Annotated in this window: 113 protein-coding genes and 1 tRNA gene (2 of these 114 cut by a window edge); 44 read left to right on the forward strand and 70 right to left on the reverse strand. The window is 67.8% G+C overall.

Translation table 11 applies throughout. The annotated features are described in order from the left end of the window. Positions 1-221, forward strand: the 3' portion of a protein-coding gene (locus BOSE46_RS11755; RefSeq protein ID WP_159540416.1) for a GNAT family N-acetyltransferase. The gene continues 256 nt to the left of window position 1, outside the view; the window shows 221 of its 477 coding nt (coding positions 257-477); its start codon lies beyond the left edge, outside the window; it ends in the stop codon at positions 219-221. Positions 222-231: 10 nt separating this feature from the next. Here the strand turns inward: BOSE46_RS11755 and BOSE46_RS11760 are convergent, their stop codons facing one another. Further along, positions 232-2,607, reverse strand: a complete 2,376-nt coding sequence (locus BOSE46_RS11760) for an excinuclease ABC subunit UvrA (protein WP_159540417.1) — start codon at positions 2,605-2,607, stop codon at positions 232-234. 7 nt (positions 2,608-2,614) lie between these two features. Then, the gene (locus tag BOSE46_RS11765; RefSeq protein WP_159540418.1) at positions 2,615-3,025 is read right to left on the reverse strand and encodes a VOC family protein; all 411 of its coding nucleotides are present in this window, start codon (positions 3,023-3,025) and stop codon (positions 2,615-2,617) included. Positions 3,026-3,227: 202 nt separating this feature from the next. On the opposite strand from BOSE46_RS11765, the gene BOSE46_RS11770 reads away from it, so the two are divergent. Continuing rightward, a complete protein-coding gene (locus tag BOSE46_RS11770) occupies positions 3,228-3,866 on the forward strand; it encodes a hypothetical protein (RefSeq protein WP_159540419.1) in 639 nt (212 codons plus the stop codon). A 1-nt stretch (position 3,867) separates the two neighbouring features. Here BOSE46_RS11770 and BOSE46_RS11775 read toward each other — a convergent pair whose 3' ends face one another. Beyond that, positions 3,868-4,320: a YdeI/OmpD-associated family protein gene (locus BOSE46_RS11775; RefSeq protein WP_159540420.1), complete on the reverse strand. Its 453-nt coding sequence runs from the start codon at positions 4,318-4,320 to the stop codon at positions 3,868-3,870. Positions 4,321-4,372: 52 nt separating this feature from the next. On the opposite strand from BOSE46_RS11775, the gene BOSE46_RS11780 reads away from it, so the two are divergent. The 3 genes from BOSE46_RS11780 (at position 4,373) to BOSE46_RS11790 (ending at position 6,872) form a co-directional block, all read left to right on the forward strand. Further along, positions 4,373-4,621, forward strand: a complete 249-nt coding sequence (locus BOSE46_RS11780; protein WP_159540421.1) for a DUF2630 family protein — start codon at positions 4,373-4,375, stop codon at positions 4,619-4,621. A 2-nt stretch (positions 4,622-4,623) separates the two neighbouring features. After that, positions 4,624-5,268 (forward strand): MBL fold metallo-hydrolase, encoded by a 645-nt coding sequence (locus BOSE46_RS11785; protein WP_201299621.1) that lies wholly within the window; start codon positions 4,624-4,626, stop codon positions 5,266-5,268. A gap of 68 nt (positions 5,269-5,336) precedes the next feature. Continuing rightward, positions 5,337-6,872, forward strand: a complete 1,536-nt coding sequence (locus tag BOSE46_RS11790) for a UDP-N-acetylglucosamine 1-carboxyvinyltransferase (RefSeq protein ID WP_159540422.1) — start codon at positions 5,337-5,339, stop codon at positions 6,870-6,872. Positions 6,873-7,052: 180 nt separating this feature from the next. Here the strand turns inward: BOSE46_RS11790 and BOSE46_RS11795 are convergent, their stop codons facing one another. Further along, positions 7,053-7,508, reverse strand: a complete 456-nt coding sequence (locus BOSE46_RS11795; protein ID WP_159540423.1) for a carboxymuconolactone decarboxylase family protein — start codon at positions 7,506-7,508, stop codon at positions 7,053-7,055. An 82-nt stretch (positions 7,509-7,590) separates the two neighbouring features. Between BOSE46_RS11795 and BOSE46_RS11800 the strand changes: the two genes are divergently transcribed. The 6 genes from BOSE46_RS11800 to BOSE46_RS11825 all read left to right on the forward strand — a co-directional run bounded on the left by BOSE46_RS11800 (position 7,591) and on the right by BOSE46_RS11825 (position 13,211). Beyond that, positions 7,591-8,460: a sigma-70 family RNA polymerase sigma factor gene (locus BOSE46_RS11800; RefSeq protein ID WP_159540424.1), complete on the forward strand. Its 870-nt coding sequence runs from the start codon at positions 7,591-7,593 to the stop codon at positions 8,458-8,460. 67 nt (positions 8,461-8,527) lie between these two features. Further along, complete coding sequence (locus tag BOSE46_RS11805) at positions 8,528-9,286, forward strand: glycerophosphodiester phosphodiesterase (RefSeq protein ID WP_159540425.1); 759 nt, start codon at positions 8,528-8,530, stop codon at positions 9,284-9,286. Beyond that, entirely contained in the window at positions 9,283-10,641 is a 1,359-nt protein-coding gene (locus tag BOSE46_RS11810; RefSeq protein ID WP_159540426.1) for an MFS transporter, read from the forward strand. Before BOSE46_RS11805 ends, BOSE46_RS11810 begins: the two co-directional genes overlap by 4 nt. Positions 10,642-10,730: 89 nt before the next feature. Continuing rightward, the gene (locus tag BOSE46_RS11815; protein ID WP_159540427.1) at positions 10,731-11,135 is read left to right on the forward strand and encodes an RNA polymerase-binding protein RbpA; all 405 of its coding nucleotides are present in this window, start codon (positions 10,731-10,733) and stop codon (positions 11,133-11,135) included. Positions 11,136-11,549: 414 nt separating this feature from the next. Then, positions 11,550-11,945 carry a hypothetical protein gene (locus tag BOSE46_RS11820; RefSeq protein ID WP_159540428.1) on the forward strand — a complete coding sequence of 132 codons (396 nt, stop codon included), beginning with the start codon at positions 11,550-11,552 and terminating at the stop codon, positions 11,943-11,945. A 144-nt stretch (positions 11,946-12,089) separates the two neighbouring features. Next, a complete protein-coding gene (locus tag BOSE46_RS11825; RefSeq protein WP_159540429.1) occupies positions 12,090-13,211 on the forward strand; it encodes a hypothetical protein in 1,122 nt (373 codons plus the stop codon). Positions 13,212-13,510: 299 nt separating this feature from the next. On the opposite strand, the gene BOSE46_RS11830 is transcribed toward BOSE46_RS11825, so the two are convergent. The 9 genes from BOSE46_RS11830 to BOSE46_RS11870 all read right to left on the reverse strand — a co-directional run bounded on the left by BOSE46_RS11830 (position 13,511) and on the right by BOSE46_RS11870 (position 20,202). Then, positions 13,511-13,855: a hypothetical protein gene (locus tag BOSE46_RS11830; protein WP_159540430.1), complete on the reverse strand. Its 345-nt coding sequence runs from the start codon at positions 13,853-13,855 to the stop codon at positions 13,511-13,513. A 110-nt stretch (positions 13,856-13,965) separates the two neighbouring features. Next, complete coding sequence (locus BOSE46_RS11835; protein WP_159540431.1) at positions 13,966-14,307, reverse strand: YciI family protein; 342 nt, start codon at positions 14,305-14,307, stop codon at positions 13,966-13,968. A gap of 97 nt (positions 14,308-14,404) precedes the next feature. Next, the gene (locus tag BOSE46_RS11840; RefSeq protein ID WP_159540432.1) at positions 14,405-14,965 is read right to left on the reverse strand and encodes a dihydrofolate reductase family protein; all 561 of its coding nucleotides are present in this window, start codon (positions 14,963-14,965) and stop codon (positions 14,405-14,407) included. Between the two features lie 118 nt (positions 14,966-15,083). After that, positions 15,084-15,641 (reverse strand): GNAT family N-acetyltransferase, encoded by a 558-nt coding sequence (locus BOSE46_RS11845; RefSeq protein ID WP_159540433.1) that lies wholly within the window; start codon positions 15,639-15,641, stop codon positions 15,084-15,086. A 29-nt stretch (positions 15,642-15,670) separates the two neighbouring features. After that, entirely contained in the window at positions 15,671-16,498 is an 828-nt protein-coding gene (locus tag BOSE46_RS11850) for an SDR family NAD(P)-dependent oxidoreductase (protein ID WP_371415511.1), read from the reverse strand. Between the two features lie 38 nt (positions 16,499-16,536). After that, the gene (locus BOSE46_RS11855) at positions 16,537-16,812 is read right to left on the reverse strand and encodes a hypothetical protein (RefSeq protein ID WP_159540434.1); all 276 of its coding nucleotides are present in this window, start codon (positions 16,810-16,812) and stop codon (positions 16,537-16,539) included. A gap of 68 nt (positions 16,813-16,880) precedes the next feature. Beyond that, positions 16,881-17,621, reverse strand: a complete 741-nt coding sequence (locus BOSE46_RS11860; RefSeq protein ID WP_236551732.1) for a polyprenol monophosphomannose synthase — start codon at positions 17,619-17,621, stop codon at positions 16,881-16,883. Next, the gene (gene lnt, locus BOSE46_RS11865) at positions 17,618-19,126 is read right to left on the reverse strand and encodes an apolipoprotein N-acyltransferase (RefSeq protein ID WP_159540436.1); all 1,509 of its coding nucleotides are present in this window, start codon (positions 19,124-19,126) and stop codon (positions 17,618-17,620) included. Before lnt ends, BOSE46_RS11860 begins: the two co-directional genes overlap by 4 nt. Then, positions 19,123-20,202 carry a Xaa-Pro peptidase family protein gene (locus tag BOSE46_RS11870; RefSeq protein WP_159540437.1) on the reverse strand — a complete coding sequence of 360 codons (1,080 nt, stop codon included), beginning with the start codon at positions 20,200-20,202 and terminating at the stop codon, positions 19,123-19,125. The genes lnt and BOSE46_RS11870 overlap by 4 nt, the downstream gene beginning before the upstream one ends. Before the next feature lie 117 nt (positions 20,203-20,319). Between BOSE46_RS11870 and BOSE46_RS11875 the strand changes: the two genes are divergently transcribed. The 3 genes from BOSE46_RS11875 (at position 20,320) to BOSE46_RS11885 (ending at position 23,324) form a co-directional block, all read left to right on the forward strand. Further along, the gene (locus tag BOSE46_RS11875; RefSeq protein ID WP_159540438.1) at positions 20,320-21,849 is read left to right on the forward strand and encodes a M20/M25/M40 family metallo-hydrolase; all 1,530 of its coding nucleotides are present in this window, start codon (positions 20,320-20,322) and stop codon (positions 21,847-21,849) included. Between the two features lie 132 nt (positions 21,850-21,981). Further along, on the forward strand, positions 21,982-22,392 hold the full coding sequence (locus BOSE46_RS11880) for a PLD nuclease N-terminal domain-containing protein (RefSeq protein WP_159540439.1): 411 nt from the start codon (positions 21,982-21,984) through the stop codon (positions 22,390-22,392). 26 nt (positions 22,393-22,418) lie between these two features. Then, positions 22,419-23,324 (forward strand): 5'-3' exonuclease, encoded by a 906-nt coding sequence (locus tag BOSE46_RS11885; protein ID WP_201299622.1) that lies wholly within the window; start codon positions 22,419-22,421, stop codon positions 23,322-23,324. A 74-nt stretch (positions 23,325-23,398) separates the two neighbouring features. On the opposite strand, the gene BOSE46_RS11890 is transcribed toward BOSE46_RS11885, so the two are convergent. The 17 genes from BOSE46_RS11890 to BOSE46_RS11970 all read right to left on the reverse strand — a co-directional run bounded on the left by BOSE46_RS11890 (position 23,399) and on the right by BOSE46_RS11970 (position 39,753). Continuing rightward, positions 23,399-26,125, reverse strand: coding sequence for an RNA helicase (locus tag BOSE46_RS11890; protein ID WP_159540440.1), 2,727 nt, complete (start codon positions 26,123-26,125; stop codon positions 23,399-23,401). 35 nt (positions 26,126-26,160) lie between these two features. Next, positions 26,161-27,039 (reverse strand): diacylglycerol kinase, encoded by an 879-nt coding sequence (locus BOSE46_RS11895; RefSeq protein WP_159540441.1) that lies wholly within the window; start codon positions 27,037-27,039, stop codon positions 26,161-26,163. 100 nt (positions 27,040-27,139) lie between these two features. Beyond that, a complete protein-coding gene (locus tag BOSE46_RS11900) occupies positions 27,140-27,427 on the reverse strand; it encodes a hypothetical protein (RefSeq protein WP_159540442.1) in 288 nt (95 codons plus the stop codon). 231 nt (positions 27,428-27,658) lie between these two features. Then, entirely contained in the window at positions 27,659-28,435 is a 777-nt protein-coding gene (gene tatC / locus BOSE46_RS11905; RefSeq protein WP_159540443.1) for a twin-arginine translocase subunit TatC, read from the reverse strand. Positions 28,436-28,479: 44 nt separating this feature from the next. Further along, positions 28,480-28,704, reverse strand: coding sequence for a Sec-independent protein translocase subunit TatA (tatA, locus tag BOSE46_RS11910; protein ID WP_159540444.1), 225 nt, complete (start codon positions 28,702-28,704; stop codon positions 28,480-28,482). A gap of 28 nt (positions 28,705-28,732) precedes the next feature. Next, positions 28,733-29,689, reverse strand: a complete 957-nt coding sequence (locus BOSE46_RS11915) for a YafY family protein (protein WP_159540445.1) — start codon at positions 29,687-29,689, stop codon at positions 28,733-28,735. Continuing rightward, positions 29,686-30,657: a YafY family protein gene (locus tag BOSE46_RS11920; protein WP_159540446.1), complete on the reverse strand. Its 972-nt coding sequence runs from the start codon at positions 30,655-30,657 to the stop codon at positions 29,686-29,688. The genes BOSE46_RS11915 and BOSE46_RS11920 overlap by 4 nt, the downstream gene beginning before the upstream one ends. Before the next feature lie 12 nt (positions 30,658-30,669). Further along, positions 30,670-31,488 carry an FKBP-type peptidyl-prolyl cis-trans isomerase gene (locus BOSE46_RS11925; protein ID WP_159540447.1) on the reverse strand — a complete coding sequence of 273 codons (819 nt, stop codon included), beginning with the start codon at positions 31,486-31,488 and terminating at the stop codon, positions 30,670-30,672. A gap of 171 nt (positions 31,489-31,659) precedes the next feature. After that, positions 31,660-33,021, reverse strand: a complete 1,362-nt coding sequence (gene pafA / locus BOSE46_RS11930; RefSeq protein ID WP_159540448.1) for a Pup--protein ligase — start codon at positions 33,019-33,021, stop codon at positions 31,660-31,662. A 73-nt stretch (positions 33,022-33,094) separates the two neighbouring features. Then, positions 33,095-33,709, reverse strand: coding sequence for a DedA family protein (locus BOSE46_RS11935; protein WP_159540449.1), 615 nt, complete (start codon positions 33,707-33,709; stop codon positions 33,095-33,097). Next, on the reverse strand, positions 33,703-34,554 hold the full coding sequence (locus tag BOSE46_RS11940; protein ID WP_159540450.1) for a phosphatase PAP2 family protein: 852 nt from the start codon (positions 34,552-34,554) through the stop codon (positions 33,703-33,705). The genes BOSE46_RS11935 and BOSE46_RS11940 overlap by 7 nt, the downstream gene beginning before the upstream one ends. Positions 34,555-34,952: 398 nt before the next feature. Beyond that, positions 34,953-35,648 carry a proteasome subunit alpha gene (gene prcA / locus BOSE46_RS11945; RefSeq protein ID WP_159540451.1) on the reverse strand — a complete coding sequence of 232 codons (696 nt, stop codon included), beginning with the start codon at positions 35,646-35,648 and terminating at the stop codon, positions 34,953-34,955. Positions 35,649-35,661: 13 nt separating this feature from the next. Continuing rightward, positions 35,662-36,477 (reverse strand): proteasome subunit beta, encoded by an 816-nt coding sequence (gene prcB / locus BOSE46_RS11950; RefSeq protein WP_159542693.1) that lies wholly within the window; start codon positions 36,475-36,477, stop codon positions 35,662-35,664. Continuing rightward, the gene (locus BOSE46_RS11955; RefSeq protein WP_159540452.1) at positions 36,477-36,671 is read right to left on the reverse strand and encodes a ubiquitin-like protein Pup; all 195 of its coding nucleotides are present in this window, start codon (positions 36,669-36,671) and stop codon (positions 36,477-36,479) included. The genes prcB and BOSE46_RS11955 overlap by 1 nt, the downstream gene beginning before the upstream one ends. 182 nt (positions 36,672-36,853) lie before the next feature. Next, complete coding sequence (locus BOSE46_RS11960; protein WP_159540453.1) at positions 36,854-37,627, reverse strand: lytic transglycosylase domain-containing protein; 774 nt, start codon at positions 37,625-37,627, stop codon at positions 36,854-36,856. 4 nt (positions 37,628-37,631) lie between these two features. Then, positions 37,632-39,134 (reverse strand): depupylase/deamidase Dop, encoded by a 1,503-nt coding sequence (gene dop, locus BOSE46_RS11965; protein WP_159540454.1) that lies wholly within the window; start codon positions 39,132-39,134, stop codon positions 37,632-37,634. A gap of 4 nt (positions 39,135-39,138) precedes the next feature. Further along, on the reverse strand, positions 39,139-39,753 hold the full coding sequence (locus BOSE46_RS11970; protein ID WP_159540455.1) for a TetR/AcrR family transcriptional regulator: 615 nt from the start codon (positions 39,751-39,753) through the stop codon (positions 39,139-39,141). A gap of 58 nt (positions 39,754-39,811) precedes the next feature. Between BOSE46_RS11970 and BOSE46_RS11975 the strand changes: the two genes are divergently transcribed. Further along, positions 39,812-40,720 carry a DMT family transporter gene (locus BOSE46_RS11975; protein WP_159540456.1) on the forward strand — a complete coding sequence of 303 codons (909 nt, stop codon included), beginning with the start codon at positions 39,812-39,814 and terminating at the stop codon, positions 40,718-40,720. A gap of 61 nt (positions 40,721-40,781) precedes the next feature. Next, complete coding sequence (locus tag BOSE46_RS11980; RefSeq protein ID WP_236551733.1) at positions 40,782-42,536, forward strand: MFS transporter; 1,755 nt, start codon at positions 40,782-40,784, stop codon at positions 42,534-42,536. Here BOSE46_RS11980 and BOSE46_RS11985 read toward each other — a convergent pair. The 4 genes from BOSE46_RS11985 to BOSE46_RS12000 all read right to left on the reverse strand — a co-directional run bounded on the left by BOSE46_RS11985 (position 42,529) and on the right by BOSE46_RS12000 (position 46,660). Then, the gene (locus BOSE46_RS11985) at positions 42,529-43,011 is read right to left on the reverse strand and encodes a GNAT family N-acetyltransferase (RefSeq protein WP_236551734.1); all 483 of its coding nucleotides are present in this window, start codon (positions 43,009-43,011) and stop codon (positions 42,529-42,531) included. The genes BOSE46_RS11980 and BOSE46_RS11985 overlap by 8 nt on opposite strands. A gap of 4 nt (positions 43,012-43,015) precedes the next feature. Further along, positions 43,016-44,740, reverse strand: coding sequence for a proteasome ATPase (gene arc / locus BOSE46_RS11990; RefSeq protein WP_159540458.1), 1,725 nt, complete (start codon positions 44,738-44,740; stop codon positions 43,016-43,018). A gap of 106 nt (positions 44,741-44,846) precedes the next feature. Beyond that, positions 44,847-45,737: a tRNA (adenine-N1)-methyltransferase gene (locus BOSE46_RS11995; RefSeq protein ID WP_159540459.1), complete on the reverse strand. Its 891-nt coding sequence runs from the start codon at positions 45,735-45,737 to the stop codon at positions 44,847-44,849. Continuing rightward, complete coding sequence (locus BOSE46_RS12000) at positions 45,734-46,660, reverse strand: site-2 protease family protein (protein ID WP_159540460.1); 927 nt, start codon at positions 46,658-46,660, stop codon at positions 45,734-45,736. Before BOSE46_RS12000 ends, BOSE46_RS11995 begins: the two co-directional genes overlap by 4 nt. Before the next feature lie 65 nt (positions 46,661-46,725). On the opposite strand from BOSE46_RS12000, the gene BOSE46_RS12005 reads away from it, so the two are divergent. Together BOSE46_RS12005 and BOSE46_RS12010 are read left to right on the forward strand one after the other, a co-directional pair. Then, the gene (locus BOSE46_RS12005; protein WP_159540461.1) at positions 46,726-47,571 is read left to right on the forward strand and encodes a PD-(D/E)XK nuclease family protein; all 846 of its coding nucleotides are present in this window, start codon (positions 46,726-46,728) and stop codon (positions 47,569-47,571) included. Between the two features lie 18 nt (positions 47,572-47,589). After that, positions 47,590-48,060, forward strand: coding sequence for a hypothetical protein (locus BOSE46_RS12010; RefSeq protein WP_159540462.1), 471 nt, complete (start codon positions 47,590-47,592; stop codon positions 48,058-48,060). Here BOSE46_RS12010 and BOSE46_RS12015 read toward each other — a convergent pair. Next, entirely contained in the window at positions 48,057-48,698 is a 642-nt protein-coding gene (locus BOSE46_RS12015) for an HAD family phosphatase (RefSeq protein WP_159540463.1), read from the reverse strand. The two genes, BOSE46_RS12010 and BOSE46_RS12015, sit on opposite strands and share 4 nt — an antisense overlap. A gap of 264 nt (positions 48,699-48,962) precedes the next feature. Between BOSE46_RS12015 and metH the strand changes: the two genes are divergently transcribed. The 3 genes from metH (at position 48,963) to BOSE46_RS12030 (ending at position 56,292) form a co-directional block, all read left to right on the forward strand. After that, complete coding sequence (gene metH / locus BOSE46_RS12020) at positions 48,963-52,688, forward strand: methionine synthase (RefSeq protein ID WP_236551844.1); 3,726 nt, start codon at positions 48,963-48,965, stop codon at positions 52,686-52,688. Between the two features lie 21 nt (positions 52,689-52,709). Further along, positions 52,710-53,561, forward strand: a complete 852-nt coding sequence (locus BOSE46_RS12025) for a PAC2 family protein (RefSeq protein ID WP_236551735.1) — start codon at positions 52,710-52,712, stop codon at positions 53,559-53,561. A 178-nt stretch (positions 53,562-53,739) separates the two neighbouring features. Continuing rightward, positions 53,740-56,292, forward strand: coding sequence for a discoidin domain-containing protein (locus BOSE46_RS12030; RefSeq protein WP_159540465.1), 2,553 nt, complete (start codon positions 53,740-53,742; stop codon positions 56,290-56,292). An 18-nt stretch (positions 56,293-56,310) separates the two neighbouring features. Here the strand turns inward: BOSE46_RS12030 and BOSE46_RS12035 are convergent, their stop codons facing one another. Both BOSE46_RS12035 and mshC read right to left on the reverse strand, forming a co-directional pair. Then, positions 56,311-56,490, reverse strand: a complete 180-nt coding sequence (locus BOSE46_RS12035; RefSeq protein ID WP_159540466.1) for a hypothetical protein — start codon at positions 56,488-56,490, stop codon at positions 56,311-56,313. After that, entirely contained in the window at positions 56,490-57,716 is a 1,227-nt protein-coding gene (mshC, locus tag BOSE46_RS12040; RefSeq protein ID WP_159540467.1) for a cysteine--1-D-myo-inosityl 2-amino-2-deoxy-alpha-D-glucopyranoside ligase, read from the reverse strand. Before mshC ends, BOSE46_RS12035 begins: the two co-directional genes overlap by 1 nt. Before the next feature lie 74 nt (positions 57,717-57,790). Between mshC and corA the strand changes: the two genes are divergently transcribed. After that, the gene (gene corA / locus BOSE46_RS12045) at positions 57,791-58,750 is read left to right on the forward strand and encodes a magnesium/cobalt transporter CorA (RefSeq protein WP_159540468.1); all 960 of its coding nucleotides are present in this window, start codon (positions 57,791-57,793) and stop codon (positions 58,748-58,750) included. A gap of 2 nt (positions 58,751-58,752) precedes the next feature. Here the strand turns inward: corA and BOSE46_RS12050 are convergent, their stop codons facing one another. Then, positions 58,753-59,589: an undecaprenyl-diphosphate phosphatase gene (locus BOSE46_RS12050; protein ID WP_159540469.1), complete on the reverse strand. Its 837-nt coding sequence runs from the start codon at positions 59,587-59,589 to the stop codon at positions 58,753-58,755. A gap of 48 nt (positions 59,590-59,637) precedes the next feature. On the opposite strand from BOSE46_RS12050, the gene BOSE46_RS12055 reads away from it, so the two are divergent. Both BOSE46_RS12055 and BOSE46_RS12060 read left to right on the forward strand, forming a co-directional pair. Continuing rightward, the gene (locus BOSE46_RS12055) at positions 59,638-60,591 is read left to right on the forward strand and encodes an aldo/keto reductase (RefSeq protein WP_159540470.1); all 954 of its coding nucleotides are present in this window, start codon (positions 59,638-59,640) and stop codon (positions 60,589-60,591) included. 11 nt (positions 60,592-60,602) lie between these two features. Further along, the gene (locus tag BOSE46_RS12060) at positions 60,603-60,788 is read left to right on the forward strand and encodes a DUF5703 family protein (RefSeq protein ID WP_159540471.1); all 186 of its coding nucleotides are present in this window, start codon (positions 60,603-60,605) and stop codon (positions 60,786-60,788) included. 34 nt (positions 60,789-60,822) lie between these two features. Here the strand turns inward: BOSE46_RS12060 and BOSE46_RS12065 are convergent, their stop codons facing one another. Further along, positions 60,823-62,115: a M20/M25/M40 family metallo-hydrolase gene (locus tag BOSE46_RS12065; RefSeq protein ID WP_159540472.1), complete on the reverse strand. Its 1,293-nt coding sequence runs from the start codon at positions 62,113-62,115 to the stop codon at positions 60,823-60,825. Positions 62,116-62,161: 46 nt separating this feature from the next. Beyond that, positions 62,162-62,557 carry an SRPBCC family protein gene (locus BOSE46_RS12070; protein WP_159540473.1) on the reverse strand — a complete coding sequence of 132 codons (396 nt, stop codon included), beginning with the start codon at positions 62,555-62,557 and terminating at the stop codon, positions 62,162-62,164. A 15-nt stretch (positions 62,558-62,572) separates the two neighbouring features. On the opposite strand from BOSE46_RS12070, the gene BOSE46_RS12075 reads away from it, so the two are divergent. Both BOSE46_RS12075 and BOSE46_RS12080 read left to right on the forward strand, forming a co-directional pair. Continuing rightward, complete coding sequence (locus BOSE46_RS12075) at positions 62,573-63,454, forward strand: MoxR family ATPase (RefSeq protein WP_159540474.1); 882 nt, start codon at positions 62,573-62,575, stop codon at positions 63,452-63,454. After that, a complete protein-coding gene (locus BOSE46_RS12080) occupies positions 63,451-64,866 on the forward strand; it encodes a VWA domain-containing protein (protein WP_159540475.1) in 1,416 nt (471 codons plus the stop codon). Before BOSE46_RS12075 ends, BOSE46_RS12080 begins: the two co-directional genes overlap by 4 nt. Position 64,867: 1 nt before the next feature. On the opposite strand, the gene BOSE46_RS12085 is transcribed toward BOSE46_RS12080, so the two are convergent. Together BOSE46_RS12085 and BOSE46_RS12090 are read right to left on the reverse strand one after the other, a co-directional pair. Next, entirely contained in the window at positions 64,868-65,437 is a 570-nt protein-coding gene (locus BOSE46_RS12085; RefSeq protein WP_159540476.1) for a hypothetical protein, read from the reverse strand. Positions 65,438-65,500: 63 nt separating this feature from the next. Further along, positions 65,501-66,262 (reverse strand): 3-hydroxyacyl-CoA dehydrogenase, encoded by a 762-nt coding sequence (locus tag BOSE46_RS12090; protein ID WP_159540477.1) that lies wholly within the window; start codon positions 66,260-66,262, stop codon positions 65,501-65,503. A 113-nt stretch (positions 66,263-66,375) separates the two neighbouring features. Here BOSE46_RS12090 and BOSE46_RS12095 point away from each other — a divergent pair, with 113 nt between their 5' ends. Continuing rightward, positions 66,376-67,188, forward strand: coding sequence for a phosphatase PAP2 family protein (locus tag BOSE46_RS12095; RefSeq protein ID WP_159540478.1), 813 nt, complete (start codon positions 66,376-66,378; stop codon positions 67,186-67,188). A gap of 10 nt (positions 67,189-67,198) precedes the next feature. Here BOSE46_RS12095 and BOSE46_RS12100 read toward each other — a convergent pair whose 3' ends face one another. After that, on the reverse strand, positions 67,199-67,789 hold the full coding sequence (locus BOSE46_RS12100) for an MFS transporter (RefSeq protein WP_159540479.1): 591 nt from the start codon (positions 67,787-67,789) through the stop codon (positions 67,199-67,201). A 185-nt stretch (positions 67,790-67,974) separates the two neighbouring features. Between BOSE46_RS12100 and BOSE46_RS12105 the strand changes: the two genes are divergently transcribed. Then, on the forward strand, positions 67,975-68,493 hold the full coding sequence (locus tag BOSE46_RS12105; RefSeq protein ID WP_201299623.1) for an MBL fold metallo-hydrolase: 519 nt from the start codon (positions 67,975-67,977) through the stop codon (positions 68,491-68,493). 1 nt (position 68,494) lies between these two features. On the opposite strand, the gene BOSE46_RS12110 is transcribed toward BOSE46_RS12105, so the two are convergent. The 6 genes from BOSE46_RS12110 to BOSE46_RS12135 all read right to left on the reverse strand — a co-directional run bounded on the left by BOSE46_RS12110 (position 68,495) and on the right by BOSE46_RS12135 (position 73,037). After that, positions 68,495-69,364, reverse strand: a complete 870-nt coding sequence (locus tag BOSE46_RS12110; protein ID WP_159540480.1) for an NAD(P)H-hydrate dehydratase — start codon at positions 69,362-69,364, stop codon at positions 68,495-68,497. After that, complete coding sequence (locus tag BOSE46_RS12115) at positions 69,348-70,082, reverse strand: histidine phosphatase family protein (protein WP_159540481.1); 735 nt, start codon at positions 70,080-70,082, stop codon at positions 69,348-69,350. Before BOSE46_RS12115 ends, BOSE46_RS12110 begins: the two co-directional genes overlap by 17 nt. Positions 70,083-70,123: 41 nt before the next feature. After that, complete coding sequence (locus tag BOSE46_RS12120) at positions 70,124-70,540, reverse strand: hypothetical protein (RefSeq protein ID WP_159540482.1); 417 nt, start codon at positions 70,538-70,540, stop codon at positions 70,124-70,126. Between the two features lie 120 nt (positions 70,541-70,660). Next, the gene (locus tag BOSE46_RS12125) at positions 70,661-71,386 is read right to left on the reverse strand and encodes an ABC transporter permease subunit (RefSeq protein WP_159540483.1); all 726 of its coding nucleotides are present in this window, start codon (positions 71,384-71,386) and stop codon (positions 70,661-70,663) included. After that, positions 71,383-72,312 (reverse strand): ABC transporter ATP-binding protein, encoded by a 930-nt coding sequence (locus BOSE46_RS12130; RefSeq protein WP_159540484.1) that lies wholly within the window; start codon positions 72,310-72,312, stop codon positions 71,383-71,385. Before BOSE46_RS12130 ends, BOSE46_RS12125 begins: the two co-directional genes overlap by 4 nt. After that, positions 72,309-73,037, reverse strand: a complete 729-nt coding sequence (locus BOSE46_RS12135; RefSeq protein WP_159540485.1) for a hypothetical protein — start codon at positions 73,035-73,037, stop codon at positions 72,309-72,311. Before BOSE46_RS12135 ends, BOSE46_RS12130 begins: the two co-directional genes overlap by 4 nt. A 203-nt stretch (positions 73,038-73,240) precedes the next feature. On the opposite strand from BOSE46_RS12135, the gene BOSE46_RS12140 reads away from it, so the two are divergent. Beyond that, a complete protein-coding gene (locus tag BOSE46_RS12140; protein WP_159542699.1) occupies positions 73,241-73,813 on the forward strand; it encodes a 1-acyl-sn-glycerol-3-phosphate acyltransferase in 573 nt (190 codons plus the stop codon). 3 nt (positions 73,814-73,816) lie between these two features. Here the strand turns inward: BOSE46_RS12140 and BOSE46_RS12145 are convergent, their stop codons facing one another. Next, positions 73,817-75,946: a DEAD/DEAH box helicase gene (locus BOSE46_RS12145; protein ID WP_159540486.1), complete on the reverse strand. Its 2,130-nt coding sequence runs from the start codon at positions 75,944-75,946 to the stop codon at positions 73,817-73,819. Positions 75,947-76,301: 355 nt separating this feature from the next. On the opposite strand from BOSE46_RS12145, the gene BOSE46_RS12150 reads away from it, so the two are divergent. After that, positions 76,302-77,408, forward strand: coding sequence for a DNA polymerase IV (locus BOSE46_RS12150; protein ID WP_159540487.1), 1,107 nt, complete (start codon positions 76,302-76,304; stop codon positions 77,406-77,408). On the opposite strand, the gene BOSE46_RS12155 is transcribed toward BOSE46_RS12150, so the two are convergent. The 4 genes from BOSE46_RS12155 to BOSE46_RS12170 form a co-directional block, all read right to left on the reverse strand. Further along, positions 77,380-77,796, reverse strand: coding sequence for a DUF1003 domain-containing protein (locus BOSE46_RS12155; RefSeq protein ID WP_159540488.1), 417 nt, complete (start codon positions 77,794-77,796; stop codon positions 77,380-77,382). The genes BOSE46_RS12150 and BOSE46_RS12155 overlap by 29 nt on opposite strands. A 61-nt stretch (positions 77,797-77,857) precedes the next feature. After that, entirely contained in the window at positions 77,858-79,906 is a 2,049-nt protein-coding gene (locus BOSE46_RS12160) for a VWA domain-containing protein (RefSeq protein ID WP_159540489.1), read from the reverse strand. After that, positions 79,899-81,284 carry an AAA family ATPase gene (locus BOSE46_RS12165; RefSeq protein WP_159540490.1) on the reverse strand — a complete coding sequence of 462 codons (1,386 nt, stop codon included), beginning with the start codon at positions 81,282-81,284 and terminating at the stop codon, positions 79,899-79,901. The genes BOSE46_RS12160 and BOSE46_RS12165 overlap by 8 nt, the downstream gene beginning before the upstream one ends. 104 nt (positions 81,285-81,388) lie before the next feature. Then, on the reverse strand, positions 81,389-82,951 hold the full coding sequence (locus BOSE46_RS12170) for a glycoside hydrolase family 68 protein (RefSeq protein ID WP_159540491.1): 1,563 nt from the start codon (positions 82,949-82,951) through the stop codon (positions 81,389-81,391). Between the two features lie 261 nt (positions 82,952-83,212). Here BOSE46_RS12170 and BOSE46_RS12175 point away from each other — a divergent pair, with 261 nt between their 5' ends. Continuing rightward, complete coding sequence (locus BOSE46_RS12175) at positions 83,213-84,736, forward strand: glycoside hydrolase family 32 protein (protein ID WP_159540492.1); 1,524 nt, start codon at positions 83,213-83,215, stop codon at positions 84,734-84,736. 61 nt (positions 84,737-84,797) lie between these two features. On the opposite strand, the gene BOSE46_RS12180 is transcribed toward BOSE46_RS12175, so the two are convergent. Together BOSE46_RS12180 and BOSE46_RS12185 are read right to left on the reverse strand one after the other, a co-directional pair. Next, positions 84,798-84,882: transfer RNA gene (locus tag BOSE46_RS12180), tRNA-Leu, on the reverse strand. A 486-nt stretch (positions 84,883-85,368) separates the two neighbouring features. Beyond that, positions 85,369-86,646, reverse strand: coding sequence for a DUF445 domain-containing protein (locus BOSE46_RS12185; protein ID WP_236551736.1), 1,278 nt, complete (start codon positions 86,644-86,646; stop codon positions 85,369-85,371). 52 nt (positions 86,647-86,698) lie between these two features. Between BOSE46_RS12185 and BOSE46_RS12190 the strand changes: the two genes are divergently transcribed. Genes BOSE46_RS12190 through hrpA form a run of 3 tightly spaced genes read left to right on the forward strand, consistent with a single transcriptional unit; the run spans position 86,699 to position 91,990 of the window. Beyond that, entirely contained in the window at positions 86,699-87,604 is a 906-nt protein-coding gene (locus BOSE46_RS12190) for a neutral zinc metallopeptidase (RefSeq protein ID WP_159540493.1), read from the forward strand. A gap of 17 nt (positions 87,605-87,621) precedes the next feature. Then, positions 87,622-88,386, forward strand: coding sequence for a CPBP family intramembrane glutamic endopeptidase (locus BOSE46_RS12195; protein WP_159540494.1), 765 nt, complete (start codon positions 87,622-87,624; stop codon positions 88,384-88,386). A gap of 4 nt (positions 88,387-88,390) precedes the next feature. After that, positions 88,391-91,990 (forward strand): ATP-dependent RNA helicase HrpA, encoded by a 3,600-nt coding sequence (gene hrpA / locus BOSE46_RS12200; protein ID WP_159540495.1) that lies wholly within the window; start codon positions 88,391-88,393, stop codon positions 91,988-91,990. 3 nt (positions 91,991-91,993) lie between these two features. Here hrpA and BOSE46_RS12205 read toward each other — a convergent pair whose 3' ends face one another. Continuing rightward, positions 91,994-92,353 carry an FKBP-type peptidyl-prolyl cis-trans isomerase gene (locus BOSE46_RS12205; RefSeq protein WP_159540496.1) on the reverse strand — a complete coding sequence of 120 codons (360 nt, stop codon included), beginning with the start codon at positions 92,351-92,353 and terminating at the stop codon, positions 91,994-91,996. 43 nt (positions 92,354-92,396) lie between these two features. Here BOSE46_RS12205 and BOSE46_RS12210 point away from each other — a divergent pair, with 43 nt between their 5' ends. After that, positions 92,397-93,440 carry a zinc-dependent alcohol dehydrogenase family protein gene (locus BOSE46_RS12210; RefSeq protein WP_159540497.1) on the forward strand — a complete coding sequence of 348 codons (1,044 nt, stop codon included), beginning with the start codon at positions 92,397-92,399 and terminating at the stop codon, positions 93,438-93,440. Here BOSE46_RS12210 and BOSE46_RS12215 read toward each other — a convergent pair. The 4 genes from BOSE46_RS12215 to BOSE46_RS12230 are packed head-to-tail and all read right to left on the reverse strand — an operon-like array spanning position 93,418 to position 96,799. Beyond that, positions 93,418-93,747, reverse strand: coding sequence for a DUF952 domain-containing protein (locus tag BOSE46_RS12215; protein ID WP_159540498.1), 330 nt, complete (start codon positions 93,745-93,747; stop codon positions 93,418-93,420). The two genes, BOSE46_RS12210 and BOSE46_RS12215, sit on opposite strands and share 23 nt — an antisense overlap. Continuing rightward, positions 93,744-94,193 carry a MarR family winged helix-turn-helix transcriptional regulator gene (locus tag BOSE46_RS12220; protein ID WP_159540499.1) on the reverse strand — a complete coding sequence of 150 codons (450 nt, stop codon included), beginning with the start codon at positions 94,191-94,193 and terminating at the stop codon, positions 93,744-93,746. Before BOSE46_RS12220 ends, BOSE46_RS12215 begins: the two co-directional genes overlap by 4 nt. A gap of 54 nt (positions 94,194-94,247) precedes the next feature. Then, a complete protein-coding gene (locus BOSE46_RS12225) occupies positions 94,248-95,468 on the reverse strand; it encodes an acyl-CoA dehydrogenase family protein (protein ID WP_159540500.1) in 1,221 nt (406 codons plus the stop codon). 14 nt (positions 95,469-95,482) lie between these two features. Further along, on the reverse strand, positions 95,483-96,799 hold the full coding sequence (locus tag BOSE46_RS12230) for an acyl-CoA dehydrogenase family protein (protein WP_236551737.1): 1,317 nt from the start codon (positions 96,797-96,799) through the stop codon (positions 95,483-95,485). 183 nt (positions 96,800-96,982) lie between these two features. Between BOSE46_RS12230 and def the strand changes: the two genes are divergently transcribed. Continuing rightward, complete coding sequence (gene def, locus BOSE46_RS12235; protein WP_236551738.1) at positions 96,983-97,588, forward strand: peptide deformylase; 606 nt, start codon at positions 96,983-96,985, stop codon at positions 97,586-97,588. Between the two features lie 89 nt (positions 97,589-97,677). Further along, positions 97,678-98,583, forward strand: a complete 906-nt coding sequence (locus tag BOSE46_RS12240) for a DUF5343 domain-containing protein (RefSeq protein WP_159540502.1) — start codon at positions 97,678-97,680, stop codon at positions 98,581-98,583. On the opposite strand, the gene BOSE46_RS12245 is transcribed toward BOSE46_RS12240, so the two are convergent. Beyond that, positions 98,580-99,383 carry an RNA methyltransferase gene (locus tag BOSE46_RS12245; RefSeq protein WP_159540503.1) on the reverse strand — a complete coding sequence of 268 codons (804 nt, stop codon included), beginning with the start codon at positions 99,381-99,383 and terminating at the stop codon, positions 98,580-98,582. The genes BOSE46_RS12240 and BOSE46_RS12245 overlap by 4 nt on opposite strands. A gap of 18 nt (positions 99,384-99,401) precedes the next feature. On the opposite strand from BOSE46_RS12245, the gene BOSE46_RS12250 reads away from it, so the two are divergent. Then, complete coding sequence (locus tag BOSE46_RS12250; protein ID WP_159540504.1) at positions 99,402-99,929, forward strand: YbhB/YbcL family Raf kinase inhibitor-like protein; 528 nt, start codon at positions 99,402-99,404, stop codon at positions 99,927-99,929. A 122-nt stretch (positions 99,930-100,051) separates the two neighbouring features. Here BOSE46_RS12250 and BOSE46_RS12255 read toward each other — a convergent pair whose 3' ends face one another. Genes BOSE46_RS12255 through BOSE46_RS12265 form a run of 3 tightly spaced genes read right to left on the reverse strand, consistent with a single transcriptional unit; the run spans position 100,052 to position 102,471 of the window. Further along, on the reverse strand, positions 100,052-101,191 hold the full coding sequence (locus BOSE46_RS12255) for an SPFH domain-containing protein (RefSeq protein ID WP_159540505.1): 1,140 nt from the start codon (positions 101,189-101,191) through the stop codon (positions 100,052-100,054). Then, positions 101,192-101,644 (reverse strand): NfeD family protein, encoded by a 453-nt coding sequence (locus BOSE46_RS12260; RefSeq protein WP_159540506.1) that lies wholly within the window; start codon positions 101,642-101,644, stop codon positions 101,192-101,194. Next, positions 101,641-102,471 (reverse strand): ABC transporter ATP-binding protein, encoded by an 831-nt coding sequence (locus tag BOSE46_RS12265; RefSeq protein ID WP_159540507.1) that lies wholly within the window; start codon positions 102,469-102,471, stop codon positions 101,641-101,643. The genes BOSE46_RS12260 and BOSE46_RS12265 overlap by 4 nt, the downstream gene beginning before the upstream one ends. An 80-nt stretch (positions 102,472-102,551) precedes the next feature. Here BOSE46_RS12265 and serB point away from each other — a divergent pair, with 80 nt between their 5' ends. Next, on the forward strand, positions 102,552-103,763 hold the full coding sequence (gene serB / locus BOSE46_RS12270) for a phosphoserine phosphatase SerB (protein ID WP_159540508.1): 1,212 nt from the start codon (positions 102,552-102,554) through the stop codon (positions 103,761-103,763). Here serB and BOSE46_RS12275 read toward each other — a convergent pair. Then, positions 103,760-104,068: a helix-turn-helix domain-containing protein gene (locus BOSE46_RS12275; protein WP_159540509.1), complete on the reverse strand. Its 309-nt coding sequence runs from the start codon at positions 104,066-104,068 to the stop codon at positions 103,760-103,762. The genes serB and BOSE46_RS12275 overlap by 4 nt on opposite strands. Before the next feature lie 83 nt (positions 104,069-104,151). Here BOSE46_RS12275 and BOSE46_RS12280 point away from each other — a divergent pair, with 83 nt between their 5' ends. Further along, positions 104,152-105,354, forward strand: coding sequence for an MFS transporter (locus BOSE46_RS12280; RefSeq protein WP_159540510.1), 1,203 nt, complete (start codon positions 104,152-104,154; stop codon positions 105,352-105,354). Between the two features lie 83 nt (positions 105,355-105,437). Here the strand turns inward: BOSE46_RS12280 and BOSE46_RS12285 are convergent, their stop codons facing one another. Beyond that, positions 105,438-105,653, reverse strand: a complete 216-nt coding sequence (locus tag BOSE46_RS12285) for a dodecin (RefSeq protein WP_159540511.1) — start codon at positions 105,651-105,653, stop codon at positions 105,438-105,440. Between the two features lie 88 nt (positions 105,654-105,741). On the opposite strand from BOSE46_RS12285, the gene BOSE46_RS12290 reads away from it, so the two are divergent. Together BOSE46_RS12290 and BOSE46_RS12295 are read left to right on the forward strand one after the other, a co-directional pair. Continuing rightward, positions 105,742-106,077: a DUF3099 domain-containing protein gene (locus tag BOSE46_RS12290; RefSeq protein ID WP_159540512.1), complete on the forward strand. Its 336-nt coding sequence runs from the start codon at positions 105,742-105,744 to the stop codon at positions 106,075-106,077. Then, entirely contained in the window at positions 106,070-106,258 is a 189-nt protein-coding gene (locus BOSE46_RS12295; protein ID WP_236551739.1) for an acetone carboxylase, read from the forward strand. The genes BOSE46_RS12290 and BOSE46_RS12295 overlap by 8 nt, the downstream gene beginning before the upstream one ends. Here the strand turns inward: BOSE46_RS12295 and moaA are convergent. Next, entirely contained in the window at positions 106,255-107,241 is a 987-nt protein-coding gene (moaA, locus tag BOSE46_RS12300; RefSeq protein ID WP_236551740.1) for a GTP 3',8-cyclase MoaA, read from the reverse strand. The genes BOSE46_RS12295 and moaA overlap by 4 nt on opposite strands. Between moaA and BOSE46_RS12305 the strand changes: the two genes are divergently transcribed. After that, a complete protein-coding gene (locus BOSE46_RS12305; RefSeq protein WP_159540514.1) occupies positions 107,240-108,073 on the forward strand; it encodes an SURF1 family protein in 834 nt (277 codons plus the stop codon). The genes moaA and BOSE46_RS12305 overlap by 2 nt on opposite strands. A gap of 85 nt (positions 108,074-108,158) precedes the next feature. Beyond that, the gene (locus BOSE46_RS12310; protein WP_159540515.1) at positions 108,159-108,806 is read left to right on the forward strand and encodes an N-acetyltransferase; all 648 of its coding nucleotides are present in this window, start codon (positions 108,159-108,161) and stop codon (positions 108,804-108,806) included. On the opposite strand, the gene BOSE46_RS12315 is transcribed toward BOSE46_RS12310, so the two are convergent. Together BOSE46_RS12315 and BOSE46_RS12320 are read right to left on the reverse strand one after the other, a co-directional pair. Beyond that, on the reverse strand, positions 108,803-110,401 hold the full coding sequence (locus tag BOSE46_RS12315; RefSeq protein WP_159540516.1) for an ABC-F family ATP-binding cassette domain-containing protein: 1,599 nt from the start codon (positions 110,399-110,401) through the stop codon (positions 108,803-108,805). The genes BOSE46_RS12310 and BOSE46_RS12315 overlap by 4 nt on opposite strands. A 297-nt stretch (positions 110,402-110,698) precedes the next feature. Continuing rightward, positions 110,699-110,877 carry the final stretch of a metal-sulfur cluster assembly factor gene (locus tag BOSE46_RS12320; RefSeq protein WP_159540517.1) on the reverse strand. The gene runs 184 nt beyond the window's last position, so the window shows 179 of its 363 coding nt (coding positions 185-363); its start codon lies beyond the right edge, outside the window — the gene reads right to left on this strand; its stop codon occupies positions 110,699-110,701.

The raw sequence follows: 110,877 nt of genomic DNA on the forward strand, positions 1-110,877 counted from the left end.
CCACGGCGTTCATCGAGGCTGTCGTCGTCGCGTACGCACATCGTCGCCAAGGCGTCGCCAGATCGCTCATGGAGCGTGCAATCAGCGACGCCAGGTCGGCCGACTGCCACAAGGTGCAGCTGCTCAGCCACAAACGACATGCTGACGACGGAGCGCACGACCTCTACGCAGGCCTGGGATTCACGCCAGAGGCAGAAGGCTTCCGCCTCTACTTGACATAACGTCCCGCACCTACTCGCCGACGTACGCCGATAGGTGCTTGCCGGTCAGCGTCGAGCCGGCCGCCACGAGGTCGGTGGGTGTGCCCTCGAAGACGATCGTGCCGCCGTCGTGACCTGCGCCCGGGCCGAGATCGATGATCCAGTCAGCATGCGCCATGACAGCCTGGTGATGCTCGATGACGATGACCGACTTGCCCGAGTCGACCAGCCGGTCGAGCAGGCCCAGCAGCTGCTCGACGTCAGCAAGGTGCAGGCCGGTCGTGGGCTCGTCGAGGATCAGCACATCGCCCTTCTCCCCCATGTGCGTGGCGAGCTTGAGCCGCTGGCGCTCACCACCGGACAGCGTCGTCAGCGGCTGGCCGAGGCTGATGTAGCCGAGTCCGACATCGTCCAGACGCGTCAGGATCTTGTGAGCCGCCGGGAGCTTGGCATCGCCCTCGTCGAAGAACCCCACCGCTTCGCTCACCGGCATCGCCAGCACCTCGGCGATGTTGCGGCCGCCGAACGTGTAGTCCAGCACTGATGCCTGGAAGCGCCGGCCTTCGCACTCCTCGCAGGTCGACTCGACCGTGGCCATGACACCCAGCTCGGTGTAGATGACGCCGGCGCCGTTGCAGCTGGGACATGCCCCCTCAGAGTTGGAGCTGAACAGCGCAGGCTTCACACCGTTGGCCTTGGCGAAGCCCTTGCGGATCGGCTCGAGCAGCCCCGTGTATGTCGCGGGGTTGCTCCTGCGCGAGCCCTTGATGGCGCCCTGGTCGACCAGCACGACGCCGTCACGCCCCGCGACCGAGCCCTGGATCAGCGAGCTCTTGCCGGACCCGGCGACACCGGTGAACACGCACAGCACGCCGAGCGGGATGTCGACGTCGACGTCCTGGAGGTTGTGGGTCGATGCGCCGCGGACCTCGAGCGTGCCGGTGGACGTACGCACCGAGTCCTTGAGGGATGCCCGGTCGTCGAGGTGGCGCCCGGTGACGGTGTCACTCCCCTGCAGGCCTTCGACCGTGCCCTCGAAGCAGATCGTGCCGCCCTTGGTGCCGGCGCCCGGGCCGAGGTCGACGACGTGGTCGGCGATCGCGATCGTCTCGGGCTTGTGCTCCACGACCAACACCGTGTTGCCCTTGTCGCGCAGCTGCAGCAGCAGGTTGTTCATCCGCTCGATGTCGTGCGGGTGCAGGCCGATCGTCGGCTCGTCGAAGACGTACGTGACGTCGGTCAGCGACGAACCGAGGTGGCGGATCATCTTGGTGCGCTGCGCCTCTCCCCCGGACAACGTGCCGGACGGCCGATCGAGCGAGAGGTAGCCGAGCCCGATCTCCGCGAAGGAGTCGAGCAGGTGCTGCAACCCCGCCACCAGGGGCGCGACCGACGGCTCGTCGACGGTACGCACCCACTCGGCCAGGTCGCTGATCTGCATCGTGCAGAGCTCGGCGATGTTCTTGCCGTTGATCTTCGACGACAGCACCTCTTGCGTGAGTCGCGTGCCGCCGCAGTCCGGACAGGTCTGGAACGTGACGGCGCGCTCCACGAAGGCACGGATGTGAGGCTGCATCGCGTCGACGTCCTTGGAGAGCATCGATTTCTGGATCTTGGGGATCACGCCCTCGTACGTCAGGTTGATCCCCTCGACCTTGATCTTGGTCGGCTCTCCGTAGAGCAGCTTGTCGAGGTCCTTCTTGGTGAACTTCGAGACGGGCTTGTCCATGTCGAAGCCCGCACCCGCGAAGATCCGGCCGTACCAGCCGTCCATGCTGTAGCCCGGAACCGTCAGGGCGCCCTCGCTGAGCGACTTGCTCTCGTCGTAGATCGCGGTCATGTCGAAGTCGCTGACCGCGCCCATGCCCTCGCAGCGCGGGCACATGCCGCCGAGGTAGACGGCCTTGCTGACGACGTTCTTCTCCGTACGGCCGGCCTTCTCGGTGCTCATGACCCCGCTCGCCGTGCGGGTCGGCACGTTGAACGAGTAGGCCGTCGGCGGTCCGATGTGCGGCTCACCGAGCCGGCTGAAGAGGATGCGGAGCATCGCGTTGGCGTCGGTGACGGTGCCGACCGTCGAACGCGGGTTGGCGCCCAGGCGTTCCTGGTCGACGATGATCGCCGTCGTCAGCCCTTCGAGGAGGTCGACCTCGGGACGAGCCAGCGTCGCCATGAAGCCCTGCAGGAAGGCGCTGTAGGTCTCGTTGATCATGCGCTGCGACTCCGCAGCGATCGTGCTGAACACCAACGAGCTCTTGCCCGACCCCGAGACCCCGGTGAACACCGTCAGCCGGCGCTTGGGGATCTCGATGCTGACGTCCTGGAGGTTATTCTCCCGCGCGCCGTGCACGCGGATCAGGTCGTGGCTGTCGGCGGCGTGCAGGTCGCTGGGCTGGGTGGCGCTCATGGACGGGCTAGCTCACTTCCTGGATGCGGATCATGTTGCCTGCAGGGTCGCGGAAGGCGCAGTCGCGTACGCCGTAGGGCTGCTCGGTCGGCTCCTGGACGACCTCGGCGTCGGTCGCCTGTACGCGGTCGAACACGCCGTTGAGGTCCGTGGTCGCCAGCAGGATCCAGCCGTAGGTGCCCTTGGCCATCATCTCGGAGATGACGCGTCGCTCGTCCTCGGTGATGCCGGGATCGGCCGCCGGGGGCGCCAGCAGGATCGACGTGCCGGGCTGGTCGGGCGGGCCGACGGTGATCCAGCGCATCTGTCCCTGCCCGACGTCCTGGCGGACCTCGAACCCCAGCGCGTCGCGGAAGAACGCCACGGAGGCGTCGGGATCGCTGTGCGGGAGAACCGTGGTGTGAATCGTGATGTCCATGGCAGTCACGTTAGTGGCGGCCGCCGACGCCGCGCTTCTCGATTCCTGATCCAGTCTGATCAGTCGGCAGGATGCTCGCGGACAGCCTGTCAACATACCTGTCGGCAAGACGTCGACTGAGCGACACGAAAATGCAACCTCTCTTTTGCCTGCCGCGCCCATAATGCGCCGGGTCGCAGAGACCGCGCACTATCCTTTGCACATGAGCGACACGCAGTACGCGACCCGTCATGTCGCGCCGCCTGTCGTACGCAGCCTCGACCTGACGGCCAAGGCGGGCCTGCTGATCCTCCTCGCGATCGCCCTGCTGTTCCCCGATCTCGGCCACATGCGGGGCAAGGCCGCCGGGCTGCGCGCGGTCACCTATCCCATGCTGGCCTTCTCGGTCCCGGCGCTCTGGTACGTCTTCTGGCGCGACCGCGCGTCGTTCCCCTGGGTCGCCGACCTCCTGGTGACGGTCACCTGCTTCACGGACACGCTCGGCAACCGGATGAACATGTACGACACGATCGTCTGGTTCGACGACTGGATCCACTTCATGAACACGGGCTTCCTCACGGCCGCCGCGATCCTCCTGACGCTGCACCGCACCTCGACGTTGCGGGCCACGATCGAGCGCGCTCTCGCCTTTGGCGCGACCGTCGCGATCGGCTGGGAGATCGCGGAGTACTACGCATTCATCAGCACGTCGTCGGAGCGCCGCGGCGCCTACACCGACACCCTTGGCGATCTGTTCCTCGGTACGTCGGGCTCGGTCGTCGCCGCACTGGTGGTGCACTCGCTGTGGCGCATGGGCCGGCTGGTGTCGGCGGCGCCGCAGCTCGAGCCGCTACGAGCCTGACTCAGCGCTGCTTGCGCTTGGTGAGCAGCAGCTCGACGGCCTGCGCAACCCGCCGCTGCCGCGTGTCGTCCTTCTTGGCACTCACGATCCAGTCGACATAGCTGCGCTTGTGGCTGAACGACAGCGACTCGAAGAACGTCGCTGCCTCCGGAGCCGCACGCAACGCCTCGGCAAGATCATCAGGCGCCTTCATCTCGCGCGGCGCCGTGTCGAGGGTGATCTCGACGTCGACCTCGTCGCCGGCTGCGAGGCCGGCTGCCTCACGGTTCTCGGCACTGAGCGGGATCATGAAACGCCCGCCCATGGGCGCCACCGTCGTTCGATAGGTGTGGCCGCCGACCGTGACGGTCACGGGTGGACGCTTGCCACCTCCGAGGGTCTCCACGACCTCGGCCGGCACCTCGATGCCGGTCGCCGTCTTGCCGCCGAGCTCGACGGTGCTGTGGAACTCCATGGGCCAGATCCTGCCACTGACGCGACCTGGATGTGAGTCGTAGACTCGCGCCATGACCACAGACCAGGGCATCCATGAGCACATCTCGGCGCTCGTCGCCGAAGAGAAGGCGCTGCGTGAGCAGCTGAGCAAGCATGAGGTCACGCCGGCAGAGGAGCACGCCCGGCTGCAGAAGCTCGAGGTCGAGCTCGACCAGGCGTGGGACCTGCTGCGCCAGCGCAACGCCAAGCGGCAGTACGGCGAGTCGCCCGACGAAGCCGCGGAGCGGTCGCCCGACGTCGTCGAGAAGTACCTCGGCTGACGATGCAGATCACCCGATTCGGCCACGCGGCAGTCCTGGTCGAGGCCGCTGACACGCGCGTCCTCATCGACCCCGGCGCCTTCAGCCTCGACGCCACGTTCGAGCTCGAGGGACTCGACGCGATCGTCGTGACGCACCAGCACGCCGACCACGTCGACACGACCCGCGGCCCGGGTCTGCTCGAGCGCAATCCCGATGCCGTGCTGCTGTGCGATCCCGAGAGCGCCTCGGTGCTCGAGTTCGGCTCGTGGAGCGAGCACGTCGACGGCACAGAGACGACGGTCGGCGGCATCACGATCCGCGGCGTCGGCGCGCAGCACGCCGTGATCCTGCCCCAGATCCCCCGCATCACGAATGTCGGCGTGACACTGGCGGCCGACGGCGAGCCGACCGTCTTCCATCCCGGCGACTCGTACGAGACGGCCCCGGACGGTGTGGACGTGCTGGCGCTCCCCCTGTCAGCCCCGTGGGCCAAGGCCAGCGAGACGGTGGACTTCGTCCAGCGGGTCTCCCCCACGACGCTGTTCCCGATCCACGACCGGACGATCTCGGACCTCGCGTACGGGATCTACTGGGGTCAGGTCGCCAACTTCGGCGGGGTCGACGATGTCCGCAAGCTGGGTCAGGGCGACGCCACCACGGTGTGATTCCCGCCTCCGGCATTCAACCGAATCTGTGAATTGAGTTATCTCATATCTGAGATATGGTGAAAGACATGACCGTTCGCGACGATTACCTTTCCCGCATCGGGGCACTCATCCGGGACGCCCGACAGCACAGCGGCCTGACCCAGGCCGAGCTTGCGACCGAGCTCAAGACCAGCCAGAGTGCCGTGAATCGCATCGAGAAGGGGCAACAGAACTTGACGCTCGACATGCTGGCCCGCATCGGCAGTGCCCTCGATTCCGAGCTCGTCACCGTCGGCACCTCCGGTCCGAGTCACCTGCGCGTTGCCGGCGGGACGACCCTCTCGGGCTCGATCGACGTCAAGTCCAGCAAGAACGCCGGAGTCGCCCTCCTGTGCGCCTCGCTGCTCAACGCCGGCACCACGGTCCTGCGCAAGGTCGCCCGCATCGAGGAGGTGAACCGCCTGCTCGAGGTGCTCACCTCGATCGGCGTGAAGGCCACCTGGCTCAACGAGCAGAACGACCTCGAGCTCATCGTGCCGGAGACGCTCAACCTCGCCGCCATGGACGCCGAGGCCGCCAGGCGTACGCGCAGCATCATCATGTTCCTCGGTCCACTGATGCACCGCTACGACGACTTCGAGCTGCCTTACGCGGGTGGCTGTGACCTCGGCACCCGCACGGTCGAGCCCCACATGACGGCGCTGCGACCGTTCGGCCTCAAGGTCGTGGCGACCGAAGGCAGCTATCACGCCACCGCCGCATCGGGTGTCGGCCCGGAACGCCCCCTGGTGCTCACCGAGCGCGGCGACACCGTCACCGAGAACGCGCTGCTCGCCGCCGCCCGCTACGACGGCGTGACCGTGATCCGCAACGCCAGCCCCAACTACATGGTCCAGGACCTGTGCTTCTTCCTGGTCAAGCTCGGTGTCGGCATCGAGGGCATCGGCACGACCACGCTGCGGGTCACCGGCAAACCGGTCATCAACTGCGACGTCGAGTACGCGCCCAGCGAGGACCCCATCGAGGCCATGAGCCTCATCGCGGCTGCGATCGTCACCAAGTCGAGCATCACGGTGCGCCGCGTGCCGATCGAGTTCATGGAGATCGAGCTGGCGCTGCTCGAGGAGATGGGCTTCCAGTACGACCGCGGCGAGGAGTATCCCGCCGAGAATGGTGAGACCCGCCTCGTCGACATCACGACGTACGCATCGAAGCTGCACGCGCCGATCGACAAGATCCACCCGATGCCGTTCCCGGGGCTCAACATCGACAACCTCCCGTTCTTCGCGGTCATCGCCGCGACGGCGGAGGGCCAGACGATGCTGCACGACTGGGTCTACGAGAACCGCGCGATCTACCTCACCGAGCTCAACAAGCTCGGCGCGTCGGTCAAGCTGCTCGACCCACACCGCGTGCTGATCGAGGGGCCGACGCACTGGAGCGGCACGGAGCTGGTCTGCCCGCCGGCGCTGCGCCCCGCTGTGGTGATCCTGCTGGCCATGCTCGCCGCCAAGGGCACCTCGGTGCTCCGCAGCGTCTACGTCATCAACCGCGGATACGAGGACCTCGCCGAGCGGCTCAACGCCCTCGGCGCCCAGATCGAGACCTTCCGCGACATCTGAGCACCCACGGCGAGCCGAAAGGCTCGGGTGAGACGAGGGCGAAGGTACTGAGCCCTCCGCTCCCTAAGGAGGCCGCCCGCGGCCGACTGGGAGCGAGCTCTGCGAGCGAAGGGGCGCTCACGTTACGCCCCTTCGCTTCGCTCCCGCCCTCGTTCCTCGGGCTAGGGGCCGGATGGCCGCTCAGCCCCAGGCGCCGGCGACCTGGTGCGTCGAGACGTTGACCCGGTTCCACACGTTGATCGCCGCGATCGACAGGATCAGTGCGCCGAGCTGCTGCTCGTCGTAGTGCGCGGAGGCCGCCTCATACACGTCGTCCGGCACCGGGTCCGACGTGTCGCTCATACGCGTCACGGCCTCGGTCAGGGCGAGGGCCGCACGCTCCGCGTCGTCGAAGTAGGGAGCATCCGGCCAACCCGCGACGGTGTCGATCTTCTCGTCGCTCTCCCCCATCTTGCGCAGCGCCTGCGCGTGCATCTGCAGGCATACGCTGCATCCGTTGATCTGGCTCGCGCGCAGGTGCACGAGCTCCTGCGTCGTGGCCGAGAGGCCGGTCTCCTCGATCGCCGTGGACAGGGCGCGGAGTGCCTCCAACGCGCCTGGGACCGCGATCGCCGGGTTGCTCATTCGTGCCTGCATGATGGTTCTCCTCAGTTCGTGTCACATCGTTGGCGGTTCGTTCGTCAGGGCTATGACGCATCTCGAGAGGGGAATGTGACCGATGTCCGAAGCGGAGTTCCTGGCGGAACGGTTCGAGCAGAATCGTGACCACCTGCGCGCGGTTGCCTACCGCATGCTCGGCTCGCTCCCCGAGGCCGAGGACGCCGTCCAGGAGTCCTGGCTGCGGCTCAGCCGTGTGGACGCCGACGAGATCGACAACCTCGGCGGCTGGCTCACCACCGTCGTCGGCCGGGTGTGCCTCGACATGCTGCGCTCCCGCAGGACCCGCGGCGAGCAACCCCTCGACGTACGTCCGCACGATCCGGCCAGCACGTCGGACGGCATCGATCCGGAGTACGAGGCGGAGCTCGTCGACTCGGTGGGCCTGGCGATGCTCGTGGTGCTGGAGAAGCTGACTCCGGCCGAGCGGCTGGCCTTCGTGCTGCACGACATGTTCGCAGTTCCGTTCGACGACATCGCGAGCATGATCGGGCGTACCCCTGATGCCGCCCGCCAGCTGGCCAGTCGTGCGCGTAGGCGCGTGCAGGGATCGGATCCCGTGCCGGGCACGCCGTTGCCCCGCCAGCGGGAGATCGTCGACGCCTTCATCTCCGCTGCGCGGGGCGGAGACTTCGATGCACTGGTCGAGGTGCTGGACCCCGATGTCGTGCTGCGGGCCGACACGGGTCACGGCCCGCCGGTGCTCGTGCGCGGGGCTCGCAACGTCGCCAGCGGTGCGATCTCGTTCCGTACGCCGGGACGCGAGAGCGTTCCGGTGCTCGTCGACGGTGGCGTCGGCATCGCCGGGATCGAGGGCGGGCGCCTCATCTCCGTGCTCCGGCTGGACTTCGTCGATGGCCGGATCGCGACGATCGACATCACGGCGGACCCCGAACGCGCGGCTGCGATGGAGCTGACGCGGCTCGACTGAGCCGATTGCCAGCGACGCGCTGGACGATGGGTCGTGGTGTGCACCCGTGAGGGCCTAGTTTGAGCCCGTGACCGGATTCCTCGACGCCCCGCCACTGGCGTTCGCGCATCGCGGTGGTTCGAGGACGGCCGGGAACGTCGGCGTCGAGAACTCGCTCGCGGCGTTCGCTCATGCGTACGAGCTGGGCTACCGCTACCTCGAGACCGACGTGCGGACGTCGTCCGACGGGGTGGTCTACGCGATCCACGACGCGGCCCTCGATCGGCTGTCCGGCAGCCCTGACCTGGTGGCCGGGCTGAGTGCCGAGTCGCTCGACCTGCAGCGCCTCGACCAGCGCGAGCCGTTCGCACGACTCGACGCGCTCTATGAGGCCTTTCCCGACGCGCGCCTCAACATCGATGTGAAGTCCGATGACGCGGTCGAGGCGACCTGCGCGGTCGTCGAGGCTCACGACGCCGTCGACCGGACCTGCCTGTCGTCGTTCTCCCACGCGCGGCTCGTCCGCGTCCGTGAGATCCTGCCGGCGGTCGCGACATCGGCGTCGCGCCGAGAGGTGGCCGCGTTCAAGCTCCTCTCCCGCTTACTGCTCAAGCCGACGTACGTGTGCCTGCAGGTGCCGGCTGTGCTGCGTGGATTCCGCGTCGTCACGCGGCGGTTCGTACGGAAGGCGCACGCCCTCGGCCTGCAGGTGCACGTGTGGACGATCGACGAGCCTGACCAGATGCATGAGCTCCTCGACCTCGGCGTCGACGGCATCATCACCGACCGCACCGACGTCCTCAAGGACGTACTGATCGCCAGAGGCACGTGGAAGGACCCGGCATGAGCGCAAAGGTCAAGGCCAACCCCGAGCAGAGGGCGTGGTTCTTCTACGACTGGGCCAACTCGGCATACATCACCACGATCGGCACGGTCCTCTACGCGCCGTACCTCACGAGCATCGCCGAGCGCTCGGCCTGCGGCTTCGTCGGCGACGACGACCGCAAGTGCGTCGAGAACCTCTCGGTGCTCGGCCTGTCGGTCTCGGCCGGCTCGCTGGTGTTCTACGTCGTCACGCTGGCGACAGTCATCTCGGCGTTCGTCCTGCCGATCGTCGGCGCGATCGCCGACCGGGTCGAGTCCAAGAAGACCTTGATGGCCGGCCTCGCCTGGTCGGGCGCGGCGGTCGCTGCCTTGATGTTCTTCGTCACCGGCACCAACTGGCAGCTCGGTGCGGGCCTTCTGGTGGTGGCCAACCTGTTCTATGCCTCGTCGATCGTGGTCTATGACGCGATCCTGATCGAGATCGCCGAGCCCGACGAACGTGACCGCATCTCCTCGCGTGGGTGGGCGCTCGGCTACCTCGGCGGCGGCCTGCTGCTCGCGGTCAACCTTGCTCTCGTCACGGTCAAGCCGTTCGGCCTCTCGACGGAGATGGCGGTGCGGATCAGCCTGCTGTCAGCCGCGATCTGGTGGGCGTACTTCACACTGATCCCCTATCGCGGCATCAAGGACCGGGCCCCGCGAGGTGTTGTTCCCGTCGAGGGCTCGACGCTGATGCAGCGCAGCTTCGGACAGCTGTTCCGTACGCTGCGCGAGCTCCGCAACTATCCACAGACGCTGCTGTTCCTGGTCGCGTACCTGTTCTACAACGACGGCATCCAGACCGTGATCTACTCGGCCTCGGTCTACGGCGACAAGCAGCTGGGCTTCGAGACCAGCACGCTCATCGCGACGATCCTGATCGTCCAGTTCGTCGGCGTCGTCGGTGCCCTGGTGTTCGGCCGGGTCGCAGCGCGCATCGGCAGCCATCGCACGATCCTCTACGGTCTCGGCGTCTGGATCCTGGTGGTGTGCTTCGGCTACTTCCTCCCCGCCGAGAAGATCGTCCCGTTCCTCGTGCTCGCCGTGGCGATCGGGCTGGTCCTGGGCGGCACGCAGGCGCTGTCGCGGGCGTTCTTCTCCCAGCTCATCCCCCGCGGCCGCGAGGCCGAGTACTTCAGCCTCTACCAAGCCTGCGAGCGCGGCACGAGCTGGCTCGGCACGCTCGTGTTCGGCATCGTGCACCAGCTCACGGACTCGTACCGGCCGGCCATCCTGGCCCTCATCATCTTCTTCGTCGTGGGTGGCGCGCTGCTGTGGAAGCTCGACGCTCGTCAGGGCATCGTCGAGGCGGGAAATCAGGCTCCGACAATCGTGTGACCTCGCTCGCGCATACGCGTACGCGTTTAGGGGAATCTCATGTGCGTCATTTACGTTGTAAGAGGTAAGTAATACGAGAGGGGACGCACATGGCTGAACGTGCATTGCGAGGTGCTCGGCTCGGGACACAGAGCTTCGAGGACGAGCGCGGCGTGGAAATGGCTCCCCGTCAGCAGGTCGAGTACGTATGCCCCGACGGGCACACGTTCACGGTGACGATGGCGGACGAGGCGGAGATCCCGTTCGAGTGGGAAGACCCCAAGACCGGTCAGATCGGTCAGCTCGCCGACGGCGTCAAGCCTGAGGGCAAGGCTGAGAAGCCGATCCGCACCCACTGGGACATGCTGCTCGAGCGCCGCTCAGAGGCTGAGCTCGAGGAGATCCTCACCGAGCGGCTCGAGCTGCTCCGTGGTGGCGAGATCGGACCGCCGCACCTCCACCGGCCCGCCAAGAAGAGCGCGGCGAAGAAGAGCACCACCAAGAAGAGCGCCTGAGACTCACGTCTCTCGCACGACCAAGGACCCCGGCTCCGGCCGGGGTCTTTCTGGTTTCGGCCAACGTCTCGTGCGACCCGACGATGTCGCGTCCTACCGGCTCCCTTCTGTTGTCAAGACGCCGCTGAGAGCGTGTTCTCGGTTGGAGTCTTTCGTCGGCGGGCGGCCGGTTGTAGCGTCGGTTCTGCGGGTCCGGGAAGTGGCTGATCCGAAGTGTCGATGTGGTGACCACGAGCGGACAAGTCGCAACAAGGCACAAAGCCAGTCATTCCGAGGGTCACACCCGCGGTCACCAACCACAGCCCAGCACCATCAGGCTGCGTTGGCGATCCTCACAGTCATTCCGCCGCCGTGGACCGGCCACCGCGCGAGTGCCGGCGGAGTTCCTCTCCTCGGGGCCACTACCGTTGGTGCATGCTCGGTGAACGGCGCACGGAACGGCCGGGTGACGATCCCGCGGTCGCGACTATTGAGGAGTTGCTTGATCGCGCGGCAACTCGCCACAATGCGGGCGACTGGCGAGGTCGCGCTGCCCATGTCGTCACGATCTGTGCATGCGTCACCCTCAAGGCCTCCCCAGATTGGATCATCTTCGATACCGAGGATGGCATTGGGTGGCGACGCTGGCCGGATGACCTCCCTGACGAACAGATCATTCACGCACCGCTAGAAGCGGGCGGTCACGCCGACCCGCCCCAAGTCCTGGCCTGGCTGCGAGGCCACGCTCCCGACCCGTGGGCAGACGGTGGTGACGGAAGCGGAGACGTCGAGGTCCTCCCTGCACTCCAGAGATGGCTCGCCAATCTCTGATTGCTGAACTTGTTGTGGGGCCCGTCCCGACAGTGCGTCTTTTCGCCGCGATCGACAGCCGATTATCGAAAGGCGAGCAGACGCGCGGCCAGATGCGTAGGGTCGCTCGCATCCGTTCCACCTCCGCATCGCAAGGAGCTAGGCATGCCTGTTGTAGCCGCGAAATCATCGATTTTGAGCCGCTGGCATGACGGCACGGAGAGAATCGAGATCCGGTCGGACGCATCCATCGACAGTCTCTTCCGCCTGGCGAACGTTTCGGTCCGCCGCCCTAATCCTGACCTCTTGCTGCCTGACCCGATAACCCTGTGGATGTGGCCGACTCCTCAGGGAGTTGCAGTCTCCATCCAAGATTGCGAGAGCGAGGAAGACATTATCGCGGTTGTTGACGCCATCGCCTCGGCCCTGGAGACCGCTGGCGTGGAAGCAGTCATCGAGCCTGTCCCGGACGAAGAGGTGCCATTTCCTTACCCGCAGAACGACGGGTTCTCAGCGGCCATGACCCTTCAGGGTGAGCCCTACTGGGGCACCCCGACCGACCCGGCGGAGCGACGAGGCGATCAGCGCTTGTGGGATCCAGACCCTGGTGTCCTCGCAAAAGTGATCGAGCACGCCGTCAACTGGTGCGAAGTGCAAGGTGGAGGGCTGTGGATTACAAGTGGCACAACGGCTTTCAAGACCCCCCGCGAGCGGGCAGTTTCAGTCCTCACGAGGCTCCTCGACGCAGATCCAAGCGCTGACCTGGTCGCTGCGCGGGATGACGGCTGGGTCCGCCGTGTCGGCTTCGAACGGAACGGGTACGTGATCTACGAGGTCGGCGGAACGCAACAACCCGAGTGGCAGATCTGCGTAAACGACCTGACCTCAGTGCTTGTCGATCTCCACCAGTACATGACGTGGGGGTTCGTACAGAAGCGCCCCGTGGGTAGGTGCGGCATCGGGCCCGCAACAACTCTGGTCACGCACGAGGCACTCTGGGAACCGTACGAGGACCAAGTCGCCGGATTCGGCCGGATCAGTGACCCCCGCCGATTCGAAAATCACGTTCTCAACGTCTATGGCATCCAAGTGCTGGGACCTAGTCACGACACCGGGTCATTGGCGGGCGACTGGGACATCAAGCCGCTCGACGCTGGTTGGACGCTGGTGAGCAGCAGGAGTCCTTCTAGGTGGTTTGCTGGCACCCCGACGCTGCAGACGCTCCTCGACTCACGAGGGTCCTTCGGCGAACTGGTGGACCCGATCTGGAGCCCCACTAGAAAGTAAACTCTTGTTGCGGCTGCTCTCGCTCTCGTACGCACATCGTGGGCTCGTGTTCCACTTCTAGGTGTGTGCCTTCTCGCCGGCCTCACTGTCATGGACTCATTGTTCACTGAGCAGGATCCCAGCGAGATGTACGTCTTCGGCTACTTCGTGATTAACATCTTCACGATGCTGCTCGCCGGGTTTACCCTGCTCATTGTTGCGTTCGCTCCGGGTGGCGCGTCACGTGTTACCGATCGCTAGGATGCCCGCGTCATACCGCCGCATGAGCCCTCTCGGCTCGTGTATCTGGCTGCCAATCGTCAAACGCCGCTGGTTTGACGAGATACGGGCAAACTCAACGCGACCGCAACGACCAACATCCCGGGCAGACCGAGCATGTAAGGAACAACTCCGCCGATGTCCCCCTCGCCCGACCAATGATCGAGGTAGGTGCCGCCTGCGGCATACAAGACAGCTGAGGTCCAGGTGAATATCAATTCAGACGAGCTGGCTTGACGTGCCCGGAATGCCAACGTTATTGCGATTCCCGAACCGACGGCGAACGCGGCGGCGACGAACGTATCCGTCCACGCCGAGTCGGTGATGAGGAAGCGGGCGACGAGCGCAAGCGCTGCAGCAAGTGCGGCCCCGCGGCGGAAGGTCATGGGCTCAAAGTACCCGCCGCATTGACGGAGCAGCCGACTATCGCCCAACGGTCGATGCGTCTTCCGCCGCGATCCGGCTGGCCACCACTCTGCAACCTGACTCCCCTGAGTCAGAGCTCGGGCGGCTCGTCGAACACCCGAACCTCCTGGTTGCACCGACACGCCGCGGCAAGCTTGGCCGCCCACTGGTGCGCCTCGTCCCGCGAGCTGACGTCAACGATGGCGAACCCGCCGATGAACTCCTTGGTCTCCGGGAACGGCCCATCCGTCACCACGCCGTCCGGTGTGACCGTGCTCGCCACTTGGGGCAACAGTCCTCCACCGAACACCCAAACGCCCGCGTCCATGGCCTCCTGGGTGGCATCGCCAGCGGCCTTGGCGATGGCCGGCAGATCCGGGTGCGACAGGTCCACCATCGCGCCCTCGGTGAATGAGATCAGGTACTTCGTCATCGGCATGACTCCTCGTCGTATGGGCAACCGTTGTGGCCAACCTCTATCTACCCCACGAACGACGCACCGTCGATACGACAGGCGAACCGCACCAAGGTTAGTGGCGGACGGCGTACCGGATGTGGGTCGCCTCGGGGGTGTCGATCACATGGCGGATCTCGAGCTCGGTGAGTCCGGGCAAGACGTCGAAGAGCCTGCGTCCGTCGCCCAGAAGGACAGGGATCTGGTGGATCTGGATCTCGTCGAGAACACCGGCTTCAAGGGCTCGTTGGACGACGTTGGCGCCGCGGACCTGGACATCCTTGTCGCCGGCGGCAGCCTTCGCCTGGGCCATGGCGCTCTCGATGCCATCGGAGACGTAGGTGACCAAGGGGTAGCCCCAGCGCGCAGCCGGTGGAGGCGGGCGATGGCTGGGTACGAAGATGGGGAGCCCGCCGTGTGAACCGCCCCAATGATCCATGAGCTCGGCAGTCCGGCGGCCGGCAAGGATCGCCCCTGCCGCGTTCCACTCGTCCTCGAACTGCTTGACCGGTCGTGAGGGATCACGCGAGTCGGCCCATGCGTGGAGCCGCTCACCATCCTCACCACCGAGGTAGTCGTTGACGTCGGCGACAAAGCCGTCCACCGAGACCGACATATCCAGCACCGAGAGTGACATGGTTCCTCCTTGATTCGCTTGTGGTTGGCGCGACCGTGATGCGCCTCTGCCATCACCACGAACGCGCGAAGCCAGATACGACACCGCGCCCAGCGAAATTCGACACCTCCCGCCGCGGTCAGCGCTGCGACAGGTAGGTCTCCCGAGTGAGCTCGTACTCGACCTCACCGTGCTCCGCCCCAGGAAACGACTCGCTGGAGTCGAACGCGCGAGCGAAGGTGAGACCTGCGCTGGTCATCGTGGCTCGTGAAGGCTCGTTGATGGCAAGAGTTTGAGCGAAGATCCGGGACAGTCCGAGCTCGGTGAACCCGTAACGGAGGAGCTCGCGCGAGCCTTCGCTGGCGTACCCGAGGCGCCAGTGCCTCCGCAGCAGCCGGTAGCCGAGCTCCGCCTCTCCCTCGACCTCGGGCTGGTCCGGCCCGTGGGGTGGCTGGAGGATCCACCAGCCGATGAAGTCGCCGTCGACGAATCCGACCCAGAACCCCAGCCCTGGGACCTTTTCGGCGGCGCGCCGCCGGCGCAGGTGTGCCTCCTCGGTCGCGGCGCGCGAGCGGGCACCCTTGTCGAGATACCGCATGACCTCCGGATCTGAGTCCAGCTCGATCTCGAGCTCCAGGTGCTCATCCGCAAGGGGCACCAACTCGATCCGCGCGGTCTTGAGTGTCGGTTGAGGCATGCTCACATTCTTGCCGACGGCGCACGATGTCAGGACGCGGACTTCAGCATCCCGCCGTCGATGACGTAGTCAGCGCCGGTGATGTTCGCGCTGCGCGACGAGGCGAGGAAGAGGACCAGGTCCGCAATCTCGTGCGCCTCGCTGACGCGACCCGTGGCGACGTTCATGGACTCGGGCAGGACCCGGTCCATGAACTCGGCCGGTGTCGTATCGGTGCCCTCGGTCATCACGTGGGCGAATCCCCCTGGCGCCATCCACAACGGAGTGCGTACCGGGCCCGGCGAGATGGTGTTGACGCGTATGCCTTGCGGCGCCAGCTCCTCCGACAGTGCGGTACCGAAGTTGGTGAGCGCTGCTTTGGCCGCGCTGTAGGGCGCAATGATGGGTGCGGGAAGCCTGGCGTTGAGCGAGCTGATCGTGATGACTGAGGCTCCACTGTTACCCCGCATTGCAGGCACGGCGGCTCGTACGGCTCGAACCGCCGAGAAGAACGTGATGTCGAAGATTCGCTGCCACTGCTCGTCGGTGAAGGTGAGGGCTGACGAACTTGGTTCGCTTGCGCCGACGTTGTTCACGAGCACGTCGATCGCGCCGAAGCGATCGACGGCTGCATCAACGAGCGCTGCAGGTCCTGTTGGAGTGGCCAGGTCGACCGGTACGAATGAGACGTCCGAGCTCTCGCACAGCTCCTTCAGCTCGTCCGTCATGTCACGAGCGCCGACGACGATCCGAGCCCCCTCGTCCGAGAGTGCCTTTGCCACCGCGTAGCCGATGCCGCGGCTTCCACCCGTCACGACGACTGTCTTGTTCATGAGATCCATATCCATGGACCTCATGCTTGTCCTCGCCGCTGGCATTGTCTGGCGGGAATCCGCCGGGCAGTTCCGTGAGGGATCTAGCTCGAGACTTGCCTCCTGGCAATGACCCGGTAGCCGACGAGTCCTGCAGCGAGCACGGATCCGAGCCACATCAGCGCGTAGCCGATCAGTGCTTGCTTCGTCACGAGCCACGCGCCGTCGAACGTGAAGGAGACCTCCGAGGAGTAGGCATGATCGTCGCTGGTAGGTCCCATGGAGTAGCCGTTGATGGTCTGCGAGTCGAACAGCACGAGCGCCAGGCCGACCACGAAAAGGAGCCCGGCAACGATGAGCACGTGACGTGGAGAGCGCATGTCATGAAGTCTGGCGTACGCCCACCGATACCGACGCCGATCGCGCAAAGGGGTCGGCAGGAGCCGGGCTATTTCGACGCCAGGACCCGCGCCGGTTTGGAGATCAGGCGCTGCAGCCCCCACACCGTGACCCGCCACAGCGCTTCGCGAACGATGCCGCCGCTCATCTTGGACTCGCCACGCTCGCGCTCGACGAACGTGATGGGCACCTCGACGATCGTCATGTCGGCGCCCAGCACCCGCCGCGCCATGTCGATCTGGAAGCAGTAGCCCTGGGAGGCGACCTCGTCGAGAGGCAGCCTCTCGAGCGTCTCGCGCCGGAACGCCCGAAATCCCCCGGTCGCGTCCTTGATCGGGATGCCGAGCATCAGGCGGGCGTAGAACGTGCCGCCACGGGATATGAAGCGGCGGTGCCACGGCCAGTTGACGACGCCGCCGCCCTCGACCCACCGCGAACCGAGCACCAGGTCGGCGCCGGCAGCACTCGCGTCGAGGAGCTTGCCCAGGTCCTCCGGGCGGTGCGAGCCGTCGGCGTCCATCTCGACGAGCACGTCGTAGCCCCGCTCGATGCCCCAGGCGAAGCCGGCGCGGTATGCCGAGCCGAGACCTTGCTTGGCGCTGCGGTGCAGCACGTGCACGCGCGCGTCATCGGCGGCGAGGCCGTCTGCGATGTCGCCGGTGCCGTCCGGCGAGCCGTCGTCCGCGATCAGCACGTCGACGTCGGGCTGGGCGAGGTGCAGCTGCTCCACGATCCAGGCGACGTTGTCGGCCTCGTTGTACGTCGGGATGACGACCAGTGTCCGTGTCATTCCGTCGCCTGCCTGCCGTTCTTCCGCCGAGTGCCGAACCACCATGATCCCAGACCCAGGATCACGAGGAGGTACTCCAGCGGCGCACCGATGACGAGCGCCGGCGTCTTGCCGGAGGCCAGCGTCACCTTGGCGCTGAGCGTCGCCGGCTTGTGCATCGGCGCGCGCTCCACGCTGTGACCCTCGGGGTCGACGACGCCGGTGATGCCGTTGGTCGACGGCACGACGACCCAGCGACCGGTCTCGATCGCGCGAAGCCGCGAGATGTCCCACTGCTGCTCGGGCTGGGAGGTGCCGGTGAAGGCGGCATTGCTGGTCTGCACGACGATCATCTGCGCGCCGGCGTCGACGGCACGGCGGGTCACGCTGTCGTACGCGATGTCGTAGCAGATCGTGTCGCCGACCTCGGTCGCGCCGATCTTCAAGGTGCCCGGTTCATGGCCGGCGAGCATGTCACGCGGGATGTCGCGGGCGAGCCGGTTGACGAAGAACCCGGCCTGCTTGCGCCACGGCACGTACTCACCGAACGGCACGGGCTTGAGCTTGACGTAGCGCTCCCCCGGGCCGTTGGCCGTCCACACCACCCCCGCGTTGTATGCCGTGGAGGTCGTGGGTCCGTCGAAGATGCCACCGACCAGGATCGGGGCGCCGATGCGCCTGGACAAGGCCTGGATGCGCTGCTTGACCGGCTCGTCGAAGTACGGATCGGTGTCAGTCGAGTTCTCGGGCCACAGCACCATGTCGGGCCTCGGGACGGTGCCGGCGTCGATCTTGTCGGCCAGCTTGTCGGTCTCGGCGGCATGGAGCTTGAAGATCTCCCCCAGCGGCCAGGTCAGGAAGACGCCTGGCACGTTGCCCTGCACCAGCGCGACCTGCCTCGTGCCGTCAGCGCCGGCGATGCCGGTCGGCAGCAGCGCACCGATTCCGCCGAGCGCCACGACCCCGGCCACGGCGATCCCCCGCGTACGCCACGCGGCCGACGTGACGAGCAAGACCAGCAGGCTCGCGACGAGGAACAGCACGGCGCTGGTGCCGGGCATGGCGACGAGTCGGGCGTACGCCTGGAAGGGCGTGTCGATCGACGTGTGCGCCAGGCGGCCCCACGGGAAGCCCGTGAACGGGAACCGCCCTCGCGCCCACTCACCGAGCACCCATACGGCCGCACCCCAGAGCGGCCACCACTTCAGCCGGCACGCGGCTCGCAGGGCCAGCATGATCGGGACGAAGAAGAGGGTCTCGGCCAGCACCAGCCCGATGTAGGCGCCATGGCTCACGGCGTTCATCCACCAGATCAGCGGTCCCATGAACGACAACCCGTAGAGCGCACCGGTGACCATGACCGTACGTTTGCGGGCGTCCCGCAGGCCGTGGGCCAGCCAGATCAGCCCGGCGATCGCCACGACCATGGCGAACGGCAGGTTGACGGGATCGAAGTTGAACGAGGACACGACCCCCAGCACGATGGCCGCGGGCCATGCGACCCGCCCGCCAGCGCTGTGGGTCACAGGACGACGAGCTCGCGAGGCGTGTTGTTGAGCACCTCGAGACCGTCAGCCGTGCACACGGCGATGTCCTCGATGCGGGCACCGAACTTGCCCTCGAAGTAGATGCCGGGCTCGATCGAGAACGCCATGCCCTCCTCGAGGACCAGGTCGTTGCCCTCGACGATGTAGGGCTCCTCGTGCGTCTCCTGGCCGATGCCGTGGCCTGTGCGGTGGATGAACAGGTCACCGAAGCCTGCCTCGGCGATCAGGGCGCGCCCGACGGCGTCGATCGACTCTGCGGTCACACCGGGCCCGGCGTGCGCGCGCTGGGCCTCCTGAGCGGCCTCGAGCACCGCGTACGCCTCGGCGTACGCGGCCGGGACCGTGCCGCCGGCGAGGTAGTTGCGGGTCGAGTCCGAGCAGTAGCCGGCCTCGTTGGTGCCGCCGATGTCGACGACGACGGGATCGCCCACCCCGATGACCCGGTCGGAGAGCTCGTGGTGCGGCGACGCACCGTTGGGCCCGGAGCCGACGATGACGAAGTCGACCGTCTCGTGACCCTCGTCGAGGATGGCCCGGGCGATGTCGGCGCCCACCTCACGCTCCGTGCGGCCAGGCCGCAGCCACTCCCCCATGCGCGAGTGCACGCGGTCGATCGCGAGACCGGCCTCACGCAGGGCGTCGACCTCGTCGGCGTCCTTGCGGATGCGCAGCTGCTGCACGAGGTCACCGCCGAGGACCTGACGTGCCTGGGGGAAGGTGTCGCGGAACGCGAAGACGCGCGAGGCCCACATGTGGTCGTCGACGCCGATCGTCCGGGCATCACCCACCAGCGAGGCCACCAGGGCGTACGGGTCGTCCAGCTCGCCCCACGACTCGAGCCGTACGTCGACACCGGACGCGACAGCTGCGGGCTTCTCGAGCGTCGGTACGACAAGAGTCGGCTCGCCCTGGGCGGGCAGCACGAGGCAGGTCAGCCGCTCGAGCGGCAGGGCCACGTAGCCGGTCAGGTAGCGAAGATCCGCCCCCGGCGTGATGAGCAGGGCGTCGATGCCCTGTGATGCGGCCAGTTGCTGTGCTTTGCGCCATCTGTTCACGAGAAGACGATACCTGCGGCGTCCGCAGCCATGATCCGTGCAGTCCGCAACGACACGTGACACGGCATGGGTCCAGACCTAGTGTGAGGAGACCAACACACGATCGGGGGATCCCACATGCGCAGAACCCTGCCAGTGATCGCTGCCGTCACCATGACGGCCAGCCTTCTCATCGCCGGACCGGCGACGGCCAAAAGCCATCCCAAGCCCGTCGACACCAGCAAGCTGACCAAGGCCGTCACCGTCAACGGCCAGCTCAAGACCTTGCGACAGCTCCAGGTCATCGCCAACCGCAACGAGGGCACGCGTGCGTCAGGCCTGCCGGGCTTCGACGCCTCGGCCGACTACGTCGCCGCCCAGCTCAAGAAGGCCGGCTACAAGGTCAAGAGGCAGACCTTCGTGTTCCCGTTCAGCCGCGACCTCGAGCCGGCGACCCTGCAGCAGCTCACCCCTGAGAACAAGGCGATCGAGACCGAGGCCTTCGACTACTCGGGCAGCGGTGACGTCACCGGCCCGATCACCAACATCAACCTCACGATCCCGCCGGGCGACGCAGGAACCGCGCCGTCGGGCTGTGAGCCGGCCGACTTCCCGGCGCCCAGCGGCGACAACGCAGTCGCCCTGCTGCAGCGCGGCACGTGCAATTTCGGCGTCAAGGCGGCCAACGCCGAGGCCGCCGGATACGCCGCGGCGATCATCTTCAACGAGGGCCAGGAAGGCCGCCAGGAGCTCCTCACCGGAACGCTCGGCGACCCGGTCGGCATCCCGGTCGTCGGCATCTCGTACGAGGACGGCGTCGCGCTGAGCGAGGCCGCCGGTGCAACGGTCCACGTCACCACCAAGACCGAGATCGACCTCAACCGCACGACGTCCAACGTCATCGCCGACCTGCCGGGCAAGACCAAGAACCCCGACCAGGTCGTGGTCGTCGGCGCCCACCTCGACAGCGTCGCCGCCGGCCCCGGCATCAACGACAACGGCACCGGCACGGCGGGTGTCCTCGAGATCGCCAAGCAGTACAAGAAGACGGGCCTGGCCAAGAAGGCACAGCGGCCGGTGCGGTTCGCGTTCTGGGGCGCCGAGGAGAAGGGCCTGCTCGGTGCTTACCACTACGTCGAGAGCCTCAGCGACGCCCAGCGGGCCAAGATCTACGCGAACCTCAACTTCGACATGATCGGCTCGCCCAACTTCGTCCGCTTCGTCTATGACGGTGACGGCTCGGATGGCGACGCCGGACCTGCGGGCTCGGCGGAGATCGAGAAGGTCTTCCTCGACTACTTCGGCAAGAAGGGGCTCGCCTCGGCGCCGACGGCGTTCGACGGTCGGTCCGACTACGGGCCGTTCATCGAGGCCGGCATTCCCGCCGGCGGCCTGTTCAGCGGTGCCGAGGGCGTCAAGACACCCGAGGAGGCTGCGATCTTCGGCGGCACCGCCGGTCAGCCGTACGACTCGTGCTACCACCAGGCGTGCGACGACATCACCAACCTGAGCACCACGGCGATCAGTCAGCTGGGCGATGCAGCGGCTCACTCCGTGGCCGTTCTGGCCCTGTCGAAGAAGGGGCTCTACGGCGATGCGAAGCGCTCGACGAAGTCGGCGAAGAAGCTCGGCAGCGTCAAGAGCCACGGGCACGCACTGACGCGCTGACCCACCCGACGAGATCGGCGCCATCACCCTGCCGGTGGTGGCGCCGATCTCTGCATTCTGCCCCGGTCCCGGTGCGAGCCCTGCGATGATGTGGCGACCGTTTGATCGCCGAGAGGAGTCGCCGTGCTGTTCATGGACGGAGCATTTGGCCTGATCGTCATAGGCCTGTGGATCTTCTGCCTGCTCGACGTCATCTCGACCGACGAGTACGCCTGCCGCAACCTCGGCAAGACGATGTGGGTCATCCTCGTGCTGTTCTTCCCGCTCATCGGCTCGATCGCGTGGCTGGTGGCCGGCCGGCCGGAGTCGAACCCGACGTCGTCGATGCCCTACAAGGGCAACCACGGCCACCCCTCGTCGTTCCCGGAGTACGACCGCCCGGGTCGCTACGTCGCGACGAACCCGGAGGACGACGAGACCTTCCTGCGCGGCCTTCGGGAGCGTGCCGAGGAGCAGCGTCAGGCGTACCGGGCGAATCAGCAGCGGGAGCTGGAGAACCAGAAGCGACGCGAGCTCGAAGAGGGCGACAGCACTCCGTCGTGAGCGGGGCATCGCACTAGGCTCGGCTCATGGCACACGGTCGACTCCTGCTCCTCGACAGCGCAAGTCTCTACTTCCGGGCGTTCTTCGGCGTGCCCGACTCGTTGAAGGCTCCTGACGGCACGGTCGTCAACGCCCTGCGCGGAATCCTCGACTTCACGTCGACGCTGACCACGCAGTACCGGCCCGAGGCGATCGTCGCGTGCTGGGACGACGACTGGCGACCGCAGTGGCGCGTCGACCTGATCCCCTCCTACAAGACGCAGCGGCTCGACGTCGAGGGCGGCGAGGCCGACACGACCGGTGGCCTGCTCGGCCCGCAAGTGCCGCTGATCGCCGAGGCGTTCGGGCTGCTGGGGATACCGGTCGTGGGTGCCGCCGATGCGGAGGCCGACGACATCATCGGCACGTTCGCCTCGACCTGGGACGGCCCGGTCGACATCGTGACCGGCGATCGTGACCTGTTCCAGTTGGTCGACGACGCGCGCAACGTGCGCGTGCTCTACGTCGCGCGTGGGGTGTCCAAGCACGACGTCGTCGACAACGCGTGGCTGCGGGCGAAGTACGGCATCGACGCGTCGCAGTACGTCGACTTCGCGGTCATGCGCGGTGACGCGTCCGATGGCCTGCCGGGCGTTGCGGGCATCGGCGACAAGACCGCCGCCGTGCTGCTCAACGAGTTCGGCGACATCGACGGCATCCTCGAGGCGGCACAGGACCGGTGGTCGTCGATCAAGCCGCGGGTGCGCCAGTCGCTGCTGGACTCGGGCGACTACATCGCCGCCGCGCGTACGGTCGTGGCGGTCAAGCGCGACGCCTGCGACTTCGAGGTGCTCACGGGACCCGTGCAGCACGACGCGTTCCGTACGTTCGGCGAGACCTGGGGCCTCGGTGGAGCCACCGAAAGAGCCCTGACCGCGCTGGCAGCTGAGTAGACCCTCGCTGGGAGTGACGTTTGCGTCGGGGTGGGACGGCGATTCGCGACCCGAACGTCACTCCCAGCGAGGGGTCAGCTCGTGACGCTGGTGTAGGCGACGACGCCTCGGCGCAGCAGGTCGAGCGACTCTCGGGCGGTGTCGCGCAGCGGACCGGGGCCGGCCGCATCGGCGATCTGGGCGACGACGTCGATCAGCTGCTTCATGGCGCGGACGAAGTCGCCGGCGGCCAGGTCCATCTGCCCGAGCACGTCGTCGAGCGAGGCGCCCATGCTCCACTGCCAGACCGCGTGCGCGAAGCCGAAGTCGGGCTGGTGCAGGAACCTGACGCGATGCTCGCGCTCGAGTCGCTGCAGGTCGGTGCAGAGGTTGGTCATCGTGTCGGCGACCTCGCGCACCGGCTCGTTGGGGAACCGCGGAGCGGGTGCGTCGTCGGCGTTGCGTGACTCGAACGTGAGACCGCTGACGACCGCGGCGAGCTCAGCCGCCTCCAAGCCGTCCCAGACTCCCCCGCGCAGGCACTCGCTGACCAGCAGGTCGAGCTCGCTGTAGAGCCGCTGGAGCCGCTTGCCGTCGTCCGTGACCTGGTCACCGTCGAGGTATCCCAACACGTCGAGCACCTCGCACACCCGGTCGAACTGGCGCGCGACGGTGTTCGTACGCGACTCGATCCGGCCACGCTGGTTGGCGGTGTCGCGCTCGAGCTTGAGGTAGCGCTCGGCCCAGCGCGCGTGCTTCTCGCGGTCGGGACAGCTGTGGCACGGGTGGTTGCGCAGCTTGTCGCGGATCGCCGCGATGCGGGGGTCCTCGCGGGAGACGTTCTCGCGATAGGGCTTGTCCTGCCGCCACGCGACGCCTTCGGCCCGGTTGCGCAGTTGGGATGCCAAGTCGCGGCGCGACTGCGGGTTGCGCGCGTTGAACGACTTGGGGATGCGCATCGTGGTGATGGGCGCGACCGGGGTGTTGAAGTCGACCATCGCGAGCCGCCGCGCGTGCCGGTTGGCGGTCAGCACCATGGGTCGCGGGCCCTCGTTGTCGGTCGTACGCCCCGGATCGAGCACCACGGCGATGCCGGCCCAGCGCCCGACGGGCACGTTGATGACGTCACCGGGCTTGAGCTTGACCAGTGACTCGACGACGTCCTGGCGGTCGGCGGCTCGCCGCGCCTTGGACCCCGACGCCTCGATGTCGCTGAGCTCGCGGCGCAGCGAGGCGTACTCCATGAAGTCGCCCTTGTCGCACTGGATGTTCTCGCTGTAGCCCTCGAGCGCCTCGTCGGCCTTGCGGATCTGCCGGGCCAGTCCGACGACGGCACGATCGGCCTGAAACTGGGCGAAGGACTGCTCGAGCAGCTCGCGGGCGATCGTGCGGCCGACCTGCCCCACGAGGTTGACCGCCATGTTGTAGGACGGCTGGAACGACGAGTTGAGTGGGTACGTCCGCGTGCTGGCGAGACCGGCAACCTGCTTGGGGTCGAGGCCGGGCTGCCACAGCACGACGCCGTGTCCCTCGACATCGATGCCACGGCGACCGGCGCGACCGGTGAGCTGGGTGTACTCCCCCGGTGTGATGTTGGCGTGCGTCTCGCCGTTCCACTTCGACAGCTTCTCGATGACGACCGAGCGGGCCGGCATGTTGATGCCGAGCGCGAGGGTTTCGGTGGCGAAGATGATCTTGACCAGACCGTTGCTGAACAGCAGCTCGACGCACTCCTTGAACGTCGGCAGCATGCCGGCGTGGTGCGACGCGATGCCGCGCACGAGGGCGTCGCGGAACTCGTAGTAGCCCAGGACGTGCAGGTCGTCCTCGGGCAGGTGCGAGCACGTCGCGTCGACGACGGCGCCGATCTCGGCCTGCTCCTCGGGTGTCGTCAGGGTCAGCCGCGCGTCGAGGCACTGCTTGACCGCCGCAGCGCATCCGGCGCGGCTGAAGATGAAGCAGATCGCCGGGAGGAGCCCTTCGGCGTCCAGACGTTCGACGACCTCGACCCGGCTCGCGGTGCGGTGCCGGCTGCGGGGACGCTTGCCACCCTTGCCGGGCCGGCCCTTGTGCATACGGGTGAACTGCCAGTCGTCACGCGCGATGCGGGTCAGCGCCTGGTTGACCTCGACGCCGTCGCCGTCGGCGCTCGACTCGAACAAGGGGAACATCTTGCGGCCCACCAGCACGTGCTGGTGCAGGGGTATCGGCCGGCGCTCCTCGACGATCGTGACAGTGTCGCCGCGCACCTCGGTGAGCCAGTCGCCGAACTCCTCGGCGTTGGACACCGTCGCCGACAGCGAGATGACCGACACCGACTCCGGCAGGTGGATGATGACTTCCTCCCAGACGGCGCCGCGCATCCGGTCGGCCAGGTAGTGCACCTCGTCCATCACGACGTAGCCCAGCGTGTCGAGCGTGCGCGACCCGGCGTAGAGCATGTTGCGCAGGACCTCGGTCGTCATGACCACGACGGGTGCCTCGCCGTTGATCGTGTTGTCGCCGGTCAGCAGCCCGACGTTCTCGGCGCCGTGGCGGGCCACCAGATCGGCGTACTTCTGGTTGGACAGTGCCTTGATCGGCGTGGTGTAGAAGCACTTGCGGTTGGTCTCGAGGGCCAGGTGCACGGCGAACTCGCCGACGATGGTCTTGCCCGAGCCCGTGGGAGCGGCGACCAGGACACCGTGGCCGGCCTCGACCTCCTTGCACGCCTCGACCTGGAAGTCGTCGAGCTCGAACGCGTAGTGGCCGCGGAACGCAGCCAGGTGCGGATACTCCCGGGCGGCGCGGGAATTCGCATATTTCTCGGCCGGGGAGGTCATGTGTCCAGCCTACGCGCGAACGGGTGATCCACCCGCTATGGCGCGGGCGGCGCGAAGACCCGAAGAGCCGCAGGCTGCACGGTCGTCGTCATCGGCAGCGGGCCGAGCCGTTCTCCGTCGCCGTACGCCACGATGCCCGGCGACGAGAGGGTCACTTCGCGGACCAGATGGCGCTCGAACTCCGGCATCGTCACGTGGGTGCCCTTGTAGAGCTTGGGGAACACCCGGATCAGCTTGGCCTTGCTGACCGGGTTGATGACGACCACGTCGAGCAGGCCGTCGTCCATCGAGGCGCCCTCGCAGATGCGGATGCCGCCGCCGAACGACGGCCCGTTGCCCACGGCGACCAGCATCGCCTCACGCTCGATCGTCCGCCCGTCCAGCGTCAGGGTGAACGGCAGCGGCTCGAACTTGCGCAGCTCGGCGAGGATCGCGATGTTGTAGCGCATGTTGCCTCGTGGCCAGGTCATGGCGTTGGCGCGCTCGTTGACCTTGGAGTCGAAGCCGGACGCGATCACGGTCGCGACGTACGCCTCGCCCGTACGCGCCAAATCGACCGTGCGGACGTGACCGGCGACGACCAGGTCGACCGCCGCGTCGACGTCCTTGACCGGGATGCCCAGCGATCGGGCCGTGTCGTTGCCCGTGCCGGCCGGTATCAGGCCGAAGGCGAGGTCCGAGTCGGCGACATGGTCGAGCACTCCGTGCAGCGCGCCGTCTCCCCCGACGACCAGGACACCGTCAAGGCCGCTGTCGATGGCCTGCTTGAGCTGGTCGCGGGCCGACGGCGCGTCCTCGCCCTGGATGCGGGTCGTGACGTGCCCGGCGTGCCCGAGCCGTTGGGCCGCCTGGGCGGCGATGGCCTCGCCGTGGCGCTTGCCGGAGGTCGGATTGACGACAAGCGCGTAGTGCATGTGAGAAGCGTAGTGGGAGCGCAGCCTCGATCGTGCGCCTGACGACGGTTCGACAGGCTCGTCATTCCGTTCCTGTTCGGGCGGAATGACGAGCCTGCACTCAGGCCGCCGCGGACCACCAATCGCTGCAGTTCATGACAAATCCCGATCCGGTCGCTCCGTTGCACGACCGGATCAGCACCCTGGTCCCCTCAGCAATGTTGGGTCCGTTGTACGTCTTCCAGGCGCTTCCAGACCCGTTGTTGTTCCAGAGCGAGTGGATCGTGCTGGACGACCCGATCTTCCATTGCGTGACCGCCGAGAGGCTGTCGCCGTAGATGTCTTTCGCGCCGAAGATCTCTCCATCGGGCTTGAAATATCCCATGGTCACTTCGTGATTGCGGTACACGTTTGTCACGGTCCACTTGGATCCATCCCACGCCCAAGGGACATATGCCGCCTGGGCAGGTGAAGCGACAATGACGCCTGCGCACGCAATCAAGAGCCCGAGTACAACATTTACGATTCGTTTCACAGCCATGACTTCCCCCCCGATAAAGGCGACCTGCGTGGCCGCCAACGATGTTGCAGCCACATTAGACCGTTACAGACAGACCGTCACGTCTATGACCCAGGGGTGTCAGTCATCCAAAGGCGAGAGCTCATCGTCAGCGAGCTCGGGCTCGGCGGACTTCGCCCGCTTGCGGTCGGTGAGCTTGGCGATGATCTCGGAGACGAAGTAGAGGATCGTCATGGGCGCGGCCAGGAAGATCATCGTCAACGGATCCGTCGTGGGCGTGGCGATCGCCGCGAAGATGAAGATCGCGATGATGATCCACGGGCGGGCGCGGGCCAGCTGCCGGGAGTTGACGAGTCCGATGCGGTTGAGGATGACGACGACGAGCGGGATCTCGCACGCGACGCCGAACACCAGCATCATGCGGATGATGAAGTTGAAGTACTCCGCGCCGGTCACGAGGTTGCCGAACCCGTCGGGCACGAACCCGATCAGCACGTTCATGGCCTTGGGCAGCAGCAGATAGGCGAAGCCTGCGCCGGCGACGAACAGTGGTGCGCCGGTCGCGGTCAGCAGCACCGCCCACTTCTTCTCGTTGCGATGCATCGCCGGCAGCACGAAGGCCCAAGCCTGCCACAGCCAGAACGGGCTGGAGATCAGGAGTCCGACGACGAACGAGATCTTGACCTGGAAGTTGAACGCGCCGCCGATGCCCGTGATGACGATGTCCGACTTGATGCCGCGCTCCTTGAGCATCGGCTGGATGTCGTTGTAGGGCTCGGTCAGAAAGTTGAGGATCGGCTCGTAGAAGACCCACGCCACGATCGTCCCGACGAGGATCCAGAGAATCGCCCTGACCAGCCGGCGACGAAGCTCGCGGAGATGTTCTATGAGCGGCATCGTGCCGCCCGCGGGGATCGGCTTGCCGCGCCGAAGCGCCAAACTCAGCTCTGTTCGGGCTTCTTGTCCGCCTCGGGAGCGGTGATGGCCTCAGGCTTGGTGTCCGTGTCGTCATCGTCGTCGCGCAGGCCCTTGACCTCGGACTTGAAGATGCGCAGCGCCTTGCCCGATCCGCGGGCGAGCTCGGGGAGCTTCTTGCCGCCGAACAGCAGCACGACCACGCCGAGAACGATGAGGACCTCCTGCGGTCCGATGCCGTTGCGGAACATGGTTGTCACCTTTGCTCGTGAAGTTCAGTCACTGCTCATCGTACGCGCTGAGGGCAGCACGGGCGTCGTCAACTACCTGTGAACGCAATAAGTCTGGCTCGATGACCGCGACCGACCCGGCATTGCGGAGCACGAGGCGCCTGAGCCAGGCCCAGTCCGCGCCGTAGAGCTTGGCCCGCCAGACGCCGTCGGCATTCTGCTCGAGCAGGTCGACCTGGTAGTACTCAGTCAGCCAGTGCGCCCGTGGATGCAGGTCGACCAGGGCGTACGGGGTGTCCTCGCCGACCGTGAAGATGCCGTCGGAGAGGTCGCGCTCCTGGACATCGTGGTCCTCGGCATCGATCTCGGTGACCTCGGCGTCGATGACCCGGTCGAGCCTGAAGAAGCGCAGGTCCTGGGCCCTCAGGCACCACGCCTCGAGGTAGAGCTTGCCCTGCTCCGTGAACAGGCGGCGCGGGTCGACGGCCCGCTCCGACTGCTCGTCGCGGGCGACCGTCGCGTAGGTCAGCTGGAGCCGCTTGCCGTTGGCCAGGGCGTGCACGATCGAGGTGTGGATCGTCGGGTCGACCTCGTCGAGCAGCACGTCGACGGGCGGCGAGGCGGTGTCGCCGACAGCGCTCTCGAGCTTGGCGAGGGCACTGTCGATCACCGTGAGCTCCGAGCCGCTCGCCGACGCGCGAAGCGTACGCAGCGCCACGATCAGCGCCACACCTTCGCGGGCGCTGATGCGCAGCGGGCGGGTCATGAACTCGGCGTCGCGGATGTGCACGACGCCGTCCTCCTCGAGGGCAGTGAGGTCGAAGTCGATGAGCTCGCCGGCGTACTCCCCCGTGCCGGTGTACATCAGCAGACGGAGGTCGTCGCGGATGACCCGGGGCGTGACACCGAACTCGGCGGCCACCTCGTTGACGGGGATGCCGTCGTTGCCCTGCAGGTAGGGCACGAGGGCCAGCATGCGTACGACCTGCTGCCGTGACCTGCTCATGCCGTCGCCTCGACGCTGCCCTGGACCGCGGCCTTGAGGCGCTCGATCACGGCATCGCGTACGTCCGGGGGCGACACGACGACCACGTCGGGACCGTAGGAGGCCACCTCTGAGGCGAGCTCCCAGCGGGACGAGTAGCGGATCTCGACCTCGTCGAGATCGTCGCCGAGCGGCGTGACCTTTTCGGCGAGACGGCGCAGCGACTGCCCGCGGCCCGTGCGGATCCGCAGCACGGCGGCGACGTCGGACGACGGCGGGAAGAGGTCGCGCGCGATGTCCTTCATGTCGATGTCCGGGGGCACTTCGTACGAACCGGGCGCGCCCATCGTCTCGACCTCGCCGATGACCCGCGACAGCCGGAAGATGCGGGCTTCCTCGCGATGGAGGTCGTATCCCCCGACGTACCAGCGGTCGTGCCACGAGATGATGCCCCACGGCAGGAGGTGCCGCTCCATCGGCTCACGGCCGGGACGGGCGTAGACGAACGAGACGGGGATGCGCCGTGTGACGGCCTCCCACATGCTGTCGAACGACGGCTCGTCGGTCGACAGCTTGGGCTCGGCCATGCGCAGGACACTCGTGTCGACGTCGACCCCGATGGCCTTGAGCTTGACCAGGGCCGTCGTGGACTCGCTCGCCAGACCGGCGTGCTCCCAGACCTGGGTGGCGAGGCCGATGACGGCCGCCTCCTCGCGCGTCAGCTCGAGATCGGGCAGCTCAGCCTCGTCGCGACGGATGCGATAGCCCGGCTCGTCGTTGAAGTACTTGTCGTTCTGGCCCATCTCGACAGTGATGCCGAGCTCGCGCAGCTCCTCCTTGTCGCGCTCGAACTTGCGGTCGAACGCCTGAGGCGTCGAATCGCGATAGTCGGCGATCGACTCGCGAATCTGGTCCTTCGTGAGGTACTGGCGACTGACCAGCAACGCGAAGATGAGGTTCATCAACCTCTCGGTCTTGCGTTCGGCCATGTCAGGAGGATGTCAGGAAGCGTCGAGCAAGTCGACTGCGAAGATCAGCGTGTCGCCCTTGCCGATCTTGCTGCCTGCCGGCGGCTTGTTGCCGTACGCGGTGTCGGGCGGGCAGACGATGACGACGCGGCTGCCGACCTTCTGCCCGATGAGCGTCTCGTTCCAGCACTTGATGAGGCCATCTCCACCGATCTGGAAGGGCACGGGCTGCTTGCTCCACGACTCGTCGAAGACGGCGCCGGTCGGGTAGACCTGACCGACGTACTGGACCGTGAGGGTCTGGCCGGACTTGACCTTGTCGCCCTTGCCCTCGATCACGACATCGGTGCTGATCTTGGACTTCTTCTTGTCCATGGTCTCGGTCTTGACGAATTCGGCCGGGTGCTTGTCGGCGTCGAGCTTGAGCTTGGGCAGATCCTTGGGCAGGCTCTTGCTGGCGCCCGTGGCCTCGGTGGGGACCTTGGCGACCAGGTCGAAGAGGAAGACCATGGTGTCGTTCTTCTTGATGTTGTAGGTCGACTGGCCCTGGTCGCCGAAGCCGTCCTTGGGCGGGATCGCGACGAGCACGCGGCTGCCGATCTTCTGGCCGACAAGTCCCTTGACGAAGCCGGGAAGCATGCCCTGGCCGAGCGTCAGCGTGACGGGCTTGCCCGTGGCGTACGTGCTGTCGAACTGCTTGCCGGTCGTGCCGTTGACGCCGGCGAGGCTGATCTTGATCGAATCGCCGCTGGCGACCTCTTCGCCGCCGCCCTTCTTTACGACGCGGGAGGTGGTCTTGGTGGCCTTGAAGCCCTTGTCGACGGTGACCTTGGGGGTCTTGGCCGAGCTCACCTTGACGTCGTCGAGGCCCCCGCCTCCTGAGTCGCTGCTACCGCCGCATCCAGCGAGAACGAGGCTGGTGGCAGCAACAGTTGCCAGGAGAATTCGACGCACGAGAACGACCTTCACGGTGGGAAAACAGATCGTCGGTCATCCTAACGACAACGGACAAGCCGCCCGTCGTCACATCCCGTCGATCAGCCGCTGCACCCGCTCGTCGTGTGACCTGAAGGGATCCTTGCAGAGCACGGTGCGTTGAGCCTGGTCGTTGAGCTTGAGGTGGACCCAGTCGACCGTGAAGTCACGGCGGCGCTCCTGGGCCCGTTTGATGAAGTCCCCGCGCAGGCGCGCACGGGTGGTCTGCGGCGGTATGGACTTGGCCGCGAACACGTCGAGGTCGTTCGTCACACGCGCGACGGCGCCCTTCTTCTCCAGCAGGTAGAAGATGCCTCGGTCGCGGCGGATGTCGTGATAGGCGAGGTCGAGCTGTGCGATGCGCGGATCGCCCCAGCTGAGCCCGTTGACGCTGCGATAGCGGTCGAGCAGCTTGTACTTGATGACCCAGTCGACCTCGCGCTCGACGAGCGAGAGGTCCTCGGACTCGACGGCCTTGAGCGTGCGCTCCCACAGGTCGAGCGCGCGCGTGATCGTCGGGGTGTGCAACCCGTGCTTGTCGACGAACTCGGCGGCCTTGCCGAAGTATTCGGCCTGGATCTCCAGCGCCGAGAGCTCACGCCCGTTGGCGAGCTGCACCTTGCGGCGGCCGGTCATGTCGTGGGCGATCTCGCGGATCGCGCGGATCGGGTTGTCGAGGGTCATGTCACGCATCGACACCCCGCCCTCGATCATGCGGAGCACGAGATCGGTGGTCGCGACCTTGAGCAGGGTTGTCGTCTCGCTCATGTTGGAGTCGCCGACGATGACGTGCAGGCGGCGGAATCGCTCGGCGTCGGCGTGCGGCTCGTCGCGGGTGTTGATGATCGGCCGCGACCGGGTGGTGGCGCTCGAGACGCCTTCCCAGATGTGCTCGGCGCGCTGGCTGACCGAGAAGATCGTGCCGCGCGGGGTCTGCTGGATCTTGCCGGCACCGCAGATGATCTGCCGGGACACGAGGAACGGGATCAGGACGTCGGCGAGCCGGCTGAACTCGCCCTGGCGGCTGACGAGGTAGTTCTCGTGGCATCCGTAGGAGTTGCCGGCGGAGTCGGTGTTGTTCTTGAACAGGTAGATGTCGCCCTCGACGCCGTCGTCGGCCAGCCGCTTCTGGGCATCGATCATGAGCCCTTCGAGGATCCGCTCCCCTGCCCGGTCGTGCGTGACGAGGTCGACGAGGTCGTCGCACTCCGGTGTGGCGTACTCCGGGTGGCTGCCGACATCGAGGTAGAGACGGGCTCCGTTGCGGAGGAACACGTTGCTGCTGCGACCCCACGACACGACCCGGCGGAACAGGTAGCGGGCCACCTCGTCGGGTGAGAGCCGGCGCTGGCCCTTGAAGGAGCACGTCACTCCGTACTCGTTCTCGATACCGAAGATCCGCCGGTCCATGAGTTCAGCCTAGTCGCGCGGGCCCGCCCGCGTGGTGTGGCGCGCGAACGTCACTGACTTGTAGCGCGCCACGTCACCTGGCGCAGACCGGTTCGGAAGCCTGTTCGCCGAGCGTCGAGAGGTCCGCGGGCACGGTCGGACGGCGACGCTTGCGTACGACCCTGAAGACCAGCGCGACCACGGCGATGCCGGCCACCGCCGCGACGAGGAGCGGCGTGTTGTCGAGGAGCCCACTGGCGGCAAGTCCCGCACCGGCGCCCACCCAGACGGCCGACCAGCCGGCCGCGCCGACCAGCGACGCCACCGCGAAGCGCGGGTAGCGAAGGTGTGCGGCGCCGGCAACGGCCGGCATGACCGTACGGACGAAGGGCAGCAGGCGGCTCACCAGGATGGCCCAGAAGCCATGCGCCTGCATGAGCTCGGTCGCCCGGTCCCAGCGGTTGCGCCCGAGCCGCGCGATCAGCCGTGAGCCCCGCAGGCGGGGACCGCCGACCCGTCCGATGACATAGCCGAGGTGGTCCCCCGCGCTCGCGCCGAGCGCGACCGCGATGCCGAGAGACAGCAGCGGCAGGACGCCGTCGACGTTGGCAGCGAGGCCCGAGATCGCCACCTCACCGGGCAGGACCGCACCGAGCCCGAGGCCCGACTCCGCGAGGGCGAACACGAACCCCAGCAGGGACGTCACCATGACGGCGTCGGCTCGACTGGCTTCGGCGCGGAGCGTTCGGCCATCCGCGTCGCGGCCACGATGCCGATCGCGACGACGACGGCACCCATGATGGCGTCGAGCAGCCAGTGGTTGCCCGTCGCGACCACGACGAGGGTCGTGCCCGCGACGTAGAGCACGGACAGCACGTGGCCCGTGCGCTTGACGTACCGCCACATGGCCCAGGCGACCCAGACGGTCCAGCCCACGTGGAGCGACGGCATCGCCGCCAGCTCGTTGGTCATGCCGCCGAGCCCTGCCGGTGCCGAGGCATGGCCTGACCACCAGCCGTACGCCGCTGTCTGCGCCAGCGCGTCGACGTAGCCGGCACCCATCAGCCGGGGCGGCGCGGTGGGGATCAGCACGTACGCGACCAGGCCGATGGCCGAGCCGATCACGAGGCCGTTGCGGGCACGCCGGTAGTCGCTGCGGTGCTTCCAGAAGATGAAGACCAGGACGGCCGGAGTCACGAGGTAGTGCAGCGAGGCGTACCAGAACGACATCGGCACGGCGATCGACGGCATGGTGCCGAGCGTGGAGTTGAGCCAGGACTCGATGTCGAGGTGGAGGAACCCCTCGATGTTCAGGACGTCCGCGGCGCGTTGACGGGCGCTCACCAGGTCGTGGTCCGCCAGCATGCGGCTCGCGCTGTAGGCGATCCACAGCGCGGCCAGCAGGAGCACCTCGCGGATACCAGGGTGGAAGAGCAGGCGCGAGACGGACGAGGCCCGCCGCTGCCCTGTGCTGCGTGATGCGGTGACAGTCCTCGGCCGGGCGCCGGCGAATGCAGAAGATGACTCGCGGGTCATGGTCAGCTCGGAACTCATGTGAGCTCTCCTTCGATCAAGCGCCGGTCGGTCGACCGGGTATGCCCTCCAGCACACTCGATCTGCGCGCTGCGAACCATCGAGGTGAGCGCAGACTCGGGGGCACTCAGCCGCCCGTTTCGCGGGGTGTCACCACCCCAGGGCCGGGTGGGCACCCGACCCCGACTTCGCGCCGCCGGCGACCATCGCTCTGCGAAGCGGTCGGCAGTGATGGACGGCGAGTGCCAGGCGGTGATCGACATCGTCAGGCCCTCAGCCGGCTACGAACATGGTCGCAACGGTCATGACAGGCTCCAGGAGTTATACGGATAGTCTCTCCGCTTATCCTAGGCTCAACCGGAGCAACCTTTCCACTTCGACTCGAGTGACCTGAGTCACTTTCGCCGTAACGCCTCGAATCAGGAGCTGAGGGCGGCGGAGACGTCCGCGTCGCTCACGCGACGGAACTTGCGCGGCTGCGTGCGCGATCGGGTGAGAATCGCGACCTCGAGCGCCGACGACTCGACCGTACGGGGCGGGGTCGCGTCCTGACCGAGTGCCGTGACGGCGACGCGGATCGCCTCGGCCAGCGGTAGGCCGGCCCGGTAGTGCTCGCTGAGGTAGGCCTCGACCTGCTCGTTCTGCCCGCCCATCACGCCGTAGCCCTGCACGTCGGCGACCGAGCCGTCGTACATCAGTCGGTAGACCTGGTCCTGCGACGCGTCGTCGCCGAGCTCGCCGACGAAGATCTCGACCTCATAGGGCTTCTCACCGCCGGAGGAGAAGATCGTGCCGAGCGTCTGGGCGTACGCATTGGCGAGCCCGCGCGCCGTGACGTCACGCCGGTCGTAGGAGTAGCCGCGCAGGTCGGCAAGGCGTACGCCGGCGATGCGCAGGTTCTCGAACTCGTTGTAGCGGCCGACGGCGGCGAAGCCGATGCGGTCGTAGATCTCGCTGATCTTGTGCAAGGCCTGGGACGGGTTCTCCGCGACGAACAGGATGCCGTCGTCGTAGAGGACCACTGCGACACTGCGGCCGCGGGAGATGCCCTTGCGGGCGAAGTCCGCCCGGTCCTTCATCAGCTGTTCGGGCGAGACGTAGAACGGTTGCGTCATCGGATCGGTCCTCTCACGTCAGGGGGGCCGAGGGGCCGTCGGGGCGACCCATGCGGGCGGCGATGACCTGGTCGGCGATCGCCGCGGTCTCGTCCTCGGAATAGGCGCGGTAGCCGTTGGCCGTGATGGCGCCGACCATCGGGAAGATCCGGCGGGCGAGGTCGGGACCTCCGGTCGCGGTGTCGTCGTCGGCCGCGTCGTAGAGCGCCTGGATCGCGGCGGTCACGGCGTCGGTCTCGCTCATGCCCTCGCTGTAGAGCTTCTTGAGCGATCCGCGCGCGAACGTGGAGCCCGAACCGACCGAGTGGAAGGCGCGCTCCTCGTTGCGGTTGCCGGTGACGTCGAAGGCGAAGATGCGTCCGACTCCGGCGTCGAGGTCGTACGCGGCGAACAGTGGGACGACCGCGAGTCCTTGCATGGCCATGCCGAGGTTGTTGCGGATCAAGGCGGCGAGGCGATTGGCCTTGCCGTCGGTCGAGAGGACGGTGCCCTCGATCTTCTCGTAGTGCTCGAGCTCGACCTGGAACAGCCGCGTCATCTCAACGGCGAGCCCAGCCGTGCCGGCGATGCCGACGCAGGAGTACTCATCGGTCGGGAAGACCTTCTGGATGTCGCGCTGCGCGATGACGTTGCCCATCGTGGCGCGACGGTCGCCGGCCATGACCACGCCGCCGTCGAACGTCGCGGCGACGATCGTGGTGCCGTGCGTGACTCCCACGAGGCTCCCCCCATCTGTCGCGCGGGCGGAAGGCAGCAGCTCAGGAGCTCTGACGGCGAGGTAGTCGGCGAAGGACGAGGTTTCGGACAGTCGAGTGCCGTCAGGCAGCATCACTGCCCGCCCTTCTGCACGAAGCTGCGGACGAACTCCTCGGCGTTCTCCTCGAGCACGTCGTCGATCTCGTCGAGGATCGAGTCGACGTCGTCGTCGAGCTTTTCCTTGCGTTCGGCATCGACCTCGGTGGTCTCGGCCTGCGCCTCGGGCTCGCTCGCCTTGCGGGTGCTCTTGTGCTGCTGTTCGGACATACCCCAACCCTATCCCGGCAAGGCCAGACGTGGCGTGACCTCGCCATACCTGCGACGACCGATTGGCCGCGCCGAAGTCGGGTACGAAGAGATTGGCGTCCGGTTGAGTAACCAGCCGGACGCCAGCGGGCGGGGGCCGAGCAACATTCCAGGAGACGGTCCCCGCCCGCCCCATTCCTCAGCTAGTGCGTGACGTACGAGTTGGCGCGCGCGACGACGCTGCGGACGTAGTCGTCCGAGTGGTTGTACGAGAAGATCGCCTGGGTCCAGCCCTCGCCGGTCCGCATGTCGCGGCCGGAGGCGCACAGGTAGCGCCCGGCCGCGTAGGCCGCGTCGACCACGTTGTTGGGATCGGCGGTGCCGTCCTTGTTGCCGTCCGATCCCCACTTGCGCCACGTCGACGGAATGAACTGCATGGGTCCGACGGCGTGGTCCCACTGCGTGTCGCCATGCCACTTCTCGGACTGCTTGTCGGACGGGATACGGGCCATGCCGGACGAGCCGTCGAGCGCCGGGCCGAGAATCGGTCGTGACGTGGTGCCGTCCGCGCGCAGCCGGCTGCCGCCGTTGGTGCCGTGCCCGGACTCGATCGCCCCGATCCCGGCGAGGGTCGTCCAGCCGACGTGGCACTTCGGCTGCTCGGTCGCCAGGCGCACGGACGCGAGGGCGTATGCCTCGAGGGCCACGGTGCCGATGCCGGTCTGCCGCGAGACGTCCGACAGCCAGCTCGCCGAGATGTGGTCACCGGCCGGCGCGGGCGCCGGGGCTACCGGCTCCGACACGGGCTTGACCGGAGCCATCGTGGTCGTGGGTGTCGGGAGGGCGCGAGGAGATGGCTCGGGCGGGGACTTGGCGAGCAGTGCGGCCGCCACGACGAGCCCGGCGACACCGAGGAGCGCGGTGACGAATATCGCTGTGGTGATGCGGCGTTCCCGGCGTGCGGCCTGGTCCGACATGGCGCTAACGACCTGTGATGGCCGCGAACAGCTCGCTTGCGGTGTTGCTGCGGTCGAACAGCTCGCCGACGTGCTCCGCCGTGCCTCTAAGTGGCTCCATCGTCGGTATGCGCTGCAGCGAGTCCTGCCCGGGCAGGTCGAAGATGACCGAGTCCCACGACGCCGCTGCGATGTCCTTGGAGAACTTGGCGAGGCACATGCCGCGGAAGTAGGCCCGGGTGTCGCGCGGCGGGTCGGTGACCGCGGCGGCGACCTGCTCATCGGTCAGCAGCCGGTCCATGCGATCGGTGCGGATGAGCTGGTGATAGAGCCCCTTGTGCAGCCTGACGTCGTGGTACTGGACGTCGACCAGGTGCAGCTTGGCGTGGTCCCAGTCGAGGCCGTCACGCTCGCGATAGCGCTCCAGCAGCGCCAGCTTGGCGACCCAGTCGAGCTCGCGCACGCACTCCATGGGGTCGCGGGCGAGTCGGTCGAGGACGCTCTCCCACCGGCGCAGGACGTCGTCGGTCTGCTCGTCCGAGCCTTCGCGCGCCACGAACTCCTTGGCCAGGCGGAGGTACTCCCCCTGCAGCTCGAGGGCCGTGACGGTGCGGCCGTCCTCGAGCTCGACCTTCTGCGTCAGCGTCGGGTCGTACGAGATGTCGTGCAGGGCGGTGACGGGCGTCGCGAGGGCGAGGCTGCGCGTCAGGAAGCCCGCCTCGATCATTGCGAGGACGAGCGAGGTCGTGCCGTGCTTGAGGTAGATCGCGGTCTCGGAGCAGTTGGCGTCGCCGATGATGACGTGCAGCCGGCGGTACTTCTTGGGGTCGGCGTGCGGCTCGTCGCGCGTGTTGATGATGGGCCGCTTGAGCGTCGTCTCGAGGCCGACCCCGACCTCGAAGTAGTCGGCGCGCTGGCTGATCTGGAACGCGTGGACGCTGCCGTCCTGCTTCTGCCCGACGCGTCCGGCGCCCGTGAACACCTGGCGCGAGACGAAGAACGGGGTGAGGTGCTCGACGATCTGGTCGAACGGCACGTCGCGCCGCATGAGGTAGTTCTCGTGAGCGCCGTAGGACGCACCCTTGTTGTCGACGTTGTTCTTGTAGAGCACGATCGGCGCGGTGCCGGGGATCTGGGCCGCGAGCTCGGCGCCGAGGCGCATGACGTTCTCGCCGGCCTTCTCCCACAGCACGACGTCGAGCGGGTTGGTGACCTCGGGACTGGAGTACTCCGGGTGCGCGTGGTCGACGTAGAGCCGGGCGCCGTTGGTGAGGATGATGTTGGCCAGGCCCATGTCCTCGTCCGTCAGCTGGGACGGATCGGCGACCTCGCGGCTCAGGTCAAACCCGCGCGCGTCACGCAGCGGGTTCTCCTCCTCGAAGTCCCACCTGGCTCGACGGGTCAGGCCGTGCGCGGCGGCGTAGGAGTTGACGACATGCGTCGAGGCGACCATCGGGTTGGCGTGCGGCTGCCCCTGCACGGCGATGCCGTACTCGACCTCACTCCCCTGCACGCGCCTGACTGTCATGCGTTCAGCCTACGGTCCCCTCGGCTGCATCACGCGCGGAGACACCCTCGGCGACGAGTCTGCCGACCAGGGCACGCGCATCGGCCATCGCCTCAGGCTGCGCACCAGCGGTCAGCTGCACGATCGCTCCCTCGTGCACCAGGGCCACCTCGCGCCCGCGCCGTTCGGCGTCCGGGATGTCCAGCTCGGTCAGCAGCCCGATGTAGTAGTCGCGGGTCCAGATCTTCTCCTCGGCGATGATCGGCAAGCCGTCGTGTCCGGTGCCGGCCAGCTCGGCATACGCGTTGACGAACCCGCAGCCTCGCGAGTTGACGGCCATCCAGCTGGCGAGCGCGTCGAGAACGGCGAGGACCCGGCCCGTGCCCGGCTCTGGATGGTGCTCCTCGACGTACGCCGTGGCGTACTCGTGCCACCGGTCGCACCGTTGCCGCAGGTAGGCCGTGATGAGTCCGTCCTTGGAGCCGAAGCGGTCGTAGATCGTCTTCTTAGTCGTGTCGGCCTCTTCGGCGATGCGCTCCACGCCGACCGCCCGGAGGCCGTGCTCGTAGAACAGGCCGGCGGCGGTGTCGAGGATCCGGTGCGCCGTGGGCGTCATGCGCGGCGGGGTGATGGTCGTCATGTGAACTCCTTCGGAATCTACACTGCGAGTATACCGACCGGTATGTTTATGTGAAGGCATGTCCCCCAACGTGCGTACGAACGTCGGCCCTTCGGTTGCCCTTGTCGTCCTGTGGAGCTCAGGCTTCATCGGCGCGGAGCTCGGCACGCGGCAGGCGCCGGCCTCGACCCTGCTGGCCTGGCGCTACCTCGTGGCGGCCGTGATCTTGATGGCGCTGTGCCTGTGGCGGCACGAACGCATCGGTCGCGCCGGTCTGGGCCGGCAGGTCGTGCTCGGACTGCTGTGCCAGGTGGCCTATCTCGGCCTCACGGTCAGCGGGGTCGGCCTCGGCGTGCCGTCGGGGACGACCGCGTTGATCGCCTCGATGCAGCCCTTGGTGGTGATCGTCCTGGCCGCCCTCGTGCTGTCCGAGCGCGCGCAAGTGACGCAGCTCCTCGGACTGGGTCTGGGGCTCGGCGGTGTGCTGCTCGTCGTCAGCGGCGACCTCGGAGCGGGCGACGCTCCCTGGTGGGCGTACGTCCTCCCGTTCGTCGGGATGCTCTCGCTCGCGTCGGGCACCGTGCTGCAGCAACGGTGGCGCCCCCAGGAGTCCGTGCTGACCTCCCTCACCGTGCAGACCGTCACCGCGGCAGTCGCGTTCTGGCTGTTGGCACTGATCGAGGGCACGGCCGGCGAGCCGACTCCCCCGGCGTTCTGCGTCGCCGTCGCGTGGGTCGTGCTGCTCTCGAGCTTCGGCGGCTACGGGTCGTACCTGTACGTCTCTCGCACCCAGGGCGCGACCAAGGCCAGCACGCTGCTCTACCTGACGCCGCCGACCACGATGGTGTGGGCGGCACTGATGTTCGGCGATCGGGTGCCTCCCGCCGGGCTGGCCGGGATGGGCCTTGCAGCGGTCGGCGTGGTCGTGGCCGTCAGGGCAGCGAGCCGGCCTCGCCGCGTCGCTGCCCTCGCCACATCGGCCCGCTGACGGCGCCCCGACGATCCGCGCTAACCTTCTAGTTGCACCTCGCAACTACATGGAGGACCAGTTGAGCGCCGCGACATCGAGCAGCAGACAGAACCGCTGGGGTCGAGATCATCCCCACTACCGGTGGGTTGCCCTCTCCAACACGACCCTCGGCGTGCTGATGGTCACGATCAACTCCTCGATCGTCATCATCTCGCTTCCGGCGATCTTCCGCGGCCTGCACCTCAACCCACTCGAGCCCGGCAATGTGGGCTACCTGCTGTGGTTGCTGATGGGGTTCCTGTTGGTGTCGGCGGTGTTCGTGGTGACGTTCGGGCGCCTCGGCGACATGTACGGCCGGGTCCGGATGTACAACTGGGGCTTCATCGTCTTCGCGATCGCCTCGGTCGCGACGGCTCTGGACCCGCTGGACGGCGGATCCGGGGCGATGTGGCTGATCCTGTGGCGTGTGTTGCAGGGCATCGGGGGCGCGATGCTGTTCGCCAACTCGACGGCGATCCTCGCCGACGCATTCCCGGCGACCCAACGCGGCATGGCGCTCGGCATCAACCAGGTCTCGGCGATCGCCGGCTCGTTCCTCGGACTGGTCATCGGTGGCCTGCTGTCGGAGTGGCACTGGCGCGCGGTGTTCTGGGTCAGCGTGCCGTTCGGCATCCTCGGCGCACTGTGGTCGTGGAAGTCCCTCCACGAGCTCGGCGAGAAGCGTCCGGGAAGGCTCGACATCCCGGGCAACCTGACGTTCGCGGTAGGTCTGTCCGCTGTCCTCGCTGCCATCACGTACGGCATCCAGCCCTACGGTGGGCACACGATGGGCTGGCTAAACCCGTGGGTGCTGCTCGGCCTGATCGGCGGCACCGTCCTGCTCGTCGTCTTCTGCCTCATCGAGACCAGGGTCGCTGACCCGATGTTCGACATGAGCCTGTTCAAGATCCGGGCCTTCAGCGCCGGCAACGTCGCGGGACTCCTGGCCTCGATCGCGCGCGGCGGCATGCAGTTCATGCTGATCATCTGGCTGCAGGGCATCTGGCTGCCGCTGCACGGCTACGACTTCGAGTCCACTCCCCTGTGGGCCGGGATCTACCTCCTGCCCCTGACCGTCGGCTTCCTCGTCGCCGGGCCGATTTCCGGGACGCTGTCGGACCGTTACGGCGCACGGTGGTTCGCCGGTGGCGGCATGCTGCTCGTCGCCGCGACCTTCATCGGCATGCTGCTGATCCCGACCGACTTCCACTACTGGATGTTCGCTCTGCTGATCTTCCTCAACGGCATCGGCTCGGGTCTCTTCTCGGCGCCGAACACCTCGTCGATCATGAACAGCGTGCCGGCGCGCCAGCGGGGCACGGCCTCAGGCATGCGCGGTACGTTCTTCAACTCCGGCACGTCGTTGTCGATCGGGCTCTTCTTCTCGCTGATGATCGTCGGACTGGCCAACGCCTTGCCCAGGACCCTGACCGACGGTCTCGTTGCGCAGAAGGTCCCCCACGGCACCGCCGAACAGATCGGCAACCTCCCACCCGTCGGCTCGCTGTTCGCGGCGTTCCTCGGCTACAACCCGATCGAAAGCCTGCTGGGACCCTCCGGCGCGCTCAAGACCATCCCTCAGTCGAACGCCGACACACTGACCGGCAAGACGTTCTTCCCTCATCTGATCTCCGAGCCGTTCCACCACGGGCTGATCGTGGTGTTCACGGCAGCGGCGGTGATGTCGGTCATCGCGGCGATCGCCTCGCTGCTGCAAGGAGCCAAGTACGTGCACGACGACTCGACCGACCAGGCGGTGGCTGCCGCGACCGTCGAGGAGTCCGTCGTCAGGTGACGTCCAGCACCTTGCCGAGGTGCACGCTGAGCTCGGAGTCGGCGTAGTAGCCGAACGCCGGTATGTCGTCATAACCGGCTGAGCGGTACATCGCGATCGCTTCGGGCTGCTCGAGCCCGGTCTCGAGGATCAATCGGGTGATGCCGGCCTCGCCAGCCGTCCGCTCCAGCTCGGCGAGGATCAGCCGCGCCAGGCCCCGACGCTGGAACGCCGGACGTACGTACATGCGCTTGATCTCGGCGTCGTCCCACTCGGCCAGCGGTGCGTGGCGCCGCCAGCCGCCCATCGCCGCGGGGACGTCGTCGACGTAGACCATGAAGAACCGGCCGCCCTCGCCGTCGAACTCCGACGTGTCGACCGGCGCGGTGTCCCCCTCACCGCCGTAGCGCAGGACGTACTCATCCTGCACCTCAGCGGTCAGCAGTCGCGCGTCTGCGCTGCCGTAGGAGGCAGCACGAAGGTCGTACGTCAGCACGGACCTAGAGGTACTGGCCCGTGTTGGCCACGGTGTCGATCGACCGGCCCGGCTCGTTGCCGCTCTTGCCGGAGATGAGGGTGCGGATGAACACGATGCGCTCACCCTTCTTGCCCGAGATCCGCGCCCAGTCATCGGGGTTGGTGGTGTTGGGCAGGTCCTCGTTCTCCTTGAACTCATCGAGGCAGGCCTGCAGCAGGTGCTGCACCCGCAGGCCGCGCTGACCGTGCTCGAGGAGATCCTTGATCGCCATCTTCTTGGCCCGGTCGACGATGTTCTGGATCATGGCGCCGGAGTTGAAGTCCTTGAAGTAGAGGACTTCCTTGTCGCCGTTGGCGTAGGTCACCTCGAGGAACTGGTTGTCCTCGGACTCGGTGTACATCCGCTCGACGGTGCGCTGGATCATGCCCGTGACGCAGGCCTGACGGTCGCCGTTCCACTCCGCGAGGTCGTCCGCGTGCAGCGGAAGGCCGGCGGTGAGGTACTTGCTGAAGATGTCGGTGGCCGACTCCGCGTCGGGGCGCTCGATCTTGATCTTGACGTCGAGTCGTCCCGGCCGCAGGATCGCGGGGTCGATCATGTCCTCGCGGTTGGAGGCGCCGATGACCAGGACGTTCTCGAGCCCCTCGACACCGTCGATCTCGCTGAGCAGCTGCGGCACGATCGTGTTCTCGACGTCGGAGGAGACGCCTGAGCCGCGGGTGCGGAACAGCGAGTCCATCTCGTCGAAGAACACGATGACGGGAGTGCCCTCGCTGGCCTTCTCACGAGCGCGCTGGAACACGAGGCGGATGTGCCGCTCGGTCTCGCCGACGTACTTGTTGAGCAGCTCGGGGCCCTTGATGTTGAGGAAGTACGAACGACCTTCCTCGCCCGTGCGCTCCGACACCTTCTTGGCCAGCGACGCCGCGACCGCCTTGGCGATCATGGTCTTGCCGCAGCCGGGAGGGCCGTAGAGCAGCACGCCCTTGGGCGGCTTGAGCTCGTGCTCGATGAAGATCTCGGGGTGCAGGTAGGGCAGCTCGACGGCGTCGCGGATCGACTCGATCTGGTTGCGCAGACCGCCGATGCTCTCGTAGTCGATGTCGGGGACCTCTTCGAGGACCAGGTCCTCGACCTCGCTCTTGGGGATGCGCTCGTAGACGTAGCCGGAGCGCGAGTCGAGCAGCAGCGAGTCGCCGGGCCGCAGCTTGATGCCCTCGAGCGACTCGGCGAGGCGCACGATGCGCTCCTCGTCGGCGTTGCCCATCACCAGGGCGCGCTCGTTGTCGGCCAGGATCTCCTTGAGCGAGACGACCTCGCCGACGACCTCGAAGTCGAGCGCCATGACGACGTTCATCGCCTCGTTGAGGATGACCTCCTGGCCCTTCTGCAGGTCTTCCTTGTCGACCGAGGGGCTGACGTTGACCCGCAGCTTGCGGCCACCGGTGAAGACGTCGACGGACTCGTCGTCGTTGCGCTGCAGGAACGTGCCGAAGCCCGTCGGCGGCTGTGCCAGCCGGTCGACTTCTTCCTTGAGCGTCACGATCTGGTCGCGCGCCTCACGCAGCGTCGACGTCAGTCGCTCGTTCTGCGAGCTCGTGGCCGACAGCTTGGCCTCGAGCTCGGAGAGCCGCGAGTCGGTGGACCCCTCCGAGCCGAGTCGGCGCCTGAGATGCTCGACCTCGGCGCGCAAGTAGGCGAGCTCCTGGTCGGATCCGCTCGTCTGGATGGGCTCGTTGTCGGTCATGGCCACCTCCTGCTCGTACGAATGACCCTACCCGCCAACCCCACCTCAGCGGTTGTCATCTCAGACACAGGAGAAGTGTCTTTTGGATGACGTTGCCCAGACGTTGCTACTCCTCGACGAACCCGGCGGGTCGCGGACCCTTGTAGTCGGGGCCGTACGCGCCGGGTGCGGGACGCCGCGACTTCTCCAGGGAGGTCTGTCCGGGTGCCATCCTGCGGGCCGTCACGAGGAACGCCGTGTGGCCGTTCATCTTGTGGTCGGGACGCACCGCCAGGCCCTCGAGGTGCCAGTCGCGCTCGAGCGTCTCCCAGGCGCGCGGCTCCGTGAAGCCGCCCTGCTCGCGTACGGTCTCGACGAATCGCGAGAGCTGGGTCGTCGTCGCGACGTAGGCACAGATGATGCCGCCGGGGGTGAGTCGCTCCGCGGCGAGCGGGATGCAGGTCCAAGGGTCGACCATGTCGAGGATGAGCCGGTCGATCTCGGTCTCGCTGATGACCTCGCGGACGTCACCGACCGTCAGCGTCCAGCCGGGCGGATTGGGACCGGCGACCTGGTGCACGTTGCGCACGACGTTCTCGGCGAAGTCCTCGCGGATCTCGTACGAGCCGAGGGTCCCGGTGGGACCGATGGCACGCAGCAGGTAGGAGGTCAGGCTGCCCGATCCGGCACCGGCCTCGACGACGCGGGCGCCGGGATAGATGTCGGCCTGCGCGACGATCTGGGCGGCGTCCTTGGGGTAGATGATCGCGGCGCCGCGCGGCATCGACACGACGTACTCGAACAGCAGCGGCCGGAACACCTGGTAGGGCGCGCCCATCGACGACTCGATGACGATGCCCTCGGGGTGGCCGATCATGTCGTCGTGGCTGATCTGGCCCTTCTTGGTCGAGAACTCCGCACCGTCGGCCAGCAGGACGTTGTGCTTGCGCCCCTTGGGATCGGTCAGGCGTACCCACTCCCCTGCCTCGAGCGGGCCGCTGCGCATGAACGACGTCATCGGCTCGCCCGGTATGCCTCGTCGACGGCGCGGGCGGTCAGGACGCCGTAGACCGTGCCGTCGGACTCGACGAGCGCGTACGCCTCGGCGGGTCGTGCTGCCATTGCCTTCAAGAGATCTGCTCCGTGGAGGTCGGCCGAGAGCTGCTCGGCGTTGGGTGGTGGGGTCGCGCCCGGGAAGCCGATCGTGCGCGCATCGAGGGAGTTGATCCGCGCGGACCGGCCGGCGTTGCTGAGCGCGTCGCTCGCGCCCTGCCAGAGGTACCAGCCGACGAGCACCGCGATGACGAAGTCGATCTGGAACGTCGGTTCGTCGTTGCGGGTCAAGGCGTACGCGACGATGCCGACAGCCGTGATGCGCCCGAGCCATGCGGCGATGCGGATACCGGTCTCCTCGCGGCCCGAGACCTGCCAGACGATCGCCCGGAACACCCGGCCGCCGTCAAGCGGCAGGCCGGGCAGCATGTTGAAGATCGCGACGAGGACGTTGAGCTGGGCGATGGCGTGGACGACGTCCGCGGGCGTACCGGTGAGCGTCGGCTCGACGGCGAAGCAGGCGAGGCCGATCGCCAGTGACGACAATGGGCCGCTGATCGAGACCGCCAGCTCCTGCCATGGCGTGCGGCTCTCGCCCTCGATGAGGGTCTCGCCACCGAGCAGGTGCAACGTGACGGAGTGGACCCGCATGCCGAACCCGCGGGCCACCGCGACGTGGGCGAGCTCGTGGATCAGCACCGAGACGTACAGCGCGAGCACGAAGATCGTGGCGAGAAGGTAGGGGTTGGAGTCGGCGCGCTCGTCGAACCGGCGGGCGAACAGCACGACCAGCGCCACGCCCATGACCAGCAGCGACGGCTTGATCAGGACGTCGACGCCCACGAGACGGCCGAGTCGCCAGGCGCCGGGTCGCGGGGTTGGGCTCACCGAGTCAACCTATCGGGTCGCGTGGCGTGGATCGATTCGTCGGTGGGCCGAACTAGTCTGCTCGCATGGACGACTCCGACGCACCAGTGACCGTACGCCGGTCGTTGTCGCCGAGCCGGGCCGGTGACTTCCAGAACTGTCCGCTGCTCTACCGCTTCCGCACGATCGACCGGCTGCCCGAGCCTGCTGATCCGGTCATGGTCCGCGGCACCCTGGTGCACGCGGTTCTCGAGGACCTGTTGGCCGAGCCCGCGCCCGGACGCACGCTCGATCGCGCCGTCGAGCTGCTGCCCGGCCAGTGGGACAAGCTGCGGGCCGAGGAGCCCAGGCTCGCTGAGCTGTTCACCGCCGAGCAGGCCGCCGACGAGACCGCGTGGCTGGCCTCGTCGGTCGACCTCTTGCGTACGTACTTCGGGATGGAGGACCCGCGCTGGCTCGAACCGGCGTCTCGCGAGGAGCGGGTCGCCTACGAGCTGGAGTCCGGCGTGACGTTCGCGGGCATCGTCGACCGCATCGACGTCGCACCTGACGGCCGGATCAGAGTGGTGGACTACAAGACGGGGAGGAGTCCCAATCCTCGCTTCGAGGACAAGGCGATGTTCCAGATGCGCTTCTATGCGCTGGTCATCTGGCGCACCCGAGGCGTCATCCCGACGCTGCTCCAGCTGATGTACTTCGGTGACGGGACCTTCCTGACGTACGAGCCCGAGGAGCAGGAGCTCCTGGCCACCGAGCGCAAGCTCGTCGCGTTGTGGGCGGCGATCGAGCGAGCCATCGAGCTGCGTGACTTCCCGCCGCGCAAGAGCGGCCTGTGCGGCTGGTGCGCCCACAAGGCGCTGTGCCCCGAGTTCGGCGGCACTCCCCCGGAGATGCCCTTCTTCGAGGTCATAAACGTCCCGCAGGCGTCGTGAGTCCCCTACGGTTTGACCATGCCGACTCCCCTTGCCGACGTCCTTGCAGCTGTTCCGTCGATCAACGACCCGGGTGAGCCGTTCTCCTTCGCTGCCGACGGCGACACGATCGTCGGCACCTGGGACATCGTCAAGGCGACCTCGCTCTACCCGACCCAGGTCACGACGATCGACAAGGACTACCGCATCACGGTGACGTTCGACGTCGCCAAGGGCACGTTCGACTTCAACGAGCTGCACACTGAGTCGGCCGGCTCGCTCGACGCCGGGGGCGGCAGCTTCGAGAAGAGCTTCTTCTCCGGCAAGGGCACAAGCAAGGAGTTCAGCTTCGAGTTCGGCGGGGTCAACAAGACCGACGAGGGCGTCTCGATGGCGCCGGTGACCTACTCGTTCTCCACCAAGCGGATCAAGGAGCCGCTGTTCACGTTCCTCGAGCAGCACGGCTGGCACCGCAAGAAGGGCCTGCTCAGCGGGCTGTTCAACCGCTAGACGAACAGTGGGTCGAGATCCTCGGGCTTGACGCCCTCGAGCGTCGGCACCTGGACGCGGCGATCGGCTTCCGGCACGTTGACGAAGTGCGGCACCACGAGCACGTCGCAGCCGGCCGCGCTGGCCGAGGCAGCGCCGGTGCCTGAGTCCTCGATCGCGAGGCAGTCGCCCGCGTCGACGCCCAACAGCTCCGCCGCCAGGAGGTACGGGTCGGGGTGTGGCTTGGGTCGGGAGACGATGTCACCGGTGACGACAGCCTTGAACGGCAACGAGGCGACGACGGGCTCGGCGATCGCGGTGTAGGACATCGTGACGAGCGCCTGCGGCACGCCCTCGGAGTCGAGCGCCTCGATCAGCTCGCGAGCGCCGGGTCGCCAGTCGATGTGCTCGGTCAGCGATGCGGCGAGCTGGTTGACGAGGTAGTCCACGACGTCCTCGGCGGTCATCTCGATCTCGAGCTTCTCGCGGATGTAGTGGCCCGAGGCGATCAAGGAGTTGCCGACGAGGGCGAGTCCGTCCTCCTCGGTCCAGATCTTGCCGTGCTCGGCGGCCAGGGCGTGCTCGGCGCCCATCCAGAGCGGCTCGGTGTCGACGATGGTGCCGTCGAGGTCCCAGAGGACGGCGGCGTATTGAGTCACCCTTACACCGTAGAACAGGCACACCAGCCGATCGTCACCGGACAAGGTGTCCACGCGCGAGGAAGGTCCGGGCGTGACGTTGTCCGTCGTGAGATACTGGTGGGACTAAGTTCGGGAGCTCCCGAGGCCCAGGCGAGCCCGCCGCCGGCTGGAGCTTCCCAGCATTCCTGCCGATCAACTCCTCGAGGATTGCTTGTGTCTCACACCCCCAACCTTCGTCCTGACGCCACGTCTGCCCTGACCGAGCTCCTGCAGAGCCGGATCATGGTGCTGGACGGCGCGATGGGTACGGCGATCCAGCGGGATCGCCCTGACGAGGCGGGCTACCGCGGCGAACGGTTCGCCGACTGGCCGTCCGACGTCCAGGGCAACAACGACCTGCTGACGCTGACCAGGCCCGAGATCATCGCCGGCATCCACCGCGAGTACCTCGAGGCCGGCGCGGACATGATCGAGACCAACACGTTCAACGCGCAGGAGATCTCCCTGGGCGACTACGGCATGGAGGAGCTCTCCTACGAGCTCAACTACGAGTCCGCGCGCCTGGCCCGCCAGGAGTGCGACGCCATGACCGAGCGCACGCCCGACAAGCCGCGCTACGTCGCCGGTGCACTCGGGCCCACCACGCGTACCGCGTCGATCTCGCCGGACGTCAACGATCCCGGTGCCCGCAACGTGACGTACGACCAGCTCGTCGAGGCATACAAGACCGCCGCGAAGGGCCTGCTCGACGGCGGCTCCGACGTGCTCTTCATCGAGACGATCTTCGACACGCTCAACGCGAAGGCGGCGATCTTCGCGGTCGAGACGATCTTCGAGGAGTACGACCGGCGGTGGCCCGTCATCATCTCCGGCACGATCACGGACGCCTCCGGGCGTACGTTGTCGGGCCAGGTGACCGAGGCGTTCTGGCACTCCGTGCGGCACGTCAACCCGCTCCTGGTCGGCCTCAACTGCGCGCTCGGTGCCAAGGAGATGAGGCCCTACATCGCGGAGATGGCCCGCATCGCCGACACCTTCGTGTCTTGCTACCCCAACGCCGGCCTGCCGAATGCCTTCGGTGAGTACGACGAGGAGCCCAGCCAGACCGCGGCGATCATCGCGGAGTTCGCGGACAGCGGCTTCGTCAACCTCGTCGGCGGCTGCTGCGGCACCACGCCGGCACACATCGCCGCGATCGCCCAGGCAGTCGAGGGCAAGGCGCCGCGCCAGGCCGTCGAGGCCACGCCCGCGCTGCGGCTCTCGGGTCTCGAGCCGGTGACGGTCGTCGAGGACACCCTCTTCGTCAACGTCGGCGAGCGCACCAACATCACGGGATCGGCCCGGTTCCGCAACCTCATCAAGGCCGGCGACTACACCGCTGCCCTCGCCGTCGCGCGCCAGCAGGTCGAGGCCGGTGCCCAGGTCATCGACATCAACATGGACGAGGGCATGATCGACGGCATCGCCGCGATGGACCGCTTCACCAAGCTGGTCGCGACCGAGCCCGACATCTGCCGCGTGCCGACCATGATCGACTCCTCCAAGTGGGACGTCATCGAGGCCGGGCTCAAGTGCGTCCAGGGCAAGGCGATCGTCAACTCGATCTCGATGAAGGAGGGCGAGGAGAAGTTCGTCCGCGAGGCCCGGCTGTGCCGCAAGTACGGCGCGGCCGTCGTCGTCATGGCATTCGACGAAGAAGGCCAGGCCGACAACCTCGAGCGTCGCAAGCAGATCTGCCAGCGCGCGTACGACATCCTCGTCAACGACGTCGGCTTCCCGCCCGAGGACATCATCTTCGACCCCAACGTCTTCGCTGTCGCGACGGGCATCGAGGAGCACGCCAACTACGGCGTCGACTTCATCGAGGCGACGCGTTGGATCAAGCAGAACCTGCCCGGTGCGCTGGTCTCGGGCGGCGTCTCCAACGTCTCGTTCTCGTTCCGCGGCAACAACCCCGTGCGCGAGGCTATTCACGCGGTGTTCCTCTACCACGCGATCGGCGCGGGCATGGACATGGGAATCGTCAACGCAGGCGCCCTCGAGGTCTACGACGAGGTGCCCGAGCTGCTGCGCGACCGCATCGAGGACGTCATCCTCAACCGGCGACCGGACTCGACCGAGCGACTGCTCGAGATCGCCGCCGACTTCGCCGGCGACGGATCGGTCAAGGAAGTCGCCACCGAGGAGTGGCGCTCCCTCCCGGTCGGCGAACGCATCACGCATGCGCTGGTCAAGGGCATCGACGAGTTCGCCGAGTCCGACACCGAGGAGCTGCGCAAGCTGATCTCCGAGCGTGGTGGCCGCCCGATCGAGGTCATCGAAGGCCCGTTGATGGACGGCATGAACGTCGTCGGCGACCTGTTCGGCGAGGGCAAGATGTTCCTCCCGCAGGTCGTGAAGTCGGCGCGCGTCATGAAGAAGGCCGTCGCCTACCTCATCCCGTTCATCGAGGCCGAGAAGCAGCCCGGCGACGTAGAGCGCAGCAACGGCAAGGTCGTCATGGCCACGGTCAAGGGCGACGTCCACGACATCGGCAAGAACATCGTCGGCGTCGTGCTGCAGTGCAACAACTACGACGTGGTCGACCTGGGCGTCATGGTGCCCGCGCAGAAGATCCTCGACGCGGCCAAGGAGGAGGGCGCCGACGTCATCGGCCTGTCGGGCCTCATCACGCCGTCGCTCGACGAGATGGTCAACTTCGCCACCGAGATGGAGCGTCAGGGATTCGACATCCCGCTCATGATCGGCGGTGCGACGACGTCGCGCGCTCATACGGCCGTCAAGGTCGCGCAGAAGTATCACGGCCCCGTCATCTGGGTGAAGGACGCATCGCGCTCGGTGCCCGTCGTCGCGGCACTCCTGTCGGATGAGCAGCGACCCAAGCTGCTGGCCGACACCGAGGCGGACTACCAGTCGCTTCGCGAGCGCCACGCCGCCCGGCAGGACACGCGTACGTTGCTGCCGATCGAGGCCGCGCGGAGCAAGGCGACGCCGATCGACTGGAGCGGCTACACCCCGCCCCGCCCCCGGCTGCTGACGCAACAGGTCCGTGACGCGCACACCGACGACTACCACGCGTCCGGTGGGCCCACGCAGTTCGTCAAGACGTTCACGGACTACTCGCTCGAGGAGCTGCGCCCCTACATCGACTGGCAGCCGTTCTTCAACGCGTGGGAGATGAAGGGCCGCTACCCCGACATCCTCAACAACCCGACGAGCGGCGAGGCCGCGCGCAAGCTCTATGACGACGCGCAGGTCATGCTCGACCGGATCATCGAGGAGAAGTGGATCCGCGCCAACGGCGTGTTCGGGCTGTTCCCGGCCAACCAGGTCGCCGGCGACGACACCGAGGTCTACACCGACGAGACACGCACCGAGGTCAAGGCGGTGCTGCACCACCTCCGCCAGCAGACCGAGGGCCGTGAGGGTTCGGCGCGCAAGTCGCTCGCCGACTTCGTGGCGCCCAAGGACTCGGGGCTGCGCGACTACGTCGGCGCGTTCGCAGTCACGGCCGGCATCGGCATCACCGACCGGATCATGGCGTTCAAGAAGGAGCTCGACGACTACAGCGCGATCCTGCTGGAGTCACTGGCCGACCGCCTGGCCGAGGCGTTCGCCGAGCGCCTCCACGAGCGCGTACGCAAGGAGTTCTGGGCGCACGCACCCAACGAGGCGCTCAGCAACGAGGAGCTCATCAAGGAGTCGTACGACGGCATCCGGCCGGCACCCGGCTACCCCGCCTGCCCCGAGCACACCGAGAAGCAGACCATCTGGGAGCTGCTCGACGTCGAGGCCAACACCGGCATCGAGCTCACCGAGAGCATGGCGATGTGGCCCGGCGCTGCGGTGAGCGGACTCTACTTCTCGCACCCGGAGTCGCAGTACTTCGTGCTGGGTCGGATCGGCCGCGACCAGGTCGAGGACTATGCCGCCCGCAAGGGTTGGAGCGTCGACGAGGCGGAGAAGTGGTTGTCGCCCAACCTCGGCTACCGCACGGAGAACGAGTAGGCCGCGGGCTAGGCTGAAGGAGTGACCTCCGAACCCACGATCCCGCAGCTGAACGATCCGTGGATGGTGGCCGCCTTCGAGGGCTGGAACGACGCTGCTGATGCCGCTTCGGGCACGGTCGACCACCTCATCGAGGAATGGGACGCCGAGCTGCTGATCGAGCTCGACCCCGAGGACTACTACGACTTCCAGGTGCACCGTCCCCAGGTGCACAACGGCGACGACGGCGACCGGTTGATCACCTGGCCGGCGCCGATGATCTATCACGCGCGTCCGCGCCGTGGCGATCGTGACGTCCTGCTCCTTCGCGCGCCCGAGCCCAACTTCCGGTGGAAGGCGTTCTGCTCCACCGTGCTGGGCGTGGCCAAGCTCGCCGGCGTGACCGAGCTCATCACGCTTGGCGCACTTCTGGCCGACTCACCGCACACACGTCCGGTGCCCGTCAGCGGCTCGACGACCGACCCGGTCCTCATGGAACGCATGTCGCTGCTGCCCTCGACATACTCGGGGCCCGTCGGCATCACGTCGGTGCTCAACGAGATGGCGTCGCGTGAGGGCATCGCCTCGGCTTCGCTCTGGGCCGCGGTCCCCCACTATCTCGCCGAGCCGCCGTGCCCCAAGGCCACCCTCGCGCTGCTGGGAGCGGTCGAGGACGCCATGGGGCTGCCGCTCCCCCAGGGCGTACTCGTCGAGATGACCGATGCGTGGCAGCGCGGTGCCGAGGAGCTCACCTCACGTGACGAGGAGATCGCCGAGTATGTCGAGGCGCTCGAGAACGAGCGCGACACGAGCGACCTCCCCGAGGCGTCCGGGGACGCGATCGCCCGCGAGTTCGAGCGCTACCTGCGCCGGCGCAGCGACGACACGGAGTAGCTCACTCGCTCTTGCAGGTTGAGTTGGAGATCGACTGGCCCCGGGGCTGGCGGGACAAAAGTCGGTCTCCCCTGCGTTGGAGTAGACCGGAATGTGAACAGTCTGTTTCGTTCGTATCTTCCTGGTTCGCGGACCGATAGTTTGATGCCCTCTCCTGTGATCGGCCGCGAAGGTTCCCATGTCTGACAAGACCAATTTTGCTGCTGCGTTGCTCGTGTGGAGCGCGATCGTGCTCACGGGTTGCGATGGCGAAAATTTGGGAAATGCCGCGACGAGAGATGCTCTGGGGGCTTCCGTTGGCACAGGCGGTCCCCCGGTTGCCCCCTTTGTCGGGGGCAGCTCCCCGTCGATCCCCGCTGTCACGAAAAGCACCCCAGAGGTCCGCGTCATCAAGCATCCAGGCGTTGGGCTCAGCCTCTCCGATCTCCAGACGCTCAAGGCGAACGTCGACCAGGGCAGGCAACCGTGGAAGTCCGGCTTTGACCAACTGGCGAACAGTCCCGACTCCAGACTCAGCTACGCGGGGCGTGGTGGCCCCTTCGCGAAGGTGAGCCGCGCCCCAGACGTGAATCTCAATGCTTGGCGCTCCGACATGGTCGCGATCTCGAACCTCTCGCGGATGTGGTACTTCACCCAGGACGAGCGTTACGCGGTGAGCGCGCGCAAGTTGCTGCTTGGATGGGCCACCACCCAGACGGAGTTCTCAGGTCGCGAGTCGATGCTCGATCTGGGCGATTACGCGGCCCGGTTCGTCGGCGGCGCGGAAATCCTGCGCAGCACCTACCCGGGCTGGACCAAAGCCGATACGGCAACCGTCCAGAAGTACTTCAAGAACGTCCTGATGCCAGCAGCAAATCCGTATGGCGAAAGTCAGTTCGGGGCCGCCAACAAGGGCGCACTGGCCCTGTCCGCGCTAGGACTGATGGCGATCTACAACGATGATGTCGAGACGCTGGACAGGGTCGTCTATCAGGCCCGCACACTCGCCCATGTCGGGCTGCGCAATTCCAATGACATCGGCATGCTCGGTGACTACCTCCGTGACCAGGGGCACGGCTATGGACAGCTTCTGTCACTGACCACGCTGGCCGAGGCGCTCTGGACCCAAGGCATCGACATCTACTCCGACTTTGACAGTCGCCTGCTGGCGGCGGGTGAGTATTTCGCGAGGGTGAACGAGCTCGCCCCCACGACAGCCCTTCCCTTTGGCACCACCGATCGCTACTACACCTCCGACAACACCAATCGCGGCTGGGACGGCGGCGGCGGAGGGAACGAGGCACTCACTCAGCTCTACAACGCCTACGTTGTTCGCAAGGGTCTTCCGGCACCCTTCATCACTCAAAGACGCCTCTGGATGCCCGTCAGCAGCACCAGCTTCATGTACCTCAAGGAGTCCGACACGTCGAAGGCGACGCGGCCGCCGCCGCTGCCCATTCCTTCGACCACCTCGATCGCCTCGGGGTTCAGCAATGCTGACATCGGGGGCGGCAGCCCGGCCGGCGCGGCCACGTACACCAACGGCACATGGAACGTGACGGGGAGAGGCTACGGTGTCTGGGGCCCGCTCGACAGCGGCCACTTCGCCTACAAAGCCCTCAAGGGCAACGGCGCCATCATTGCGAAGGTCGAGTCGCTCGACAAAACCCACCCGTCCGCAGTGGCGGGCGTGATGATGCGCACCAGCCTGGAGCCAGGGGCTCCACGCGCCTGGATGGCCGTGAACCACAAAAATCAAGCCTTGCAGAACATGACGAAGCTGGCGGTGTATGGCGGTTCGAACTACGCGAACAAGGCGTTGACCGATGGGAGCACCTTGCCCATCACATGGGTGAAGCTGGAGCGCATCGGCAACATCATCACCGGCTACGTTTCTCCCGATGGCACCAATTGGGCCGCTACCGATGTCGGCCGCATCGATGCTCCCGTTCCCGACACGATCTATGCCGGATTGATGGTCTCGTCGGTCACAGGCAAGGCGAACAACAGCGTCTTCAGCAATGTGCAGATCACCGGCGGCGACGGTCGTGCGCGGAGCGTCATCCCTGCGGCGCCCGCCATGCTGCTGGCCTCGCCGGGCGATGGTGCCGTGCCGCTGCGCTGGCAGAGGTCCTTCGGCGCCACCAGCTACACGATCAGGCGCGCCACCTCCAGCGACGGCCCATATCGGACGGTCGCGTCGGGCGTCACAGGCAGCAGCTACACGGACAAGTCAGTGTTCAATGGCGCGACCTACTACTACACCGTCACGGCGACCAACTCCGCCGGAACGAGTGGCAGGTCTCCGGCGGACAGAGCGACGCCGTTTCATCCGATGGTGAACGTCGCCACGGGTGGCCTCGCGACCGACAGCGGGAACACGAGCGGCGCCAAGAGAGCCTTCGACCAGAACACGGGGTCGGGATGGTTCTACAAGGGCCCGACCGGCTGGCTTCAGTACGACCTCGGCCGCACGGAGCGCGTCCAGAGCTACACCATCCGCAGCTCCAGCGGCCTGGTCCCCCGCGATCCGAAGGACTGGCAGTTCCTGGGCTCCAACGACGGCTCCACCTGGACAACGCTCGACACGCAAAGCAACCAGGCCTTTGCCAAACGCTTGGAGCTGAAGACCTACGCGATCGCGAATCCCAGCTTCTATCGCCACTACCGGCTCAAGGTCACAGCCAACCATGGCGACGTCGTCTACACGGATCTTGGCGAGCTGGAACTGCTCGTTTCCCAGCCGCAGTGAACGTGCCACGGCTGGCGGTCAGCGCGGCTCGTCCGGGCCCTTGCGTGAGGAACGCATCCGCAGCAGGAGGGGCAGGAGCAGCACGGCGATGCCCGCATAGAACGCCGGCTCGAAGCTCGTGAAGAGGTAGGTCACGGCCAGGGCCGCAGCGACTACCCAACGCAAGAGGTCGAGCTGGCGTTCAGAAGGCTTCTGCATCACAGCGCGACGCCGAGCAGCGCATCGACCGCCGTGCGTACGGTGCGACCGGCCTGCGGGTCTGCGGCCGAGTCGTCCGCGGCCCACGCATCGATCGCCGCCAATGCAGTGGGCGCATCGAGATCATTCGCCATGGCTGCCCGTACGGCCTGCACAACGGCGGTGCCGGAAGGTGCGAGCGGGCGGCTCACCGCGTCACGCCAGGCGGCGAGCCGGGCCTCTGCAGTGGTGATCTCGTCGTCGAACCACTCCCAGTCGGAGCGGTAGTGGTGCGCCAGCAGTGCGAGGCGGATCGCCATCGGGTCGTGGCCGTTGGCCCGCAGCTTGGACACCAGCACGAGGTTGCCCTTGGACTTGGACATCTTCTCGCCCTCGAACCCGACCATGCCGGCGTGGACGTACGCCTGGGCGAACGCCTCGTGCGTCACGACCGTGGCCTCGGAGGCCGACATCTCGTGGTGCGGGAACACGAGGTCCGAACCGCCACCCTGCACGTCGAACGCGACGCCGAGGTGCTTCAGGGCGATCGCTGCGCACTCCACGTGCCAACCGGGCCTGCCCTTGCCGAGGGACGTCTCCCACGCCGGCTCGTTCGGTCGCTCGGCCTGCCAGAGCAGGCAATCGAGCGGGTGCTTCTTGCCGGGACGGTCCGGGTCTCCCCCTCGCTCGGGGAAGATGCGCAGCATCTCGGCCTCGTCGAGACCGGACACGAGGCCGAAGCCCGGGTCGGCATGCACGTCGAAGTAGAGGTCGTCGTCCACGCGGTAGACCGAGCCGGCCTCGTTGAGGCGGTCGATGAGGTCGACCACCAGGTCGATCGTCTCGACGGCGCCGACGTAGTTGGCCGGAGGGATGATCCGCAGGGCGGTCATGTCCTCGCGGAACAGGTCGATCTCGCGCGCGGCGAGGTCGGCCCAGTCGATGCCTGTGGCGATGGCGCGCTCGATCAGCGGGTCGTCGACGTCGGTCACGTTCTGCGTGTAGTCGACGTCGATGCCGCGATCGAGCCAGGCACGCTGGAGCAGGTCGAAGGCGAGATAGGTCGCAGCGTGACCCATGTGGGTCGCGTCGTACGGTGTGATCCCGCAGACGTAGAGCCGCGCGGAGCCCGAAGGATCGCTCGCGCGTACCTCTCCGGATGCCGTGTCGTGGACACGTACGGCCGACCCCTCGCCGAGCCCGAGGTCACCAAGGGACGGGACATCGGGACGAGACCAACTGCGCATGAGGCGAGCGTATCGGCTGGCTGGCTGCGGCCAGTCGACGGCGTCGCCGTGGGCGGCAAGGGCAGAATGTCGACGTGATCATTGACTGCGCGGTCTATCGCGACGGGATTCGTGAATCCACGAAGGATGACAAGCATTCGCTCGATGCGGCTCTGGCCGGCCTCGGCGAGGACGACTTCCTGTGGATCGGCATCGGCAACCCGACCACCGACGAGATGCATCGCGTCGCAGAGTCCTTGCAGCTCCATCCGTTGGCCGTCGAGGACGCGCTCGAGGCCCATCAGCGCCCCAAGGTCGAGCGCTACGAGGATCACCTGTTCATGTCGATCCGCACGGTGGCCTACAGCGACGACGACATCCGGACGCACGAGGTCAACATCTTCCTCGGCAAGAACTTCCTGCTCACGGTGCGGCACGGCGGACCGACGCTCAAGGAGGCGCGACGCGCGGCCGAGAAGATGATCGAGCCGCTGTCGCACGGCCCGACGGCTGCGCTGTACGCCGTGGTCGACAACATCGTCGACCACTACGAGGACGTCGCCGCGGAGCTCGAGATCGACGTGCAGGAGGTCGAGACGTCGGTCTTCTCGGCCGAGCGGTCCAACGACTCCACCCGCATCTACCGGCTCAAGCGCGAGACCTTGGAGTTCCGCCGGGCGGTGATGCCGCTCAAGGAGCCGATCATGCGGTTCGCGCAGGGCACGATGCCGGAGGATGCGCGACCCTACTTCCGCGACATCGGCGACCACCTCGCCCGCGCGGCGGAGGCCATCGACTCGATCGACCACCTGCTCGACAACGCGTTGCAGGCCCACCTGGCGCAGCTGAGCGTCCAGCAGAACGAGGACATGCGCAAGCTCACCGCGGGCGCCACGATCTTCGCGGTGCCGACCGCGATCGCCGGCATCTACGGCATGAACTTCGAGCACATGCCGGAGCTCACCTGGACGTACGGCTACCCGATCTGTGTCGCCGTGATCGGCGCGCTTTGCGGCTACATCTACTGGCGGTTCAAGCGCTCCGGCTGGCTCTAGGCTCAACTCACCGTGACGGTCGACGTCATGACGCCGGTCGCGACCAGCGCGAGGACGAGCACACCGAGCGCGATGCGGTAGACCACGAACGGCGTGTACGACTTGCGGCTGACGTACTCCAGCAGCCAGTGGATCACGGCCAGACCCACGACGAACGACACGATCGTCGCGACGATCGTGGGACCGGGACCGTACGCGTTGGTCTGGTTGGGGATGTCCTTCAGGTTGTAGATGCCGGCGCCGAGCACGGCGGGGATGGCCAGCAGGAACGCGTAGCGGGTCGCTGCGCGGCGCTCGTAGCCCAGGAGCAGCCCCATGCTGATCGTGCCGCCGGAACGGGACACACCGGGGAACAGCGCGCAGGCCTGCGCCAGCCCGAACAGCACGGCGTCGCGGGTCGTGAGCTTCTCGATCGGCCGGTTCTTGAGGCCCCAGCGCTCCGCGAAGCCGAGGATCAGGCCGAACACGATCAGCGCCACGGCGATCAGCGCCACGCGCCTGAACTCGTGCTTGATGGGGTCCTGGAAGAGCAGTCCGAGCAGCACGATCGGCAGGGAGCCGATGATCACGAACCAGCCCATCCGCCACTCGAGCTCCTGGCGAGCGGTCGCACTGAAGAGGCCGCGTATCCAGCCAGTGGCGATCGTGACGATGTCGCGCCAGAAGTAGATCAGGACGGCGAGCTCGGTGCCGATCTGGATCACTGCCGTGAACGCCGCCCCCGGATCGTCCCAGCCGAAGAACTTGGGGAAGATCGCCAAGTGCGCGCTGCTGGAGATGGGCAGGAACTCGGTCAGGCCCTGAAGGAGACCCAGGACCACGGCACGAAGGAAATCCACCGTGCGAGCCTACCGGGCACTTCACACCCGCCCGACTAGCCTTGCCGCATGCAGTATCGCCGCGTTGGTGCATCGGGGCTGGAGGTGTCACGGCTCGCGCTCGGCACCATGACGTGGGCCACGACCGTCGACGCGTACGAGGCCGAGGAACAGCTGTCCACGTTCCTCGACGCAGGTGGCACGCTGGTCGACACCGCGCCGATCTACGGCGACGGGGCGTGCGAGGAGCTGCTCGGCACGCTCATCAACAAGGCCGACGCGCGCGGTCGCATCGTGCTCGCCGGCAAGGCCGGTCTCATCAAGCGCGGTGAGCGCATCGATCGCGACAGCTCCAGGCGTACGCTCCTCGACCAGCTGGACCTGTCCCTGCGGCAGCTCGGCACCGATCACCTCGACCTGTGGCAGATCCACGCGTGGGACACCGAGACGCCGATCGAGGAGACCCTCAGCACGCTCGAGCACGCCGTACGGACGGGGCGCACGCGCTACGTCGGCATCTCCAACTACACCGGCTGGCAGACCGCCCTTGCGCACACCTGGCTGGCGGAGCGAGCAGATGCACTGCCGCTGGTCAGCACGCAGGTGGAGTACTCCCTCGTCAGGCGCGAGGCCGAGGACGAGGTCCTGCCGGCTGCGCGCCACCTCGGCATGGGTGTGCTCGCCTGGTCACCGCTGGGCCGGGGCGTGCTCACCGGCAAGTATCGCGGCGGGGTTCCGTCCGACTCACGGGCGGCCGATCCGGCCTGGGAAGCGTTCGTCGCGAAATACCTGACGCCGCAGAAGTCGGCCGTCGTGGAGGCGCTGGCCCGGGCGTCTGAGGGCCTCGACGTGACGATCGCGCACGTCGCCCTCGCCTGGCTGCTGGCCCGGCCGGGAGTCGCCTCTGCAGTCGTCGGCGCGCGTACGACATCTCAGCTGCAGGAGAACCTGGCGTCGGAGGATCTCGAGCTCCCGCCCGAGATCGTCCAGGCCCTCGACGACGTGTCGGACAGTGCAAGATGAGAGGTGAATCGATGATCGAGTACGAGTTCTGGAACCTCACGATCGACCGCACCAAGTCACGTACGGCGGTGTGCCGCATGCTGACGGACGCTGCGGAGTACCAGGGGTGGGAGCTCGAACGATTGCGCAAGGACGACACGGGTCATCGAACCGTCGTGCTGCGCCGCAAGATCATCCGCATGCGCAGCACGCTGTAGCCGAGCCCGCGGCCCTCAGGCTGGGAAAGCCGCGTCAGATCAGGTTGAGGAACTCGTCGAAGACGCGCGAGCCGAACTCGAGCGCCTCGACCGGCACCCGCTCGTCGACGCCGTGGAACAACGCGGTGAAGTCGAGGTCGGCCGGCAACCGCAGCGGCGTGAACCCGTACGACGTGATGCCCAGCTTGTGCCACGCCTTGGCGTCGGTGCCGCCGGACATGAGGAACGGTGCGATGTGCGCGTCAGGGTCCTGGCTGTGCAGCGCCACGGTCATCGCGTCGACGAGGTCGCCCTCGAAGGCGTATTCGAGGGCTGCGTCGGTGATGTGGGTCTCGACCGTGACGTTGGTGCCCACGATCTCCTGGACCGCCGGTACGAACGAGTCGGCGTGACCCGGCAGGTAGCGCCCGTCGACGTACGCGATCGCCTCCCCCGGCACGACGTTGTGCTTGTAGCCGGCTTCGAGCATCGTGGCGTTCGTCGTGTTGCGCATTCCGGCGCCGATCATGCGGATCGCGGGACCGAAGTGGCCGAGCACCTCGTCGGCCGAGCCCTCCTCGCCGGTCAGCTCGCGGACCTTGCTGAGCAGGAGCTCCATCGACGGGCCCGGCTCGTCGGGCCAGCGATGTTCGCCCAGGGTCACGAGGGCCTGAGCGAGATGCGTGACGGCGTTGTCGTCGTTGCGCATCGAGCCGTGCCCAGCCGTGCCGCGTCCCCGCAGGCGCATCCAGGCGATGCCCTTCTCGCCTGACTCGATGAGGTAGAGCCGCTTGCCGCCGACCTCGGTCGAGAAGCCACCGACCTCGCCGATCGCCTCGGTGCAGCCTTCGAACAGGTCAGGATGGTGCTCGACGAGCCAGTGGGCTCCGAGCACGCCACCGGCCTCCTCGTCAGCGGTGAAGACGAGCGTGATGGGCCGATCGGGGATGACGCCTGCGCGTTGCCGTGCTCGTACGACCGACAGGAGCATCCCGTCGAAGTCCTTCATGTCGACCGCGCCGCGGCCGAAGAGGTAGCCGTCGACGACCTCGGCAGCGAACGGGTCGACCTGCCAGTCACCGGCCTGCGCGGGCACGACGTCGAGGTGCCCGTGGATCAGCAGTCCGGGCCGGGAAGTGTTCTGGTTGCCCCAGCGGGCGACCAGGCTCGCGCGGCCGGACTCGGACTCGAAGATCTCCGACTCGATGCCGACCTCGGCCAGTGAGGCCGCGACGTACTCGGCCGCCTTGCGCTCCCCCGGCCCGGAGTCGTCACCGTAATTGGAGGTGTCGATCCGGATCAGGTCGCGGCAGATGTCGAGTGCTTCGGCTTCCGGCGTGTAACCCATGAATCGATCGTACGTGCCGGTACGCCTGCGACAACTCGCGGCGGACCTAGGCGAGCAGGCGGTCGACGACCCTCGAGAACATCCGGATGCTCACGGCCCGGGTCAGGCCGTCGAGGGCCCGGGGCAGCCCGCGTACGTGGAGGTCCTCGCGCCACGTCACGCGGCTGCCCGTCCCGTGCGGGTCGACGGAGACCTCAGCCCACCCCGTCACGACGCGGCCACGCTTCTCGAGGCGGCAGAACTCCGGTTCGCGCCACTCGACGATGTCCATGGGGTCGTCGAAACCGAACGGCCCCACACTCGTGCGGGCGACGAATCCGGTCGGCGTGCGGGTGATGCGGGTCAGCGGCACGTGCGCGGCATGCTTCTCCCAGTCGGTGAGCCGCCGCCATGACTCCTCGGGTGGCAGACGTACCTCGCGAACGATCTCGAAGAGGGCCACGGCATCATCGTAGGCATGCGCACCATGCCGTTCACCTCGATCGACGACGTCAAGGCCAAGCTCGCCGGCGCGGGCTACCTCGCTTCCGACGCCGTCGCGACGACCGTGTTCCTCGCCAGCGAGCTGGGCAAGCCCCTGCTGGTCGAGGGCCCTGCGGGTGTCGGCAAGACCGCCCTGTCGAGCGCCGTCGCCCAGGCGTGCGGAGCCGACCTCGTACGCCTGCAGTGCTACGAGGGTGTCGACGAGGCGCGCGCGATCTACGAGTGGAACCACGCCAAGCAGCTGCTCCGGATCACGGCGGGCAAGGACGAGACGTGGGACGAGGCGCGCAACGACATCTTCAGCGAGGAGTTCCTGCTCGCCCGTCCCCTGCTCACCGCGATCCGCAACGAGGGCCCCACGGTCCTGCTGATCGACGAGACCGACAAGGCCGACGTCGAGATCGAGGGCCTGCTGCTGGAGGTCCTGGGTGACTTCCAGATCACGGTGCCCGAGCTCGGCACGATCACCGCGACGAGCCGGCCGTTCGTCGTGCTCACGTCCAACGCGACGCGCGAGCTGTCGGAGGCCCTGCGCCGCCGCTGCCTGTTCCTGCACATCGACTTCCCGGACGCCGACCTCGAGCAGCAGATCGTACGTCTGAAGGTTCCGGAGCTCGATGTCACGCTCGGCGACTCGCTCGTTCGGGTCATCAACGCACTGCGCGCCATGCCGTTGCGCAAGTCGCCGTCGGTCTCCGAGACGATCGACTGGGCTCGTACGCTCGTCGCTCTGGGTGCCGACATCCTGGACGACCAGGTCGTCAAGGAGAGCCTCGGTGTGATCCTCAAGCACCAGGACGACCTCGAACGGGCCACGTCGCGGCTCGATCTCGACGAGGTGCTGGGCACGCCATGACCCCCGCACGGATCGGTGAGCCGGAGGCGCAGGACGTCGCCGGCCGGCTCGTCGAGTTCGTCGCCGCACTGCGGACCAAGGGCATACCGGCCGGCACCAGCGAGACCGTCGATGCCGCTGCGGTGGTCGAGGTGCTCGGCATGAGCGACCGGTCGCAGCTGCGAGAAGGGCTGGCATCGGCGCTCGTGCGCCGCGGCGGCCAGCGTGATGTGTTCGACATGACGTTCGACCTGTTCTTCCCGGCCGGTGTCGGCGTGCCTCAGGCCGCCCGGGAGACCGACGAGGACTTCGACCTCGACGACCTGCGGGACCTGCTGGCGATGGCGCTTGCCGAGAACGACCTGCGGGCGCTGGAGCAGGTGGCTGAGATCGCCGTCGACCTGCTGGGTGCGGTGGGCACAGAGGGCACCACGACGGGCGGCTGGTCGGCGTACCAGACCCTCGAGCGCCTGCAGCCGCAGACCTTGCTCGTGCAGGCGCTGCGCCAGCGCGGCGAAGGCGGCGGTCAGGGCCAAGGCGGCGGCCAGGGTGAGGGCGGCGGGTTCACCGAGCGCCTCGAACGTGACGAGGTGCGACAGAACATCGAGCGTTTCCGGGCCCTGGTCGCGGGTGAAGCGCGGCGCCGGACTGCTGAGCTGCGCGGGCGCGAGGTCGTCACGCGGCACGCCGTGCGTACAGGCAGTGACCGCATCGACTTCCTCAGCGCCAACCAGCAGCAGCTCGAGGAGCTGGCCCGCACCGTCAGGCCGCTGTCACGCAAGCTCGCCACCCGCCTGGCCGCACGCCGGCGCAAGGCCCGTCGCGGGCGCATCGACATCCGGCGGACGCTTCGCCGCTCGATGTCGACCGGCGGTGTGCCGATCCGCCCGGTGTACGCCAAACCGCACCCGTCCCGTCCCGAGCTCGTCCTGCTGTGCGACGTGTCCGGCTCGGTGTCGGGATTCTCGAGCTTCACGATGCACCTGGTGCAGGCCCTCAGCGGCCAGTTCAGCAAGGTGCGTGTCTTCGCGTTCGTCAACGCGATGGCCGACGTGACCGACCTCGTCAAGGAGGGCGGTGACGACCTCGCCGGCCGCATCGCCCGCGAGGCCCGCATCACCAAGTGGCACACCAGCAGCGACTACGGCGAGGCCTTCGCCGACTTCCACGCCGACCACATGACCGCCATCGGCCCGCGCACCGCGGTGTTGATCCTCGGCGACGCGCGCAACAACAACCAGGACGCCAACCTCGGCGCCCTCCACGAGATCAACCAGCGCGCACGGCGTACGTTCTGGCTCAACCCCGAGCACTCGATGCGGTGGGGCCTCGGCGACTCGATCGCGCCGACCTATGCCGAGGTCGTCGAGATGCACGAGTGCTGCAACGTCGACCAGCTGACGAAGTTCATCACCCGCCTGCTGCCGGTCTGAGTCAGCGCAGCGCGCGCTGCATCGCCCAGGCGATCGCCCCCCAACCTGCAGCGATCGCCAGCATCGAGAGCCCGCCGCCGGGCCAGTAGACGTGCTCCTGCATGAATCCGAAGTCGCCGGCCAGGACGAGCACCGACCCGGGAGCAGCGACCCACCCGGCGACACGAAGCGCGCACCCGCAGGCCAGGGCGGACGCCCCGATGAGCGCGATCGAACCGATGTGACCCAGGTCGGAGGCGAGTCCGAAGACCACGCCGAAGCCGCCGCGGTCGTGCGCCAGCTTGAGCCCGCCCGCGCCAATGCCCGCGAGCACGTCGAGCGCCGTGTAGAAGCACGCATAGACGTACCCGAGCGCCATGGCCACCACGCCGTAGGTCCGGTCGACGCTGCGTGCCACGAACCACGGCCCGAGACCGAGGAGCGGGAACATGGGCAGCAGGACGACGTGGAGGTCACGCCACCGCCCTGCGTCAGCGAACGTCAGATGGGCCGGGTGCGTCAGGCCGAGCAGCGCAATCGCCAGCGGCACGCCAACCGCGACGCAGACGTTCCAACGGGTGAGCTGTGGCATGCCCCGACCGTACGCTCGACCGCCGGGGCACGCCGGGCGAAATCTGCCCGCACGGTGTCAGGATCAGCGCGGTGCCATGCGGATCGCGCCGTCGAGCCGGATCGTCTCGCCGTTGAGCATCGGGTTGGCCACGATGTGAGCGGCGAGGGCGCCGTACTCGGCCGGGTCCCCGAGGCGGCTCGGGTGCGGCACCTGCTTGCCCAGCGAGGCGCGGGCGTCCTCCGGCAACGAAGCCAGCAAGGGTGTGTCGAAGAGTCCCGGCGCGATCGTCATGACCCGGATGCCCAGTGAGGCCAGGTCTCGGGCGATCGGGAGCGTCATCCCGACGACCCCACCCTTGGACGCGGCGTACGCCGCCTGGCCGATCTGGCCGTCAAAGGCGGCGATCGACGCCGTGTTGATGATGACGCCGCGCTCCTCGCCGATCGGGTCGAGCTGGGCGATCCGGGCGGCCGCCAGTCGCAGGACGTTGAACGAGCCGATCAGGTTGATCTCGATGATCCGCTGGAACTTGTCGAGCGGGTACGGGCCCTGCTTACCGACCGTCTTGATCGCATCTCCGGTGCCGGCGCAGTTGACGACGACGCGCAGGTCACCCAGCTCTGCCGCGACGTCGAGCGCCTCGGTCACCGCAGCCTCGTCGCGCACGTCGGCGGCCGCAAAGCGTACGGACTCCCCCAGGCGCTCAGCGACGTCGGCTCCGGGCGAGCCCGGCAGGTCGAGGATGACGACCTTGGCGCCGGCGTCGAGCAACGCCTCGACAGTGGCGAGGCCGAGGCCGGAGGCGCCTCCGGTGACGAGGGCTACCGCGTTCTTCACGTCCATGAATGGTCCTGTTCGTTCGAATTCCTGGGCGACTTGGTCTGAAGTCCGCCCCTACGATCGCACAGGCATCCGTAAGATCATTCCGTGAACCGTGCGACAACCCGTCAGCTGCCATGAGCTGGGCGACCTGGGACCAGGCCGCGATCGCCTCCGCAGTGAGTCTGATCGCGTGGCTCGTCCTCCGGGCACTGCCGTCGAGCCGCGTCGGCAACGCGCTGCTGCCGGCCTTCAGCGAGTTCGCCCTGATCTCGGCGCTGTACGCCGTGTGGCGACTGGCCCGTCAGCTCCCGTTCACCCATCCCGAGGGCGCGATGGATCGGGCCCGAGCGATCGATGACCTGCAGAACTTCCTGCACATGCCGACCGAGATCGCGATGCAGCACTTCGTGGTGCACTACGACTGGCTCGCCGCGCTGACCAACGACTACTACGCGACCGTCCATGTCCCGGCCCTGCTGGTGTTCCTGGTGTGGCTGTTCATCCGCCACCGGGACCAGTACCCGCACTGGCGCAACGGGCTGGCCGGGCTCACGGCGTTCTGCCTCGTCATCCGTTTCATCCGGGTGGCGCCGCCGCGCTTCGTGCAGGAGCTCGGTTTCGTCGACCTGTCCGACAAGCACGGGTTCGACGTCTACGGCGACGTCGGCACCGGGATCTCCGACCAGTTCGCCGCCATGCCGTCGATCCACGTCGGCTGGGCCGCGGTCGTCGCTCTCGGCGTGTTCTCCGTGACGACGAGCAGGTGGCGCTGGGTCGTCCTGATGCACCTGCCGATCACGATCTTCGTCGTGGCCGCCACGGGTCACCACTGGTGGATGGACGGGATCGTCGCGATCGCGTTGCTGTTGGGCTGCCTGGCGATCGACTCGCGCGTCAGGGCACGACGGGCCCGGCGCAAGGAGCTCGTCCCTGCGCCGGCCGGCTAGTCCCGCTGGATCAGGCCGGTGCCACGGCGTCGGCCGGTACGTCTTCCTTCTTGGCGTTCATCAGGAACACCGCCACCAGCAACGACACCGTCAGCAGCATCGCGCCCCAGAAGAACGCAATGTGATAGCCGTGGACGAACGCGTTGCCGGTCGCCGTCTTGGGCGACTCGCCGACGTGGTCGGTGAGGTAGGCCGTGACGGCCCCGGCGTAGAGCGTGTTGAGCAGCGCCGTGCCGAGCGAGCCACCGACCTGCTGGGACGTGTTGAGCAGAGCGCTCGCGACACCGGCGTCGTGAGTGCCGATGCCGACGAGTGACGTGCTGGAGGCCGTGATGAACACGCCCGCCATGCCGATGCTCATCAGCAGGAGCGATGGCAGGACGAATCCCCAGTAGGAGGTGTCCTCGGTGATCTGGGTCAGCATCAGCATGCCGACGATCGTCAGGGCGAGGCCCGGGATCATGATCGGCATCGGCCCGATGCGTGGCAACAGGTTGGACACGAACCCGGCTGCGCCGATGACGCCGAGGCTGAACGGGAGGAAGGCGAATCCGGACTCCAGCGGCGTGTAGCCCATCGTGATCTGGAAGTAGAACGTCATGCACTCTCGACGAGCTGTCAGCCGATGGACATCATGCGGAGATCGCCCTGCTCGAGCCCGACCTGTACGCGATCACGACGACTCCTTCGACCGGCATCGGTCAGCAGTCGAAGCTCCTGCGCACGCCCGCCGGCAACCTGCTGTGGGATCCCGTCGGCTATGTCGACGCCGACATCGCCGCGCGGGTGCTCGAGCTCGGCGACGTCCGCGCGATCGTCGCGAGCCACCCGCACATGTACGGCGTCCAGGTCGAGTGGAGCCGGCTCCTCGGCGGACCGCCGGTCCTGGTCGCCGAGGCCGATGAGCAGTGGGTGGCCCGGCCTGACGCGGTCGTCGAGACGTGGTCGGGCGACCTCGAGCTGTTGCCGGGCGTGACGCTCAGCCAGCCCGGCGGCCACTTCCCGGGCAGTGCCGTCGCGCACTGGCGGGCCGGCGCCGAGGGACGTGGAGTCCTGCTGACCGGTGACACGATCTTCGCGAACCCCGACCGTACGTCGGTCAGCTTCATGCGCAGCTACCCCAATAGGCTGCCGCTGTCCGGAGCCGTCGTCAAGCGGGTCGCGGCGCACGTCGACCGGTTCGCGTACGACCGGCTCTACGGCAACTTCGACAACTCGATCCACGCGGACGCCCGCGCGATCGTGCATCGCTCGGCGGAGCGCCACGCAGCATGGGTCAACGGCGACTTCGACCACCTGACGTGAGTCAGACCATCGCGATCGTCGCCGCCACCTCGTCGACGAGCTCGCGCGCGAGGTAGCCGGTACGCCCCATCCGTTGGACGAGCCGCTGACCGGCCATCGCGTGGACGTACGTCCCCCAGCAGGCCGCCTGCGCCGGCTCGGCACCGCGCGCCAGCAGCCCGGCCATGATGCCGGCCATGACGTCTCCACTGCCGGACGTGCCGAGGCCGACGTCGGCGTTCTCCTCACGCCAAGCTCCCCCGCCGGGCTCGGCCACGTGGCTGTAGAGGGAGACCGCGGCGCCGAAGCGCTCGGTCACGGCCGCGGCCTCGGCATCGAGGTCGTCGCCGAGCTCCCGTCCGAGGAGTCGGGCCGCCTCCCCGACGTTGGGTGTCAGGACCGTACGGCTTGCGTGCTCGCCGAGCAGGTCCGGCTGCTCGCCGAGGGCACCCAGCGCGTACGCGTCGACCACGAGTCGCGTGCCGTCAGTCACGGCCTTGAGCACCTGCTGCATCAGCTTGGCCGTCTGGTCGGGGTCATCGAGCCCGGGCCCGATCGCGACGACGTCGGCGCTGCCGGCGAGCTCGAGCAGGTGGTCGGGGACGTCGCCGTCGACAGATCCCGTGTCGGTCGACGGCAGTCCCACGACCATCGCCTCCGGGACCGCGATGCTCAGCGCCTGCGCGTTGTCGTCGGTCGTCGCCAGCTGCAGGCGTCCGGCCCCGGCTCTCAGGGCTGCGGTGCCGGCCAGCAGCACCGCGCCCGGTGTGGTGCGGGATCCGCCGACGACGAGCACGGTGCCGCGTGCCCGCTTGCCGCCGTCGGGCTCGGGCAGCGGCCAGTCACGCAGGAGCTGGGCGCTGATGACCTGTGGGTCAGACGGCCGGGGCATCGACGCCCTCCTCGGCGGTCGGGCGCGCTTCCTCGTCCTGCTGGAGGTGCTCGACGTCGTTGAACCGCTCGGTGACCCAGCCGTCGTCGTCGGACCACCGCCAGCTGCTGATGGAGCAGTTGGCGATCGGTGACTTCTTGGCGCCGGCCATGAGCTCCTCCTCGTCGAGCCCCTCCATGACGTACCGGAACAGGGAGACGACGGCGTCGTGGGCGAAGAACAGCACGCGTTGCTCGGGATGGTCCTCGGCGACGTCGCGCAGCAGGCTCCGTATGCGCAGGAGCACGTCCGCCCATGACTCGCCGCCGGGAGGACGGTAGTAGAACTTGCCGAGCCGCTTGCGGCGCTCCGACTCCTCGGGAAACTTCGACTGGATGCCGTGCACCGTGTGCAGGTCGAGCACGCCGAGCTCCCGGTCGCGCAACCGCTCGTCGCGCACCGTCGGCACGTCGAGGCCGTTGAGGGCGATCTCCGCAGTCTGCCGGGCCCGCAGGTACGGCGAGACGATCACGACCTGGGGGTGTTCGTCGTCGGACAGCTCGTGGAGCCAGCCGGCCACGGCCTCCGCCTGCTTCTCACCGGTGTCCGACAGGGGCACGTCGGCGTCGCGTTCGGTGATGTCGATCAGGTCGGAGCCCTTCTCCTCGGCCGTCGTCGCTGCGACGTTGCCGACGCTCTCACCGTGCCTGATGATGCCGATCCATTCGAGCTGGTGCATGGACTGGCTCTACCCGTTGTCCCCTCGGGCAATCGGACGATTCACGGCTGCAGGTCGTCCGCGGGCACCTGGTTGGTGACCTCGGGGCCGGAGCTGTAGACGACCGGATCGTCCTGGACGGGTGCCGGACCGTCGTCCAGGGCCGCTGCGGGCTTCTTCGGTGCGGTCTTCTTGACGGCCGCCTTGGGCGCCGCCTTCTTGGCGTTGAGCCGCTCTGCACGAGCCTTCTTGGCGGGCATCGTGTTGGTCGTGGCCTTCTTGGTCGTCGTGGTCGGCGACGGCGGTTGGGTGACGGGTGCGGTGCTGACCTTGGGCGATGCGTGCGTCGTCGTCTCAGCCGGGTCGTCGGGCAGGATCTTGCGGGCGACGGCAACGGCTCCGTGCAGCCCGCCTCGGGCGACACCGCCCACGACGTGCTGGGCGAGAGACACGGGCTTGTGCAGGATCTTGGTGATCACGGGTGGTGCTCCGTTCGATCGGTTGGGAGTTTCGCTCCGTGCGTACCCTCCGAGCGTCGGATGACACGTGCGCCGCGGTCGAACGCCTGGTGGCGCTCGACCGCGGTCCCGGCCCGGCCGTTACGGCGTGACGTCGCGACGCTTGAACAGCACGAACGCCAAGCCGGTGACAGCCGTCGTGATCGTCACCAGGGAGATCGCCGCTGCGCCGGCACCGATCGTCGCTCCCTCGAGCCGCAGGAGCGGCGTCAGCAGTCCGTACGGCAGGTAGGCCGCAGCATCGCCGATGAACATGCCGATCAGCTTCTCGGCGACGAACGTCCCGGCGACGACCATCACGGCAACGGGCTGGCTGCGGAAGATGAACCCACAGCTCACACCGATGATGCTGAACGCGACGGTGGCGAGGAGCGTCGAGGCCACGATCGGCAGCGACAGCTCCATGCTCAGCTCCTTGTCGGCCAGCATCGGCGCGGCAATGCCCGCGGCGAGGCCGAGGGCAGCCGCACCGAGCACGAGCCCGAGCACGGCATGCGTCGTCATGGTCGCGATCAGGAGCCGCGTACGTCGAGGAGCCGCAAGGAGCCGCTGGCTGATCGTGCCGTAGCGGTACTCGCCGGCGACACGCGTCGCGGCGAACAGGGCCAGGACGACCGCGACCAGGATCCCGACCGAAGCGGTCACGGGCTCGCGGAGCTCTGACGGGGAGTCGAACCCGCCGGAGCCCGCGTCCGACATCGAGCCCCAGGTGATGAGCCCGACGAGTCCGAGCAGCACGGCGACCACGACGTGGTGCGAGCGCAGCGTACGGAGGCGGACGAGGTCCGCGCGGAGCAGGGTGATCATGATGGTGCCTCACTGGGGTAGGTGTCGCTGGGATCGGACTGGGCTGCTGTCGTCAGCTCGAGGAACGTGTCCTCGAGGCTGGCGCGCACGGCAGCCATCTCGTAGATGACGACATGGCGGTCGAAGGCGAGCCGGCCGATGACGTCGGTGCCGACACCGGTCACCACGAGGGCGCCGGCCTCCTCGGACACGTGGGCGCCTTCGGCCTGCAGGTACGACCGCAGGGCGGACTGGTCCGATGACCTGACGTGGACCCGCTCCCCCGCGTTCCTGGCCATCAGGAGGTCGAGCGGTTCGTCGGCGACGATCCGTCCGTGGTCGATGACGACCACGTGGTCGACGGTCTGCGCGACCTCGGCCAGCACGTGGCTCGACAGCAGGATCGTGTGACCCTCGTCGGCGAGGCTGCGCAGGAAGTCACGCAACCAGCGGATGCCCTGAGGATCCAGGCCGTTCGCCGGTTCGTCGAGCACGAGGATGCCCGGCTCGCTGATCAGGGCCGTGGCGAGCCCGAGCCGCTGGTGCATGCCGAGCGAGAACGTGCCGACCCGCCGGTTGGCGGAGCCCGTCAGCTCGACGAGCTCGAGCACCTCGTCGACGCGCGTCCGGGGCATGCGCGCCTCTGTCGCCACCACCCGGAGGTGGTTGCGGGCCGTCCTGGCCGGGTGGGCCGACGACTCGAGCATGGCTCCTACGTGGCGCAGCGGGTCGTCGAGGTCGCGGTAGCGACTCCCGGCGATCCGCACCGTGCCGGACGTGGGTTCCACGAGTCCGAGCAGGGCCCTCAGGGTGGTGGTCTTGCCCGAGCCGTTCGGCCCGAGGAAACCGGTGATCGTCCCGCTCTCGACCGTGAAGCTCAGGTGGTCGACCGCGCGTACGTCCGCATAGTCCTTGCTGAAGTCGTCGACCTCGATGACGGCGCTCATGCCACGTCTTCTTCGGTCTCGCGGTGGCGGGTGACGCGGAGTCCGACGAGGACTCCGGCGCCGACCAGCACGAAGAGCGCGCCGACGACGGTCAGACCCGTCGTGACCTCACCGAGGATCGGCACGGTCGCGCCGACATCGGCGTCGACGTCGACGTCCGAGGAGCCGTCAGCGTTCATGATGACGACGGTCCAGCGTCCCGGCCGGTCGTCGAGCGACCAGTCGATGCTCTGGGTGTCGGTGCCGGTGGCCTGCTCGAGCCAGATGTCGGAGTCGGCGGGGGCGACCGACGGGGCGCCTCCGGCGTGCTGCTCGTACGTCGCTCCCGGATCGTCGATGTCCGTGACGGTCGAGTGCTTGACGCCGTCGAGGTAGGCCTCGACGTCGCCGGATCGGGCAACACCGACGAAGACCGGTGCGGAGCTGCTGGCCGTGACCCGCACGCGTACGCGGCCGAGGACCCAGTCCTCGTCGACGCCGCCGAGCTCGATGGTCTCGCTGGCGACGGCATGGCCGCCGGATGTGAGGCGTGTGGTGTCGCTCGTCAGGTAGCCGTCGTCGCGCCACGAGTTGTCGGCGACGATCAGCGCACCACCGCCGGCGAGCGCGGTGGCGCCGCCCAGCAGTGAGGCTATGGCCACCACGAGCAGGACGATCCGTCCTGCGGACCTCGCCGGCGGCGGGGGCGATGGGTGGTTGGTGGGGGTGTCAAGGCTGGTCGACATCGGGGTTCTCCTGGTGGTGTTTCCCGGTCGGTCGACCGGCGTACCTCCAGCAGACTCGATCCGGGCGCACGGGCCCATCGGGCTGGGCGCAGACCTGGGACGAGGTGACCGCGCGGCTGACGCGGACGTTCGCGGGTGCCAGCACACCGCAGCCGGTGGCCACCCGTACCTGCGGCTTGGGCCGCACCTAGGATCGACGCGTGATGATCCGCCAGCGCCTCGCCCGCTTCGTCGTCCGCCGTGCCGGCTACCGGATGGTCGGTGAGGTGCCGGACACCGGGATCCTGGTCGGCGCACCGCACACGTCCAACTGGGACTTCGTCACGATGCTGCTCGTGATGTGGCACGACGGTGCCCACCCCCGGGTCCTCGTCAAGAAGCAGCTGTTCCGCGGCCCACTCGGCTGGCTGCTCCGACGATTCGGTGGCGTGCCCCTCGACCGGGACAACGCCGCCGGGGTCGTCGGTGACCTGGTGGCCGAGGCCCGCAACGGCGAGCCGTTCCGCCTGATCCTCGCGGCAGAGGGCACGCGTACCAAGGGCGAGTACTGGAAGTCGGGGTTCCTGCGGCTGTCCCGTGACACCGGGCTGCCGATCACCCTCGCGTTCTTCGACCCGCCGACCAAGACGATGGGATTCGGGCCCACGTTCCACGCCTCTGACGACGTCAAGGCCGACATGGACGTGGTCCGGGCGTTCTTCGCCGACAAGCGCGGCATCAAGCCCAAGAACGCGACCGAACCGAGGCTGCGCGACGAATCAGGCCCTGCGGCCTGATCGTCAGGCGGCGTCCCGCTGCTCCAGGGCGTCCGTGAGCAGGCCGACGAGAGCCTCGAGCTGCATGTCTGCCGACGCCGAAACCTCGTCGTCGGAGCCGTCGAGAGCCCGGGCGGCAAGACCCGCCTTGCTGTCGAGCAGCTCGACGATGCGCGTGTCGATCGTCTGCGACGCGATGATGCGCCAGGCCGTGACGGGCTCGTCCTGACCGATCCGGTGGACCCGGTCGATCGCCTGGGTCTGCTCGGCGTCGGTCCACGAGAGCTCGGCCAGCACCATGTTGGACGCGACCTGGAGGTTGATGCCGACTCCCGCGGCGGACAGCGAGCAGACCACGACGGCGACCTCAGGGTCGTTGACGAAGGCGTCGATGTTGCGCTGGCGCACCTTGGGTGTCTGGTTGCCGCGGATCGAGGAGTAGCGGATGCCTCGTCGCTCGAACGTCTCCTCGGCCAGGTCCATGACGTCGATGTGCTTGGCGAAGAAGACGACCTTGCCGACGTTGCGCGCGAGCTGCGCGGTGTAGTCGGCAGCGGGGGCGGCCTTGGCCTGGCCGATGCGGCGCATCATCTGGAAGACGTTCTCGTCGGTCTTCTCCGAGCTCTCGTCGCGCTCCCAGCCGGCCACGCGGCGTACGAGCTCATGATCGATGCCCTCGACCGTGACACCCGAGGTGCGGTTGGCCAGGGCGCTCTCGTAGCGGGCGACAAGCCGCTGGGCGAGCACGCGCTCGGCCTCGCGGATCGACCGGCCGGCCTCGTCGTCGAGCTCGACCGGCAGGTCGGCGATGCGACGGGCGGGAATGTCCGCGGCGACGTCGACCTTGCGGCGACGCACGATGCCCATGTCGATGACCCGCGAACGAGCCGCCGCGTAGAACCCGGAGTCGATCGGTGTCAGACCGGTCTCCTCGAGCGCACCCATGAGCTCGGCGCGCGGCTTCTTGTCGTCGATCCAGCCGAGGAACTGCCAGATCGCCCGGAAGTCGTCGATGTCGTTGATCAGCGGCGTTCCGGTGAGCGCCATCATGAGTGGCTTCACGGTGCGAGCCCGGATGCGCTCCGACAGCTGCAGGACGTGCTGGGACCGCTGCGAGGACTTGTTCTTGATGAAGTGCGCCTCGTCGAGGACCATGCCGCGGAAACCGAGGTCGCCGAGCCAGCCGACGTGACGGTCGAGAACCTCGTAGTTGACGATCACGATGTCGGCGAAGCCGTCGATCGTGTGGCCGTCGCCGTGGATCACGGTCGAGGGGCGGTTGGGCGTCCAGAGCTCCGCCTCACGGGCCCAGTTGGTCTTGACCACGTTGGGGACCACGACCAGCAGCGGGTATGCGTTGGCGGCCTGCGCGGCGAGGAGTGCCTGTGCGGTCTTGCCCAGGCCGGGCTCGTCGGCGAGCAGGAAGGTGCGGTGCCCGTCCTCCGCGGCGGCGATGACCTCGGCCTGGTGGCGCATGAGCTCGAGGCCGACCGGGACCTTGGTGTCGGACGGCTCCGGCAGGTCCATGCATGCCTTGGAGCCGCCGGCGGCCCGCTCGAACGCCGAGAAGAGCGGCCCGAGCAGCTCCCACGTCGCGAGCCGCTGGGTCTGCGGCTTCGCCGACTGGGCGCTCTGGAAGTCGGGCGTGAGGAACGGGTTGGCGAGCTGGCGTGCGACGACGGACTGGGGCACGACGCGGCGCTCGACCGGCGCCGGCCCGACCTCGTCCTCGATCGGGCTCTCCGGCTCGGGCGCCTGCTCGACGCCGGCTGCCTGCAGCATGTCGTGCTTGAGCACGATGGCCGCGTCGGACACGTCGGCGTCCTCCGCGAGCAGCGACAGCAGCGACGTGTCCCGCGCTGCGGTCTGGGCCAGGATCGTCCCGATCCCGTCGAGCCGCTTGAGCTTCTCGGCCCGCTGCGCGTCGGTCAGCGTGGCGTCGGCCTTGGCGCGCGTACGCTCCTCGCGCGCGAGCAGAGCCACGACCTGGAACTTGGTGCGCGTCGACGGTGACACCCGGCCGCGTTGAGCGCCGGCCTCGACCTCGCGTACGGCGCGGGCGAGCACCGACATGATCCCGTCGTTGCCGCCGCGGGCACGCCGCTGGGGTGCGGGACGAGTCGTCCCGGACTGCCGCTGGCCTCGTCTGGCCAAGGTTCCTCCTCCGAAGCGCCCGGCACACTGGCCCGGCGGTGCTGCGACGCCGGATCCGAACCGGACGACGCCGACGAGCCCTGCCGGGTCCGGGCCTTCGGCCTGTCGCGGCGGAACTCGATTGACCGGTCGACATGAGCGACCGGGATGGTGCAACGCCCGCCTCGTGGAGAGATCCGGCCTTGGGCCGGTGCCACGGAACCGATCGTCGAGCGACGTACTCGTTCGACGAGCAGCGGTGCAGGGTTTGTTACGTGAGCGAGTTTACCCGTATACGGCCGCTGTGCGTAGGCGACTCACCAATCGGTCGCAGTTCCGGGTCGACCGCCACCGGCTGTTCCGGCAGGGTGTGGACATGGTGGACATGACCTGGGTGTTGCACGTCGACATGGACCAGTTCATCGCTGCTGTCGAGATCCAGCGGCATCCCGAGCTGGCAGGCGTACCGGTCGTCGTCGGCGGCCGGGGTGATCCGACCGAGCGTGGCGTGGTCTCGACCGCCTCCTACGAGGCTCGGGAGTTCGGCGTCGGCTCCGGCATGCCGCTACGGGTCGCCAAGCGCAAGTGCCCCGACGCGGTGTTCCTCCCGGTCGACGCACCCGCGTACGAGGCGGTGTCCGCCACCGTCATGGAGACCTTGCGATCCCTGACCTGGGGTGGTGTCCCTGTCCTGGTCCAGGTTCTGGGCTGGGACGAGGCATTCGTCGGCCCCGGGCCCGAGCACGGTGACCTCGGCGACCCGGAGGACATGGCTGCGCTCGTCATGGAGTCGGTCCTCGCAGCGACGGGCCTGCACTGCTCCGTCGGGATCGGCGACAACACGCTCCGGGCCAAGAACGCCACGGACTTCGGCAAGCCGCGTGGGACGTACGCGCTGACCGCCGCGAACTGGCTCGAGGTCATGGGCGACCGCCCGACCAAGGCGCTGTGGGGCATCGGCGCCAAGACTGCGGCCAAGCTCTCCGCACTCGGATTCGAGACCGTTGCCGACCTCGTGGCGAGTGATCCCGCCGTGCTCGCCGATGCGCTGGGGCCGACTATGGGTCCCTACTACCGGGGATTGGCCACCGGAGCCTCCGCACAGCCGATCGACCCCCAGCCGTACGTCGCACGGGCTCATGGGCGCGAGACGACGTTCCAGACGGACCTGGACGACTGGGACGCCGTCGCCGACGAGGTGCGCGCGCTGACCGAGCGCGTGCTGGCTGACATCGACGCGGAAGGCCGGCCCGCCGTGCGGGTCGGCCTCAAGATCCGCCTGGCGCCGTTCATCACGGTCACCCGCAGCCTCACGCTCCCCGGCCCGACGAATCATCTCCCCACGCTGAGCGACGCAGCGGTCTCGCTGCTCGACCGCCTCGACGCCCAGCAGAGGGCCCGGCCCGTCCGGCTCCTGGGCGTACGCCTCGAGATGATCCCGCCCGGCGAGGCCGTCAGCCCGGTTGCGCCGCCTCCTCGATGACCCGGCGGTGCAGCTCGGTCGTCAGCACGTGGATCTCGCGGGTGAGATCGGTGTTGGTCTTCAGCTCGAGCTCCTGCTCGACGAAGTCGTGCTCCGCCTTGATCTTCTGGAACTCGGCCTGGCGATTCTGGCCGATCATGACGAACGTCGACAGGAAGATCGCCTCGAGCGAGACGACGAGCGTCAGGGTCGGCCATGGGTTCGACTCCACCCACAGCATCCAGGCGACGAACACCGCCGCATGGAGGTAGACGAACGGCATCGATCCGGCGAACGACGTGATCGCGTCAGCCACGCGCAGCTGGACGTCGTCGAGCCTGCTCTGATGGAACGCCACGACCGCCGGGTGGCGTGGTCCTGCTGAAGTGTTCGGTGCCTGATCGCTCATGGCGAATCTCCTGGGGTTCGTGCCTGCTCGAAGTATGTCCCCAGGGTGTCTGGCGTGGCTGTCAGCCGACCCAGAATCCGCGGCCGCCGCCGAACATGTCGCCGTACGACCCGCCGTAGGCGCCGCGGGCGTCACGGGAGCCGAGGTAGGAGCCGACGACCGCAGCGCCGAGGTCGTCCAGCTCGGGTGCCACCACCGTGCCGCCGGCTCGCCTGGCCATCTGGTCGATGAAGCGAGCAAGGCCCGGGTCCTCGCCGAGGCGGAAGAACGTCGTCTGCGCACCGAGACGCGCCGCGTTGTCGAGCTCCCGCACGGCGTACGCCACGGTCACGGGGTGCGGCGGATAGCTGAAGAACACCTCGCCGCTGGACTCGAGGTGAGACGTCGGCTCACCGTCCGTCACGATCAGCAGCACTGGTTGCGCGTTGGGGTGCTTGCGGAAGTGCCGGTTGGCCAGCAGCAGGGCGTGGTGCAGGTTGGTGCCCTTGTCGTACATCGCGTCGAGCCCCGTGAGCTGCTCGATGTCCATCACCTCGGCATGCCGGCCGAACCCGATGAGCTGCAGGTCGTCACCGCGGAAGCGGCTCGTGATGAGCGTGTGCAGCGCGAGGGCTGTGCGCTTCATCGGCACCCAGCGGCCGTCCATCGCCATCGAGAACGACGTGTCGACGAGCAGCGCCACGCACGCCTGCGTACGCGCCTCGGTCTCCTGGACCTCGACGTCGCCGATCTGGATCTGCAACCCGGCGTCGGTCGCGCCGCCTTCGCCGGCGATGCGGGTGACCGCGTTGGTGATCGTGCGAGTCACGTCCCACGGCTCGGTGTCGCCGAACGCCCATTCCCGGGTGGCGCCGGAACGCTCACCCGCGGCGCCGGCCTGACGGACGTCCCGGTTGCCCTGTCGACCCGACATCGTGTTGGCGACATCGCGCAACAGCGCCTTGCCGAGCTGCCGCATCGCCTTGGGCGTCAGCTTGAGCTGACCGTCGGAGCCGCGCTTCAGCGTGCCGGAGTCGCGCAAGGCCTGCTCGAGCCGCTGGAGCGTACGCGCGTCGACGGCTGCCTCGTCGCCCAGCTGGCGCGTGAGCTTGTCGAGATCGAGGTCGTCCATGCGGGAGCCGTTGTACGACTGCGAGAGCTGCTCTGACAGCTCGTCGAGGTCGGCGATGTCCTGGAAGACACCCGTGCCGTCGCCGAGGCCGAGGCCCTCCTCGCCGTCCATCTGCTCAGCACTCCCCCAGTCCTCGCCGGGCCGGGCCGCCTGGAGGTTGCCGTCCAACCGGGCGAGTGACGACATCAGCTCCGGCGATCCGAAAGCCTGCTGGGCCAGCGCGTCGAGCTCGTCACGCTGCTCCTGGGTCATCGAGTTGCGCATCCGCTGCGCCGCAGCGGCGCGCTGCGCCAATGCGTCAAGCAGCTCGTCGATCGTGCCGGGATTCTCCGGGAAGAACTCGCCATGCTTGGCCATGAAGTCGTCGAACTGCTGCTGGGTGTCCTCGCCGCGCTGGTGTGACTCGAGCAGCGTGTTGAGGTCGTCGAGCATCTCGTTGATCGCGGCCCGGTCCTCGTCGGTGGCGTTCTCCAGCGCGTTCTTCATGCCCGCGAAGCGCTGGTCGAGCATCTCGCGGCCCAGCAGGTCCTTGATCCTCTCGTAGTCCTCGCGCGCGGCCTGGCTTTGCCAGTCGTAGTCGCTCAGCTGGCTGACCGCTGCTGCCGGAGACGGCGGGAGGTTGTCGAGCTGCATCTCGGCGAACGCCCGCTCGCTGTCGTCCATCGCGACATCGCGTGCCAGCTGCTTGCGCTCCTCGAGGACGGCGCGCTCCAGCAGCTCCTTGACCTCCTGGAGCGTGCCGTCGAGGTTGTGCCGCTGCGTCAGCTCGCGTCGTCGCTCAGCGACGCGACGGGCCAGGTCGTCGAGACCGGCCTGGTCCTTGCCCCCGCGCCGCAGGAACTCCCGCATGGCCCGCTCCGGGGAGTAGCCGGCCATGACGTCCTCGCCGATCGCATCGAGGGCCTCCGCCAGGTCGACGGGCGGCGCGAGCGGATCGGGCCCGTCGACGTACTTGCCGTAGCGGGCGCCGCGCGTGAGCCTGCGGTTGGCTCTAGCCATAGATCGTCTCTCCGCCGCCGGTCTCCTTGCTGACCTTGCGCGCGAGGTAGAGCCCCTCGAGCGCGAGCTCGATCGCGCCGGCGCGCTGTCCGTCGTTGGTCGCGCCGAGGCGTTCGCAGACGTCGTCGTAGAGCTCGGACTCGCCCAGCACCGGAAGCCCCGTGAGGAAGTCGCGGGCGGTGACCTGCTCGCCCGTCGTGACGATCGTCCCTTTCTCGATCGCGTCGACCAGCACGGCGAAGTCGATGCCGCGGAAGTGCGCGCGTACGGTCTCGGCCGTCGCCGAGCGGAGCAGGTGGTCGAGGATCTGGTCCTCGCGGCCCTCCTCGCCGGACTCGAACTCGATCTTGCCGCCCAGCACATCAACGGCAGTCTCGAGGTCGACGGGCCGGGCCACGGCCTCGTCCTCACCCTGACGAGTGGCGCGATGGATCGCGGCAGCGGCAATCGTCTCGGCGCCGGCGATCGCGAAGCGGGCGCTGACACCGCTGCGTTGGTCGACGGCAGTCGACTCGCGCAGGCCACGCGTGAACCGGGCGAGGATCTCGACCAGATAGTCCGGCACGTCGGCGACCAGCTCGGCCTCCTGGCGGATCACGGCGACCTCGTCGTCGAGCTCGGCCGGGTAGTGCGTACGGATCTCGGCGCCGAACCGGTCCTTCAGCGGCGTGATGATGCGGCCGCGGTTGGTGTAGTCCTCGGGGTTCGCGCTGGCCATCACCAGCACGTCGAGCGGCAGCCGCAGGACGTACCCGCGGATCTGGATGTCGCGCTCCTCCATGACGTTGAGCATCGCGACCTGGATGCGCTCGGCCAGGTCGGGCAGCTCGTTGATCGCGACGATGCCGCGGTGGCTGCGCGGGATCAGGCCGAAGTGGATCGTCTCGGGGTCGCCAAGGCTGCGGCCCTCGGCGACCTTCATCGGGTCGACGTCGCCGATCAGGTCGGCGACGCTCGTGTCGGGCGTGGCCAGCTTCTCGGCATACCGCTCGTCGCGGTGGCGCCAGGCGATCGGCAGGTCGTCACCGAGCTCGGCAGCCCGGCGAACGCTCGCCGTCGTGATGGGTTCGTAGGGGTGCTCCCCGAGCTCGGAGCCCTCGATGACGGGACTCCACTCGTCGAGCAGGCCGACCATGGTGCGCAGCACACGGGTCTTGCCCTGGCCGCGCTCGCCCAGCAGCACGATGTCGTGCCCCGCGATCAGGGCGCGCTCGAGCTGCGGGATGACGGTGGACTCGAACCCGTGCAGGCCTGGCCACGGATCACGGCCCTCTCGCAGAGCCGACAGGAGGTTGTCGCGGATCTCGGCACGCAGGGTCTTCAGGACATGGCCTGAGGCCTGCAGCTCGCCGACGGTTGCCAAGGTAGGAGCGGTCACGTCTACAACGCTACTGCGGTGCGCAACGCTGGAGAGCGCTCCAGACGACGAGACCCCGCCCCGACCGAAGTCGGAGCGGGGCCTCGCGTCACGTGCTGTCGCGGTCAGCCGCGATAGCGCTTGTTGGCCGGAATGTCGCCGTATCCGCCGAGACCACCCTTGCCGTAGCTCTTGTCGACCGCGGTGGTGTCACCCTTGATCTTCAGACGGACGGTGGGGGCGAGTGAACCGCCTCGCCGAGTGCCGACCGCATCGATGAACGACTCGACCAAGCCGCCGGGCATCACGTAGTGCGAGTACGACTGGTACGCGTTCGGGTTCTCCTCGGGCAGGATGTTCGAGGGTGCCCCGAACGCCGTGTTGAGATCCGTCGGATTGCCCAGCGCCAGGCCACTGCCGCCGTTGAGCGGCTGGTAGTCGCTGCGGACGCCCTTGCCGACGAAGCCGTAGACGCCGTCGGGTCCGTCGATGCCGGCCGCGTACGTGCTGCGGTGGCTGATCGTGAACAGGTAGTACTTGCCGTCCTTGAGGTAGATCTGCGGCCGCTCGGTCTGATCGGTCACGCAGTTCGCCGACAGGATCGGGTCGAGGAAGTGCCACTTCGTCAACGACTTGTTGTCCGCCACCGCGAGTCCGACATTGGCCTGCTGATTGGTCGCGCCGGAGTCGAGGACGTCGTCGAGCTTCTCGGCCGCGGGATCGCCGGGACGGTAGCCCAGGTCGTCCTCGTTGCACGTACGAGCGCCGCGGGTCACCGCAGTGTTGCCCTCGAACACCATGAAGGTCTTGCCCGGGTGAGCCGGATCAGTGAACGTGAACGGATCGCGGAAGTTGTAGAACGGGTTCTGCTCGCCGTTCTGGTAACGGACGCCGTCGGGCCGCAGCAGCTCGTGCTGCTTCGTGAAGCCGGTGAGCCAGACCTTCTTCTTGTTGGCGTGGATCTTGCCGACGCTCTGCGCGATGCGGGCGTCCGCCGGCGTGATGTCGTTGCCGTCGCTGTCGCGGTTGAACGCCAGGTCGGTGTAGAACGCACGGAGCTTGTTGCCACCGAAGATGCGGGTCGATCCCGACCACTCGGCCTGGTGCGTGAAGGTCTGGCCCTCGAACAGTGATGCCGTGGCGCCGTCAGGGAAGACGTTGCCGCCGTAGATCCAGCCGCCGTTCTTCGGACGCTTGGACGCCGGGATGCCGGCCTTGCGATAGAAGAACCCCTGCTTCGCATGGATGTGCCGGTCGTCGAACGTGTAGCCGGCGTGGCGGTCCGCCGTCAGCGCGAAGATGACCTCCCAGCCCTTGAAGCTGAACTGGTCGGCATTGCCGTCGGTGAGCGTCCACGTGTCCCAGACCCAGACGTCCGGATTCGTGTCCGGGAAGTCACCGGACACCGTCGGCATCGTCAACGGCTTGGGCAGCGAGTTCTCGCCGGCCGGCACGTTGGGGTTCGACTGTGCCTCGATCTGGCGGGCGTCGGCCCGGGTCCACTTCGAGGTGAAGTCCGAATACGGACTGTAGGCGCGCTGGCTGTGCTTCGTCGGCTCCGGGAAGCCAGGAGCGGCTTCCGCGGGTGACGTGGCGACGTACGTGGCACCGATCAGCGCCATCGACAGTGCTCCGTTGATGACGAGTCGCCGTGTTCGGCGCCCGCCCGGTTTGGCAATCGTGCGCATGACAAATCACTCCCCCCGAACGCCCGGGCTGACCCCCGATGGACAACCTCCCGAGTAAAGCGCTCGTGGGCCGGGACGCTATGTCGGGCTTTTGACGGAAGTCAACTGACTCATGAGTAGTTCACACGCCCGAAATGCCCTGGAAACCGGGTCGTTACACAGGGACAGCGATCGAGCTGGTGGCAACCAGCCCCGAACTACGCTGACCCGGTCGATGGATGGGCCGGCCCCGGTTGCCGGGCTCTGGGGGAAGGGGGCGGGATGGACCGACGGGTTTTTCTCACGGTGAGTGCTGCGGCGCTGCTCGCTGCGTGCACGCCTGAGAAGTCGCGGCGTGAGCGTCCTCGTACGCTGCTGCGTCGGTCGGCCGATGCGTACCGGCCGCGGGTCCACTACTCCCCGGCTCGCGGGAACCTCGCCGACCCCAACGGCTTGGTCTACCTGGCCGGCGAGTACCACTTGTTCTTCCAGCACGACGGGCGCTGGGCCCATGCGGCCAGCAAGAACCGCCTTCACTGGCGCGACCTCGGCGTCGCGATCGACCGGGAAGGTGAGAACCAGGCGCTGTCGGGCAGCGCGGTCGTCGACCGGCGCAACACGAGCGGGTTGGTGGATGGCTCCGACGGTCTCGTGGCGGTCTTCACCAGCACGGATGGCGGCGAGGCGCAGAGCGTCGCTTCGAGCTCGGACCGGGGCAGGACGTTCACCCGGTATGACCACAATCCCGTGCTCCGACATGACGGCGGCGGCCCGGACTTCAGGGATCCCAAGGTCTTCTGGCACGCAGATTCGGACTCGTGGGTCATGGTCGTCAGCAGCGGGGACCACGTCTCGATCTTCGGCTCGCCGGACCTGATCGAGTGGAGTCACCTGAGCGACTTCGGCCAGGGTCAGGGTCTCCACAGCGCAGTCTGGGAGTGTCCCGACCTCTTCTCGCTGCCCTTGGACGGACACCAGGACGCCACACGATGGGTCATGCACGTCAGCGTCGGCGCCAGCGAGGCGACGGACGGCTCGACGTCGCAGTACTTCGTCGGGACGTTCGACGGGACCACGTTCGTCAACGAGAACGCGCCCGACGACGTCATGATCGCCGACTTCGGCCAGGACTTCTACGCGGCACAGACCTGGTCCGACGACCACCAGGACGACAAGGTCTGGATCGGCTGGCTCGGCAACTGGCGCTATCCCTACGGAGCGCCCACGGGTACGTGGCACGGTGCGATGTCCCTGCCCCGGACGTTGAGCCTGGAGACGCGCTCGGGACGCCCTCGTGTCGTCCAACAGGTCATCGACACGGCACCACTGCGACGCAAGTCGACGGCAGTTCGCGACTTCGCGGTCGAGGGCCTGCACGAGCTGCCGTTCCACCACACGGCGTACGAGCTCGAAGCCACCGTCGAGTGGGATCAGCTCGACGAGGTGGCGGTGCAGCTGATGCGTGGCGACCGTGACTTCGTCAGCGTGGGCTTCGATGCCCGCAACGGGACCGTGTTCGTCGACAGGTCGGCGTCGGGCTCCCACGGTGTCGCCGACCGGGACGGCAACGACGTCACCTTCGGCCGGCGCAGCGAAGCCGTCGACGACCCGGCCATGACGCAGCTCCGCATCCACGCGATCGTCGACAGGTCGTCGATCGAGGTGTTCTTCGACAACGGCCGACACGTGGCGTCGGTCGTCGTGTTCACCGACGAGGGCAACGACGGCATCGCGTGGCAGACGACCGGCGGTCGTGCCACCGTGCGCGACTGTCGCGTCACCGAGCTCGCGGCCATCTGGAGCTGAGCCGGTCCCGGAAGACGACGATGGGCCGCAACCTTGTTGGTTGCGGCCCCGTCGTGGTGTGTGTCCGAGGGGGGACTTGAACCCCCACGCCCCTTACAGGGCACTAGCACCTCAAGCTAGCGCGTCTACCATTCCGCCACCCGGACAAGCGCCTGTATGACGGGCGCGGTGCAGCACTGAACTTTAGCAAAGACCGGTCGGCGTTCCGAATCGGGTCGTCCTCTGTGCGCACCCGTGCGATGGGCGCATTGGCATCGCAAGGAAATACTTGGCACAATTAGTCGAGGCCCCGGAAAGTATGAGTTTCCGGGGCCTCTAGTTTGATCGAGCGTGATGGTCTCTCTCATCCAGAATCCTTCTTCTTTCCCGCCTGTCACATCACTGACCGGCTGCCTTTGACTTGCGTCGCTGGCCATGGGATCGAATCTGGATTCTTTCCCGCTTTCCCGAAGGATTGCGTAGGTCATTTGTATGCCCCGGGTGACCAGGCGCGCAAGGGATTTGTCGAAGTTTTTGAGCTATTTCTCGAGAATGTGTCACTTACCCACAGAGTGACCTAGGTCACCCACAAGCCACGCGTTGTTATGCACATGTTTTCCACACATTGTGGCTTTCGCGGCACGCCGAATCGGTCAGAGCAGGGACGAGATCGCGTGGATGGCGATGCCGGCGAGCCCGCCGACCACGGTTCCGTTGATGCGGATGAACTGCAGGTCCCGGCCGACGTGCAGCTCGATGCGCTCGGCGGTCTCCTTGCCGTCCCACCGGTTGACTGTCGCGGAGATGATCGTCGCGACCTCGCTGCCGTAGTGGTTGACGGCGTATGCCGCGACGTCCGAGATCGTGGCGTCGATGCGGCGGTTGAGCTCGGGGTCGTCGATGAGCCGCTGGCCGAAGGCCTCGATCTCCTCGAGTGCCCGGCGGCGGAGCAGTCCGCTCTCGTCGGCAAGTGAGCCGATCAGCGCGCGGCGCAGGGCGTCCCACAGACGGACGGACGTCACGCCGACGCGCGGCTGCGACAGCACGCGCTCCTTGAGGTTCTCGAAGCGCGTACGCGTCTGGGGGTCGTGCTGCAGCTCCTGGGCGAGGTCGGTCAGCCACCGGTTGAGCGCGATGCGGGCGTTGTGGTCCGGCGTACGGCCGATCTCGGCGACCCACTCGACGACCTGCTCGTGCACCCAGCCGGCCACTCGCTTGTCGAGCCACTGCGGCGTCCAGGACGGTGCCCGGTTCTCGATGAGGGCCGCGACCTCTTCGTCGTTGATCGCGAGCCAGCGGCCCAGCTCGTCCAGGGCGAGGTCGACGAGTCCCCGGTGCGCGTCGTCGCGGAGGATCTCCTCGAGGAGCTGACCCACGACGGGGCTGAGCTCCTCCTCCTTGAGCCGGGGGATCAGCGCCTCCTGGATCACCGCGGCGACGTCGGTCTCCTTGACGTGCCTGAGCGCGTCGGCCAGCACGCGTGAGCCCTCGGCGACGAGGCGTTCGCTGTGCCCGTCCGAGACGAGCCACTCCCCTACGCGCCGGCTGACACCTGCTGACTGGATGCGTTCGCGGACGACGTCCTCCCGCAGGAAGTTGTCGGTGACGAACTCCTGCAGGCTCTCGCCCAGCGACTCCTTGCGGTTCGGGATGATCGCCGTGTGCGGTATCGGCAGCCCCAGCGGATGCCTGAAGAGAGCGGTGACGGCGAACCAGTCCGCGATGGCGCCGACCATCGCCGCCTCGGCCCCGGCGTTGACGTAGCCGAGCCAGCCGTCCTGGTTGCGGGTCACGACGTAGATGGCGGCGGCCAGGAGCAGCAGGGACAGTGCGAGCGCCCGCATCCGCCGCAGGCCGCTGAGACGCGCGGTGTCGCCGGCCGAAAGGCCCTCGGGCATCTGGAAGCTCGCACTCGCATCTGTCGAGGTCACGGCACGACACTATCCGCGAGCGCTTCCCGCCGCTCTGCGTAGACTTCCGGGCATGACCTTCAACGAGGGCGCCGATCTGGACACGAGCCAGGTCACCGGCGGTGGCGGCGGAGTTCGCGGCGGTGCGGTGATCGGTGGCGGAGCGGGCACCATCATCCTGCTGATCCTCGGGCTCATCTTCGGCGGCGACATCACGGGTGGCGGCACGGGCGCCAACCCGTTCGATCCCGGCCAGGTCCAGGCCGGCGGCGACACCTCGACCACCGACTTCTCGCAGTGCAAGACCGGCGCCGACGCGAACCGGGATGACACCTGCCGGATCATCGGCACGGTCAACAGCGTCCAGGCCTACTGGCGCGACGCCCTCCCAGCTGACGTCCAGCGGCAGTACCAGGACGCGAAGACCGTCATCTACTCCGGGTCGACGCAGTCCGCGTGCGGCGTGGCGTCGAATGCGACCGGGCCGTTCTACTGCCCGTCGGACCAGCGCGTCTACATCGACGCGAGCTTCTTCGACGAGCTGACGAGCCGGTTCGGCGCCGATGGCGGCGCCCTGGCCCAGGAGTATGTCGTGGCGCACGAGTACGGCCACCACGTCGAGAACCTGCTCGGGATCCTCGCCAAGGGACAGGATGGCAAGACCGGACCGCTCAGCGGAGGCGTACGCATCGAGCTGATGGCTGACTGCATGGCCGGTGTCTGGGCCAACCACGCCGCCACGACCAAGGACGCGAACGGCGACACCCTGCTGAAGCCGATCACTGACGAGGACGTCAAGTCGGCGCTGTCGGCAGCCGCAGCTGTCGGCGACGACCACATCCAGGAGTCGTCGACGGGCCGGGTCAACCAGGAGTCGTGGACGCACGGCTCGAGCGAGTCGCGGCAGAAGTGGTTCCTCGCCGGATACAACGGCGGCACCGTCAACCAGTGCGACACGTTCAGCACCGACGACCTCTGACGGTGTCCGATCGATCGGTGTCCGACCCTAGGCCCAGCTCCCGACGACTCACGGCGGAGATCTGGATCGTCCTGGGCCTGTCCCTGGGCGCTTCAGCGGTGTATGCCGTGGTCAGCCTCGCCGCCAAGCTGACCCAGCCCGGCGGGCTCAGGAAGTCGACAGCGACGCTCAACGGCAACCAGAGCCCGCGTGAATGGCTCGACCTGACGTACCAGCTGCTGGGGATCGGGTTCGCGATCGTTCCCGTGGCGCTGGCGATCTATCTGATGACGCTCGACAAGGACCAGCCGCCCGTACGCGAGCGGCTCGGGCTCGACAAGGGCGGCGTCTGGAACAACATCGTCTGGGGTTCATTGCTGGCTGCGGTCATCGGGCTGCCCGGCATCGGCGTCTACTTCGCCGGTCGCGCCATGGGCATCACCGCCGAGATCGTCACCAGCCCGCTCGACACGTACTGGTGGACCGTCCCGGTCCTGGTCCTGGCCGCGGTCAAGAACGCCGTCATCGAGGAGTTCATCGTCGTCGGCTACCTGACGAGCCGGCTCCGGCAGCTCAGCTGGAGCTGGCCGAGGACGATCGTGGTGAGCGCCGCCCTGCGCGGCAGCTATCACCTCTACCAGGGCGTGGGCCAGGCGTTCGGCAACTTCGTGATGGGGCTGGTCTTCGGCTACTGGTTCAGCCGGACCAAGCGAGTCATGCCGCTGGTCATCGCCCACACGATCCTCGACGTCATCTCCTTCGTCGGCTACGGGTTCCTGCGCGACCACGTGAGCTGGCTGTGACCTCATGAAGATTGTGTACGACGAGGCGCTGCCGATCACGGCGCGCCATGACGACATCGCTGCGGCGATCCGCGACCACCAGGTCGTGGTGGTGGCCGGCGAGACCGGATCGGGCAAGACCACGCAGCTGCCCAAGATCGCGTACGAGCTGGGCCGCCGCACCATCGCGCACACGCAGCCTCGCCGCATCGCCGCGCGCTCGGTGGCCAAGCGCATCGCCGACGAGTGCGAGGTCGACCTGGGGGCCGAGGTCGGCTACGCCGTGCGGTTCGACGACCAGACGAGCGACGCCACGGCGATCCGGCTCGTCACCGACGGCTTGCTGCTCGCCGAGCTCCAGCGGGACCGCCGCCTGTCGCGCTATGACACGATCATCATCGACGAGGCGCATGAGCGCTCGCTGTCGATCGACTTCCTGCTGGGCTATCTCAAGCAGCTGCTCCCCAGCCGGCCCGATCTCAAGGTCATCATCACCTCCGCGACGATCGACGTCGAACGCTTCGCGGAGATGTTCGACGCACCCGTCATCGAGGTCAGCGGACGTACGTATCCCGTCGAGGTCCGCTATCGCCCCCTCGCGGAGTCCGATGCCGCTGACATGCTCGACGGCATCGCCGACGCTGTCTCAGAACTCCCGCGTGACGGCGACATCCTGGTGTTCCTGTCCGGCGAGCGGGAGATCCGCGACGCAGCGGAGTTCCTGGCGGGCAAGAGGCTCCCCCACACCGAGATCCTCCCCCTCTACGGCCGTCTCGCCGCCGGCGACCAGCAGAAGATCTTCAGCGACCACACCGGCCGGCGCATCGTGCTCGCGACGAACGTCGCCGAGACCTCGCTCACCGTTCCCGGCATCCGTTTCGTGATCGACCCCGGGTTCGCCCGGATCTCGCGGTTCAGCCAGCGGCTCAAGGTCCAGCGACTGCCGATCGAGCCGATCTCGCAGGCCAGCGCCGCGCAGCGCGCAGGACGCTGCGGTCGCGTGGCCGACGGCATCTGCATCCGCCTTTACTCCGAGGAGGACTTCGACGGACGCCCGGAGTTCACCGACCCGGAGATCCAGCGCACCAACCTCGCGTCCGTGCTGCTGCAGATGGCCTCGCTCGACCTGGGCGACATCAAGGACTTCCCGTTCCTCGACCCGCCGGACTCGCGGGCGGTGACCGACGGGCTCAACCTGCTGTACGAGCTGGGTGCGCTCGGGACGAAGCCGTCCGGCGGCCATCGGCTGACCACGATCGGCCGGTCGATGTCGACCCTGCCGACCGACCCCCGCCTCGGCCGCATGCTCCTGGCCGCCGACCGGCTCGGCTGCCTCGCCGACGTCCTCGTGATCGTCTCCGCGATGTCGATCCAGGATCCCCGCGAGCGTCCGCTGGACCACCAGCAGGCGGCGGACGAGAAGCACCGCCGGTTCGTCGAGCCCGACTCGGACTTCCTGTCGTGGTTGACCCTGTGGAAGTACATCCGTGAGCAGCGGGACAACCTCTCGAGCTCGGCGTTCCGGCGGATGTGCCGCGACGAGTACCTGCACTACCTGCGCATCCGGGAGTGGCACGACGTGCACTCACAGCTGCGACGGACGGCCAAGGACCTCAAGCTCAAGCCCGGCAACCCCGGCGCCGATCCGGACCTGGTCCACCAGGCGCTGCTGACCGGTCTGCTGTCGCACGTCGGTCTTCGAGAGCTCGACGGCCGGGAGTTCCTCGGCGCCCGGCAGGCCAAGTTCATGATCTTCCCCGGCTCCGGCCTCGCCAAGAAGCCGCCACGGATGGCGATGGTCGGCGAGCTCGTCGAGACCAGCCGGCTGTGGGGGCGTACGGCGGCCAAGATCCAGCCGGAGTGGGTCGAGGAGGCCGGCGCGCACCTGGTCAACCGTTCCTACAGCGAACCGCACTGGTCGCGAAAGCGCGGCGCGGTCATGGCCCGGGAGAAGGTCCTGCTCTACGGCATCCCGATCATCGCCGACCGTCTGGCGCAGTACGGCCGCGTGGATCCGGTCGTGTCGCGCGAGCTGTTCATCCGGCACGCCCTGGTGCAGGGCGAGTGGCGCACGCACCACAAGTTCTGGGCCCGCAACCAGGCGATGATCCAGCAGGTCGAGGAGCTCGAGGAACGGCTACGCCGCCGCGACCTTCGCGTCGACGACGAGACGCTCTTCGCGTTCTACGACGAGCGGGTTCCCGAGGACGTCGTCTCGACCCGCCACTTCGACTCGTGGTGGAAAAGGACGCGGGTCGACCAGCCGGACCTCCTGACGTTCGACCCCGCGATGCTCGGCCGCAGCACCGATGACGCCGACGAGGAGTTCCCGCGCGAGTGGCACTCCGACGGCGAGGCATACCCGCTGACGTACGCGTTCGAGCCCGGCATGGAGGACGACGGCGTCACGATCGACCTGCCGATCGACCGGCTGCTGACCGTCGATGACCGGGCGTTCGACTGGCACGTGCCGGGGCACCGGGTCGAGCTGGTGACCGAGCTGATCCGTTCGCTGCCCAAGGCGTTGCGACGGGAGTTCGTACCGGCCGGCCAGTTCGCCCCTCGCCTGGTCGAGGCGATGGATGCCGATGCTTCCGACCTGAGCGAAGAGCTCGCGCGCCAGATGCGGCTTCTCAACGGCACGGTCGTACGCCCGGAGGACTTCGACTTCACGGCGCTCCCCGGACACCTGCGGGTGACGTTCCGCGTCGTCGAGAACGGCGTCGAGCTGTCCCGCGGCAAGGACCTGAGGGTATTGCGCAGCGAGCTCGCGACCCACGTACGGGCGGACCTGACGAAGGCGGCCCGGCAGGAGGAGCGCTCAGGACTGCTCGCGTGGACGGTCGGCGACATCGACCGGACGATCTCGGCCGGCCAGGTCACGGGCTACCCAGCGCTGGTCGACGAGGGCGCATCGGTCGCCCTCCGGGTGCTGGACTCCCCCGCCGAGCAGGCTGCGGCGATGCGGCGCGGCCAGGCCCGGCTGCTGTCGTTCGCGCTCGCGACACCGGTCCCGCAGCTCGGCCGGTCGCTCGACCTGCGCGCGAAGCTGCTGCTGTCGACCGGCCCGCACAAGGACGCTGCCGCCGTGATCGAGGAGTGCTGGCTGGCGGCGCTCGAGGAGCTGCTCGTACGCCACGGTGGTCCGGCGTGGACCGAGGAGTCGTTCGACGCCCTCCGCGAGACCGTACGCGCCGAGGCGTACGACGAGACCGAGCGCGCCGTGCGCACCGTCCTCGACGTGCTGAGCGCCCTCGGCGAGGTCGTGCCGACCCCGGCCACCGAGGCCGGCGAGGACGTCCGCGTGCAGCTGTCGTGGCTCGTCTACCCCGGGTTCATCCGCGACGCCGGGGTGACGCAGCTGCGCCGCCTGCCGTTGTACCTGCAGGCGGCGCGGCGCCGGCTCGATGCGCCGCTCACCGACGACCTGCTGGCGACGCAGGAGCTCGAGGCGCGGTTCCACGAACGTACTGCTGACCTCTCGGTCTGGGCGCGCCTGTCCCCCGACGTCCAGCACGTGCGCTGGGCGCTGGAGGAGCTGCGGCTCAGCCTGCTGGCGCAGAACCTGCGGACGGCGTTCCCGGTGTCCGTCAAACGGGTGACGGCGCTGGTCGACGCGCTCTGAGCGTCAGACGCCCAGGAGATCGATCACGAACACGAGGGTCTTGCCCGAGAGGCGATGGCCGCCACCGGCCGGACCGTAGGCGAGCTCCGGCGGGCACACCAGCTGGCGCCGGCCGCCGACCTTCATGCCCGGGATGCCCTGCTGCCACGCGGCGATGAGCTGCGGGAGGGGGAACTTCGCGGACTGGCCGCGGTCCCACGACGAGTCGAACTGCTCGCCGGTGTCGAACTCGACGCCGACGTAGTGCACGTCGACGAGTCCGCCGGGCACTGCCTCGGGTCCGTCGCCGACGATGATGTCCTTGATCTGGAGCTCGGTGGGCGCAGGTCCCTCGATGAAGTCAACTTCAGGCTTTTCAGTCATGCGCACGATCCTGTCACATGGACTCGGCTGCCAGAATGGCCACATGCGCGCCACAGTCCTCCACGCCCCTCATGACATCCGCCTCGACGACGTGCCTGCTCCGCAGCTCCATGACGACGGAGACGCCATCGTGCGCGTCGTGGCGGCGTGCGTCTGCGGTTCCGACCTCTGGCCCTATCGCGGCATCAACGAGATCAGCGGGCCCATGCGCATCGGCCACGAGTTCGTCGGCGTCGTCGAGCAGGTCGGCGCCGGCGTCTCGTCGCTGAGCGAGGGCGACTTCGTCATCGCGCCGTTCATGTACTCCGACAACACCTGCAAGCTCTGTGAGCGCGGCATACACACGTCGTGCACGAGCGGCGGGTTCTGGGGTGTCGACGACCGTCAGGGTCGGCCGGTCGACGGCGGGCAGGGTGAGCTCGTACGCGTGCCGCTAGCGGATGGCACCCTCGTGGCCACGGCGCAGCCTGACGAGGCCATGGTGCCGCACCTCCTCACACTGTCCGACGTCTTCCCCACCGGGCACCACGCGGCGATGCTCGCGGGCGTCCAGCCCGGCAGCACGGTCGCGGTCGTCGGAGACGGCGCCGTCGGTCTCTCGGCCGTGCTCGCGGCCAAGCGCCTGGGTGCGGGGCGCATCGTCGCGATGTCGCGCCACGAGGACCGCCAGCAGCTGGCCCGGGAGTTCGGTGCCGACGAGATCGTCGCGACGCGCGGCAAGGAGGGTGCGGCCGAGGTCCGGGAGATGCTCGACGGCATCGGCGCGGACCACGTGCTCGAGTGCGTCGGCACGGAGCAGAGCATGGCGCAGGCCATGCAGTGCGCCAGGCCCGGCGGCCGGATCGGGTTCGTCGGCGTGCCTCACGGCGTCGAGGTCGACGTCCGCGGCATGTTCTATCGCAACCTCGGCATCGCCGGCGGTGTCGCACCCGCACGCGCCTACATCGAGGAGCTGCTGCCCGACGTGCTGTCCGGCGCGGTGTCCCCCGGTCGCGTGTTCGACCGGACGCTGCCGCTCGACCAGGTCGCCGACGGCTACCGCGCGATGGACGAGCGTACGGCCATCAAGTCGCTGCTGACGCTCTGAACGGTTCCGCCGACACCACGGCGTCGACGTTGAGCGGCCCGTAGATGTGCGGGAACGGCAGCGGCTGGCCCTCGACCGGGTCGAGCTGCCACGGCGACGTCAGCAGGTCGGTGTCGATCGTCAGCAGCCGCAGCGGCGCGATGACGTGGCCGTAGAACCGCTCGTGCACTCCGGCTACCTGCGACGCCTGCGAGCAGTGGATGAAGCCCACGTCGGCAAGGTCCAGCCCGAGCGTGGAGACGGTGTACGTGCCGGCGTCGACCGCGGCGGTCCAGGCCTCTTCGGTGGCGAGGTGGAAGATCCTCACGGGATCTGTTCGGCGGCGTCGTTGAGCCGCGCCAGGCTGCGGGCGAACGTGCTGACCTCGTCCGCCTCCCAGTCGGACAGGATCGCCGAGAATCGCTGGTGGCTGCGGCTGCGGTAGGCCTCGAGCTTGGCTCGCGCGTCAGGCTGGGCAACCAGCAGCTGGGCGCGGCCGTCGTCAGGATCCGGGATGCGCGAGACCAGACCGAGCTTCTCCAGCGACGCGATCGCCCGGCTGGCGGTCGACTTGTGCACCCCGAGGCCTTCGGCAAGCTCGGAACCCCGGATGCCGTCAGGCGCGTCGCAGATGGCGATCAGGAACAGGAACGTCCCGTAGTCCAAGGACGGGTGGATCTCCGGGAGCTGGCGGAGCGAGCGGGCGCGTACCCGCCGCACGAACCTGGTCAGCTCGTACTCGACGTCCAGATCGTTGGGAAGATCGCTGCTCATGCACTCGACCCTATAGAACATCCCGCCACCGGAGTGACGGGATGTTCCAACAGGTCAGCGAAGCTCGGACGACGTGAGGTTGAGCAGACGGCGGGCCACGATGAGCTGCTGGATCTGCTGCGTGCCCTCGAAGATGTCGAGGATCTTGGAATCCCTGGCCCACTTCTCGACCAGCTCGGTCTCGCTGTAGCCCAACGTGCCGGCGAGCTCGACGCAGCGCAGCGTGATCTGGTTGCCCACGCGACCGGCCTTCGCCTTGGCCATCGAGGCCTCCATCGAGTTGGGCTTGCGGTTGTCGGCCAGCCACGCCGCCTGGATGGTCAGCAGCAGCGCGGCCTCCCAGTCGGCCTCCATCGCGATGAAGGTCGCGGCGGCGTACGACTGTGCCTGCGCGGGGCGGTCGTAGTCGATGACGACGCCGGCCTCCTCCAGGAGGCGCCGAGTGTCCTCGAGTGCCGCCCGTGCGCAGCCCACGGCCATGCCCGCAACGAGCGGCCGCGTGTTGTCGAAGGTCGCCATGGCGCCGGCGAAGCCCTGCTTGGTGTCGATCTCGGGGTTGCCGAGCAGGTTCTCCGCGGGCACACGGCAGTTGTCGAGCACGATGACCGCGGTGTCGGACGAGCGGATGCCGAGCTTGTGCTCGAGCCGCTCGACCCGGATGCCGGGCAGGCTCTTGGGAACCAGGAACGACTTGATGGCGGCTCGGCCGAGGCCCTTGTCGAGCGTCGCCCACACGACGACGGAGTCGGCGCGATCGCCGGCCGTCACGAAGATCTTCTCGCCGTTGAGGATGTAGGCGTCGCCGTCCTTGACCGCCGTCGTGGTGATCGCGGCCGAGTCGGAGCCGAAGCTGGGCTCGGTGATCGCCATCGCCGCCCACGTGCCCTTGAAGCGCTCGAGCTGCTCCTCGTTGGCCACCGAGGCGATCGCGGAGTTGCCGAGGCCCTGACGCGGCATCGACAGCAGCAGGCCCACGTCGGCCCAGCACATCTCGATGATCGAGAGCACGGACGACATGTTGGTGCCGTTCTTGACCTTGCCCTTGCCGGCATCCTCGTCGGACTCGTCACGGCGTACGCCGGCCGCACCGGCGCCCTGGCCCTGTCCGGAGTCGCCCATGCCGTCGACGAGCGAGGCGAGGAGGTCGAGCTCCTTGGGGTACGCGTGCTCCGCGAGGTCGTACTTGCGGGAGTTGGCGCGCAGGAACTCCTCGGCGACCTGATGGGCCTGCTTGATGAACGGGCGGAACTTGCGGGGGGTCTCGAGATTGATCATGAGTGATTCCGTCCTCAGACGAGGACTGCTCCTTCCATCAGGCCAATGGCTCGCAGGTCGCGGTACCACCGTTCGACCGGGTGCTCCTTGACGAAGCCGTGGCCGCCCAGCAGCTGGACGCCGTCGGTGCCGATCTTCATGCCGTACTCGGCCGTGAGCCGGCGCGCGAGCGCGACCTCGCGGGCGTAGTCGATGCCCTGCTCGGCGCGCGATGCGGCCTTGAGTGTCACCAGGCGCATGCCCTCGAGCTCGATCGCGATGTCGGCGACCATGAACGCGACGGCCTGGCGGTGCGCGATCGGCTCACCGAAGGCCGTACGCGTCTTCACGTAGTCGGAGACGTAGTCCAGCGTGGCGCGGGCGGCGCCGAGGGCCAGACCGGCCCACGCCAGGCGCGAGAGACGAATGCACTCGCGGTAGTCGTCGTCGGCGCCATCGCCGAGGATCGCATCGTCCGGGACCTCGACGTCGGTCAGGACCAGGCGGCTGAGGCCTGCGGCACGCAGGCCCATGCCGGGATCGGCCTCGATCGCGATGCCGGCGGTGCTGGACTCCAGCAGGACGAGGGTCGGGCCGCGTCCCTCGATGTCGACGGCGACCACGAAGAGCTCGGCCTCGCTGCCGCGCACGACCGCTGACTTGACGCCGTTGATCCGGTACCCGGTGTCGGTCTTGACGGCCGTGGTCTGGAGCTCGAACGGGTCGAAGAGGGCCCTGGGCTCGGCGACGGCGAGCGCCGCGGTCGGGATGTCGTCGCCGGCGAATGCCGGCAGATAGGTCTGCTGCTGCGCGTCGGAGCCCCAGAGCGAGATCGCAGTGGCGACGGCCGCCGGTGCCAGACAGGCAACGGCCTGCCCCATGTCGCCCTCGGCCAGCGCCTCTGCGACGAGCACGCCGGTGACCGCCGAGCGGTCCTCCGAAAGACCGCCGAGGCTCTCGGGGATGTTGAGCAGCGTCAGGCCGAACTCGCTGGTCTGCGCGAGGACTTCCTTGGGCGTGTCGTTGGCCGTCTCGGCTGCCTCGGCGCCCGGACGCAACACCTCGGCGGCGAACTCCTTGATCACGCCGACGATCATCTGCTGGTCCTCGGTCGGCTCGAGGTCGAACACGCCGCTGTCGGACGTACGCGCCAGACGCGCCGGCTTGCCGGTGCTCTTGACCCGCTTGAACGTACGGCCGGTGGCGCCGGCGACGCGGAAGCCGCTCTTGGCGCCTTGGTAGACGGCCTTCTCGGTCGTCTTGCGCAGCTTGAGCTTGTCGATGGTCGGCGAGCTGGCGATGCGGTTGAGCACCGCCAGGCCGATGCCCATGGGATCTCGGCGACTGGCCACAGGAACTCCTCGAAGTGTTTGGCGCGAGGTTGGACTGAGTTGCCCACCCGCTGCACATACTGTAACTCTGAGTTGCAGTTTGACATACCAATGGTATCCGAACTCACATCGCAGGACCAGCAGTTGCCGCGTGTCGGTGGCTCGGTAGCCTTGACCAGTCCTGAGCGAAGGAGCCCAGAGCCCGTGCCTGCATCACAGTCCCGTCCCCTCCCCGAGGGTGGCGCCGTACGCCCCATCACCCGGTGGGGCACTCCCGTCATGCACCGAGAGCTCGAGGACGTCACGGTCTTCGACGACGAGCTGCTGACCCTCGTCAAGGACATGGTGGCGACGATGTATGCCGCCAAGGGTGTCGGGCTCGCCGCCAACCAGGTCGGGGTCGACCTCAAGGTGTTCGTCTTCGACTGCCCCGACGACGACAACAACCAGATCACGGGCGTCGTCTGCAACCCGGTGCTGCACCTGCCCGAGGGCAAGGAGCGCAACCTGGAGGACGAGGACGAGGGCTGCCTGTCGCTGCCCGGCGCGTTCACGTCGTGCGCCCGCCCGGACCGCGCGCACGTCACGGGTGTGGACCACAACGGTGAGCCCGTCGAGTTCGTCGGCGACGGACTGCTGGCGCGCTGCCTGCAGCACGAGACGGATCACCTGTTCGGCACGGTCTTCGGTGACCGCCTGCCCGAGCGGTCGCGCAAGAAGCTCTACAAGCAGCACCAGGAGCTCGCCGACAGCTACCCCGACGACTGGCCCGTCACGGTCCTCGTCGACGAGCCCGTCATCGACCGCTGAGTGCGCTTTTCGGCCAGCATCCCGGCCGCTTCTGACCCCGATCACGGGTTAGATTCCACCCACCAGGCGTCTGTGAGGGAGGTCCAGCCATGACGGGCATGCCACACACGACGGTGCCCGCATCCATCCCGCTCGCCCTCCGGACCATCCGCAAGGCGTCGACGCCGCACCGGATCACCGGGCACCACCTCGAAGCAAATGGACTCGCCACGGGCGAGGGCCCGCACATGGTCGGACTGCTACGTGCCATGGGCTTCGTCGATGCGGCGGGTGCGCCGACTCGGCTGTGGAACGAGTATCGGCAGACGGATGGTTCTGAACGGTTGCTCGCCGAAGCGCTCCGAGCCGCCTATGCCCCGCTGTTCGAGGCGTTCAAGACGCCGGAGACGGTGCCTCCACGCACGCTCGGCACAGTCGTGCGAGACGTGACCGGCTACTCCCAGCACCACGTCGACCAGACCGTGGAGAGCTTTCGGGTCCTGTGTGCGCGTGCAGACTTCACCCGCCGGCGGGTTGCAGACCCTCCCGCCGCCACGATCTCCGCGGTGCGGTTCACCATCCAGAGCCGCATCTCGGGCCTCGCACGCCTGGCCGAAGGCCTGCAGGAAGCCCGGTCCTGCATCGACCACGGACTCTGCCGACCCGCGTACGTCTCGGCATGGAACGGCTACGTCGCCCTCGCCCTCACCTTCCTCGCGGCCGGAGACTTCGCCGCAGCACGCGCCGTCCGGCCGTCATGGAAGGTCACCTCGATCGAAGAGCTTTCCATGAAGACCCCCGGTGCCGAGCTGCTGCGGATGCTCGCCGATCTCGGCCTCACCGAGGGAGACCTGGCCGATCAGCTGCCGTTGCTGCTGCAGAGCCGCAACGACTGCGCGCACCCCACGTCGTTCCGGCCCACGGCGACCGAGGCGGACGACTTTCTGCTCGACGTGCACCAAGCAGCCATGGAGCTGGTCGACCGGGCGAGCCGGCTGTTCCCGAGCGCCGCCTAGCGCGCTCGGAGCTCCCAGCAGGCAACGGCGACGGACGAGGCAACGTTGAGCGAGTCGATGTCGGCCGCCATGGGGATCGTGACGCGATGGTCCGCTGACTTCTCCCAGTGCGGGGTCAGTCCGTGCCCCTCGGAGCCGACGATCAGCGCGAGCCGATCGACGTCGTGCGAGACCTCGTCGATCGGCACCGAGTCGTCGGCGAGCGTCATGGCGTACGTCGTGAAGCCCGCCTCGCGCAGGAGGTCCGGCGCGGCGTACCAGTCGTCGACGCGTGCGTAGGGCAGCCAGAAGACGGATCCCATCGAGACCTTGATCGCCCGGCGGTAGAGCGGGTCGGCGCAGCGGGGCGAGAGCAGCACCGCATCGAAGCCCAGGGCTGCAGCGGCGCGAAAGGCCCCGCCGACGTTCGTGTGGTCGGCCAGGTCCTCCATCACGACCACCCGCCGGGCTTCCGCCAGCACGTCGCGGGGAGGCCTCGGCTCCGGCCGCTCCAGGGCGGCGAGCGCGCCGCGGTGGACGTGGAAGCCGGTCAGCCTCTCGATCGACTTGTCGTCCAGCACGAAGCACGGCACGTCGGTGGCGTCGAGCAGGTCGGCGAGACCCTCGAGCCAGCGCGGCGACATGAGGAACGACCGCGGTTGATGCCCCGACTCGATCGCCCGGCGGACCACCTTCTCGCCCTCCGCGAGGAACAGCCCGCGGTCGGACTCGAGCTGCAGCCTCAGCTGCACGTCCCGCAGGTCGACGTAGTCACGGAGTCGCGGATCCTCGAGGTCGTCCAGTCGTACGATCTCGGCCACCGGGCTAGCCTAACGAGCATGAGTCTTGAACGCCCCGTCACACCCGATCCCTACCCGCTGCTGCCGTCCGCGCCGTCGTTCTCGGTGACGAGCTCTGACGTGACCGATGGTCAGCCCCTCAAGGACGACCAGGTCAACGAGTTCGGCGACTCCTCGCCGCAGCTGTCCTGGTCCGGCGCGCCCGAGGGCACCAAGTCGTACGTCGTCACGTGCTTCGACCCGGACGCCCCGATCGTGTCCGGCTTCTGGCACTGGGTCGCCGTCGACATCCCGGCCGACGTCACCGAGCTGGCGGCCGGCGCCGGCGCTTCGGACGACTCGCTGCCCGGCAGCGCGTTCCACGTACGCAATGACGGTGGCGGGCTGGCCTACATGGGCGCGGCTCCCCCGCCGGGTGACCAGGTGCACCGCTACTTCTACGTCGTGCATGCGGTCGGCGAGGACAGCCTCGGCGTCGACAGCTCGGCCTCGCCGGCCGTCGTCGGCTTCAACCTCGCGTTCAAGACGCTGGGTCGCGCGATCATCCACGGAACCTACCAGCACTGAGCCGAACTCCTTCGTTCCTTGAGCTTTGTCGAAAGGTCCTTTCGACAAGCTCAAGGAACGAGAACGCCCCTCGACCGGTTCGGTCGAGGGGCGTTCCTTTCGACGAGCTCAAGGAGCGAGGATCACGCCTTGGGAGGCTCCGGCGGTGCTGCCGGCGGCTCCTGTGCCGGCGGCGGCGGGGGTGTGCCGGCCTCGGGCTGGGCCGGGGGCTCGCCCGCGCTCGGCGACATCGGCGACTCGGCCGCCTTGGCCGCATCGAGCGCCTCCTGCACGGCATCGGCCGTGGCCTGCTCCTCGGGTGCGTCGTCCTCGATCGGCGCGTCGAAGTCGACGCGCGTCTTGCTGCCGCCACCGTCGACCGGGATCTTGCCGAGCGTGCCACCGAGCGTGCCCAGCGCCTTGGTCAGCTCCGCCGGGATGATCCACGTCGTGGCGTTGTCGCCCTCGGCGATCTTCGGCAGCATCTGGAGGTACTGGTAGGACAGCAGCTTCTGGTCGGGGTTGCCGTCGTGGATGGCCTGGAACACCGTCTGGATGGCCTGCGCCTCACCCTGCGAGCGAAGGATCTGCGCCTGACGGTCGGCCTGCGCGGTGAGGATCTGCGCCTGACGCTCGCCCTCGGCGGTCAGGATCGCAGACTGCTTCTGACCCTCAGCCGTGAGGATCGCCGACTGGCGCTCACCCTCGGCGGTCAGGATCGCGGCGCGCTTGTTGCGCTCGGCACGCATCTGCTGCTCCATCGCGTCGATGATCGACGGCGGCGGGTCGATGCCCTTGAGCTCGACGCGGTTGACGCGGATGCCCCACTTGCCGGTCGCGCTGTCGAGCTCGCCGCGCAGCCCGGAGTTGATCTGGTCCCGGCTGGTCAGCGCGTGCTCGAGGCTCATGCCACCCGTGATGTTGCGCAGCGTCGTCATGGTGAGCTGCTCGATGGCCTGGATGTAGTTGGCGATCTCGTACGTCGCGGCGACCGGGTCGGTGACCTGGAAGTAGATCACCGTGTCGATCGAGACCACGAGGTTGTCCTCGGTGATGACCGGCTGCGGCGGGAACGACACGACCTGCTCACGAAGGTCGATGACGTACCGCACCTTGTCGATGAACGGCACCACGATGTTGAGGCCCGCCGACAGGGTCGTGCGGTACTTGCCGAAGCGCTCGACGATGCCGGACCGCGCCTGGGGGATGATCTTGACCGTCATCGAGACGACCACGATCGCCAGGACGGCGACGAAGATGAGCACGATCAGTGCTGGGGACATTCAGGACTCCTTGGTGGTGACGACGGCGGTGGCGCCGTCGATCCGGGTGACGAGGACTTCGGTGCCGGTCTCGAACGTCTGGTTCTCGGTCGCAGCATGCGCGGACCAGACCTCACCGGCGAGCTGGATGCGGCCGTTGCGCATGTCGACCGGCTCGAGGACGACGCCGGTGCGACCGACGAGCGCTTCGTGGCCGGTCGTCAGCGTCGGACCGGCGTGCAGGCGCTCGACGATCGGCGGTCGCACGAAGTAGAGGAACGCGACCGAGACGATCGTGAACACGAGGATCGCGAGCCAGAGCGGCGCCCCGAACCCGGTCGCGACGGCCGCGGCGACGGCACCCAGCGCGAACATCAGCAGCACGAGGTCGAGGCTGAACACCTCGACGACAGCCAAGACGACGGCGATCCCCAGCCAGGTCGCCGAGGGATGGTCCTGCATCCAGTCGATCATGAGCTCTCCCGTGTGTCAGCGCCGCGATCTGCACGATGTCCGTATGCCGCCCGACGGGCGTTGTAGCGTCCACCTTCGTGCTGAAGCTGGATGCGTGACCCGAACGTCGTGCTCAGGGTCTCGCTCGTCAGCGTGGACTCGATCGGACCCTGGGCCACCACCTTGCCATCCCGAAGCATCAGGACGTGGGTGAATCCGACCGGAATTTCCTCGACGTGGTGCGACACCATCACCAGCACTGGCGCGTCGGTGGCGTGCGAGAGCACCTCGAGGCTCGCCATGAGGTCCTCGCGGGCGCCCAGGTCGAGGCCGGCGGCGGGCTCGTCGAGCAGCAGCAGCTCGGGATCGGTCATCAGTGCGCGCGCGATCAGCACGCGCTTGCGCTCGCCCTCGGAGAGCGTGCCGAATGTCCGGTTGGCCAGCGCCGTGATGCCCATCTCGCCCATCATCTGCGTGGCGCGGCGGTAGTCTTCCTCGTCGTACTCCTCCTGCCACCGACCCAGCACGGCGTGTGCCGCCGACACGATCGTGTTGCCCACGGACTCGGTCGGCGGGATGAGGTCGGCGACCGCGGTGCTGGTGTGACCGATGCGCGTACGCAGCTCGAACACGTCGACCTTGCCGAGCTTGCTGCCGAGGATCTTGACCTTGCCCTTGGTGGGATGCATCGCCGCGCTGATGATCTGCAACAACGTCGTCTTGCCGGCGCCATTGGGTCCGAGGACGACCCAGCGCTCGCCGTCCTCGGCGGTCCAGCTGACGTCCTCCAGCAGAACCTTTCCGGGCCGTACGACGCTCACCTTCGAGAGCTCGAAAGCGGCAGGCATACACACTCCTGGTCGTAGTTGGTGGCGGTGCAGTCAACCTATCGCGGGCACGCTGAGCGTCAGCGATAGCCTCGGGTGCGATGACTGATCCCGTGCCGACTCTGCACTTCAACGATCCGACCGTCCTGGTCACCCTCACGGGGCCCGACCAGAGCGGCGTGACGACGCGGCTGTTCGCCGACCTCGAACCGTTCGGCGTCGAGGTCATCGACGTCGAGCAGCTCGTCGTACGAGGCCGCCTCATCCTGAGCGCCCTGCTGACCGTGCCCGATGACCGGTCTCACCTCGAGAGCACGGTGCACGACGTCGGCGCCACCTTCGGTCTCGAGGTCGCGGTCGAGTACGGCACCGGTGACAACCGGGCTCGCCGGGTCGGCCGGTCCCAGGTCGTGATCCTCGGCGCTCCCCTGCGGCCTGCTGCGATGGCGGCGCTGGCGCAGCGGATCAAGGACGACGGCGGAAACATCGACCGCATCGTCCGCATGGCGCGCTATCCGGTGACCGCGATCCGCATGGAGGTCTCCGGCGCCGATCCCGACCAGCTGCAGGCCGATCTCGCCGCCGTCGCGTTCGAGCAGGGTGTCGACGTCGCGGTGCAGGAGAACGGCATCCTGCGTCACGCCCAACGGCTCGTCGTGATGGACGTCGACTCGACGCTGATCCAGGGCGAGGTCATCGAGATGATCGCTGCCCATGCCGGCTGCGAGGCCGAGGTCGCCGCGGTCACCGAGTCCGCGATGCAAGGGGACCTGGACTTCTCCGAGTCGCTCATCTCGCGCGTCGCACTGCTCGAGGGTGTCGAGGAGTCGGCACTCGACGAGGTCTACGAGTCGCTGACGTACGCCCCGGGCGCTCGCACCATGATCCGTACGCTCAAGCGTCTCGGCTACCGGTTCGCGCTGGTCAGCGGCGGGTTCACCCACATCATCGAGAGGATCGCCGCTGAGCTCGACATCGACTACTTCGCGGCCAACCAGCTCGAGGTGGTCGACGGTCGCCTGACCGGCAAGATCGTCGGCGACATCGTCGACCGGGCCGGCAAGGCCGAGGCGCTGCGGCACTTCGCCGAGCAGGCGCGCATCTCGGTCAAGAACACCGTGGCGATCGGCGACGGCGCGAACGACCTCGACATGCTCGCAGCGGCCGGCCTCGGCATCGCGTTCAACGCCAAGCCCCTCGTACGCGACCAGGCACGGACGTCGGTCAACGTGCCCTATCTCGACGCGATCATCTACCTGCTGGGCATCACCCGCGAAGAGGTCGAGGCCGCGGATGAGGCAGACCGAGGCTAGGCGCCGAGCACCGAGTCCAGCAGGCCGGGGAACCGGGCGTCGAGCTCGTCCTTGCGCAGGCTCACGAGCCGGCCACGTCCGTTCGGCACGTTGCGGACGATCCCGGCCTCGCGCAGCACCTTCATGAGGTGCGACTTGGTCGACTTGGGCAGATCAGGGTTGGTCGCCCCGCACGCCGCCATGTCGAGCGGTCCGGCCGCGACCTCACGGACGATCTCGAGCCGGGCCGGGTCGCTCAGGGCGAACAGGACGTCCGTCAGCGTCACGTCCGCGATCTCGGGGTGCTCCAGCTCATACGTTGCCATGGTTCGATAATACTTGAACAGTGGTGACATCGGGCGTACGGTGAAGGTTCCAATCTTTTCGAACCAACCGCACCGAGGCACACATGACCATCACACTGGATGCTCCCCGAGCCGTTCGCAAGCACACCACCGGGTTCGCGCTCGGCCTGTTCGCCTTCGTGGCGATGATGATCGGCGCCAGCGCGCCGTCGCCGTTCTACCCCGTGCTCCAGCAGGAGCTCGGCTTCTCGTCAGCGACCCTGACGGGCATCTTCGCGGTGTACGCGATTGCGCTCCTCGCGACGCTGCTCGTCACGGGGTCGCTCTCCGACCACGCCGGTCGTCGCCCCGTCCTCTCCGCCGGCTTCGTGTTGCTCGCGGTCAGCATGGTCGTGTTCTGGCATGCGGACTCGGTCGGGATGCTCTTCCTGGCCCGCGTCGTCCAAGGTGCCGCCAGCGGACTGTTGATGTCGTCGCTGAGCGCCGCTGTCGTCGATCTCGAGCCGGAGGACCGCCCCGGCGCCGCGGCGACGTTCAACAGCGTGAGCCCGCTTGCCGGCCTGGCCGTCGGCGCCCTGTTCGGCGGCATCGTGCTTGACCACGCCTCGGCTCCACTGGTCGTCGTGTTCGGCACCCTGACGGCGGTCTACGCGGCGCTCGCCGCGGCCGTGTGGCTGCTCCCGGAGACCTCACCGCGCCATGAGGGCCTCGTGCACTCCCTGCGCCCGCGAGTGGGCATTCCGGTGGCCGCTCGCCCGGCATTCCTGCGCAGCACTCCCGCTCTGGTCGCAGGCTGGGCGACGGGAGGCATCTATCTCTCCCTCGGCGCGCCGATCGTGGCGCGGGAGCTCGGCGGCACGGACCACGTCGAGCAGGCCCTGGTCGTCACAGTGCTCACCGGCGTCGGCGCGATCGCAAGCTACGTCGCGCGCCGCGAGTCCTCCCGATGGATCACGATCTTCGGCACGACGGCGCTCGCCGTCGGCACGGCGTTGACCCTCGTCGCCCTGGCGATGGGATCGTTCTGGGCGTTCGTCGCTGCAGCCGTCGTCGCCGGCGCAGGCTTCGGCACCGCGTTCCTCGGCATCATGCGATCGATCACGCCTGTGGTCGGTCCGCACGAGCGCGGCGAGCTGTTCGCCGCGGTGTTCGTCGTCAGTTACCTGGCGTTCGGCATCCCTGCCGTGGCAGCCGGAATCGCCGCACCGCACATCGGCCTGGCCACCACGACGTACGTGTACGGCGGCCTGGTCGTCGTGCTGTCGGGCGCCGCAGCGGCGCTGCGGCGGTATGGCTCGACGGACTAGTCGAGTCGCGTCGTCGGCGTACGAGGTTTCGTCATCGGACGCCTTCGGCGTGATCGCTCAACCTGAGTTCACGCTCGCTCGGCTCACTCATCGTCTTCGAGGCGGAAGCCGATCTTCATCGTCACCTGGTAGTGCGACACGGCCGCGTCGGTGATCTGTCCGCGGATGTCGGTGACCTCGAACCAGTCGAGGTGGCGCAGGGTCTGTGCGGCCCGCTTGATGCCGTTGTCCACGGCTTCGGTGACGCCGTCGGGAGAGGTGCCGACGATCTCGGTGACACGGTAGGTGCGATCAGTCATGTGCCGAGCGTACGACCACCAGCCCTGCACGTCCGAGGGGCCTCGGACTCGATCCCACGCCCGGAGCTGTGCGACGTAGAGTGGAGGTGTGCCCCCAGAACCGCGAAAGCAGCAGGTCTTCTCGATCACGAGCGCTGCCGAGTCGCAAAGCGCCGACCGGGGTCGGCGCGAGCGCCGTTACGCCATCTCCATGGGCATCCGCACGCTCTGCTTCATCGGCGGCGTCATCGTCCTGACGACCGTTCCGTCGCCGTGGTCGCGGTTCGGCTGGGTCCTGTTCGTCGGAGCGGTCTTCCTGCCCTACACGTCGGTCGTGCTGGCCAATGCCGGCGTACGCAAGAAGGGCGCCGGGCCTTCGCCGTTCGGGCCGGAGACCAAGGGCCAGCTCGAACCACCCGCTGCACCCAAGCTCGACCGTGAGTGACGCACTGATCTGCTCGGCCAAGGGGTGCACGGCCGAAGCGACGCATCAGCTGCTCTGGAACAACCCCAAGATCCACACGCCCGACCGGCGCAAGACGTGGCTTGCGTGCGACGACCACGAGGAGTCGCTGCGATCCTTCCTGTCGGCCCGGGGCTTCTGGAAGGAAACGGTCCCGGTCTAGCCGCCGATGGAGGACATCGGGCGGGCCGACTGCAGGAAGCTCGGGTCGTCAATGCCGTGACCGGGCAACTTGGTCATCATCGCGGCGGTCCAGCGGCGCGCGATCTCCTCGTCGGAAGAACCGGAGCGCAAGGCCGTACGCAGATCTGACTCCTCGCGGGCGAAGAGGCAGTTGAGGATCTGCCCGTCGGCGGTCAGGCGTACGCGGTTGCAGTCGCCGCAGAAGGGCCGGGTGACCGAGCCGATGATGCCGACCGTGTGCGGCCCGTCGTCGACGAGGAACTTCTCGGCCGGGGCCGATCCGCGCCCGTCGAGGCCGGTCAGCCGGAAGTGCTCACCGAGCAGCGTGAGGGTCTCGTCAGCGGTGACCATTGCCTCGCGGTTCCAGCCGTGCTGGGCGTCGAGCGGCATCTGCTCGATGAACCGCAGCTCGTAGTCGTGCTTCATGCACCACCGCAGCAGGTCGGGCGCCTCGGCGTCGTTGATGCCGCGCAGCAGGACGGCATTGACCTTGACGGGCGCCAGGCCTGCCTCACGCGCAGCGGCGAGGCCGTCGATGACGTCGTGCAGCCGGTTGCGGCGGGTGATCTGCTCGAACGTCGCCGGGTCGGTCGTGTCGAGACTGATGTTGACCCGGTCGAGCCCGGCCGCGGCCAACGCCTTGGCCGTGTGCTTGAGGCCGAGGCCGTTGGAGGTCATCGCGGTGCGTGGATTGGACGGCAGCGCCTTGGTGGCCGCGACGAGCTCGGGCAGGCTGCGGCGCAGCAGCGGCTCGCCGCCGGTGAAGCGCACGTCGCGGATGCCCAGTATCTCGACGCCGATGCCGATCAGGCGCATCAGCTCGTCGTCGGTGAGCGTGTCCTCGCTCGGCATCCAGTCGAGGCCCTCGGCCGGCATGCAGTACTGACACCGGAGGTTGCAGCGATCGGTCAACGACACGCGCAGGTCGGTGGCGACCCGGCCGTGTGTGTCGATGAGCTGCATGGAGACCATCCTAGGTGCGCGCGGCGAACCCGGCCGACCCACTCTTGACCTGCACAACTACCGTCGTCTTGTGTACCGCTTCCTGCTGAGCGTGCGGTGGATCGGATTCGCGGTCTTCGTCATCGTCCTCGCCGCCGTATGCACCCGTCTGGGGTTCTGGCAGATCCATCGGCTCGAGCACCGGCTCGACCAGAACAAGATCATCACGACGCACCTCAAGGCCCAGCCGGTCGACCTGGCGAAGGTGCTCAGCACCGGTGACACGGTCGATGACGAGAGCGAGTTCACCCGCGTACGCGCCACCGGCACGTACGACGTCGAGCACCAGGTCACGGTCAAGTTCTCGACGCGGGACGGCGCCCCAGGCGTCGACGTCGTCACGCCGTTCGTGCTGTCGTCAGGCGAGGCCGTGCTGGTCGATCGCGGCTGGCAGGAGTCCGAGAACACCGTGGCCCGGCCGAACGTACCTGCTCCCCCGTCCGGCGAGGTCACGATCACCGGTTGGCTGCGGCAGAACAACGGCGCCACCGGCGACGCGATCCTCCCGATCAAGGGGCAGATCCGCGCAATCTCCAGCGTCGGCTTCGCCAAGTCGGTGCCGTACGACCTGCTGGGCGGCTACCTCAACCTGCGATCGGAGGACCCGGCTCCGGCCAAGAAGCTGGCGGCCGAGCCGGAGCCCGAGCGTGGCCAAGGCCCCCACTTCTTCTACGCGTTGCAGTGGTGGTTCTTCGCCCTGCTCGCGGTCGTCGGCTACTTCTGGTTCGCGAGGTCAGAGGCCAAGGAACGCCGCAACCCGACCCGCATCGACGGGTTTGCGAGGACCGAGTGAGCGCAGCGAACGACCGCCCGAGCAGGTTGAGGTGCGAGCGAGCTCTGCGAGCGAGCCTCGAAACCCCGCAAGCCATCCGGCGCGGATGAGCCATCCCCTGGCCGACGTGATCGAGAACGCCGCCAGCGGCCGATTTCCCGCGGTCGACGGTGGCTGGCACCGGGTGGACCCGTGGAAGCCGGGAGTCGAGGCCGTGGTCGCCTTCACGGGGCACGCCGTCTTCGCGGTGCGCGCCGACACGACCGACGAGTCGCTGGCCGATCTGGGGGCGGACGGATTCGGCGGAGCACACGACCCGCGGCTGCTCGCCGAGCTGGCCGGACCCGACGGCTGGATCGACAGCCTCGACGTGCTCCTGGTCCACCGAGGTCTCGGCTCGGCTACCACGACGTCGGCACTGGTGCCGCGACCCGACCTCGCGGCACATTCCCGTGTGGAGTTCGCGGCCAGCAACCGTGACGATGTGCGGGTGTTCGGGTTCGAGGATCCGCGCCGGTCGGCGGTCGCGGTGCTCGCCCGCGGTGTGGCGGGGTTGACGGAGATCAGCTTCGAGCTAGACCCCGATCATCGGGGCGGCGCGGGCACTGCGTTGGTGCAGGACGGCCTGAGGCTCATCCCCGAAGGAGAACTCGTCATCGCGGCCGCCGCGCCGGGCAATGCTGCAAGCTTGCGCGCATTGCTCGCCGCGGGCTTCGTTCCCGTGGGCTCGCTCCAGCTCTTCCGGCGCGGCTAGGCCAGGCTGACGAGGTCGGCGTAGTCGTCGGACCAGTGGTCCTCGTCCCCGTCGGGCAGCAGTAGCACGCGGTCGGGCTCGAGGGCCATGACCGCGCCCTCGTCGTGCGAGACGAGCACGATGGCGCCCTCGTACGTACGAATGGCCCGCAGGACCTCTTCACGGGATGCCGGATCGAGGTTGTTGGTCGGCTCGTCGAGCAGCAGGACGTTCGCGCTCGACACGATCAGGCTCGCGAGCGCCAGGCGGGTCTTCTCGCCACCTGACAGCACGCCGGCGGGCTTGGAGGTGTCGTCGCCGCTGAACAGGAACGAGCCGAGCACGCTGCGCGCCTCGACGTCGGTCAGCTGCGGCGCCTGCGCCTGCATGTTCTCCAGCACCGTGCGCGAGGTGTCGAGCGTCTCGTGCTCCTGGGCGAAGTAGCCGATCTTGAGCCCGTGTCCGGGCTGGATCTCCCCGGTGTCGGGTTCGAGCGTGCCGGCGAGCATGCGCAGCAGCGTGGTCTTGCCGGCGCCGTTGAGGCCGAGCACGACCACGCGGCTGCCCTTGTCGATCGCCAGGTCGACGTCGGTGAAGATCTCCAGCGATCCGTACGACTTGGAGAGACCCTCGGCCATCAACGGCGTCTTGCCGCATGGAGCGGGCTTGGGGAACTTGATGTTGGCGACCTTGTCGACGACGCGCTCACCCTCGAGGCCGGCGACGAGCTGTTCGGCACGCCGCAGCATCTGCTGAGCGGTGGCTGCCTTGGACGCCTTGGCGCGGAACTTGTTGGCCTGGCTCGTCAGCTGGTCGGCCTTCTTGACCGCGATCGCACGCTCGCGCTTGCGGCGGTGCTCATCGGCCTCGCGCTGCTTGACGTACGACTTCCAGCCCATGTTGTAGATGTCGATCGTGGCGCGGTTGGCGTCGAGGTAGAGGACCTTGTTGACAGTCTCCTCGATCAGCTCGACATCGTGACTGATGATGACCAGTCCGCCGCTGAAGTTCTTGAGGAAGCCGCGCAGCCAGACCACGGAATCGGCGTCGAGGTGGTTGGTGGGCTCGTCGAGGAGCAGCGTGTCGGCGTCGGAGAACAGGATGCGGGCCAGCTCGATGCGGCGCCGCTGTCCGCCTGAGAGCGTCGACAGCGGCTGCTCGAGGACGCGATCCGGCAGGCCGAGGGCCTTGGCAATCGTCGCGGCCTCCGACTCCGCGGCATACCCGCCGCCGGCGCCGAAGATCGTGTCGGCCCGGGTGTAGGCCTTCATGGCCTTCTCCGCGGTCGCCGGGTCGGGCGAGCCCATGTCGATCTCCGCCTTGCGCATCGCCGTGAGCGCCTCGTCGAGTCCGCGCGCGCCGAGGATGCGGTCGCGAGCGGTGGTCTCGAGGTCGCCGGACTTGGGGTCCTGCGGGAGGTAGCCGATCTTGCCGGTCGACGTGATCGAGCCCTCGGCAGGCTGGCCGTCGCCGGACAGCATGCGCGTCAGGGTCGTCTTGCCGGCGCCGTTGCGACCGACGAGGCCGATCTTGTCGCCCTTGTCGACACGGAACGAGACGTCGGACATCAGGACGCGCGCGCCGAAGCGCAGCTCCACATTGGAGACGGTGAGCATGGGAGAACTTTCAGATCAGGGTGTGCGAACAGGCCGGCGTACGTACGCCGGTCTCATTCCCGCTGATGAAAGGTCACCGACCCAGTCTACGGGCTTCACGACGCCGATTCGGACCGTATGGCTGTGCGCTACGTCCCACTGGTGGACCAGCGTTCGCCAGGGAGGCCGCCCGCGGCCGACGCCTCGACACGACCTACCAGCGCTGGGGAGTACGCTCGCGAGGTTTCGTCACCTGGCGGCTTCGCCGCGATCGCTCAACCTGGTTGAGGCGCAATTCGCGCTGAGCGCGAATTGACCTCAACCAATGTTGAAGCCGAGGGCTCGCAGCATCTCGCGGCCGTCGTCGGTGATCTTGTCCGGGCCCCACGGCGGCATCCAGACCCATTCGATCCGGAAGTCGTTGACGATGCCGTCGAGGGCAGCGCGGGTCTGGTCCTCGATGACGTCGGTCAGCGGGCAGGCCGCCGAGGTGAGCG

The organism is Aeromicrobium sp. 9AM (assembly GCF_902506105.1).
Classification (GTDB): Bacteria; Actinomycetota; Actinomycetes; order Propionibacteriales; family Nocardioidaceae; genus Aeromicrobium.

Coding starts and splice junctions, on each gene's coding strand:
- BOSE46_RS12150 (WP_159540487.1), top strand. CDS start 76,302: ATGGTGGACATGACCTGGGTGTTGCACGTCGACATGGACCAGTTCATC.
- BOSE46_RS12035 (WP_159540466.1), bottom strand. CDS start 56,490: ATGCAGAAGCCTTCTGAACGCCAGCTCGACCTCTTGCGTTGGGTAGTC.
- BOSE46_RS11785 (WP_201299621.1), top strand. CDS start 4,624: ATGCAGATCACCCGATTCGGCCACGCGGCAGTCCTGGTCGAGGCCGCT.
- BOSE46_RS11835 (WP_159540431.1), bottom strand. CDS start 14,307: ATGACGAAGTACCTGATCTCATTCACCGAGGGCGCGATGGTGGACCTG.
- BOSE46_RS11780 (WP_159540421.1), top strand. CDS start 4,373: ATGACCACAGACCAGGGCATCCATGAGCACATCTCGGCGCTCGTCGCC.
- BOSE46_RS12090 (WP_159540477.1), bottom strand. CDS start 66,262: ATGGACGTGAAGAACGCGGTAGCCCTCGTCACCGGAGGCGCCTCCGGC.
- moaA (WP_236551740.1), bottom strand. CDS start 107,241: ATGCAGCTCATCGACACACACGGCCGGGTCGCCACCGACCTGCGCGTG.
- BOSE46_RS12155 (WP_159540488.1), bottom strand. CDS start 77,796: ATGAGCGATCAGGCACCGAACACTTCAGCAGGACCACGCCACCCGGCG.
- BOSE46_RS11970 (WP_159540455.1), bottom strand. CDS start 39,753: ATGACGACCATCACCCCGCCGCGCATGACGCCCACGGCGCACCGGATC.
- BOSE46_RS11880 (WP_159540439.1), top strand. CDS start 21,982: ATGGACGGAGCATTTGGCCTGATCGTCATAGGCCTGTGGATCTTCTGC.
- BOSE46_RS11940 (WP_159540450.1), bottom strand. CDS start 34,554: ATGAGTTCCGAGCTGACCATGACCCGCGAGTCATCTTCTGCATTCGCC.
- BOSE46_RS12100 (WP_159540479.1), bottom strand. CDS start 67,789: ATGACGTTCTACTTCCAGATCACGATGGGCTACACGCCGCTGGAGTCC.
- BOSE46_RS12255 (WP_159540505.1), bottom strand. CDS start 101,191: ATGTCCCCAGCACTGATCGTGCTCATCTTCGTCGCCGTCCTGGCGATC.
- BOSE46_RS12275 (WP_159540509.1), bottom strand. CDS start 104,068: ATGGCAACGTATGAGCTGGAGCACCCCGAGATCGCGGACGTGACGCTG.
- BOSE46_RS11770 (WP_159540419.1), top strand. CDS start 3,228: ATGAGCGACACGCAGTACGCGACCCGTCATGTCGCGCCGCCTGTCGTA.
- BOSE46_RS11795 (WP_159540423.1), bottom strand. CDS start 7,508: ATGCAGGCACGAATGAGCAACCCGGCGATCGCGGTCCCAGGCGCGTTG.
- BOSE46_RS12140 (WP_159542699.1), top strand. CDS start 73,241: ATGATCCGCCAGCGCCTCGCCCGCTTCGTCGTCCGCCGTGCCGGCTAC.
- metH (WP_236551844.1), top strand. CDS start 48,963: ATGGTGCTGGACGGCGCGATGGGTACGGCGATCCAGCGGGATCGCCCT.
- BOSE46_RS11960 (WP_159540453.1), bottom strand. CDS start 37,627: ATGTCGGACCAGGCCGCACGCCGGGAACGCCGCATCACCACAGCGATA.
- BOSE46_RS11845 (WP_159540433.1), bottom strand. CDS start 15,641: ATGCCTCAACCGACACTCAAGACCGCGCGGATCGAGTTGGTGCCCCTT.
- tatC (WP_159540443.1), bottom strand. CDS start 28,435: ATGCCGCTCATAGAACATCTCCGCGAGCTTCGTCGCCGGCTGGTCAGG.
- arc (WP_159540458.1), bottom strand. CDS start 44,740: ATGACCGACAACGAGCCCATCCAGACGAGCGGATCCGACCAGGAGCTC.
- BOSE46_RS12305 (WP_159540514.1), top strand. CDS start 107,240: ATGGAGACCATCCTAGGTGCGCGCGGCGAACCCGGCCGACCCACTCTT.
- BOSE46_RS12115 (WP_159540481.1), bottom strand. CDS start 70,082: ATGCACCAGCTCGAATGGATCGGCATCATCAGGCACGGTGAGAGCGTC.
- BOSE46_RS12265 (WP_159540507.1), bottom strand. CDS start 102,471: ATGCCTGCCGCTTTCGAGCTCTCGAAGGTGAGCGTCGTACGGCCCGGA.
- BOSE46_RS12135 (WP_159540485.1), bottom strand. CDS start 73,037: ATGTCGACCAGCCTTGACACCCCCACCAACCACCCATCGCCCCCGCCG.
- BOSE46_RS12130 (WP_159540484.1), bottom strand. CDS start 72,312: ATGAGCGCCGTCATCGAGGTCGACGACTTCAGCAAGGACTATGCGGAC.
- prcA (WP_159540451.1), bottom strand. CDS start 35,648: ATGACGCAACCGTTCTACGTCTCGCCCGAACAGCTGATGAAGGACCGG.
- BOSE46_RS12110 (WP_159540480.1), bottom strand. CDS start 69,364: ATGCCCCGGCCGTCTGACCCACAGGTCATCAGCGCCCAGCTCCTGCGT.
- BOSE46_RS11815 (WP_159540427.1), top strand. CDS start 10,731: ATGGCTGAACGTGCATTGCGAGGTGCTCGGCTCGGGACACAGAGCTTC.
- prcB (WP_159542693.1), bottom strand. CDS start 36,477: ATGCTGCCTGACGGCACTCGACTGTCCGAAACCTCGTCCTTCGCCGAC.
- BOSE46_RS12030 (WP_159540465.1), top strand. CDS start 53,740: ATGTCTGACAAGACCAATTTTGCTGCTGCGTTGCTCGTGTGGAGCGCG.
- BOSE46_RS12205 (WP_159540496.1), bottom strand. CDS start 92,353: ATGACTGAAAAGCCTGAAGTTGACTTCATCGAGGGACCTGCGCCCACC.
- BOSE46_RS12280 (WP_159540510.1), top strand. CDS start 104,152: ATGACCATCACACTGGATGCTCCCCGAGCCGTTCGCAAGCACACCACC.
- BOSE46_RS11760 (WP_159540417.1), bottom strand. CDS start 2,607: ATGAGCGCCACCCAGCCCAGCGACCTGCACGCCGCCGACAGCCACGAC.
- BOSE46_RS11775 (WP_159540420.1), bottom strand. CDS start 4,320: ATGGAGTTCCACAGCACCGTCGAGCTCGGCGGCAAGACGGCGACCGGC.
- BOSE46_RS11885 (WP_201299622.1), top strand. CDS start 22,419: ATGGCACACGGTCGACTCCTGCTCCTCGACAGCGCAAGTCTCTACTTC.
- pafA (WP_159540448.1), bottom strand. CDS start 33,021: ATGGACCGGCGGATCTTCGGTATCGAGAACGAGTACGGAGTGACGTGC.
- BOSE46_RS11765 (WP_159540418.1), bottom strand. CDS start 3,025: ATGGACATCACGATTCACACCACGGTTCTCCCGCACAGCGATCCCGAC.
- dop (WP_159540454.1), bottom strand. CDS start 39,134: ATGACAGTCAGGCGCGTGCAGGGGAGTGAGGTCGAGTACGGCATCGCC.
- BOSE46_RS12175 (WP_159540492.1), top strand. CDS start 83,213: ATGGACCGACGGGTTTTTCTCACGGTGAGTGCTGCGGCGCTGCTCGCT.
- BOSE46_RS12005 (WP_159540461.1), top strand. CDS start 46,726: ATGGACGACTCCGACGCACCAGTGACCGTACGCCGGTCGTTGTCGCCG.
- BOSE46_RS11975 (WP_159540456.1), top strand. CDS start 39,812: ATGTCCCCCAACGTGCGTACGAACGTCGGCCCTTCGGTTGCCCTTGTC.
- BOSE46_RS12210 (WP_159540497.1), top strand. CDS start 92,397: ATGCGCGCCACAGTCCTCCACGCCCCTCATGACATCCGCCTCGACGAC.
- BOSE46_RS12065 (WP_159540472.1), bottom strand. CDS start 62,115: ATGGGTTACACGCCGGAAGCCGAAGCACTCGACATCTGCCGCGACCTG.
- BOSE46_RS12080 (WP_159540475.1), top strand. CDS start 63,451: ATGACCCCCGCACGGATCGGTGAGCCGGAGGCGCAGGACGTCGCCGGC.
- BOSE46_RS11860 (WP_236551732.1), bottom strand. CDS start 17,621: ATGACACGGACACTGGTCGTCATCCCGACGTACAACGAGGCCGACAAC.
- BOSE46_RS12225 (WP_159540500.1), bottom strand. CDS start 95,468: ATGATCAATCTCGAGACCCCCCGCAAGTTCCGCCCGTTCATCAAGCAG.
- serB (WP_159540508.1), top strand. CDS start 102,552: ATGACTGATCCCGTGCCGACTCTGCACTTCAACGATCCGACCGTCCTG.
- BOSE46_RS11995 (WP_159540459.1), bottom strand. CDS start 45,737: ATGACGTCGTTCATGCGCAGCGGCCCGCTCGAGGCAGGGGAGTGGGTA.
- BOSE46_RS12250 (WP_159540504.1), top strand. CDS start 99,402: ATGAGTCTTGAACGCCCCGTCACACCCGATCCCTACCCGCTGCTGCCG.
- BOSE46_RS11915 (WP_159540445.1), bottom strand. CDS start 29,689: ATGAGCAGGTCACGGCAGCAGGTCGTACGCATGCTGGCCCTCGTGCCC.
- BOSE46_RS11810 (WP_159540426.1), top strand. CDS start 9,283: ATGAGCGCAAAGGTCAAGGCCAACCCCGAGCAGAGGGCGTGGTTCTTC.
- BOSE46_RS11855 (WP_159540434.1), bottom strand. CDS start 16,812: ATGCGCTCTCCACGTCACGTGCTCATCGTTGCCGGGCTCCTTTTCGTG.
- BOSE46_RS12170 (WP_159540491.1), bottom strand. CDS start 82,951: ATGCGCACGATTGCCAAACCGGGCGGGCGCCGAACACGGCGACTCGTC.
- hrpA (WP_159540495.1), top strand. CDS start 88,391: ATGAAGATTGTGTACGACGAGGCGCTGCCGATCACGGCGCGCCATGAC.
- BOSE46_RS12160 (WP_159540489.1), bottom strand. CDS start 79,906: ATGGCTAGAGCCAACCGCAGGCTCACGCGCGGCGCCCGCTACGGCAAG.
- BOSE46_RS12085 (WP_159540476.1), bottom strand. CDS start 65,437: ATGCCACAGCTCACCCGTTGGAACGTCTGCGTCGCGGTTGGCGTGCCG.
- BOSE46_RS12010 (WP_159540462.1), top strand. CDS start 47,590: ATGCCGACTCCCCTTGCCGACGTCCTTGCAGCTGTTCCGTCGATCAAC.
- BOSE46_RS11800 (WP_159540424.1), top strand. CDS start 7,591: ATGTCCGAAGCGGAGTTCCTGGCGGAACGGTTCGAGCAGAATCGTGAC.
- BOSE46_RS11850 (WP_371415511.1), bottom strand. CDS start 16,498: ATGCCAGCGGCGAGGACAAGCATGAGGTCCATGGATATGGATCTCATG.
- BOSE46_RS12055 (WP_159540470.1), top strand. CDS start 59,638: ATGCAGTATCGCCGCGTTGGTGCATCGGGGCTGGAGGTGTCACGGCTC.
- BOSE46_RS12075 (WP_159540474.1), top strand. CDS start 62,573: ATGCGCACCATGCCGTTCACCTCGATCGACGACGTCAAGGCCAAGCTC.
- BOSE46_RS11935 (WP_159540449.1), bottom strand. CDS start 33,709: ATGGTGACGTCCCTGCTGGGGTTCGTGTTCGCCCTCGCGGAGTCGGGC.
- BOSE46_RS11955 (WP_159540452.1), bottom strand. CDS start 36,671: ATGTCCGAACAGCAGCACAAGAGCACCCGCAAGGCGAGCGAGCCCGAG.
- BOSE46_RS11820 (WP_159540428.1), top strand. CDS start 11,550: ATGCTCGGTGAACGGCGCACGGAACGGCCGGGTGACGATCCCGCGGTC.
- BOSE46_RS12060 (WP_159540471.1), top strand. CDS start 60,603: ATGATCGAGTACGAGTTCTGGAACCTCACGATCGACCGCACCAAGTCA.
- BOSE46_RS11825 (WP_159540429.1), top strand. CDS start 12,090: ATGCCTGTTGTAGCCGCGAAATCATCGATTTTGAGCCGCTGGCATGAC.
- BOSE46_RS12125 (WP_159540483.1), bottom strand. CDS start 71,386: ATGATCACCCTGCTCCGCGCGGACCTCGTCCGCCTCCGTACGCTGCGC.
- BOSE46_RS11895 (WP_159540441.1), bottom strand. CDS start 27,039: ATGCACTACGCGCTTGTCGTCAATCCGACCTCCGGCAAGCGCCACGGC.
- BOSE46_RS11790 (WP_159540422.1), top strand. CDS start 5,337: ATGACCGTTCGCGACGATTACCTTTCCCGCATCGGGGCACTCATCCGG.
- BOSE46_RS11840 (WP_159540432.1), bottom strand. CDS start 14,965: ATGTCACTCTCGGTGCTGGATATGTCGGTCTCGGTGGACGGCTTTGTC.
- BOSE46_RS11875 (WP_159540438.1), top strand. CDS start 20,320: ATGCGCAGAACCCTGCCAGTGATCGCTGCCGTCACCATGACGGCCAGC.
- BOSE46_RS12190 (WP_159540493.1), top strand. CDS start 86,699: ATGACCTTCAACGAGGGCGCCGATCTGGACACGAGCCAGGTCACCGGC.
- BOSE46_RS11920 (WP_159540446.1), bottom strand. CDS start 30,657: ATGGCCGAACGCAAGACCGAGAGGTTGATGAACCTCATCTTCGCGTTG.
- BOSE46_RS12285 (WP_159540511.1), bottom strand. CDS start 105,653: ATGACTGATCGCACCTACCGTGTCACCGAGATCGTCGGCACCTCTCCC.
- BOSE46_RS12095 (WP_159540478.1), top strand. CDS start 66,376: ATGAGCTGGGCGACCTGGGACCAGGCCGCGATCGCCTCCGCAGTGAGT.
- tatA (WP_159540444.1), bottom strand. CDS start 28,704: ATGTTCCGCAACGGCATCGGACCGCAGGAGGTCCTCATCGTTCTCGGC.
- mshC (WP_159540467.1), bottom strand. CDS start 57,716: ATGCGCAGTTGGTCTCGTCCCGATGTCCCGTCCCTTGGTGACCTCGGG.
- BOSE46_RS12260 (WP_159540506.1), bottom strand. CDS start 101,644: ATGATCGACTGGATGCAGGACCATCCCTCGGCGACCTGGCTGGGGATC.
- BOSE46_RS12310 (WP_159540515.1), top strand. CDS start 108,159: ATGAGCCATCCCCTGGCCGACGTGATCGAGAACGCCGCCAGCGGCCGA.
- BOSE46_RS12315 (WP_159540516.1), bottom strand. CDS start 110,401: ATGCTCACCGTCTCCAATGTGGAGCTGCGCTTCGGCGCGCGCGTCCTG.
- BOSE46_RS11890 (WP_159540440.1), bottom strand. CDS start 26,125: ATGACCTCCCCGGCCGAGAAATATGCGAATTCCCGCGCCGCCCGGGAG.
- BOSE46_RS12240 (WP_159540502.1), top strand. CDS start 97,678: ATGACGGGCATGCCACACACGACGGTGCCCGCATCCATCCCGCTCGCC.
- BOSE46_RS12220 (WP_159540499.1), bottom strand. CDS start 94,193: ATGAGCAGCGATCTTCCCAACGATCTGGACGTCGAGTACGAGCTGACC.
- BOSE46_RS11830 (WP_159540430.1), bottom strand. CDS start 13,855: ATGACCTTCCGCCGCGGGGCCGCACTTGCTGCAGCGCTTGCGCTCGTC.